The sequence below is a fragment of the Pantoea sp. PNT03 genome (assembly GCF_014852515.1).
Lineage (GTDB): Bacteria > Pseudomonadota > Gammaproteobacteria > Enterobacterales > Enterobacteriaceae > Pantoea > Pantoea leporis.
On sequence record NZ_JACVBT010000004.1, the window covers coordinates 287095 to 402437 of the forward strand.

At 54.8% G+C, this 115343-nt stretch carries 90 protein-coding genes, 1 tRNA gene and 2 pseudogenes (2 of these 93 only partly in view); 53 read left to right on the plus strand and 40 right to left on the minus strand.

What is annotated here, in order from left to right; all coding sequences use genetic code 11:
- The 4 genes from deoA to mrdA all read left to right on the plus strand — a co-directional run.
- Nucleotides 1-957: the 3' portion of a thymidine phosphorylase gene (gene deoA, locus IB226_RS15900; RefSeq protein WP_192236325.1), read on the plus strand. The gene continues 366 nt to the left of window position 1, outside the view; the window shows 957 of its 1323 coding nt (coding positions 367-1323); its start codon lies beyond the left edge, outside the window; its stop codon occupies nt 955-957.
- Nucleotides 958-1051: 94 nt separating this feature from the next.
- Nucleotides 1052-2275 carry a phosphopentomutase gene (gene deoB / locus IB226_RS15905; protein ID WP_101761829.1) on the plus strand — a complete coding sequence of 408 codons (1224 nt, stop codon included), beginning with the start codon at nt 1052-1054 and terminating at the stop codon, nt 2273-2275.
- A gap of 33 nt (nt 2276-2308) precedes the next feature.
- Complete coding sequence (gene deoD / locus IB226_RS15910; protein ID WP_008103284.1) at nt 2309-3022, plus strand: purine-nucleoside phosphorylase; 714 nt, start codon at nt 2309-2311, stop codon at nt 3020-3022.
- A gap of 221 nt (nt 3023-3243) precedes the next feature.
- On the plus strand, nt 3244-5118 hold the full coding sequence (gene mrdA, locus IB226_RS15915; RefSeq protein ID WP_101761830.1) for a penicillin-binding protein 2: 1875 nt from the start codon (nt 3244-3246) through the stop codon (nt 5116-5118).
- Between the two features lie 74 nt (nt 5119-5192).
- Here the strand turns inward: mrdA and IB226_RS23355 are convergent, their stop codons facing one another.
- Complete coding sequence (locus IB226_RS23355; protein WP_192236327.1) at nt 5193-6515, minus strand: PAS domain-containing methyl-accepting chemotaxis protein; 1323 nt, start codon at nt 6513-6515, stop codon at nt 5193-5195.
- Between the two features lie 193 nt (nt 6516-6708).
- Here IB226_RS23355 and IB226_RS15925 point away from each other — a divergent pair.
- Nucleotides 6709-6784 (plus strand) — tRNA-Phe (locus IB226_RS15925).
- A gap of 360 nt (nt 6785-7144) precedes the next feature.
- Here the strand turns inward: IB226_RS15925 and IB226_RS15930 are convergent.
- Together IB226_RS15930 and IB226_RS15935 are read right to left on the minus strand one after the other, a co-directional pair.
- Nucleotides 7145-7387, minus strand: coding sequence for a TIGR03758 family integrating conjugative element protein (locus tag IB226_RS15930; RefSeq protein ID WP_192236329.1), 243 nt, complete (start codon nt 7385-7387; stop codon nt 7145-7147).
- A gap of 65 nt (nt 7388-7452) precedes the next feature.
- Nucleotides 7453-7692: an RAQPRD family integrative conjugative element protein gene (locus tag IB226_RS15935; RefSeq protein ID WP_225608329.1), complete on the minus strand. Its 240-nt coding sequence runs from the start codon at nt 7690-7692 to the stop codon at nt 7453-7455.
- A gap of 100 nt (nt 7693-7792) precedes the next feature.
- Between IB226_RS15935 and IB226_RS15940 the strand changes: the two genes are divergently transcribed.
- Nucleotides 7793-8551 carry a hypothetical protein gene (locus IB226_RS15940; RefSeq protein ID WP_192236331.1) on the plus strand — a complete coding sequence of 253 codons (759 nt, stop codon included), beginning with the start codon at nt 7793-7795 and terminating at the stop codon, nt 8549-8551.
- 319 nt (nt 8552-8870) lie between these two features.
- Here IB226_RS15940 and IB226_RS23285 read toward each other — a convergent pair whose 3' ends face one another.
- Together IB226_RS23285 and IB226_RS15950 are read right to left on the minus strand one after the other, a co-directional pair.
- A complete protein-coding gene (locus IB226_RS23285; RefSeq protein ID WP_225608330.1) occupies nt 8871-9167 on the minus strand; it encodes a topoisomerase DNA-binding C4 zinc finger domain-containing protein in 297 nt (98 codons plus the stop codon).
- Nucleotides 9168-9170: 3 nt separating this feature from the next.
- Nucleotides 9171-9593 (minus strand): hypothetical protein, encoded by a 423-nt coding sequence (locus IB226_RS15950; RefSeq protein WP_192236333.1) that lies wholly within the window; start codon nt 9591-9593, stop codon nt 9171-9173.
- A 1005-nt stretch (nt 9594-10598) separates the two neighbouring features.
- On the opposite strand from IB226_RS15950, the pseudogene IB226_RS15955 reads away from it, so the two are divergent.
- The 4 genes and pseudogenes from IB226_RS15955 to IB226_RS15970 form a co-directional block, all read left to right on the plus strand.
- Nucleotides 10599-11276, plus strand: a pseudogene (locus tag IB226_RS15955) (IS3 family transposase); the annotation flags it as partial.
- A 320-nt stretch (nt 11277-11596) separates the two neighbouring features.
- The gene (locus tag IB226_RS15960; RefSeq protein WP_192236335.1) at nt 11597-13363 is read left to right on the plus strand and encodes a VPA1262 family N-terminal domain-containing protein; all 1767 of its coding nucleotides are present in this window, start codon (nt 11597-11599) and stop codon (nt 13361-13363) included.
- Nucleotides 13364-13718: 355 nt separating this feature from the next.
- Nucleotides 13719-14000, plus strand: a complete 282-nt coding sequence (locus IB226_RS23290; protein ID WP_225608331.1) for a hypothetical protein — start codon at nt 13719-13721, stop codon at nt 13998-14000.
- Complete coding sequence (locus tag IB226_RS15970) at nt 14000-15913, plus strand: hypothetical protein (RefSeq protein WP_192236337.1); 1914 nt, start codon at nt 14000-14002, stop codon at nt 15911-15913. Before IB226_RS23290 ends, IB226_RS15970 begins: the two co-directional genes overlap by 1 nt.
- Nucleotides 15914-16073: 160 nt before the next feature.
- Here IB226_RS15970 and IB226_RS15975 read toward each other — a convergent pair.
- Nucleotides 16074-16337 (minus strand): annotated as a pseudogene (locus tag IB226_RS15975) (Hcp family type VI secretion system effector); the annotation flags it as partial.
- A 242-nt stretch (nt 16338-16579) separates the two neighbouring features.
- Nucleotides 16580-17098: a DUF2778 domain-containing protein gene (locus tag IB226_RS15980; RefSeq protein ID WP_192236339.1), complete on the minus strand. Its 519-nt coding sequence runs from the start codon at nt 17096-17098 to the stop codon at nt 16580-16582.
- Between the two features lie 359 nt (nt 17099-17457).
- Between IB226_RS15980 and IB226_RS15985 the strand changes: the two genes are divergently transcribed.
- Nucleotides 17458-17919 (plus strand): GNAT family N-acetyltransferase, encoded by a 462-nt coding sequence (locus tag IB226_RS15985; RefSeq protein ID WP_192236341.1) that lies wholly within the window; start codon nt 17458-17460, stop codon nt 17917-17919.
- A gap of 3 nt (nt 17920-17922) precedes the next feature.
- Here IB226_RS15985 and IB226_RS15990 read toward each other — a convergent pair whose 3' ends face one another.
- The 7 genes from IB226_RS15990 to IB226_RS16020 form a co-directional block, all read right to left on the minus strand.
- A complete protein-coding gene (locus IB226_RS15990; RefSeq protein ID WP_192236343.1) occupies nt 17923-19965 on the minus strand; it encodes a pyridoxamine 5'-phosphate oxidase family protein in 2043 nt (680 codons plus the stop codon).
- Nucleotides 19966-19975: 10 nt separating this feature from the next.
- A complete protein-coding gene (locus tag IB226_RS15995) occupies nt 19976-20593 on the minus strand; it encodes a glutathione S-transferase family protein (RefSeq protein ID WP_192236345.1) in 618 nt (205 codons plus the stop codon).
- 129 nt (nt 20594-20722) lie between these two features.
- The gene (locus IB226_RS16000) at nt 20723-21235 is read right to left on the minus strand and encodes a ferritin-like domain-containing protein (protein WP_101761860.1); all 513 of its coding nucleotides are present in this window, start codon (nt 21233-21235) and stop codon (nt 20723-20725) included.
- A 70-nt stretch (nt 21236-21305) separates the two neighbouring features.
- Nucleotides 21306-21488, minus strand: coding sequence for a general stress protein (locus IB226_RS16005; RefSeq protein WP_101761861.1), 183 nt, complete (start codon nt 21486-21488; stop codon nt 21306-21308).
- Nucleotides 21489-21903: 415 nt separating this feature from the next.
- A complete protein-coding gene (locus IB226_RS16010; RefSeq protein ID WP_192236347.1) occupies nt 21904-23310 on the minus strand; it encodes an MFS transporter in 1407 nt (468 codons plus the stop codon).
- A gap of 161 nt (nt 23311-23471) precedes the next feature.
- Complete coding sequence (locus IB226_RS16015; protein WP_192236349.1) at nt 23472-24560, minus strand: tartrate dehydrogenase; 1089 nt, start codon at nt 24558-24560, stop codon at nt 23472-23474.
- Nucleotides 24561-24578: 18 nt separating this feature from the next.
- Nucleotides 24579-25889 carry an MFS transporter gene (locus tag IB226_RS16020; protein WP_192236351.1) on the minus strand — a complete coding sequence of 437 codons (1311 nt, stop codon included), beginning with the start codon at nt 25887-25889 and terminating at the stop codon, nt 24579-24581.
- A 129-nt stretch (nt 25890-26018) separates the two neighbouring features.
- On the opposite strand from IB226_RS16020, the gene IB226_RS16025 reads away from it, so the two are divergent.
- The 12 genes from IB226_RS16025 (at nt 26019) to IB226_RS16080 (ending at nt 36481) form a co-directional block, all read left to right on the plus strand.
- Nucleotides 26019-26927, plus strand: coding sequence for a LysR family transcriptional regulator (locus IB226_RS16025; RefSeq protein WP_192236353.1), 909 nt, complete (start codon nt 26019-26021; stop codon nt 26925-26927).
- Nucleotides 26928-27134: 207 nt separating this feature from the next.
- On the plus strand, nt 27135-28094 hold the full coding sequence (locus tag IB226_RS16030) for a LysR family transcriptional regulator (protein WP_192236355.1): 960 nt from the start codon (nt 27135-27137) through the stop codon (nt 28092-28094).
- 340 nt (nt 28095-28434) lie between these two features.
- Nucleotides 28435-29889: an NAD(P)-binding domain-containing protein gene (locus IB226_RS16035; protein ID WP_192236357.1), complete on the plus strand. Its 1455-nt coding sequence runs from the start codon at nt 28435-28437 to the stop codon at nt 29887-29889.
- The gene (locus IB226_RS16040; RefSeq protein ID WP_192236359.1) at nt 29886-30368 is read left to right on the plus strand and encodes a hypothetical protein; all 483 of its coding nucleotides are present in this window, start codon (nt 29886-29888) and stop codon (nt 30366-30368) included. Before IB226_RS16035 ends, IB226_RS16040 begins: the two co-directional genes overlap by 4 nt.
- Nucleotides 30365-30931 (plus strand): peroxidase-related enzyme, encoded by a 567-nt coding sequence (locus tag IB226_RS16045; protein WP_192236360.1) that lies wholly within the window; start codon nt 30365-30367, stop codon nt 30929-30931. The genes IB226_RS16040 and IB226_RS16045 overlap by 4 nt, the downstream gene beginning before the upstream one ends.
- A 10-nt stretch (nt 30932-30941) precedes the next feature.
- Nucleotides 30942-31679 (plus strand): amino acid ABC transporter ATP-binding protein, encoded by a 738-nt coding sequence (locus tag IB226_RS16050; protein ID WP_101761870.1) that lies wholly within the window; start codon nt 30942-30944, stop codon nt 31677-31679.
- Between the two features lie 20 nt (nt 31680-31699).
- A complete protein-coding gene (locus IB226_RS16055; RefSeq protein ID WP_101761871.1) occupies nt 31700-32515 on the plus strand; it encodes a transporter substrate-binding domain-containing protein in 816 nt (271 codons plus the stop codon).
- 82 nt (nt 32516-32597) lie between these two features.
- Entirely contained in the window at nt 32598-33284 is a 687-nt protein-coding gene (locus tag IB226_RS16060) for an amino acid ABC transporter permease (protein ID WP_154155525.1), read from the plus strand.
- Between the two features lie 15 nt (nt 33285-33299).
- Nucleotides 33300-33992, plus strand: coding sequence for an amino acid ABC transporter permease (locus IB226_RS16065; protein WP_192236362.1), 693 nt, complete (start codon nt 33300-33302; stop codon nt 33990-33992).
- 172 nt (nt 33993-34164) lie between these two features.
- Entirely contained in the window at nt 34165-34710 is a 546-nt protein-coding gene (locus tag IB226_RS16070; RefSeq protein ID WP_192236364.1) for a helix-turn-helix domain-containing protein, read from the plus strand.
- Nucleotides 34711-34752: 42 nt separating this feature from the next.
- Nucleotides 34753-36015, plus strand: a complete 1263-nt coding sequence (fabF, locus tag IB226_RS16075; protein ID WP_192236366.1) for a beta-ketoacyl-ACP synthase II — start codon at nt 34753-34755, stop codon at nt 36013-36015.
- Nucleotides 36016-36058: 43 nt separating this feature from the next.
- Nucleotides 36059-36481: a MarR family winged helix-turn-helix transcriptional regulator gene (locus IB226_RS16080; protein WP_101761875.1), complete on the plus strand. Its 423-nt coding sequence runs from the start codon at nt 36059-36061 to the stop codon at nt 36479-36481.
- On the opposite strand, the gene IB226_RS16085 is transcribed toward IB226_RS16080, so the two are convergent.
- The 4 genes from IB226_RS16085 to IB226_RS16100 form a co-directional block, all read right to left on the minus strand.
- Complete coding sequence (locus tag IB226_RS16085) at nt 36464-36877, minus strand: ester cyclase (RefSeq protein ID WP_192236368.1); 414 nt, start codon at nt 36875-36877, stop codon at nt 36464-36466. The genes IB226_RS16080 and IB226_RS16085 overlap by 18 nt on opposite strands.
- Before the next feature lie 199 nt (nt 36878-37076).
- Nucleotides 37077-38141, minus strand: coding sequence for a mannonate dehydratase (gene uxuA / locus IB226_RS16090; protein ID WP_192236370.1), 1065 nt, complete (start codon nt 38139-38141; stop codon nt 37077-37079).
- A 118-nt stretch (nt 38142-38259) separates the two neighbouring features.
- Nucleotides 38260-38964 carry a response regulator transcription factor gene (locus tag IB226_RS16095; protein WP_192236372.1) on the minus strand — a complete coding sequence of 235 codons (705 nt, stop codon included), beginning with the start codon at nt 38962-38964 and terminating at the stop codon, nt 38260-38262.
- Nucleotides 38961-42185, minus strand: coding sequence for a transporter substrate-binding domain-containing protein (locus IB226_RS16100; RefSeq protein WP_225608333.1), 3225 nt, complete (start codon nt 42183-42185; stop codon nt 38961-38963). Before IB226_RS16100 ends, IB226_RS16095 begins: the two co-directional genes overlap by 4 nt.
- 350 nt (nt 42186-42535) lie before the next feature.
- On the opposite strand from IB226_RS16100, the gene IB226_RS16105 reads away from it, so the two are divergent.
- Nucleotides 42536-43483, plus strand: a complete 948-nt coding sequence (locus IB226_RS16105; RefSeq protein ID WP_192236376.1) for a sensor domain-containing diguanylate cyclase — start codon at nt 42536-42538, stop codon at nt 43481-43483.
- A gap of 123 nt (nt 43484-43606) precedes the next feature.
- On the opposite strand, the gene treF is transcribed toward IB226_RS16105, so the two are convergent.
- Together treF and IB226_RS16115 are read right to left on the minus strand one after the other, a co-directional pair.
- The gene (gene treF, locus IB226_RS16110) at nt 43607-45265 is read right to left on the minus strand and encodes an alpha,alpha-trehalase TreF (RefSeq protein WP_192236543.1); all 1659 of its coding nucleotides are present in this window, start codon (nt 45263-45265) and stop codon (nt 43607-43609) included.
- 464 nt (nt 45266-45729) lie between these two features.
- Complete coding sequence (locus IB226_RS16115; RefSeq protein WP_192236378.1) at nt 45730-46584, minus strand: SDR family oxidoreductase; 855 nt, start codon at nt 46582-46584, stop codon at nt 45730-45732.
- A gap of 97 nt (nt 46585-46681) precedes the next feature.
- On the opposite strand from IB226_RS16115, the gene IB226_RS16120 reads away from it, so the two are divergent.
- A complete protein-coding gene (locus IB226_RS16120; RefSeq protein ID WP_101761882.1) occupies nt 46682-47044 on the plus strand; it encodes a helix-turn-helix domain-containing protein in 363 nt (120 codons plus the stop codon).
- Nucleotides 47045-47077: 33 nt separating this feature from the next.
- Here the strand turns inward: IB226_RS16120 and yghX are convergent, their stop codons facing one another.
- The gene (gene yghX / locus IB226_RS16125) at nt 47078-47968 is read right to left on the minus strand and encodes a YghX family hydrolase (protein ID WP_192236380.1); all 891 of its coding nucleotides are present in this window, start codon (nt 47966-47968) and stop codon (nt 47078-47080) included.
- Between the two features lie 565 nt (nt 47969-48533).
- Between yghX and IB226_RS16130 the strand changes: the two genes are divergently transcribed.
- The 4 genes from IB226_RS16130 to IB226_RS16145 all read left to right on the plus strand — a co-directional run bounded on the left by IB226_RS16130 (nt 48534) and on the right by IB226_RS16145 (nt 52220).
- Nucleotides 48534-49955, plus strand: a complete 1422-nt coding sequence (locus tag IB226_RS16130) for a cytochrome ubiquinol oxidase subunit I (protein ID WP_192236382.1) — start codon at nt 48534-48536, stop codon at nt 49953-49955.
- Nucleotide 49956: 1 nt separating this feature from the next.
- Complete coding sequence (gene cydB / locus IB226_RS16135) at nt 49957-50961, plus strand: cytochrome d ubiquinol oxidase subunit II (protein WP_064738586.1); 1005 nt, start codon at nt 49957-49959, stop codon at nt 50959-50961.
- A 1-nt stretch (nt 50962) separates the two neighbouring features.
- A complete protein-coding gene (locus IB226_RS16140) occupies nt 50963-51130 on the plus strand; it encodes a DUF2474 domain-containing protein (protein ID WP_101761885.1) in 168 nt (55 codons plus the stop codon).
- Between the two features lie 223 nt (nt 51131-51353).
- Complete coding sequence (locus IB226_RS16145) at nt 51354-52220, plus strand: helix-turn-helix domain-containing protein (RefSeq protein WP_192236384.1); 867 nt, start codon at nt 51354-51356, stop codon at nt 52218-52220.
- A 195-nt stretch (nt 52221-52415) separates the two neighbouring features.
- Here IB226_RS16145 and IB226_RS23440 read toward each other — a convergent pair whose 3' ends face one another.
- On the minus strand, nt 52416-52472 hold the full coding sequence (locus IB226_RS23440; protein ID WP_137386906.1) for an SEC-C metal-binding domain-containing protein: 57 nt from the start codon (nt 52470-52472) through the stop codon (nt 52416-52418).
- On the opposite strand from IB226_RS23440, the gene IB226_RS16155 reads away from it, so the two are divergent.
- The 3 genes from IB226_RS16155 (at nt 52473) to IB226_RS16165 (ending at nt 54302) form a co-directional block, all read left to right on the plus strand.
- Nucleotides 52473-52616: a hypothetical protein gene (locus tag IB226_RS16155; RefSeq protein ID WP_167391184.1), complete on the plus strand. Its 144-nt coding sequence runs from the start codon at nt 52473-52475 to the stop codon at nt 52614-52616.
- Nucleotides 52617-52890: 274 nt separating this feature from the next.
- Nucleotides 52891-53673, plus strand: coding sequence for a siderophore-interacting protein (locus tag IB226_RS16160; protein WP_192236386.1), 783 nt, complete (start codon nt 52891-52893; stop codon nt 53671-53673).
- A gap of 89 nt (nt 53674-53762) precedes the next feature.
- Nucleotides 53763-54302 carry a PadR family transcriptional regulator gene (locus IB226_RS16165; RefSeq protein WP_137386436.1) on the plus strand — a complete coding sequence of 180 codons (540 nt, stop codon included), beginning with the start codon at nt 53763-53765 and terminating at the stop codon, nt 54300-54302.
- Nucleotides 54303-54371: 69 nt separating this feature from the next.
- Here IB226_RS16165 and IB226_RS16170 read toward each other — a convergent pair whose 3' ends face one another.
- The gene (locus IB226_RS16170) at nt 54372-54659 is read right to left on the minus strand and encodes a SelT/SelW/SelH family protein (RefSeq protein ID WP_192236388.1); all 288 of its coding nucleotides are present in this window, start codon (nt 54657-54659) and stop codon (nt 54372-54374) included.
- A gap of 220 nt (nt 54660-54879) precedes the next feature.
- Between IB226_RS16170 and IB226_RS16175 the strand changes: the two genes are divergently transcribed.
- The 5 genes from IB226_RS16175 (at nt 54880) to IB226_RS16195 (ending at nt 60992) form a co-directional block, all read left to right on the plus strand.
- Nucleotides 54880-57213, plus strand: coding sequence for a TonB-dependent receptor domain-containing protein (locus IB226_RS16175; protein WP_192236389.1), 2334 nt, complete (start codon nt 54880-54882; stop codon nt 57211-57213).
- Between the two features lie 48 nt (nt 57214-57261).
- The gene (locus tag IB226_RS16180; RefSeq protein WP_192236391.1) at nt 57262-58284 is read left to right on the plus strand and encodes a hemin-degrading factor; all 1023 of its coding nucleotides are present in this window, start codon (nt 57262-57264) and stop codon (nt 58282-58284) included.
- Nucleotides 58281-59123, plus strand: coding sequence for a hemin ABC transporter substrate-binding protein (locus IB226_RS16185; protein WP_101761893.1), 843 nt, complete (start codon nt 58281-58283; stop codon nt 59121-59123). The genes IB226_RS16180 and IB226_RS16185 overlap by 4 nt, the downstream gene beginning before the upstream one ends.
- A 95-nt stretch (nt 59124-59218) precedes the next feature.
- Nucleotides 59219-60220, plus strand: coding sequence for an iron ABC transporter permease (locus IB226_RS16190; RefSeq protein ID WP_192236393.1), 1002 nt, complete (start codon nt 59219-59221; stop codon nt 60218-60220).
- A complete protein-coding gene (locus IB226_RS16195) occupies nt 60213-60992 on the plus strand; it encodes a heme ABC transporter ATP-binding protein (protein ID WP_192236395.1) in 780 nt (259 codons plus the stop codon). The genes IB226_RS16190 and IB226_RS16195 overlap by 8 nt, the downstream gene beginning before the upstream one ends.
- A 72-nt stretch (nt 60993-61064) precedes the next feature.
- Here the strand turns inward: IB226_RS16195 and IB226_RS16200 are convergent, their stop codons facing one another.
- The gene (locus IB226_RS16200) at nt 61065-62048 is read right to left on the minus strand and encodes an MDR family oxidoreductase (RefSeq protein ID WP_192236397.1); all 984 of its coding nucleotides are present in this window, start codon (nt 62046-62048) and stop codon (nt 61065-61067) included.
- A gap of 303 nt (nt 62049-62351) precedes the next feature.
- On the opposite strand from IB226_RS16200, the gene IB226_RS16205 reads away from it, so the two are divergent.
- Entirely contained in the window at nt 62352-64502 is a 2151-nt protein-coding gene (locus IB226_RS16205; protein ID WP_192236399.1) for an ornithine decarboxylase, read from the plus strand.
- A gap of 208 nt (nt 64503-64710) precedes the next feature.
- Here IB226_RS16205 and mltC read toward each other — a convergent pair whose 3' ends face one another.
- The 3 genes from mltC to mutY are packed head-to-tail and all read right to left on the minus strand — an operon-like array spanning nt 64711 to nt 67202.
- Nucleotides 64711-65790 carry a membrane-bound lytic murein transglycosylase MltC gene (gene mltC, locus IB226_RS16210; RefSeq protein ID WP_192236401.1) on the minus strand — a complete coding sequence of 360 codons (1080 nt, stop codon included), beginning with the start codon at nt 65788-65790 and terminating at the stop codon, nt 64711-64713.
- 54 nt (nt 65791-65844) lie between these two features.
- Nucleotides 65845-66117: an oxidative damage protection protein gene (locus IB226_RS16215; RefSeq protein WP_007890330.1), complete on the minus strand. Its 273-nt coding sequence runs from the start codon at nt 66115-66117 to the stop codon at nt 65845-65847.
- Nucleotides 66117-67202, minus strand: a complete 1086-nt coding sequence (mutY, locus tag IB226_RS16220; protein WP_192236403.1) for an A/G-specific adenine glycosylase — start codon at nt 67200-67202, stop codon at nt 66117-66119. The genes IB226_RS16215 and mutY overlap by 1 nt, the downstream gene beginning before the upstream one ends.
- Nucleotides 67203-67356: 154 nt before the next feature.
- On the opposite strand from mutY, the gene trmB reads away from it, so the two are divergent.
- The 4 genes from trmB (at nt 67357) to IB226_RS16240 (ending at nt 71215) form a co-directional block, all read left to right on the plus strand.
- On the plus strand, nt 67357-68076 hold the full coding sequence (gene trmB / locus IB226_RS16225; RefSeq protein ID WP_008107230.1) for a tRNA (guanosine(46)-N7)-methyltransferase TrmB: 720 nt from the start codon (nt 67357-67359) through the stop codon (nt 68074-68076).
- Nucleotides 68076-68402, plus strand: coding sequence for a YggL family protein (locus IB226_RS16230; RefSeq protein ID WP_192236405.1), 327 nt, complete (start codon nt 68076-68078; stop codon nt 68400-68402). The genes trmB and IB226_RS16230 overlap by 1 nt, the downstream gene beginning before the upstream one ends.
- A 156-nt stretch (nt 68403-68558) precedes the next feature.
- Nucleotides 68559-69275 (plus strand): DUF2884 domain-containing protein, encoded by a 717-nt coding sequence (locus tag IB226_RS16235; RefSeq protein WP_192236406.1) that lies wholly within the window; start codon nt 68559-68561, stop codon nt 69273-69275.
- A 176-nt stretch (nt 69276-69451) separates the two neighbouring features.
- Nucleotides 69452-71215, plus strand: coding sequence for an Ig-like domain-containing protein (locus IB226_RS16240; protein ID WP_192236407.1), 1764 nt, complete (start codon nt 69452-69454; stop codon nt 71213-71215).
- A 40-nt stretch (nt 71216-71255) separates the two neighbouring features.
- Here IB226_RS16240 and hemW read toward each other — a convergent pair whose 3' ends face one another.
- From hemW to IB226_RS16260, 4 genes are read right to left on the minus strand one after another with little or no spacing between them, the layout of a single operon-like run.
- Nucleotides 71256-72407 (minus strand): radical SAM family heme chaperone HemW, encoded by a 1152-nt coding sequence (gene hemW, locus IB226_RS16245; protein ID WP_192236408.1) that lies wholly within the window; start codon nt 72405-72407, stop codon nt 71256-71258.
- Nucleotides 72400-72993 (minus strand): XTP/dITP diphosphatase, encoded by a 594-nt coding sequence (locus IB226_RS16250; RefSeq protein WP_192236409.1) that lies wholly within the window; start codon nt 72991-72993, stop codon nt 72400-72402. The genes hemW and IB226_RS16250 overlap by 8 nt, the downstream gene beginning before the upstream one ends.
- 20 nt (nt 72994-73013) lie before the next feature.
- Nucleotides 73014-73568 carry a YggT family protein gene (locus tag IB226_RS16255; RefSeq protein WP_008107240.1) on the minus strand — a complete coding sequence of 185 codons (555 nt, stop codon included), beginning with the start codon at nt 73566-73568 and terminating at the stop codon, nt 73014-73016.
- Between the two features lie 12 nt (nt 73569-73580).
- Entirely contained in the window at nt 73581-74288 is a 708-nt protein-coding gene (locus IB226_RS16260) for a YggS family pyridoxal phosphate-dependent enzyme (RefSeq protein ID WP_192236410.1), read from the minus strand.
- A gap of 16 nt (nt 74289-74304) precedes the next feature.
- Between IB226_RS16260 and IB226_RS16265 the strand changes: the two genes are divergently transcribed.
- A complete protein-coding gene (locus IB226_RS16265; protein ID WP_192236411.1) occupies nt 74305-75297 on the plus strand; it encodes a type IV pilus twitching motility protein PilT in 993 nt (330 codons plus the stop codon).
- 143 nt (nt 75298-75440) lie between these two features.
- Here IB226_RS16265 and ruvX read toward each other — a convergent pair whose 3' ends face one another.
- The 8 genes from ruvX to metK all read right to left on the minus strand — a co-directional run bounded on the left by ruvX (nt 75441) and on the right by metK (nt 82742).
- Nucleotides 75441-75857 carry a Holliday junction resolvase RuvX gene (gene ruvX, locus IB226_RS16270; protein ID WP_061720236.1) on the minus strand — a complete coding sequence of 139 codons (417 nt, stop codon included), beginning with the start codon at nt 75855-75857 and terminating at the stop codon, nt 75441-75443.
- Nucleotides 75857-76420 carry a YqgE/AlgH family protein gene (locus IB226_RS16275; RefSeq protein WP_101761908.1) on the minus strand — a complete coding sequence of 188 codons (564 nt, stop codon included), beginning with the start codon at nt 76418-76420 and terminating at the stop codon, nt 75857-75859. The genes ruvX and IB226_RS16275 overlap by 1 nt, the downstream gene beginning before the upstream one ends.
- An 82-nt stretch (nt 76421-76502) precedes the next feature.
- Complete coding sequence (gene gshB, locus IB226_RS16280) at nt 76503-77447, minus strand: glutathione synthase (protein ID WP_110868023.1); 945 nt, start codon at nt 77445-77447, stop codon at nt 76503-76505.
- A gap of 77 nt (nt 77448-77524) precedes the next feature.
- On the minus strand, nt 77525-78256 hold the full coding sequence (gene rsmE, locus IB226_RS16285) for a 16S rRNA (uracil(1498)-N(3))-methyltransferase (RefSeq protein ID WP_008107252.1): 732 nt from the start codon (nt 78254-78256) through the stop codon (nt 77525-77527).
- A gap of 73 nt (nt 78257-78329) precedes the next feature.
- Nucleotides 78330-79037, minus strand: a complete 708-nt coding sequence (endA, locus tag IB226_RS16290) for a deoxyribonuclease I (RefSeq protein WP_192236412.1) — start codon at nt 79035-79037, stop codon at nt 78330-78332.
- An 88-nt stretch (nt 79038-79125) separates the two neighbouring features.
- A complete protein-coding gene (locus tag IB226_RS16295) occupies nt 79126-79638 on the minus strand; it encodes a SprT family zinc-dependent metalloprotease (protein WP_137386420.1) in 513 nt (170 codons plus the stop codon).
- A gap of 82 nt (nt 79639-79720) precedes the next feature.
- Nucleotides 79721-81115 carry a sugar porter family MFS transporter gene (locus IB226_RS16300; protein WP_101761913.1) on the minus strand — a complete coding sequence of 465 codons (1395 nt, stop codon included), beginning with the start codon at nt 81113-81115 and terminating at the stop codon, nt 79721-79723.
- A gap of 472 nt (nt 81116-81587) precedes the next feature.
- Nucleotides 81588-82742: a methionine adenosyltransferase gene (gene metK, locus IB226_RS16305; RefSeq protein ID WP_061720231.1), complete on the minus strand. Its 1155-nt coding sequence runs from the start codon at nt 82740-82742 to the stop codon at nt 81588-81590.
- A 782-nt stretch (nt 82743-83524) separates the two neighbouring features.
- On the opposite strand from metK, the gene speA reads away from it, so the two are divergent.
- The 10 genes from speA to IB226_RS16355 all read left to right on the plus strand — a co-directional run bounded on the left by speA (nt 83525) and on the right by IB226_RS16355 (nt 114799).
- On the plus strand, nt 83525-85504 hold the full coding sequence (speA, locus tag IB226_RS16310; protein ID WP_101761914.1) for a biosynthetic arginine decarboxylase: 1980 nt from the start codon (nt 83525-83527) through the stop codon (nt 85502-85504).
- Between the two features lie 714 nt (nt 85505-86218).
- Nucleotides 86219-86908: an EAL domain-containing protein gene (locus IB226_RS16315; RefSeq protein ID WP_101761916.1), complete on the plus strand. Its 690-nt coding sequence runs from the start codon at nt 86219-86221 to the stop codon at nt 86906-86908.
- A gap of 306 nt (nt 86909-87214) precedes the next feature.
- A complete protein-coding gene (locus IB226_RS16320; RefSeq protein ID WP_192236414.1) occupies nt 87215-103309 on the plus strand; it encodes an Ig-like domain-containing protein in 16095 nt (5364 codons plus the stop codon).
- Nucleotides 103310-103383: 74 nt separating this feature from the next.
- On the plus strand, nt 103384-104835 hold the full coding sequence (locus IB226_RS16325) for a TolC family outer membrane protein (protein WP_192236416.1): 1452 nt from the start codon (nt 103384-103386) through the stop codon (nt 104833-104835).
- Nucleotides 104832-107003 (plus strand): type I secretion system permease/ATPase, encoded by a 2172-nt coding sequence (locus tag IB226_RS16330; RefSeq protein WP_192236418.1) that lies wholly within the window; start codon nt 104832-104834, stop codon nt 107001-107003. Before IB226_RS16325 ends, IB226_RS16330 begins: the two co-directional genes overlap by 4 nt.
- Nucleotides 107000-108226: an HlyD family type I secretion periplasmic adaptor subunit gene (locus IB226_RS16335; RefSeq protein ID WP_192236420.1), complete on the plus strand. Its 1227-nt coding sequence runs from the start codon at nt 107000-107002 to the stop codon at nt 108224-108226. Before IB226_RS16330 ends, IB226_RS16335 begins: the two co-directional genes overlap by 4 nt.
- Nucleotides 108227-108716: 490 nt before the next feature.
- Nucleotides 108717-109865, plus strand: coding sequence for a capsule biosynthesis protein (locus tag IB226_RS16340; RefSeq protein ID WP_192236422.1), 1149 nt, complete (start codon nt 108717-108719; stop codon nt 109863-109865).
- A 23-nt stretch (nt 109866-109888) separates the two neighbouring features.
- Nucleotides 109889-111565, plus strand: a complete 1677-nt coding sequence (locus tag IB226_RS16345; RefSeq protein ID WP_192236424.1) for a polysaccharide biosynthesis/export family protein — start codon at nt 109889-109891, stop codon at nt 111563-111565.
- A gap of 12 nt (nt 111566-111577) precedes the next feature.
- Nucleotides 111578-113608, plus strand: a complete 2031-nt coding sequence (locus IB226_RS16350; protein ID WP_192236544.1) for a capsular polysaccharide biosynthesis protein — start codon at nt 111578-111580, stop codon at nt 113606-113608.
- 3 nt (nt 113609-113611) lie between these two features.
- Entirely contained in the window at nt 113612-114799 is a 1188-nt protein-coding gene (locus tag IB226_RS16355) for a capsule biosynthesis protein (protein ID WP_192236426.1), read from the plus strand.
- Nucleotides 114800-114935: 136 nt separating this feature from the next.
- Here the strand turns inward: IB226_RS16355 and IB226_RS16360 are convergent, their stop codons facing one another.
- Nucleotides 114936-115343, minus strand: partial view of an acyltransferase gene (locus tag IB226_RS16360; protein WP_192236427.1) — the 3' portion only. It continues 234 nt past the right edge of the window; only the last 408 of its 642 coding nucleotides appear in the window; its start codon lies beyond the right edge, outside the window; the stop codon is at nt 114936-114938.

A 115343-nucleotide genomic window follows, 5' to 3' on the forward strand; every position in this document is an offset into this window, starting at 1 on the left:
ACGCTGGATAAACTGGAAGCGATTCCGGGCTTTGATATCTTCCCGAGCGACGACCGTTTCCGCCAGATTATCAAAGACGTCGGCATCGCGATTATTGGCCAGACCAATTCGCTGGCGCCGGCCGACAAACGTTTTTACGCCACGCGCGATATCACTGCCACCGTGGACTCCATCCCGCTGATCACCGCGTCGATCCTCGCCAAAAAACTGGCGGAAGGATTGGATGCGCTGGTGATGGATGTGAAAGTGGGCTCCGGCGCCTTTATGCCGACCTTTGAAGCCTCAGAAAATCTGGCGCAGGCGATTGTTGGCGTCGCCAATGGCGCAGGTTGTAAAACCACCGCGCTGCTCACCGACATGAATCAGGTGCTGGCTTCTACCGCCGGTAATGCGCTGGAAGTGCGTGAAGCGGTGCAGTTCCTGACCGGCGAGGCGCGCAATCCGCGCTTGCTGGAAGTGACGATGGCGCTGTGCGCGGAAATGCTGATCTCCGGCAAACTGGCTGAGAATGACGCCGATGCGCGCCAAAAGCTGCAGCAGGTGCTGGATAACGGCAAAGCCGCTGAAGTATTTGCCCGCATGGTGGCGGCGCAAAAGGGTCCGGTAGATTTCATCGAGCGCATGGACAGCTATCTGCCCGCGCCAACGCTGAGCAAAGCGGTATACGCCGATGGCGCCGGTATCGTCAGCGCGATGGATACGCGTGCGCTCGGCATGGCGGTGGTTGCGCTCGGCGGGGGCCGCCAGCGCGCCAGCGACAGCATTGATTACAGCGTGGGCCTGAGCGACATGACCACGCTCGGCACGCAGATTGACGCGCAGCGTCCGCTGGCAATTATCCACGCCGCATCGGAAGCGCAGTGGCAGCAGGCCGCCGCCGCCGTTAAAGCAGCCATCACGCTGAGCGACACTGCGCCAGCGATCACGCCGGTAGTTTATCGTCGCATTAGCGAATAACTGGCGCTTCTTCGTGCCAGGCAGCGGCCGTTCGGGTATACTGATCTGATCGCTTTTTTTTGACTTGTCATCGCGCATTGCGCAGGAGACTTGCATGAAACGTGCTTTTATTATGGTTCTCGACTCCTTCGGGATCGGCTCCAGCAAAGACGCCGATAAATTCGGTGATGAAGGATCGGACACGCTCGGCCATATCGCCGAAGCCTGTTTCGAAGGCCGCGCCAATGAAGGTCGCGAAGGCCCGCTGCACTTACCGAACCTGACCAAACTGGGCCTCGGCAAAGCGGCTGAGCTCTCTACCGGTCGTTTCCCGCCAGGCCTCGATCCCAACGCGGAAATCATCGGTGCGTATGCTTACGCCAGCGAATTGTCGTCCGGTAAAGATACGCCGTCGGGCCACTGGGAAATCGCTGGCGTGCCGGTGCTGTTTGATTGGGGCTACTTCAGCGATAAAGAGAACAGCTTCCCGCAGGCGCTGCTGGATACTCTGGTGAAACGTGCCGATCTGCCGGGATATCTCGGTAATTGTCACTCATCGGGCACGGTGATTCTCGACCAGCTCGGCGAAGAGCACATGAAAACCGGTAAGCCGATTTTCTACACCTCGGCGGATTCGGTGTTCCAGATTGCCTGCCATGAAGAGACCTTTGGCCTCGATCGCCTGTACGAACTGTGTGAAATCGCCCGTGAGGAGCTGACCAATGGTGGCTACAACATCGGTCGCGTGATTGCGCGTCCGTTCGTGGGCGACAAAGCGGGTAACTTCGAGCGTACCGGCAACCGTCATGATCTGGCGGTGGAGCCGCCTTCAGCGACCATGCTGAAAAAACTGGTCGATGAGAAGGGCGGTGAAGTGATTTCGGTGGGTAAAATTGCCGATATCTACGCCGAGCAGGGCATCACGCAGAAAGTCAAAGCCACCGGCTTAGACGCGCTGTTCAACGCTACCATTGAGCAGATGAAGAAAGCGCCAGATACTTCGATTGTGTTCACTAACTTCGTTGATTTTGACTCAACGTGGGGACATCGCCGCGATATCGCCGGTTACGCGGGCGGACTGGAGTTGTTCGATCGTCGTTTGCCAGAGCTGATGGAGTTGGTGAAAGAGGGCGACATTCTGATCCTCACCGCCGATCACGGCTGCGATCCAAGCTGGAAAGGCACCGAGCACACGCGTGAGCACATTCCGATTCTGATCTACGGCCCGAATGTGAAGCCAGGATCGCTGGGATACCGCGATACCTTCGCGGATATCGGCCAGACCATCGCAAAATATTTTGGCCTGTCCAGCATGGACTACGGCAAGAGCATGCTGTAAAACAGCGCCCCAAATTTAATAAGGAAAATAACCATGGCAACGCCTCATATTAATGCAGAAATGGGTGATTTCGCGGACGTCGTGCTGATGCCAGGCGATCCGCTGCGCGCAAAGCACATTGCGGAAACCTTCCTCGAAGATGTGGTGGAAGTGAACAACGTGCGCGGCATGCTGGGTTACACCGGTACTTATAAAGGCCGCAAGATTTCGGTGATGGGTCACGGCATGGGCATTCCATCCTGCTCGATCTACACCAAAGAGCTGATCACCGATTTCGGCGTGAAGAAGATTATCCGTGTCGGTTCTTGCGGCGCAGTGCGCGCAGACGTGAAACTGCGCGACGTGGTGATTGGTATGGGTGCCTGCACCGATTCCAAAGTGAACCGCATGCGCTTCAAGGATCACGACTTCGCGGCGATTGCTGACTTCGACATGGTGCGTAACGCCGTGGATGCCGCGAAAGCGCTGGGCGTTGATGCGCGCGTGGGTAACATCTTCTCCGCCGATCTGTTCTATACGCCAGATCCGCAGATGTTCGACGTGATGGAGAAGTACGGCATTCTGGGTGTGGAGATGGAAGCGGCGGGTATTTACGGCGTGGCAGCAGAGTTTGGTGCGAAAGCGCTGACCATCTGTACCGTGTCGGACCACATCCGCACCCACGAGCAGACCACGGCGGCTGAGCGTCAGACCACCTTTAACGATATGATTAAGATCGCGCTGGAGTCAGTGCTGCTGGGCGATTGATTTTTTCCCTCACCCTAACCCTCTCCCGCACGCGGGAGAGGGGACCAGTCGGCGCTTTTTTTCTCCCTCTCCCGGTGGGAGAGGGCCGGGGTGAGGGCACCAGACCGCACCATCCCGTAAACATCTGACACACTTTTACCCAGGCTTGTGCATCTTCGTGCTGGCTCTGAAACAATCTCTGCTTATCATTAGCGTGATAACAAAGAGACTAAGCCCACCTGATGAATTTCCGTAATTTCGAAGCAGAAGAAAAGCTGTTTGCCCGCCGTGCGATTGTCGCTTTTGCCCTGGTTGTCATCTGCTTTACCATTTTAGGCATCAACCTGTATCGCCTGCAGGTCGATCAGCACAGTTATTACCAGACGCGTTCCAACGAAAATGACATCAAAATGATCCCCATCGCGCCCACGCGTGGATTGATCTTCGATCGCAACGGCATTCCGCTGGTGCGCAACGTCAGCTGGTATGACATTCACATCACGCCGTACAAAATCGACAACATGCAGGAAACGCTGAAAGAGCTGACGCCGATTGTCGATCTTACGCCGGAAGAGATTGAAACCTTCGAGCACGAGCTCAAACAGAACAGCCGCTACAAGCCGGTTGAACTGAAAGCGGAACTGACTGACGAAGAAGTTGCGCGCTTCGCCGTCAATCAATTCCGCTTTAGCGGCGTCACCGTCGATACCTATCAGGACCGTGAATATCCTTACGGTGCCGACCTGGCGCACGTGCTTGGCTATGTTTCGAAAATCAACGATAACGACTACAAACGCCTGAACGCAGAAGGCGTTGGCGAGAACTACGCGGCTGACCACAACATCGGTAAGCAGGGCATTGAAGGCTATTATGAATCGCTGCTGCACGGCAAAACCGGCTATCAGGAAGTGGAAGTGGATAACCACGGCCGCATCGTGCGCGTGCTGAAAGAGGTGCCGCCGGTGGCCGGTCAGAACATCACGCTGACGCTCGATCTGCATCTGCAGCAGTACGTCGAGAGCCAGCTAGCCGGGCAACGTGCCGCGGCGCTGATTGAAGATCCGCACGACGGCAGCGTGCTGGCGATGGTTTCCGCGCCGAGCTACGATCCCAATCCGTTCGTCAAAGGCATCAGCTACAAAGCCTATAAAGCCCTGCTGCAGGATAAAGATCTGCCGCTGATCAACCGCGTTACGCAAGGCTTGTATCCACCGGCGTCCACCGTGAAGCCTTATATGGCGATGTCGGCGCTGCTGACCAAAGTCATCACACCGAGCTTTACCCTATTTGGCGCGCCGACCTGGACGCTGCCGGGCACCGATCGTAAATATCGCGACTGGAAAAAAACCGGTCACGGCATGCTGGACGTCACCAAAGCCATCGAAGAGTCGGCGGACAGCTTCTTCTATCAGGTGGCGTTTATGATGGGCATCGATCGCATCCACACCATGTTGAGCCAGTTTGGCTACGGAAAATCGACCGGCATCGATCTTAACGAAGAGTACGCCGGATTGCTGCCGAGCCGCGAATGGAAGCAGAAGGTGCACAAACACGTGTGGTATCAGGGCGATACCGTTTCAGTGGGCATTGGGCAAGGTTATTGGGTGGCGACGCCGATTCAGATGGTGAAAGCGATGGTGGCGCTCATCAACAACGGGCGTGTGATCAATCCCCATCTGCTGGAGAAATCACAGCGCGGCAAGGAGGTGCAGCTGTACCAGGCAAAACTACCGCAGCCGCAGATTGGCGATGCTAAATCGCCGTATTGGTCGCTGGTGCGCCACGCGATGTTCGGCATGGCGAATGCGCCGAACGGCACCGGCTACAAATACTTTCACACCGCGCCGTACGGCATTGCGGCGAAATCGGGCACCTCGCAGGTATTCAGCCTGAAACAGAATCAGGTGTATAACGCCAAAATGACGCCGATGCGCCTGCGTGACCACATCTTCTACACCGCATTTGCGCCGTTTAACGATCCCAAAGTGGCGGTGGCGTTGATTCTGGAAAACGGCGGCAACGAAGGCGTCACGGCGGCACCGCTGATGCGCAATATTCTCGACCACATCTTTATGCCAGAAGCCACACCGCCGCCGGTGGCGACGGCGGCGCAGTAAACTATGCGGCCTTGGCAGATTATTGTCATGCCGCATAGTTTGTGGGGTCGCGGTGCATTGCGACCTGCATCGCATCACTCCTCTCGCAATGTCGCGGTAACATGCCCAATCGCGCGCACTACTTCGCTGGAACTGTCACGAATATCCGCCATCATGCCGCCGGCTTCTTTTGCCAACCCCACGCCCTGATCGGCGCGTTTCAGGTTGGAGGCGATACCTTTCAGCGCTTTCTCCGCCAGCGTATGGTTCTGCTGCACCATGTTCTCAATTTCGGTGGTGGCGCGGTTGATGTTGGCCGCCAGCGTGCGCACTTCATTGGCCACCACGGCAAAGCTGCGACCATGCTGACCGGCGCGCGCCGCTTCCACCGCGGCGTTCAGCGCCAGCAGGTTGGTTTGATCGGCAATCCGACGAATACTCTCAACAATGGCGCCAATGCGATCCGACGACTGACTCAGATCGTTGATATCACCAGAAATGCCGTGCAGCTCGCCCGCCAGATCATTCATGGTCTGCACGCTGTTCTCAATCACCGTGGCACCAAGGCGCGTGCTTTCGCTGGTTTGCAGCGCAGTTTGATACGCCTGCTGCGCCGCGTCGCGCTCTTGCTGATTCTTCTCCACCTGCGCGGTGACATCGGTAGCGAACTTCACCACTTTGTACAGCTCGCCGGTTTCGTTAAACACCGGGTTGTAAGTGGCGCGCAGCCACACCGTTTGGCCGCGTTTATTTATGCGCTGGAACTGGCCGGAGATAAATTCGCCCTGATTCAGCTTGTGCCAGAAGCGGCGATATTCGTCGCTGTTGCGCATCTCCGGCGGGCAGAACTGGCTGTGATGCACGCCGATCACTTCTGACGCGTTATAGCCCATGGTTTTCAGGAAGTTGTCGTTGGTCATCAACACTTCGCCCTTGAGATTGAAGGCAATCACCGCCATCGAACGCTCAATCGCGGTGGTCATGGCGCGCTGCTCTTGCGCGTCCATGATGCGCGCGGTGATATCGCTCGCCAGCTTGACGATTTTAATCACGCGGCCGCTGCGATCCTGCACCGGCACGTAATTCGCCTCCAGCCAGATAGGACGGCTGTGTTTTGCCACGCGCAGGAATTTATCGCTGAAGCCTTCGCCGCGATTCAGGCGTCGCCAGAAGTCACGGTATTGCGGTGAGTTGAGCATATCGGCGGTGCAGAACATGCTGTGATGCTGACCAACAATCTCTTTGAGCGTGTAACCCATGCGCTCGAGAAACAGCTCGTTGGCGGTAAGGATCTTTCCTTCTGGGGTGAATTCGACCATGGCGATGGCATCTTGTAATGAACTGAGCGTTGCCTTGCTATGACCGCGTTTTTGCCACGCAAGGCGTGACAATATTCCTGATGTAATAGTGCTGAACATGGTGGACCTTATTATTGGTATCGGATGTCAGTAAGGTTATCGGCACAAGCGACTAAAAATGCACCTATACCAGCGATAGGCGAATGAATTTTTACCGGTTGGTCTGGAGGTTGCTGTAAAAGGCATCAGTCAGCTGATTTTTGCCGAAAAGCGTTTGACGGTGCCGCGCGAGTAGGGTTTAATGCGCCCCGTTGCCCGGATAGCTCAGTCGGTAGAGCAGGGGATTGAAAATCCCCGTGTCCGTGGTTCGATTCCGCGTCCGGGCACCATAAATTGAAATGCTGGTTAGAATGAAGATTTCTAACGGGTGTTTAGAGAAGGTGGTGTTCAAAGCAACAGTCAAACATCAATGCCTTTCTGAAAGGGTACTAGTTAACGCTAGTACCCTTTTTTTGTTGTGGTAAAAAATCACAACAACCCTCTAAATCTATCAACCACTTATACAATTAATGCCGCCGCTGTATTTAGATACTTCAACAGTAGAGAGATTGGTCAGCGGTGGTTTACACGACAACCAGGCCAGAATTAGCCCGGAACCCTAACTCATGACTAAAGTGAGACAAGCGAACAAACTTTAATTTTAAGGAACATTCCTCTTTGGGGAGTAAAGGCACTTCGAGATGTCTGGGTTAACTGGCAAACATCCAGATGCAGACGATCAGTAAAGCTACTGAACGGATAACAAATCGGGCAAGCGCGGCATCCCTGACTTTGATATTTGCCCAGCCATGACAGACATCTACCGCTGCCCATGCTGCCCAGAGAAACAGCACGCACAGTAGTAGCCCAACGGACACCAGATACAGAACGCTAATATCGATGTTGCCGGATGCCGTTTTAAACGCGTTGATCTGCGCGGCAGTCATCGCCATAGCGGACGGCCTCGCGTGTAATCGCCGCTTACCTTGCCGTAATCCAGCGGCTGCGCACGCGAAGGCTAAGTATAGCGGTCGATGCCAGCGCGCATGGTGTTGAGATCTTCATTGGCTTTTTTGTAGTCGAAGAGGTAACGGCGGCGGTTATTGGGATCGGACTGCGCGGCGACAGCGCGGGCGCGGTCGAGGGAGAGCTGGACTTGATCGAGTAGGCGTTGAGTGGTGGCGAGCTCGTCTAACTCGCTTGCCACAACACTGAAACTGAGACAAATTGAGATCAAGTACAACGGTGTTTTGAACATGGTTTATACCTCTCTAGCAGAATGTACAAACTAGATTAGAGAGGAAATATTTTCCGCAATGAAACAATTAACTAAATACTAAATTTAATAGGAGGGTGTTTTGTTAGAAGATTTAACAAATAAAGTGGGAAGTGAATTCCGTAGCGAGAGATTTAATAAAGTGAAAAAGACATCCTCTGCAGTAATACCATTTCTCATAATGCACTTTATTTACTTCCCATTCCTATCTTTCAGCTTTATTTATAACTATATGGCAAGGAATGGTTTTTTTAGTTATGAGTTAATAAGTGAAAATTTCTTTGTGGTATCACTAACTAGCGGGCTAACGTTTTTGATGCTCGCAGGATTTTCCGTGATCTTATGGAGTGGTTTGGGGTATTTTATTTTAAAAAGAAATGATGCTATTTCATACGTCCACTCATTATGGTTTCTCTTTTCTATCTCAGTTTTGTTTCAGATACTATTCCTTGGTTACATGCTTTTTTCGGAAAGTAGGATGATGTCTGTTTCCATATATTTATCGTCACTGGTTTTATGCATTTTTTATTGTTGCTACTTCACCTCAGAATTAAAAGGCAAGATTTTTTTGATAGCTGGGTTGACGGTTGTTACAGTCTATTTTCATATGGTGCTTGGAGATTACTCTAGTCAAATATTTGGAAAGTCATTGAAAATATTTGGCATAGGAGGTGGATCCAATGTTTCTTTAGTTTTTAAAGATAAAAATTATGATAGAAAAATAGGAAGGTTAACGCTGTTAACTCCTGACTTCGTATATTTAAATACTTCTTTAGGATCAGAAATAATTCCGATGAATAATTTAAGGCAAATAATAAAACCGCAAGTCATAAAGTACTGATGTGTTTTGTTTATAATGATTCCCCTTGAGAATGTGAGCCGTTGCTGCTTTTCTTAATGCAGAACGGCGAGCAATTGCTCTGACTTGCCATCATCCTGCCGCGCCACTCCTGTGGCTTGCCTGCTGGCCACTGCGCAAAAAGTCGAGCTTTGCACGCTGTCGTCCAGCTTATGAATAATGGTATGAGCACCTCCTGCCACCGGGAGCTCGTGAGATTTACCCTGCGTAACAGTCCGCTCAGTGCCAACAGCAGACATTTCGCACAAAGACAGTTCAAATCAGAGCCTAAAGAAAAAATAAGTAATCAACTTAGGACTACTCAAGAAAATCCATTTTCATCCTGTTCCTCCTTAGCCGTTAAACTTTTAGTATCTTTGCAATCAGGAAATGAAGAGCATCCCCAAAAAATACTTCCAGCATTCACTCCATTCCTGGCTGTTCTTTTTACCATTTTTTGATGGCATTTCGGACAGGTGGGAGGGGATAGCAATTCGAATAGATTATAAGCTGTTGCCTTTCCCTCTGGTGATGCCTTGAAAATGACAAATATTTTCTTCGAACTCTCCAGTTCTCCTTGGTAATAGCCTTGATCAAGGTATTCCTCAAATGTCTTCAACCATCATTTTTCATTTATATGAATCAAAAGCATTATACTGCACTGAAAATTATACTGATTTGAATATATAAAAGTATGAAAGATATCTTTAAATATTTCTGACTTATTTAAATTTGGGTTCAGCTTTGCCTCGATTATTAGCTTCTGACCATCCTCATCCATCACGGACTGCCCAGCATGAACTAAAAAGTCTGGCTCAGTAGTAAAATACTTTAGCATATCTACTTCTCTGCCAAACCTAGTATTTAGCTTTTCGAATGTGTTGCGTATGGAAATGTTACAGTCATCGGCAAACATGAATCTCTTAGGTATTTCGAATTCATATTTTAGTTTTTGATAAGAGCCCTGCTCTTTGAAAAGCGCTGAAAATTGAATTGAAAACTCTATCATAAATCTTCTTTCCAGTTTTTTTAACTCATCTCCCACAAGTAGCTTACCATCCTAATAAAAATGATCTGTTAAGCTATAGAATCTGCTGGGGATTTCATCTAATACTTTAATAACATCATTAACAGTATTAATGGCACCAATGCTAATGCAGCCCGTCACCTTATCGTTCATGCTTATTTCCCTATCGCTATAAATTAATTAATCTCGCCTAATTTATTTTATAAGCCAGAGTTGATCAGGCTTAATTTTGAATGCTTATCGCGTCTTCGAAACCATTAAATTTCACTTCAATTATCAACCATAGGTTTTAAAAGTCCACATTCGATTGTCAAGATCATCACTACTACTTCAGAGCCATAAGGTCATCCTCCTCATGTGTAATAGTGACATGCATCTTCGCTTCAACTCGTAACCCCTATAATCACCTTTTGAAACTCTCAGACTAACCAGAATACACATTCAGTTTTAATGTCGATGGCAGTGGTTTTGCACTTGTCGTTACAATCAGACCCTAGCCGGATGGCCCGGAAAGCCACGCGTTCCTGCGAAGCTTGCCGGCTGTGCCGGTTAGCGTAGTGGGGCTGACGACCCGGCACGCCGGGAAGCCGGAGGGGGCCAGAAGGTTGTTATCAGAGAGAAAGTAGGCGTAGCTGTTGCATCATTTAAGGCTTAACAGCAGCTGGAAACAAAGCACGGAGAGTCTGAGATAGCGCCACAAAGATGAAAGGCACATGCGACTGCAGGAGAACCGCCGTGGCGGCGCAGCCGCCGCAGCTGTTATCAGCGGCTTTAGACATTCGCTGCCAATACTTTCGGCAGAAATCCGTCCCGCCCCCGCGGAACCGGTCATGCAGTGCTTCACGCATCGATGCGAACAATCAGGGTGGAAACTTCCGTATAGATGAAGGTTCATGCAGGAAGCACCTCCTGATGCGTCGCAATATCCCTAAACACCCGCTGCTGCCGAGGCCCGTTTGCGCATACCGCCACCAGGTTACCGCCTGGTGCCAGCATGTTAAGGGCGTGCCTGATATGCTTCACAAGATCCATCTGGATCTGCGGGACAGCGGGCAACAGTGCGGAGTCAACAGAGTCTGGCGACTGATGAAACGTGTCGGGATAAAGGCTCAGGTTGGATACCGGAGCCCGCGGGCACGTGAAGGCGAGGCCAGTATCGTGTCGCCTAACAGGCTACAGCGACAGTTCAATCCGGATGCTCCGGATGAGCGTTGGGTAACGGACATAACCTATATCAGGACCCACGAAGGCTGGCTGTATCTTGCCGTGGTTGTTGATCTGTTCTCACGCAAAATTATCGGCTGGTCAATGCAATCCCGGATGACAAAGGACATTGTCCTGAACGCACTGCTGATGGCTGTATGGCGGCGTAATCCCCAAAAACAGGTACTGGTTCATTCGGTTCAGGGCAGTCAGTACACAAGCCATGAGTGGCAGTCGTTCCTGAAATCACACGGCCTGGAGGGCAGCATGAGCCGTCGCGGTAACTGCCACGATAATGCGGTTGCAGAAAGCTTTTTCCAGTTGCTGAAACGCGAACGGATAAAGAAAAAGATCTACGGAACGCGGGAAGAAGCCCGCAGCGATATTTTTGATTACATCGAAATGTTTTATAACAGTAAGCGTCGGCATGGCTCTAGTGATCAGATGTCCCCGGCAGAATATGAAAACCAGTATTATCAACGGCTCGGAAGTGTCTAAATTATCCGTGGCGATTCATGCTCTATGCCAGGGCAGACGATCTTCAAGACATTCTTTGCCAATAGTGGTAAATCTTTTTATCCCGTTCTTTCCAATCAGGGCCTTCGTTCGACAGCTACGCATCAACTACCTTCCCGAAACCTCTGAATACTCTTATGATGGTTGCAAAGTGAAGAAGTGACATAATTCTTCAATATTATTCAACTAACAGTCTCTCTTCTTCTCTATAAATCAGAGTAATGTGCCCAATTAATTCAACTTATAGCGATGGCCAATTGAAATAACTTAACTTAGCGCCTTCTGCCGATAGCGAGCCATATATGGAAAGTACCATAAGCAGTGCCCCCTCAAGTAAATGGACTGACGGCTTCGAACATGCGGTCGTACATATTGCAGTAGTAGTACCTCCAAAATCTACATCTGAGCAGTTACCTCTACGCTTACTGTTCGCATCGGTCTGGTTGCTTGCATCAGGAAGGCAAGCACCTTCAAGACCTCTTAAGCCTTACATTAAAAGATTTAATAAAGATGGCGCTATTGCGGTAGACCGTATAGTGATGACAGTCGATGAAGCCATCCAATGGTATCGAACTTCATCGGAAGAACTTCATACACCACTCCCCCTTAACGGGTTCCGTTCGGCTTCTGATGGCAAGCCCCTTTCAGCTTGCAGACTAAGTGACTTTCCAAGTTGGCCTGTATTGGGCGTCCCTATGGAAAGCGAAGATATTGCGCAAAAGTCTGAGCGTTCAACAATCCCGTTCCGCAACCTTGGCATTATCAGGTATTCGCGTCGAATTTCAGAAAGTCAGGAATGGCCGAGCTTTCTTGACACAGCTGGAAGAAGCAAGCAGTGCGAGGAAGCTTTACAATTCCTGGAACATCACATGCATGTCGATTTTAGGGAATATCCTGAATATTTGGGTGGGATGGTACTTGCTGTTCCCGATTGCGACGTTCATTCCGTCCGACAGTTCGTTGATCCAAAGGAAGACGGTTCCGAATCATTGTATTTCCATGTTAAGCCGCACCCAAGCCGTAAACTCCAAGGTTTGAGCTTGACCGTAATGGAGGGACAACAAGGAATGCTCACCTCCTTCGATAAAATTCCAGTACCTGAAGATGGTTTGGTAGTGATTGAAAGGCCCTCTCCTATCCACAGCTCCGGTCTTGTCCTCACCCATACAGAACGCGGGGTATTGCTCCAAACACCTATTCGAACGTTCCTTCGTCAAATGAATATGAGGACTGAGGTTATCGAGCGGCGCGTCAAAATTTCTGCCCCAGAGACAGATAAAAAGAAGAGCCCAGTTACTGAATACTTCAGTGATAAAAAAACTTTAGCGTCTTCACAGACATTTGGTGACGCACCGAACACAACTGATGCCTTCAAGCGTCTGCTAGATGCTAAAAACGAGCGACTCCTTAATTACAGCGCCAAACTATATGATCAGAAGTGGTTTACAGCTGACCAGCGCAAAGAAGCTTTAAAACACATTAGGGATAAGCTGAAGCAAGCTAATTTAAGCATCTTCATCGCTGATCCCTATTTCAGCGCTAACCAAATTTCCCAGTATCTATTTGCTATTGAGCGAGACGATGTAAAGATACAAATCCTTACCTCAAGCAGTGCTTTCAAAAAGATTAAAGTATCGGAAGCTGGCCCCGAATCCGATAATGAGGCACCGCTTGATACACACCAGGCATTGCTGAGAAACTTGGCCACCTTCCAAGCTAGTCACAGAAACAGCATTCAAATCAAAGTCGCCAATACGGAAAATAGTCTTTTTCATGATCGATTCATCGCAGTCGATAACCGTGTATGGATGATAGGCAGTTCTCTAAACTCAATCGGTATAAGGCCAACGCTGGCCATGCGTATTCCCCATGGTGAAAAAATCCTCACCCACCTTATAGACTTATATAATAATGCAGTGCCTTTGAATGACTTCAAAATCCCCAAAGGGGGGCTCAAGAAATCATGCGCACATTGCGGTCGTGCCATGGTGGACGAGAAAGAAGCTCAGATATTACAGGGCGCTAAGACCCATGGTGCACAGGGAACGCAGGACGTTGATAATGATTAAATTATCATCCCAGATCGATGTCAATACAACTGAGCAGATTGTAGAGACAAGCTTCATCCCGAAATTACTCATACCTTGCGAGGCACCCTAAAGGGATGAATCCCGTCATCATTTTCCCTCTTTAGTTGCAATCAAAGCCCGTCAAGATGCTCCGAATGTAAGATTAGTAGAGGAATTTGAAGAGGCAATTAGTACTGCGCAAGCGGTATGGATAATTGACAAGCATTTATTTAGTGAAGATGTTCAGGAACCCGACCATAGTTTTCGAATTAAGAAAGTTGTGAATTGGTTTTGCACAGACCATCTGCAGACATTAAAGATTTTAACTGGTTATCACGATTCCAGAAAAATAATCGTGGAGGCTTTCGAGGAGTTAAAACTGTTCGTAACAGAAAATCGTGACAAACTCGCCCCGCCCATAACAATTGAGCTCTCATTTACTCTTAGTAACGCCAACTGTATTCATGATCGATTTGCAATCATCGATAACGAATTATGGCATTTTGGCGCTACGGTAGGTGGGTTTCATCGTGACGTTAATGCCGTTAGCAGAGGCTGGAATGCTGACACTCATGATGCAGTGCAGTTTTTTGATACAGTTTGGATGATGGCCAACGCTAACGGAAAAAAATACTAATGACCAAAGAATGGCAATTACAGCCCACTGATGAATCTGAAAGGCAGAAACAGTACGCAATCGTCGAGTCTTTGATTGAAGACTTTGCAGAAGGTAGTTACGCACCTCCGGATGTCTTGATCACGGCTGTGACGCAATATTTCTGCATTCAGGATGATGCCAAAAATGCTCTTAAGAGGTTTACTACCCAATTGTGTGGTGTCCACGTGGACTTCGATGCGTCGGACCATCCGAAAATTCAGACGGCATTAGTGATCGGGATTGTAACGGCATGGGCCTCCTCAGAAACCAAAAACCGGTATGCAGCCTTTAGGGCTCTCGTCCGAAACTCATGGTGGATTGAGCAATTGTGGACGAAGGTGGCAATCGTTGTAGCTCTAAAAAATTCTTCTTTCAAAGAAACCCTCTTAAATTTAGCCGAAGAACACTTCGTCGATGCTGAAAAAAAACTTCTTCATGAAGACTGTTTTGATCCTTCCCATCAAATCACCCTTAAGGAAATTTGGGACGGACATTACTTGGACAACCGGTTAGATGATTCCAGTTGGTCATGGATTGAATTACTAACTAAGCTTGATTCTAACAAATTATTAATATGGATGAATTCAACAAAAAGCCTAGCCTTAATCAATCGAGTTCTTGAAAGCCCGGAATTTTACCGTAACTACGATCTATGGGAGCACTTCACACTCGGTTCTTCGCTGAGTTTTCAAAGCGATGGCTCATGGAATGGTGCCCTACTACTTCCCAGTTTACTTCGGCACGGAAGTGAGAAAATTTTACAATTAGCCAATGGCAGAGAGAATAATTCGTCTAAGTTAGAGCAGCACGTCAGTTCAATGCTTGCTTGTTTCGTAGTTACTGTCGCTGAAAGATCCGATTTCGAGGGGCTGTTTAAGCGTTGGGGTACATGGCTCACTCGCCAGCATCTTAACTTTCCTGATAACAACTCGCATCAGATGCGGCCACTCAGCAACCAAGATATATTATTGGCATTAGCTGAGAAAGTGCCATTGCCTTATTCCCCAATCATTTCTGAAGAATTTAATTTTTCATGTGAGTCATGGTTTTATCAATCCATGCTGGCAATTTTACATTCGAACCACCCCGATAAGTTTCCGACACCGGACGTCAGTGCCTTTATTGAAGAATGGAATTTAACACCTGCCGAGTGGAACTCATCCAAAGGTAAGTCGCTTCGAAATAATGTTAGTGAATTTCGAAGCCCTCAGCCCAACAGCTATGCTTGTAGGGTGCTCGGTTATTCCATCGCATTGAATGACAACTTCCTCAATCAATGGCTGGACATGTGGAACTCTAGCATTGCGTTGAGAGAAATCCTCGAGTTTCATCCCATTGATAGAAGTTCCAACGAATGGGGAACATCAAATGCTTCAAGACTGATGCGCATGTTGGTTGACGTAGGCTTAGGAATACTAATCTGCACCGCGGACCCACAGGAAACTTTCGAAAGACTTAAGAAGTCCGCCGCACTATTTCAAGAGCTGTGGAAGGCTACAACAGAAATGTTGAGCATTGATGCGTATGGTGAAGACTTTTGGCCAATCATGCAGCAATACCTAGTCATTTTCCGCCTTCGCTGGACAGTTGAAGCTAAGAACGCTATTGAAGATCATTATTGTACATGGCTTGATCAAGCCGCCTATCCAACATCAAGGGATACATTGGGCTTAGTTTCCAGCAATTCCTGTTCGCTAATAAAACTGCTTCCCGTTCTTGTGCAAAATCAGATTCTTGAGGAAGACTTGAAGGACTTGCTCAACCAAGCCGAAATTGACTTAGCTTCTCTCGCAATGAGTGCAGCCAGATACCAGAATGGTCCTGAGATGAAATTCAAGATTTATTCTCGACACGTCAACCTTATTGAAAAGTTAGCCAGGATGAGTAAATGATATCGGGGGTTATCCACTCGCAGTTGACTTAGAAAACATACTATCAGCAATGTCCGTTGTTCGCTTACAGCTGCCCCTACCTAAAGTCTTGATGGGCAGCTAAGTGCCAGGAGCGGACATAGCTAACAACAGTTTGTGTGGAGCAACAGGGGACAGGTCAGCGAAGTTCAGCGCTTTTTAGCGTCTGCCCGGTGGCTGCTGCCTTGTACAGATAAGGCGTGGAGCTATCCACTTCTTTCTCAATCATCATTGATGAATGCTGGCGCGTACCGGTGATCCTACCGTTAGATCCGTCCACTGGCAGGTTAATGCCGTGGCTCATGCCGATAATTTCAATGCTGCCTTCACGGTCGTGCACATCGACAGATCCTCGAATATCTGCGCCACCATCATCTTTAAGCCACATATACGGAGGGATTGGCATTTTACTTGCTCCTTATTTTTTTGATTAACTTCATGGTTATTAGGTAAATAGCCGTGGTGATGGACACCACGATGACAACATCAATGTAGAAATAGGCGTCGTAGAGAGTTTCAATGTTGGATTCGCCGCTTATTAACACGGCAACCTTTCGTGCGAAATTCTGTGAGATGTACGTTTCAGCGCCACCGAGCGATCTGCCCACAGCCAGCGTTACTAGTATGAAGAAAACGCATTTTGCGGCCCTACGGGCAAGTGTTTGAGCCATTGGCAACAACCTCAATTAATCCTCGGGCCATCAGCGAAGGCTTGCCTGGCACGGGCACCATTAATGTGTTCATAAACGCCTGGCGGATACGCGCATAATCGGAGTTGTGGGGGATGGTGATGCAACCTTCTGACACGGTTCCCAGATGAAGCCGGAACAGTTCGCGGCGCACGCCCTCATACCAGGTTTCGTCGTCAATGGCTGCATCCTCCCGATAGAGTGCAAACCATTCACTTCGGCCAAAGGCCACGCCTTTCGTGTACTTGTTCCAGGCGTCCTGTAATTCCGCCTTTCGCTTACCAAAGAAGCCACCCGCGCCGCGATCGACAACCCAGTATTTCCCGGGTGGCAATGGGCCGTCGCCCGAAACTGCGCCGCATCCACCTCGATTTCGATAAGCGCCGTTACCAGAAAACGCCATGAAAACGCCGACGCCATAGATGTTTAATGGTGCGTAATCCGCGCCGTTCAGAATAAGTGTTCCATTCAGTGCCATCGTTCCCTCATTAACCATGTAATAACTGTGGGTGATAGTAACAACGAATGGAATATAGCGCCAATAATTATTAGGTTTACTTATTAGTTCATCTAACGTTTTGAACTAATAGTTTTATTGAATGGCGTAGTTTTTGGTTTTTTTATTCCATATAAACAGTTGGATATAAATGTTCATCTCTAGAGTTCGTTTGGTAAAATCGGCACTGCCACTTGAATTATCGGTAAGATTGTCGAAAGTTTAACTCCAGAAATCAGCCTAACCACAGCAGCTATGTCCAAATAAAGAATCGCTTGTCGCCCACAACAATCCTTCATAAATTCTCTTACACCCCAACCCAATTATCGTAGGCCGCAGAGATGAGTGAGTTCGTCATAGAAGAGTGGAACAAACAGGGTTATCTCATCAGCACGGATGAAAACAAACTGGACCTCGCCGCCATACACCGTTTTCTCACCACTTCGACATGGGCAGCAGGCATTGATGAAGAGACGGTTTATGCTTCGATACAAAACAGCCTTAACTTTGGTCTTTACCATCAGGGCGAACAAATTGGTTTTGCGCGGCTCATCACGGATTACGCCACCTTCGCTTATCTGTGCGATGTTTACGTGCTCGACGCGTATCAGGGAAACGGCCTGGCACGCTGGTTGATGGCGTGTATTCATGCGCATCCGGTTTTTGCGCGGCTGCGCAGAATTACGCTGTTCACCAGCACGGCGCCGTGGCTGTATGAAAAGTTTGGCTATCAACCGGTTAACCAGCCGAATTACGCGTGGACGATTACCCGGCCTGATATCTACAAAAACAAAGCGGGATAAATCTCACAGCGCCAGCTGAATCGCCTGCACCTCATCCTCCTGCTGCGCCGGCCGCGCGCAGCAGATCAGCACTTCATCATCCGCCACTTGCGCGCTCGGTGGCGTTGGGTAAGTCACCGCGCCTTGCAGCAGTTTGGTTTTACAGCTGCCGCAATGTCCGGCGCGACAGCTGTACGCTGGGCTCAGGCCACGCGCTTCAGCCAGCTCAAGCAGCGAACCGGTATCCGGCGTCCAGCGCGCCTCTTTCAGTGAATTCATGAACTTCACCGGCACCGATTGGGTTGCTACCGGCAATAGCGGTTTTGCTTCTTTAACAATATCGTTGGTGCGCTGCAGCGACGACGGCCCAAAGGCTTCGGCGTGAATGCGATCGTCGGCGATATTCAAGGCGCGCAGCCCGTCGTACAGCGCCTGGGTAAATTGCGGCGGACCGCACAGATAGAAGTCGTAATCGTTAAACGGCAGCACCCGCGAGAGCAGCGCCATATCGATGCGGCCGGCAAAATCGTAATCAACATCCGGTTCTGCATCCGCCGTCTGGCTCAGCACGCGCACCAGTTTCACCGCGCCGTGCGCCGCCGCCAGCAACTGGTCGAGTTCGCGCACAAAAGGGCGCTCGGCTTTGCTGCGCGCCGACTGGAACAGAAACGTAGGGCGCAGGCGCTGTTTGCGCACTCCTTCGTATATCAGATGTCGCAGCATCGCCAGCATCGGCGTGATGCCCACGCCAGCGGCAAGCAGCACCGCCGGACGCGGTTCGCTGGCGTCGAGAGTAAAATCACCCGCCGGCGCACGCGCTTCCAGCGTATCTCCGGTGTGGAGATGATCGTGCAGGTAACGCGATACCACGCCATCGCGCTTGACGCTGATGCGGTAAAAATTCTCCGATGGCGCGACCGAAAGCGTGTAGGCGCGCATCAGCGGCTTATCCGTACCGGGCAACTGCAGGCGAATCGGCAGATGTTGACCGGCCAGATGCGGCAACAGACCCGCGCCATCATCCGGCACTAAATGAAACGAGCGGATCGTGGCGCTCTCATCCACCACCTTAATCACCTTGAACGGACGCCAGCGCGATGCCAGATCTGCTGCACGCAGGCGTTCGGCGGCGGCTTGCCAGTCGCCGGTCATCAGCGAACTGGGTGCGACGCCATCCGGCGGCGTTAACCAGCGTAAGGCGAGGGCGGCACGACGACGCACGATACGGCGCGGGCGAAACGTCCACAGCCGCTCGGCACCCTGAAAAGCGGCGATCTCGGGCGAGTCGAGAATCACTTCGGCATCGCCGCTCAGTTGCAGCGTGTCGCCGCTGGCGTAATCAACAAACAGCAATCCCGCTTTGCCATTATGGTGAATGTTGCCCAGCGTGGAGAAAAACAGATTGCCGTTGAAGTCGGGAATGGTCAGCAGACCACTTTCGCTCACGCGCACGAAACCCGGTTTGCCGCCGCGATGCGAGGCATCAACCTGTCGTTCGGCATAGGTGGCGACGTAGAAGGTATCCGCCGCGCCGATGCTGGCGCGCGCGGCATCATCCAGCGCGCTCAGGGTTTCCACCTCACCGCGATAAGGTTCAGCGGGAGGATGTGCAAAGTGAAAGTCACGCAGCTGGATATAGCGCGGGCAGTTGCCAAAACTCTGCTCCACCTGCACGCGAAAACCAGCGCCAATCGCTTGCAGCACGCCGTTCATGCGGTTACGTCGCCGCGTGTGCAGTTCGATGCCGAGCAGCCCAATCGGCGCGCCATCCTGCATGCCCGCCGCCGCGGGATCGCCTTGATGCGGACGCGCCTCGATATCCAGCGTGGTGGCATTGGGCGAGAAGATAAAACCGGGTTGGCCTTCCAGCAGCGTGGCCCACGCATCGCCGTGCGCATCCACGCTGCCCGCCACAATAAACGGCAGCTGCGCGTAGAAGTCGCGGTGTTGATCGGGCATGTGATCGCGGATCACGCGCTGGCCGACGTCCGCCATGCGCTCCGCCACACCCGCCTGTTGCTGAAGCGCAATTTCACCCTGATGCCAAACCGGTAGTTTCTTGCTCATGATGGTGGACTCAGGCGATGCTGCGCAGGCCAGCCGCAGTTTGAGGGAAGGGCACAAAGCCCGGCAGCGCTTCGATGCGACGCAACAGCGCGTTCACCGCCGGATAGCCGGAGAGATCGACATTGCCTTCTGGCGCACCCACGATATAGCTGTACTGCGCAACGTCGGCAATAGTCGGGCGATCGCCAACCAGCCATTCACGGCCTTCAAGATGCTGCTCAATGCGTGACAGCACCAGATGCGCGCGAGCAATCACCTCTTCAGGATTGAACGGGCGGCCAAACACGGTAATCAAACGCGCCGCGGCTGGACCAAAGGCGATATCACCGGCTGCCACGGTGAGCCAGCGCTGTACCGCCGCCGCGCCCTGCGCATCTTCCGGCAACCATTCGCTGCGACCGCTTTTCTTCGCCAGATAGACCAGAATGGCGTTGGAATCGGCAATAAACACGCCGTCATCTTCCAGCACCGGCACCTGACCAAACGGATTCATGGCGAGGAATTCCGGCGTTTTGTTTTCGCCAGATTTGAGATCAACATCGATGACTTCATGCGGTAAATCCAGCAGCGACAGGAACAGACGTGCGCGGTGAGCATGACCAGAAAGCGGGAAGTGATAGAGTTTCATGTTGCGGTTCCTTAGGTGTTGCTCGGGATAATCCCGAGCCTTGCCATAAGGTTCGCACAGACAATTTAGCGGCAGAATAGCCGGGTTAGCGAAGTCATTGTTGCGAAAAATGGAAGAATCGTGCCGGAGCTACTTCTTAGCTTCCACGCCTGGCGTAGCGGAGCGAACCAAATACTGTTCGGTCACGTCCGGCAAATGCGTCAAGGTCCAGTCGGCCATGGCGATTTCCTGCTCACGGATGCGCGAGAAGATATCGGCACTTTCGTGATCGTTGAGATGCTGCGCCGCCGCAATCAGTGAGGTGTAACTGGCAATCTCAAGGTGCTCAAACACGTGGCCGCTGATCGCGCCTTTCACCACTTCATCTTCCACCATCACGCCGCCAATCGACTGACCGAAAGCAGAGATTTTGCCGGCGAGGTCTTTCAATACCGATTGAGAAGTGGAGTAGCGATCGATCACGCTCTGCACCAGCGTCTGATGTTCACGGGTCTCAACAATATGCTGTTCGATACGCAGTTTAAGGTCGGGATAGTGTTCAAGGCGCGAGGCCATTTTTTCCAGCATGCTTTCAGCCTGTTTTTCCATGGCATGGGCATCTTTTACCCAATCGAGAAAGTGCTCTTCGCTGTTGTGGCTCATAATATTTTCCTGACAAATAAATAAAAGGAGATTGCGGCTGTTGCCGAATTACCGGCCAGCCGCAATAACGTTATGCGGGAGATTTATCGACGACTCGACGGCTTTTTTTACCGCCTTTTCGTCCCGCTTCAATCGCACGTTCTGGATTATTACGAAAATTGCCGCCGCTTAATTGGCCGCCTTTTTTACCCGCTTCGCGGGCTCTTTCCGGGTCCATGGCAAAATTGCCAGAACCGCCACGTGGTGCTGTCATAATGAATACCTCAGATAAAGGGGATAACGCATATTTCATTTGCTACTTAAGGTTAGCCCTAAAAGCCAAACGTACAACCAATTGCAATTAGGAATTATCCTAATAGGATTGAAATCGTTAAGTTATTTTACATACTTAAAATAATTTGATTTGGCAAAAAAGATAATTAAAGCTTCGCGATTAATGGGTGAGAGAAAATAATTTACCGCTGCGCTTATAACTTTTTTCTCTTCCAACGTGATGAAATAAATTAACATTCCTGATGCTTTTATTTATTTCTCAGACAGAGAGTGGCGACCAGATCATTAGCCATAATCTTAAAAGGGGTTTAATAAATATAAATGCTAATAAAAAAGGGATTATTTTAAGCGAAGCGCACTATTTCTGCTTTTTAACCATAAATAGTGCGTTGGGATTATTTTACCAGCACCTGCGCACCGGCGTTTTTCTCCAGTCGCATTACGTCAAATAGCGACAGCAGCACCAACAGCGCCACACCGGCGAAGGCGATATGAATATCGCTTTGCGCAATTTCGCTATGCTCCTGCCACAACATGGATGCGCGCAGGAACAGCGCCGCCAGCGCAATACCCGCGCTCATGCTGAACTGGAAGAAGATGCTGAACACCACCGAGGCATCGCTCATCTTGTTTTGCGGCACATCGGCGAAGCCCAGGCTGTTGTAGCAGCTGAACTGCAGCGAGCGCGACAGCCCGCCAACAAACAGAATCGCGGCAATCGCGAAGTAGCCCAGCGACGGATTGAGCAGCAAGCAGCCGAGCATCGCCGCAAGGCTGATCATGCCATTGAACATCAGCACGCGACGAAAGCCCCAGCGCTTCATTAACCAGGTTGTCGCTGGCTTCATCGCCAGGTTTCCGGCAAATACCCACAGCACCATCGCACCGGCCTGCGCCGCGCTCCAGCCAAAGCCAAGCTGAAACAGCAACGGCAGCAAATAGGGCACCGCGTTGATCGAGGCGCGGAAGAACGAGCCGCCAATCACCGCATTGCGGAAGGTGGCAATTTTCATCGCGCTAAACGGCAGCAGCGGCTGCGCATGGCGGAAGCTGTGACGATACGCCAGCCAGCTGCACAGCATGCCCAGCAGCAGCAACGGAATGCCAAAACTGAGATGCATCTGTCCCAGCGCTTCCAGCGCGATAATTAATGAGGTGCAGGCGGTGGCGGTAAGCACAAAGCCGCGCACATCAAACGGCCGCCGCTGTTCGCTTTTAAACTGCGGCACCAGATAAGCGGTGGCGATAATGGCGAGGATGCCGAGCGGAATATTGAGCCAGAAAATCCACGGCCAATGCCCGTAAGTAACAATCAATCCGCCCAGCGGCGGGCCGAGCACCGGCGCAATCAAGCCCGGCCAGGTAATAAAGGCGATGGTTTTCACCATCTCCTTTTTTTCGGTGACGCGCAGTACCACCATGCGACCCACCGGCACCATCATCGCGCCGCCAATCCCTTGCAGAATGCGACTCAGCGTGAACGTCGGCAGCGTGTCGCTCAAGCCGCAAAGGATCGAGGCGAGGGTGAAAATCAGGATGGCGCTGGCGAATATCGTGCGCGCGCCAAAGCGCTCCGCCAGCCAGCCGCTCATCGGAATGAACACCGCCACCGCCAGTAAATACGCGCTGACGCCAATGTTCAGCGCTACCGGGCTGGAGGCGAAGTCGCGCGCCATCTGCGGAATCGCGGTGGTGATCACCGTGGCATCGAGGTTTTCCATAAAGAAGGTCACGGCAACCAACAACGCTAACAGCAGGGTGCGATGGGAATTCGGTTTGGCTTCTCTGCCTGAGTCGATCATGCGAGGTCCTGCGAAAACAGAAGGATGCAAAGACTTTTAATGAAAAGCGCAACAGGTGCAAATCAAAATCACAGAATGCATGAGTCGTAGCGGCGCAATTCATTGCGCGATAAATCGCGCCGCTAAGCAATGTGCGATGACAGGATGCGCACTGGATAAAATCAGATGGCTTCTGCCACAGTAGCTTTTGCCTCAATAAACTCCACCACCGCACGCGTTACCTCAGCGGTATTCGCCGTGCCGCCGACATCCGGTGTCAAAATGCCCTGAGCGCAGACATATTCAACACCTTGCATAATCAGCGCCGCAGCATCCCGCTCGCCGAGATGCTCCAGCATCTGCACCGCCGTCCAGAACGTGGCGATCGGGTTGGCGATGCCTTTGCCGGTGATATCAAACGCCGAGCCGTGAATCGGTTCGAACATCGACGGGAAGCGACGTTCAGGATCGATGTTGGCGGTGGGCGCCACGCCTAAACTGCCCGCCAGCGCTCCGGCCAGATCCGACAGAATATCGGCGTGCAGATTGGTGGCGACAATGGTATCGAGGCTCTGCGGATGCAGCGTCATGCGATGCGTCATCGCATCCACCAGCATCTTATCCCACTGCACATCCGGGAACTCCTGCGCCACTTCAGCGGCAATCTCATCCCACATCACCATGCCGTGACGCTGGGCGTTGGATTTGGTCACCACCGTCAGCAGCTTGCGTGGACGCGACTGCGCCAGTTTGAAGGCATAACGCATAATGCGCGTCACGCCAACGCGGGTGAAGATCGCCACTTCGGTGCCGACTTCTTCCGGCAAACCACGATGCGCGCGCCCACCATTACCGGAATATTCGCCTTCTGAGTTTTCCCGCACAATCACCCAGTCGAGATCGCCGGGGCCGCGATTGCGCAGCGGCGAGGTGACGCCCGGCAGAATTTTGGTCGGACGCACGTTGGCGTACTGGTCGAAGCCCTGACAAATCGGCAAACGCAAACCCCACAGCGTGATGTGATCCGGCACGTCGGGCGCGCCGACCGCACCAAAGTAAATCGCATCAAACGTCTTCAGCGTTTGCAGGCCATCTTCCGGCATCATCACGCCGTGTTGCTTGTAGTAATTCGAGCCCCAGTCAAAGGTTTGCACCGCAAACGTCAGCTGCGGATCGTGACGCGTCAACGCGTGCAGCACGGCTACGCCAGCAGAGATCACTTCCGGGCCAATACCATCCGCAGGAATCGCGGCAATTGAGTAGTTACGCATGATGTTTCTCCAGTTAGGTCAATGTGTATGAGGATGAGCAAGCTCTGCGGGATGCGGTGTTTTGCCGCGGGCAGAGAGAATCAGAACCACAATCGCCGATAGCACCAGCAGCCCGGCAACAAAATAGAGTCCCCACGTATAGCTGCCCGTTTGCTGACGGATCACGCCAATCATCATCGGGCCGACAAAACCGCCAAGGTTGCCGATAGAGTTGATGGTGGCGATGCCCGCGGCCGCCGCGGGACCGCTCAGGAACAGCGTCGGCATGCTCCACAGCGGCGGTTTGGAGGCGCTGATGCCGACGGTGACCAGCGTCAGGGCGATAATCACCGTAAACAGCGTGCTGACGTTCCCGGCATAAATCAGTCCGGCAGCCGCCAGCAAACAGGCACCGATAACATGCCAGCTGCGCTCTTTGGTGCGGTCCGAATGGCGCGCCCACAGAATCATGCCGATCACGCCCAGTACCGCCGGGAAGGCGTTGAGGAAACCAATTTCTATTGAGGACGCGCCGAAGCTGCGGATGATTTGCGGTGACCAAATGCCCAACGTGTACAAGCCTGCGGATGTGCCGAAATAGACCAGCGCCAGCGCTAACACACGCTTATCGGCCAGTCCGCGCCAGGCGCTGCTGTGGCTTTGATTGGCCGCGCGCGCCTGTTCTTCGGCCTTCATGGTCTTTTCCAGCCACGCCCGTTCTTCATCGGTGAGCCACTTGGCTTTCGCCGGGCGATCGGTGAGGTAAAACAGCACCACGATGCCGAATATCAGTGCCGGTATCGCTTCCAGCACAAACATCCATTGCCAACCGGCGTAGCCAAGCAGGCCATGCATCTCCAGTAATGCGGCGGAAATGGGCGAACCTAACGCAGTGGAAAGTGGGGCCGCAGCCATAAAGATGGCGGTAACCTGCGCACGTTTCGCCGCCGGGAACCAGTAACTGAGATAAAGGATGATGCCGGGGAAGAAACCGGCTTCCGCTACGCCAAGCAGAAAGCGCAGCAGGTAGAAGCTGGTGGTGCCCTGCACAAATGCCATGCAGCCGGAAACCAATCCCCATGTGATCATGACGCGCGCAATCCAGATGCGGGCGCCGACTTTATGCAGAATTAAATTCGACGGCACTTCAAACAGAAAATAACCGAGAAAAAAGATTCCAGCGCCAAAGCCAAATACCGTGGGCGAGAAACCTAAATCCTGATTCATAGTTAATGCAGCAAAACCAATATTGACGCGATCGAGAAAAGCGATGAAGTAGAGCAGCATGATGAAGGGCACAATGCGTAACGTCACTTTACGCATCACCCTTTTTTCGAGGTGAGAGTTCATATTAAAGTGCTCCAGATTGTGTAGGGTGGTGTTATTTTTTGTAATCGAGTTCAGTATGCAGTTTTGCTTTGGCTTATCATCAGATGTGGATTATATAAACTATTTGCATAATCAGCGGGTGAGGGGAATGTGGATATAAATCAATTGCGTTGCTTTGTTGCGGTCGGTAAAGAACTGCATTTTGGCCGTGCCGCACAAAAGATGGAAATGATGCCTGCGTCACTTTCTCGCTTCATTCGTTTACTGGAAGAGGACCTCGGCGTGCGTCTGTTAAATCGATCGACGCGTAATGTTTCATTAACTGCCGAAGGCGCGCTCTTTTTTGACGACGCCAGCAAATTAATCGATCAATTTGATGCGCTGGCGAAACGTTTTAGAGTGGGATTAAAAGATGAACGCCGCACATTACGTATTGGTGCGATTGATAGTGCCGCGCGTGGATTAGTTCCGGCGTTACTTAATTTATTTGTTCCGCTGCATCCGCACAGCGATATTCATATTATTGAAGACAAAACCATTAATTTAATTCCGAAATTAAAGTCGGGTTGGCTGGATATGATTTTTATTCGCGAGCCGCAAAGTATTGATGCGTCATTAGCGGTGCGCTTTATCACGCGCGAAAGCTGCGTGCTGGCGGTGCCGATTCAGCATGTGCTGGCGGATCGTGAACGGGTGGCGGTGGCCGATTTTCAACACGAAGCGATGATCATTCCAGACCGGCGCACACGCCCGCACAGTCACGATCTCACCATGAGCCTGTTTAAACTGGCGGGATTCACGCCGCACATCGCGCAGTTTGCCGAAGAGAAGCAAACCATCCTGAGCCTGGTTGCTGCGGGGCTGGGATTGGCGGTGGTGCCCGCCTCGTATCGCACCATGAACAGCGACAGCGTTAGCTATATTGCGCTGGATCTGCCGGAGCAGATTAAAGGATTGCCATTGAGCATTGCCTGGCAGAAGGGCAACGAAGATCGGTTTCTGCGCGAGATGCTGCGCCTGTTGCATGAGCATCAGCGTGAGCTGACGGATAAGTTGTGATTTCCCTCACCTTAACCCTCTCCCAGAGGGAGAGGAAACTGGCCGCTGCGGAGTTCAACAATTCCCTCTCCCGCCTGCGGGAGAGGGCCAGGGTGAGGGGCAAAGCGCACTTTCCACCCTGTGGCTAATTCCCACCACTCTCTCTATGATGAAAACTTTCCCGCGCCAATGTCGGGAACGATCAATGAGTTAGGGAAAAATTGCGCGATGACCATTTTAAACGACCTGGATTTGCGGCAGCTGGAAGCCTTTTCGGCGGTGATCTCTGCCGGTAGCGTCACGGCGGCGGCGAAGGCGCTCAATCGCTCGCAGCCGGCGGTGTCGCGTTTGATTCAGGAGCTGGAACAATCGCTGGGTTATCCGCTGTTTATCCGCAACGGGCCGCGCATTCATCCTTCGGAAGAGGCGCTGCAGCTGCATCAATACGTGCAGAAAGCGCTGCTCTCGCTGCAGCAGATTCGCCTGCGCGCGCAGGAGATCGCCCATCAGCAGCATCGTCCGCTGAGCATCGCCGCCACGCCGGCATTGGCGGCGGGTTTGCTGCCGCAGGCGCTGGCCGCGCTGAATCTGCAGAACAAAGTGCAGATCATCAGTGAATCCGCAGTGCAGACGGCACATGCGGTGATCACTGCCGAAGCCGATCTCGGTTTATGCAGTTTGCCGCTGGAGCATCACGCGGTGGAGCTGCACTGGATTGGCCAGTCGCAATGCGTGGTGGCGCTGCCAGAGCATGACGAGCTGGCGGCGCAATCTCAGCTGTCGTTGAGCAGCCTGGCGGGACGCCGTTTGATTGCACCGTGGAGCCCGCAGCGGTTGCGCGGGCGCTACGAAAAGGCGCTGAAAATGGTCAAAACGCCGCTGCACGAAACCATCGAAACCAACTCCTCCGCCAATATTCTTGGCTGCGTGCGCGCCGGGCTGGGCGTGGCGATTCTCGAACCGGTCACCGGTTGGGGCATGCCGCTGGCCGGTGTGGCGATCCGTCCAATTGAGGAGGATATTCCCTACTACTTTGGCGTGATCACGCCGCAGGGAAGACAGATTTCAGCTGCCGCGCAGGCGCTGGTTGAGGCGTTAGCCAGCGCGGCCGCCGATTTGCTGCCGGGTTTTGAGCGTCTGCCCGCCAGCGAGCATCCGCGTATTATGCGGTTGATTAATCAGGATTAAATATCTCACCCCAATCGTATTTTTTAGCGGTGCGATAAATCGCGCCGCTCCGAAATATACGTGATGTCAGTCATCAGCCAGCGTATAAAAATCTTCTTTTAACAAGCCTTATAACATTTCCGGCATAAGATATAAGAAATCCATTGGTCAAAAGCTGAGCGCGATTATTGACTCTGTTTTAGGGCAAGAGGATTATGCGAAACCTTAGCTCTTACTATGTGATTTAGTGATTAATGACCATTAACTATGTGTTATCAGGATAATGGAAATGCACAATCACTTACGCGCTTTGGTGGTTTCATCCGCACCCTGGCCACCGCTTATTTCTGGGAAAACATGTATGACTTATGCCGCCGATGGCCTTGCCACGCTGGAAGCTCAGCTTCAGCAGGATCTGGAATATCTTGAACTGCCCGCTAAATCCTGGGTGCCCGAGCGCACGCAGGATGGCGCACCCGTGCGTGACGTGGTGGTGATCGGCGCGGGCATGTGCGGGCTGGCGGCGGTGGCGAAATTGCAGTTCAGCGGCATCAGCAATGTGGTGGCGTATGACGCCGCACCCGCCGGGCTGGAAGGTCCGTGGGTGACCTTTGCGCGTATGGAAACGCTGCGTTCACCGAAATCTCTACAAGGCCCGGCGCTCGGCATGGCGCAACTGACGTTCCGCGCGTGGTTTACCGCGCAGTGGGGCAAAGCAGCCTGGCAAGAGCTGGATAAAATTCCCAAAGCGCAGTGGATGGATTATCTGATTTGGTATCGCAAGGTGCTGAATCTGCCGGTGCGCAACAATGTGCGCGTCACCCATATTGGCTTTGCTGGCGATCTGATTGCGCTCGATGTTAGCGGTGCCGAAACCGGCCGCATTTACACTCGCCGTTTGGTGCTGGCCACCGGACGTTCTGGTCTTGGCGGCTTCGCCGTGCCGGATTTCCTGCAAGGTATCGAGCGCCAGTTCTGGGCGCACTCCGCCGACGACATTGATTTCGCTGCCCTGCAGGGCAAACGCATCGCGGTGATTGGCGCAGGTGCATCGTCAATGGATAATGCCGCCACCGCGCTGGAAAACGGCGCGGGCGCGGTGGATCTGCTGATTCGTCGTAAGCAGATGCCGCGCATCAACAAAATGACCGGCATCGGCAGTCAGGGCGTGGTGCACGGCATGCATCAGCTGCCGGACGCGTGGAAGTGGAAGTTTGTCGATTACACCGCCACCACGCAAACGCCGCCGCCGCGCTCCTCGACGCTGCGCGTATCGCGTCATGCCAATGCTCGCTTCTTGCTTAATTGCGGCATCAAAGCGGTTAAGCAAGAGGCCGATGGGCTGCTGATCGAAACCACGCAAGGCGCGCTGCGCTACGACTACCTCATTGCGGCCACCGGCTTTAGCAACGATTTCCACGACCGCCCGGAGTTTGCCGCGCTCGCGCCACATATCCGCAGCTGGCGCGACGGACGTTATCAGTCGTCAATGGGCGCGCCGCGAGCCAATCTGCTGGAAGCGCCGGATCTCGGTCCCGCCTTTGAATTCCGCGAACTGACACCAGGCGCATGTCCGCTGTTGGCGCACATTCACTGCTTCAACGATGCCGCGATGCTGACGCACGGCAAAGTCTCCGGCGATATCCCGGCGGTGAGCGCCGGTGCCGATCGTCTGGTGCGCGGCATTACCGCTTCGCTGTTTGCCGAAGACGTCGAGCAGCATTACGCCAACTTACAGGCTTTTGACACCCCTGAATTGCAGGGCGATGAATGGGTGGATTCCACGCCCTTACTCAACCAGGAGAACGCGCAGTGAGTGACGCAATTGATCGCGCAGTCGGCTTAAACGCTGAAGATGCGCTGTACGGCACGCGCCGCCTGCGCCCGGAATTTGTTGACGGCGCGGAGCAGTGCCGCATCTCGGTGCTGGCACCCAACGACGATCAGGGCTTAGCGCCGGATGTGCGTTTAGCGCTGGCGCAGCGTATGGCGCAGCTGAATAACGATGCCGCGCTGCAACAGGATTATCAGACGCAGCTGGCGGCGTTGCAGCCGTCAGAGGCGCTGCTGGCGCTGGCGGCAGGCGCCACCGAGCTGCCAGAACCGCTGGCGACCATCGCGCGCCACGCCGATCTCGTCACCCAGCAGCCAATGCACGCCACCGAGCAGCACATTCGCCTGCTGGAGCAGGCCGGATTGACTCATCCACAGATTGTGGCGCTCTCCGAGCTGATTGCTTTTATTAACTTCCAGACGCGCGTCGCGGCCGGATTACGCTTGTTGAGGTCTGCATGATTCCGTCGGTTAATCTCAAGCCGCTGCACTGGCATCCGTATATCGCGCCGGTTGAGGTAGAAGAGGCCACGCCCGCGCAGCTCGATGCGATGAAAGTGACGCCATCGAATAAGAAGATCTCCGAATATGTGCGCACGTTAGCACACGATCCCGACAGCTACGTGGCGCGGACCGTGCTGTTCAACGCCATTATGTATGTCGATGGCGGGCTGGATCGCGCGGATCGTGAACTCGGCGCGCTGGGTGCGTCGATCGTTAACGGCTGCAAATATTGCGCGGTGGTGCATGCGCGTCGTCATGTGCAACTGGCGGAGAGCGATGCGGTAGTGAGCGCCATCTACTTTGATCGTGCGGATGTGCTCGGCGAGCGTGATGCGGCGATCTACCGTTTTGCCCGCCGCCTGTCGGTGACGCCGTCAGAAGCCAGCGTCGAAGATATGGCGGCACTGCGCGCGGTCGGCATGAACGATCAGGAGATTATCGATCTGATCCACGCCATCGCCATTTTTGGCTGGGCCAACCGTCTGATGCATGTGCTAGGCCATGCTGACCTGAACAAATAAGGGCTGCTGCATGTTAGAACTCAACGATATTACGCTCTCTTACGGCAGCACGCCGATCCTGAAAGGTGTCGATCTGTCGGTGAAACGCGGCGATGTGGTGTCGATCATCGGGCCAAGCGGCACCGGCAAAACCACGCTGCTGCGCTGCATTAACTATCTGGCGAAACCGGCGTCGGGCACCATTCAGCTCGATCAGATCCGCATGGATTATCAGTCACCGGATAAAGCGGCGATCCAGGCGATCCGTCTGCGCACCGCGATGGTGTTCCAGCAGTTCAACGTGTTCAAAAACATGACGGTGCTGGAAAACGTGATGGATCCGCTGATCGTCATTCAACGCAAAAGCAAACAGCAAGCGCGCGATATCGCCGTGCAGGAGCTGGAGCGCGTCGGATTGGGCGCCAAACTCGATCACTATCCGTCGCAGCTTTCCGGCGGTCAGCTGCAGCGTACCGGCATCGCGCGCGCGCTGGCGGTGCGTCCTGATGTGATGTTGTTTGATGAACCCACCTCATCGCTCGATCCGGAGCTGGTGGGCGAGGTGCTGAAAGTGATTAAAGATGTGGCGTCCTCCGGCATTACCTCGCTGCTGGTGACGCACGAAATGCAGTTCGCCAAAAGTATCTCGAACCGCATCGTCTTTATGGATCAGGGCGTGGTGGCCGCGCAGGGCAGCCCGACTGAGATGTTTGATAATCCAACCCTGCCGCGACTTGCTCAGTTCCTCAATTCAGAACGCGTATTCTAATAATTAAAGGAATCAACGACATGCCTGCAATCAAAACCACTTTACGTCGCCTGGCCGCGCCTGGCATCATCGCGCTGGCACTCATCAGCGGTAACAGCTTCGCCGACGCGGTGCGCACCATCAAAATCGCCACTGCGGCGGAGTCTAAACCGCTGTCGTGGGGCGCGATTGGTCACGAGCCGCAGGGCTACGAGCCGGACGTGCTGAAAGCCATCAACGCTAAACTGCCGCAGTACAAATTTGTGATGGAAGGTGCGGCGGATATCGCCCAGGAAACGGGCCTCGCCACCGGCAAATATGACATGGCGACCGGCGGTTATTACAAAGCGCCAACGCGCAGCAAACAGTTCCTGATCCCGGATGCGCCGATCGGTGCCAGCCTGATGAAAATCTACAGCCGCAGCGATAGCACCATCAACAGCATGAAAGATCTGGTCGGCAAGAAGATTGTGCCGGTTACCGCCGGCGGCGGCGTGTACAAATTCGTGACGCAGTGGCAGCAGGACAACCCGAACGACAAAGTTGAGATCAAAGCTTCGAGCGCTGGCGTGCCTTATCCGGATCGTCTGAAAGAGGTGCAGCGTGGCAAATATGATGCGCTGATCCTGCCTTCGAACCTCGGCGAGCAAACGGTGATCGACAACCAGAAACTGGCGATCAAAGCCAGCGAGCCGGTTGCCATCAACAACACTTACGTGCTGATTCACCGTTCTGCCGAGAACCAGGCGCTGAACGATGACATCAACAAAACTCTGCAACAGCTGAAAGCGGACGGCACGCTGGATAAGCTGGCGCAGAAGTGGTTCGGTGAAGACGTCACGAAGTACATGAAGTAAGGATTCACTAAAGCTGCGCCCGGTGCTGAGCCGGGCGTTGCTTCATTGTTAGCAGGAGTGTTTCACCGTGAATCTGACTTCGATGATTCCCGAGCTGCTCTCGGCGCTGCCGTTGACGCTTGGCATAATGTTTGTCGCGATGATCGTCGGGTTCTTCCTGGCGCTGATCGCCACCGTATTCCGCGTGCGCCGCATCCCGGTTATCAGCCAGTTTGTGGATTTGTACGTCTCATACGCGCGCAGCGTGCCGGTGGTGCTGCAGCTGTTTGTCGCGTTTTATGGCTTGCCGCTGGTGGCCGAGCAGTTTGGCTTCAGCGATTTTGTCACCGCCAACATCGCGGCGATGATTGGCCTGAGCCTGTATCACGGCGGTTATCTGTCGGAAGTGATGCGCCCGGCGTTTCTCGCCGTGGAGAGCGGCCAGCATGACGCCGCCGACAGCATGGGCTACAGCTTCCGCCAGAAAATGCTGCGTATTGTCGGTCCGCAAGCGGTGCACTATGCGCTGCCGGGTTACGGCAATGCGATTATCTATCTGATTCATAACGTGGCGCTGGTGATGTACATCGGTGCGGCGGATGTGATGGCGACTGCGCATCTGATCATGGAACGCGACTACAACCAATATCAGTTCGGCACTTATCTGGTGCTGGCGGTGCTCTATTCGCTGCTGTGCGGCGTGGCCTGGTTGATTATCCGTTTCTTCGAACAACGTCACGCGAAGTACAGCTCGAAAACCGCTGCACGCGTCAAATTCACCAGCGTCTGATAAGGGAGAGAAACCATGTTTGATCTTGAGGTTTTACTGCCGGACTTCTGGAGCATTCTCGATGCGGTGCCAGTGACGCTGCTGATGGCGGTGACGGTGTTTATCTGCTCAACGCTGCTCGGCGGGCTGTTTGCCTTTATTGAGCATCGCCGCATTCCGGTGCTGCGCCAGTTGGTGATCGCTTACAAAATTGCCTTCAAAGGCGTGCCGATGGTGGTGGTGATTTTCCTCGCCTATTACGGTTTGCCGCCGGCGCTGGACTTCGCCGCCACGCTGTTTGGCGTGAAAGTGAATGCGCACTCGCTGCCGAACTGGGTGATCATCATCGTCGCCCTGAGCGCCTGCGTCGCGGCGTTTCAGGCGGAAGTGTGGAAGGGCGCGCTCAACTCGTTTGATAGCGGACAATCGGATGCGGCGCTGTCGCTCGGTTACAGCGGCGGCCAGCTGTTCCGCCGCGTGATGTTCCCGCAGATTATCGTGGCGGCGATTCCCGATCTGGCGAACGCCTTTATGGTGATCATGAAAGCGCTGTCGCTGGCGTTTGCCATCGAAGTGGTGGATATCTTCGCCCAGGCGCAACTGACCGCGGCGCTGAATTTCTACTACCTCGAAGCCTTCCTGGTGGCGGTGGTGTTTTACATGGTGATTGCGTATGTGGTGACCAAGATCGCCGATAAGATTGAGGCGAGATTGCGGGTACGGACCTGACCAAATTCGCGCGGTAAATCGCGCCGCTACGATCAAGTGCGCCCAACCGTAGCGGCGCACTTTGTTGTGCAAAGAAGCCATCGCCAAATCACTTTCATTCTGCAAGTTACTTGCAAAATGAAAGTCACTCTGCAACAGTATCCGCCATCAAACCGATGTGGGATAGCCTACCTTGAAAAACCAACCGCTCTACAACATGCCTTGTCCCATCGCGCGCAGCCTTGGGCGCATTGGCGATGGCTGGAGCATACTGATCATGCGCGATGCGCTGGCCGGTTTTACGCGCTTCGATGAGTTCCAGAAAAGCAGCGGTATAGCGCCCAACATATTGTCGCGGCGCCTGAAAGAGCTGGTGGACGATGGCTTGCTGGAGAAGGTGTGTTACAGCACCAGCCCGGCGCGCTTCGAATATCACCTGACGGCCGTCGGTCGCGATTTTCGCGGCGTGATTCTGGCGCTCACCGAGTGGGGCAGCACGCATTTCTCGCCGGAAGGTCGCCAGATGCAGCTGGTGGAAAGCGCTACGCAGCGTCCGGTGAAGATGCAGCTGGTCGATAGCGAAAACGGCCAGCCGCTGACGCTGGATAACTATCAGATGGTGCCCGGTCCGGCAGCGGAGCCGATGATGCACTATCGCCATGATTATCTGCAGAAAAAACGCGCTGGAGATAACACCCAGAAATTTGCGCCGCCGCCGCTGCACCAGCCGCAGTCATAACGCTAACGCGCAAGTAAGCATCCGCAGATTAAGGAATGAAAAATGAAACGAATTGTCATTACCGGCATGGGGCTGGTATCGCCGCTGGGCTGCGGCACGGAAGCGGTTTGGCAGTCGCTGCTGGCGGGAAAATCGGGCATCAGCGCCTTGCCGCCAGAGATGGTGCAGGACATCGCCTGCAAAGTGGCGGGACAGGTGCCGACGCTGGAGCAGGATCCCCAGCACGGTTTTAATCCCGACGGCATTATCGCCGCCAAAGATCGCAAGAAAATGGATCGCTTTATCGAGTTCGCGCTGGTGGCGGCGCATGAAGCGCTGACGCAGGCCAGCTGGTTCCCGCAGGACAGTGCGCAACAGCAGCGCACCGCCACGGTGATCGCCACCGGCATCGGCGGCTTTAACGAAATCGCCAACGCGGTTGAAACCACCGCCGAGCGTGGGCCGCGTCGCTTGTCGCCGTTTACCATTCCTTCGTTTCTCGCCAATCTGGCTGCCGGACACGTTTCGATTGCACACGGTTTTCGTGGGCCGATTGGCGCTCCGGTGACGGCGTGCGCGGCGGGTGCCCAGGCGATTGGAGATGCGGCGCGCTTGATTCGCAGCGGCGAAGCGGATATTGCGCTGTGCGGCGGCACCGAAGCGGCGATCCATCGCGTGAGCCTGGCCGGATTTGCCGCAGCGAAAGCGATGTCGGGCAGCTTTAACGATCGTCCAGAGCAGGCTTCGCGTCCGTTTGATCGCGACCGCGACGGTTTTGTGATGGGCGAGGGCGCGGGATTGCTGGTGATTGAATCGCTGGAACATGCGCAGGCGCGCGGCGCGACACCGCTGGCGGAGCTGGTGGGTTACGGCACCAGCGCAGATGCTTACCATCTCACTGCCGGTCCGGAAAATGGTGAAGGGGCACGCCGGGCAATGGAAACCGCGCTGGCGCAGGCGGGCATAACGGCGAGCGAGGTGCAGCATATCAATGCACATGCTACGTCGACGCCGGTCGGCGACAAGGGCGAACTGGCAGCAATTAGCTCGCTGTTCGCTGGCAGCGAGGTAGCGATCACCTCCACTAAATCGGCCACCGGACATCTGCTCGGTGCGGCGGGCGGTGTGGAAGCGATCTTCTCGATTCTGGCGCTGCGCGATCAGGTTGCTCCGCCGACGCTCAATCTGCAGCATCCGGATGAAGCGGCTGTTGGGCTGAATCTGGTGGCACTCAAGCCACAGCCGACGGCAATGACCTATGCGCTTTCCAACGGTTTTGGCTTTGGCGGCGTGAATGCCAGTTTGTTGTTTAAAGCCTGGCAATAGGTTTCCTATAATGGACCGACGATAGCGCGCAGGAATCGCCCCTTTGAGCACTGAAAATGAAACCCAGCAGCTGGCGGAAGAGCTCCGTAAGATGGTCAGTCATTTGGTACGTAACGTCCGCGTCAGCACCGCGACCGTGCGCACCTCGCAATATGAAACCTTAGATCTGCTCGACAGCCATGACGCGCTTTCTATCGCCGATCTCGCGCGGCTGCGCGGCGTGAAGCATCAAAGCATGCGATTAGTGATTAACGAACTCGAGGCGCAAGATTTGGTGCTGCGACAAAAAAGCGCGCAGGACGCGCGGGCGCAGGTGATTGTGCTGAGCGATCAGGCGCGCGCTGCGTTGGCGGCCGCACGTCAACAGCGTGCCGACTGGCTTGCGGCGCGCATCAATGAAACACTCGACCAGCAGGATCGCGACGATCTGCAAAAAGGGCTGGCTGCGTTACGCAAACTGCTTTAACTGCGTCATCACCGCCGCCAGCGTGTTCATGCCCCAATGCTCCGCGTATTTTCCCTCTTCAATTCGCACCATATCGATCACCGCGATCGTTACAGGTAAACCGGTGGGCGCGATGCCCATCAGCGATCCGCTGTGAACGCCGGTTATTGTTTTGCGCGTGGTGACCCAATCGCGCTCGGCGATTTGATCTTCAATGTGCACCTCAAGATGGGAGAAAGCGGGGCGCAGGATCTGATCGAAGGTGTGCCAAAGACTTTCGCGATCGCTGGGCGCGCCGGCTGGCGCTGAGCGGTTAATGAAGTTTTCGCCGACGAGTTGATCGAAAGCCTGGCGATCGCCTTCGGCAATCACCTGCTGATTGAATCGACGCACAACGGCTTTGTTATGTTCTGACATGGTGATTCCCCGCTGAATATGTACAGTTTGACTGTATATATTTAACGGCAAGTGGGGAAGGCGAGTTTGTCAGGTTGTGCGGTGAAGGCTGCTGCGCGTTGATGCCCTCACCCCGGCCCTCTCCCACGGGGAGAGGGAGCAAAAAGTTCCTCTCCCGCTTGCGGGAGAGGGTTAGGGTGAGGGACAAAGCGCACCCAACTCAGCGCTTACTCAGCGCTTCCCACAATCCCAGCAGATAGGTGGTGCCTAGCGCGCGGTCGTACAAACCGTAGCCCGGACGGCCGGTTTCGCCCCAGATAAAGCGGCCGTGATCCGAACGGATGTAGCCATCGAAGCCGTTGTCATGCATTGATTGCAGCACTTTATACATATCCAGCGAACCGTATTCGGTTGGGTGCGCGCACTCGTAGAAATCTTTATCCTGGATAATCTTGATGTTACGCACATGGGCGAACGGAATACGTTTGCGGCGCGAGAACTCCGCCAGAATGGCGTACACATCATTACTCGGATCTTCGGCAATCGATCCGGTACACAGCGTGATGCCGTTAGCCTCGGAATCGACCACGTTACAGATCCAGTCGAGATCGTCGCGGTTCTTCACCACGCGCGGCAGGCCGAAGATCGAATACGGTGGATCGTCCGGGTGGATCGCCATCTTCACGCCCACTTCTTCACATACCGGGATCACCGCTTTCAGAAAGTAAGCGAGGTTTTCACGCAGCTTAGCGTCATCAACATCTTTGTATTGGGCAAACAGATCCTGCACTTTTGCCAGACGCTCCGGTTCCCAGCCCGGCAGGGCGAAACCATTGGCGTTGCCCAGCACTTCCTGCACCACTTCGTCGAGGCTCTTATCAATGCCTTTCTTCTCGAACGCCATGGTGAGCGAGCCGTCTGGCAGCACGTAGTTCATGTCGGTCTTCATCCAGTCGAACACCGGCATGAAGTTGTAGCAAATCACTTTCACACCCGCTTCGGCCAGGTTACGGATGCTCTGCTGATAATTTTCGATGTAACGATCGCGGCTTGGCAGACCGATTTTGATGTCGTCGTGAATGTTGACGCTTTCGATCACTTCCACGGTCAGCCCGGCGGCATGCACCTGCTTAACCAGCGCGTTAATTTTCTCTTTCGGCCAGGTTTCACCTACCGCCACGTCATACAGCGCGCCCACGACGCCGCGCACGCCCGGCACCTGACGAATATATTCCAGCGAAACTTTATCTTCTTTCGGACCAAACCAACGCATTGTCAGTTGCATAATGTCATCCACCGTTATCGTGTCTGTGATAACTGATAAACTACCATTCTAGTAAACATCATGACAGCGCAGCGCGGCCAATAAGCCTTGATCCGCGTCACAGAACACAATTTATGCATCAGTGCTGCAGCACAATTTCACCGAAATGCTCTTTGTATTTAAATAATTCCAAATCAGATCGCAGACCCAATTTACGCAGTGCAGTCTGTTTTTGCCCGCTGATGGTTTTACGGCTGCGCGCATATTTTCCAGCGATTTGCGTAATGCTTAATCCATCCAGATAGCAACGTATCACCTCAATCTCACGTGGGCTGAGATTGCGCAGCAGCAGCGTGATATCTTCGCCAGTTTGACGCGGCAATAAATAGTCATGCATTTCCCGATCGCTTTCCTGAAACTTATCCATCTCCAGCAGCATATCAGCGGTGAGAAAACGCTTGTTACGGCATACCTGATGCAGGGCGGTAATCAGCACTTCCTGATCTTCACTTTTACCCACAAAGCCATGCACACCCGCTTTTAACAGCAGTTGCACTATTGCCGGTTTTTCTACTGCCGAGGAGATCAGGATTTTCAAATCGGGATAACGCGCGCGCAGCTGTTTCACCATCTGCAGGCCGTCGAGTTCGTCTTCGCCAAGCATGTAGTCCAGCACCAGCACGTCCACTGAATGACGCTGCAAAAATGCCATCAGCTGCTGGCGTTGCGAAAAGGCGCCAGCCAGCTCCAGCAGCGCTTCCTGCGCCAGACGATACTGAATTGCTTTGCCGATCAGGGGATGATCGTCTAATACGGCAACCTGCCAGATTGCATCTTGTTTCATGGTTTCACCTCATTATCAGGATTATTTTTTAGTGCGTGGAGGAAGATCGCTTCCAGTTCGGCCACTGCTGTAGCGACTGCGGGAATCAGCTGCTGCAGGAACGCACTCTCTCGTTGTTCGGCTGCCTGCTCGGCGGCAAGGCAACTCTGTTGTAAGCTTTCAGCGCGCAGTAATTTGGCGCTGCCAAGTAATTGATGTGCAGCGTGGTGTGCGCTTGGGAAGTCCTCCGCCATGGCAGCTTGCTCCAGTTGTGCAAGATCGCGCGCATTTTGCTGCTGAGCGGTGGTGACCAGATCGCGCCAGGCTTGCGGATCATTGGCTGCGAGGTTTTCCAGGGTAAGCAGGGTTTCATTGCGCACACTGCTGGCAGCGCTGCCAGTGACCACTCGCAGCAGCTGGGTGCGCTCCAGCGGTTTAAACAGGCAACCATCCATGCCAGCCTGCGTCGCGAGTTGTGCAACGCGCTCTTCTGCCATCGCCGTCAGGCCATAAATCGGGACTGCGCGGCGATTCATTAGCTTCTCCTCAATACGTAACTGGCGGGTAAATTCAAAGCCATCCATGCCTGGCATATTGCAATCGGTGATCACACGATCAACGTCATGTTCGCGCCACAGTGCCAGCGCCGTTTCACCGTCTTCTGCCACCAACACATGATGCCCGGCGTAACGCAACTGTTGTGCCAGCAGCAGGCGATTGGTGGCGTTGTCATCCACAACCAGCATTCTTAAGGATGCGTGCACAACGTCATCAACTGGCTCAGCTTCTGCTTCAGTCAGCGTGGCGGGCTGGGCGATGAAGCGCAGCATAAACACGCTGCCCTCATCGGGCTCGCTCTCTACATGCAGCTCGGTTCCCAGCATCACCGCCAGACGGCGACAGATATTGAGACCCAGTCCGGTGCCACTGACGCGATTAGTGCCCTGATCCACCTGAACAAAGGGCTCGAAAATCGCCTTTTGCTGTTCTGGTGTGAGACCAACCCCACTGTCGCAGACTTCCAGTACGTATTCGGGTTTAGTGATATCTGCCTGGTAAAGCGCCACTTCAACTTCACCCCGCGCGGTAAACTTAATGGCATTGCTGACCAGGTTCGCCAGGATCTGCTTCAACGCCACGGGATCAAACAGCACGCTGTCCTGATCGATATCCAGCATGACATTGAGCGCCAGCCCTTTATTTAGCGCCACCTGACGGAATAGCGCTTCAGTGTCGTAAACCACATCGCTCAGTGACATCGGCATGTGGCGAATGCTGAAATGACCGGATTCGATTTTCGCCAGGTCGAGAATATCGCCGACCAGCGAGAGCAGTGAACGAGAAGATTCCCACGCCAAATCGATATTCTTTTGCCGCTGCGCTTCGTCGCTCTGACCTAAATGTTCAATCTCCAACAGGCCAATCAGTGCCGCCAACGGCGTGCGGATTTCATGGCTCATATGTGAAAGGAAAGTACTTTTCGCCTCGCTGGAGCGCAGTGCCGCACGCTTCGCTTTACGCACGTCCTCTAACAAGGTTTCGATCGTGTGCAGTTGGTTGCTGATTTCGCGCTCGTGCTGGCGCTGCCTCGCCAGCGACGATTTCAGCAGATGGTTGCGCCACAGGAAAAACAGCAGGCAAATGCCGGCCACCGCAGCAATACGCAGCACGTAACTGCGATAGCTCTGCCAGGACGTGCTGGTGGCGGGCGGCGTGTACTTGATCCAGCGCTCCATCAGTGACTGCATGGTTGGCTGCGGAATATCTGACAGCGCTTTATTCAGGATTGAATTCAGATGCTCATCCGCCAAATTGGTGGCCATCGCCATGCGAAACATCGGCAACGGTGCGACAAACGCCACTTTGAAGCGATCGTTGAAGTGGTTATTCAGCAAATATTGCGCCGATTCGTAGGGCACGATAAAGCCGTCAACCTCTTTGTCCTGCAGCTGCCCGAGGGAGTCGAGCGAAACCGCATTTTCACTAAAATCGATGGTTGGCCAGCGGCGACGCAGATCAAAGCGATAATAAGAACGCTCGTAGATGCCGATGCGTTTCCCTGTCATCTCATCTAAACTGTGCCAGTTACTGTCGCTGCGGGTCATCACCACCCAAGGCGAATAGACATAAGATCGCGTGTATTGAATCTGCGGGCTCTGCTTTGACGCGCCGTCACTCACCACAATCAGGGAATCGCGTTGATTAACCAGCGCATCGCGCATATTGCTCAAGCCCCGCATTGGGTTGTAATGAAAACGAATACCGGTGCGTTGCGAGATGAGATTTAACAAATCAACGCTGAGTCCGGCGACACGCTGTTTGCTGTCGAGAAAGGTGAAAGGCAGATGTGTAGGGTCGTAATTCACCGTGATGTCGCGGTGCTCCGCCAGCCATTTTGCTTCGGCTTCGCTAAGGTCCAAAGGATGATTCTTCACCACCGACCGGTAATCAAGCCCCCAGGCTTCGGCAATTTGTACGGCATTACGTAGCGGGATATTTTTAAGAATTTCATTAATGGCGTCGATCAGCTCAGCATTGTCCGCGCGGGCGGCAAAGCGTGCATCCACATCGTTCATGTAAGGCGTGCTATGGCCTTCAATGATGTTCTGCAAGCCGCGCTGCGACAAATAGCGCTGCGTGGCGGAGTTACTCCAGAACACCATGTCCTCATTAAAAGCGGTATCGGTATAGGCCCAGAGCGGCGGTGAGGCGGGCGCTAATGTGGCTTCGGGATAGCGTTTATGCAGCAGCGCTTTCAGTTCGTCGTCACCGTAGTACATCAGGCGATAGCGGCTGTCATTCAGCTGACGATCAAATTTTGCCTGGCGGCGGCTAATCAACACGCTTTGCGCCAGCGAATAGGGAATACTCAGCGCCAGTTTGGTTTCATGATTAGCAGCCTGCGGGTAGTAAGGAATTAAATCGACTTGCTTGTTATTGAGCGCGTTAACCAGATCGAGACGGGTGTTATAGCGCTTAACTTCGACCGGGCGATTCAGCGTTTTCGCGATGATGGCCAGATAATCGGCGGACAGTCCTTCAAAGGTGTCCTCTTCGAATTCAACCGAATAGGGCGGTAACGTATGGCTCCATACGCCGACGCGCAGCACCGGATGACGTTTTAGCCACTGCTGTCCCTCTGCATTCAGCGTCACTTCAGGGGAAACCAGACCGTAACGCGGCGTGAATTTTAAGGTGGTGGCGCTCCAGGCCGACAGGCAAAAGCCCAACAAAAAAATCATGCTAAAAATGCGTTTGCCCACGAATTGATTCTCAGTTTTCTTTGCTGCTTTAGGCACTGCCGTGCGGCGGTGCGGCCCTCTGGCTGCGCTTTAATGCGCCAGTAACCCTTCACAGCGGCACGAAGCTCAACGGTTATTAAATGCTTTTTAAGAAATTTCTTACGTATGTAGGCGGGGCTTACTACAGGCTGGTACTTCAGTAAGTTAAGTCAGCTGTTTTGACAGGAAACTTTCGACGTAACTCCTGAAGTTTCTCCAATTTGCCGCTGCTAATCGGCTTTTCATTTGTTTTATTTACAGAAACTTCCCGGCAGGCAAAATAGCGCTTATTTCCTCTCCTTCAGCCAACCATGTCAGAAGAAGCGCTGCGTCAGCAGATTCAGAACCTGAAAAAGCATAATGCGCGGTTAAAGCGTATAGCGCATGACGCGCGTAATAAGCTGAGTGCAGCGCTGGATGGAACCGGTTTATGTTTGTGGCAGCTGGATATTCCCAGCGGCAAGCTGGTGATTTTTAATCGTCGCTGGGGTGCGATGCTGGGTTTTCAGCCGAAAGAGACCAAAGCGCAGTTCGATGTGTGGCGCGAACGCCTGCATCCGGATGACGCCGACGAAGTGCTCAAAGCTTTTTACGATCACATTGAAGGGCGCGCGCCTTATTACGAAGCGCTGCACCGCATGCTGGGCAAAAACGACAACATTAAATGGGTGCTGGATCGCGGACGCGTTACAGAATGGGACGCAGCGGGCAATCCGCTCAAAGTCACCGGCACGCATATCGATATGACCAAAGAGAAGCAGTACGAAGCGCAGCTCTCATCGCTGGCGCATCACGATCCGCTAACCGGACTGACTAATCGCCATGCGCTAAATACGCAGTTCAGCAGGATGAAAGCGCTGGGCCCACTGTGCGTGGCGTTTATCGATCTTGATAACTTCAAACACGTCAACGATACCTTGGGACATCGCAGTGGTGATGAGGTGTTGATTCAACTGAGCCAGCGCATCATCGACGTGGTGCCGCCAAACGTGGTGATTGGCCGACTCGGCGGCGACGAGTTTGTGCTGCTGATGCCGTTCCTGATCGACTATCCGAAAGTGCGCATTATGATGCAGGCGGTGCTGGATGCCGCGCTGACGCCGTTTGATATTGATAATGGACATGCGCAGATTGGTGCGTCAATTGGCATTGCGCAGGTGCAGGAACGCGACAGCTTCGATGAAGCGCTGACGCGGGCCGATGAGGCGATGTATCAGATTAAGAAGAATGGTAAGCAGGGTTTTGGGTTGGCGGGGTAGCTTTTACCCTCGCCCTAACCCTCTCCCGCAGGCGGGAGAGGGGACTGATCGAGCTTACATATGGCAGCGTTTCCCTCTCCCTGTGGGAGAGGGTCAGGGTGAGGGCATCAAGTCGCACCAATCTCAATCCGCCAGCAAATGCCCATACATAGTCATCAATCTGCGGGTGACGCCATTAGTCCAGCCGAAGCCGTCCTGCAGCGGATATTCGCCGCCGCCACCCGGACGGGCGCGATCGCCGCTGATGTCATACTTCTCCACCAGCTTATGATGCAGTGAATAGAAATTATTTACCGTATTCAGCCAGTTAACGGCAATTTCTGTCGCCAGCGTCTCTTCACCGTAGTGATTCAAACCGACCACCGCCATCCACTGCAACGGCGCCCAGGCATTGGGTTTATCCCATTGTTCGCCGCTCTCCACCATTGAGGTTAACAAGCCGCCTTGCGTCAGTAACAGATGACGCAGCGCAACGGCCTGCAGGTGCGCCTGCTCGGGCGAGGCGAGGCCGAGGAACAGCGGCACCACCGCAGCAGCGGTGAAGGCGCCAAAGCGTTCGCGACGCCAGTCGTAATCGCGGTACACCCCGGCGGTGTTATCCCATAGATAGCGATGAATCGCCTGCTTACGCGCATCGGCTTTTTTTTGCCACGCCAGCGCCGTGAGCTCTTCACCTTTAGCGTGCGACAGCGTCGAAATCATCAGCTCCAGCTTGTAGAGGAACGCGTTGAGATCGATCGGAATAAATTGCGTGGTGCGGATACTCGCCAGACGCTGCGGATCGCGCAGCCAGCGTGAAGAGTAATCCCAACCCGATGCGGCACCGGCACGCAGATCGCGATAAACCTCGTTGGCCGGACGACCTGATTTCTTCGCGGTTTCAATATCTTCCAGCCACGACTCATCGCGCGGCGTGTCGCGATCGTCCCAGTAACGGTTGAGTAGCGAACCATCTGGCATGCGCACCACGTGGCGATAGGCCTGATGCGGCATCAGCTCACCCGCGCCGTCCATCCAGAACTGGTACTCTTTCATCAGCTGATCGAGATAGCGTTTCGCACCGCGAATGCCATCCTCTTCAAAAAGTTCCACCATCAGCGCAAACACCGGCGGCTGCGAACGGCTGAGGTAGTAAGTACGGTTGCCATTCGGCACGTGACCGTAGTTATCAATCAGCCAGGCGAAGTTATCCGCCATATGACGCAGCAGATCGTCACGGCCTGCATCGGCGAGACCGAGCATGCTGAAGTAGGAGTCCCAGTAATAGGTTTCTCCAAATCGGCCGCCGGGCACCACGTAAGGTTTCGGCAACGGCAGCAGCGATGAGTGCGCTAAATGTTGCTGTGGCATTTTGGTTAACACCGGCCACAGATCGTCAATATGTTCGGTTAAGGTTTTATCTGGATTGGAAACATAAAAGCTCTCATTCACCTGAGGTGAATAAAAATGTTCGTGCACGAATGCTTCCAGATCAAAACCCGCTGCGCGTTTACGGCGACGAAAACGGATTAAAATATCCAGCGGATCGAATTTTGGTGCGCAGTCCGGAAACGTTTTACTGTCAGCAAATATGTGCGATGTCTGTACCTGCTCAAACAGTTCCATGTAGCGATCGGCAGGCGTCAGCGCATCCGGCGCGGGCAAACCTTCAATCAGCTCGGGTTCCGGCTCCGAATCCTGCATACCTTCGCGAACGAACTCGTGAGGATTATATTGATACTCCAGTTCAGCATCAGCGCGTCGATCCTCGAAAGCGTTATATTGCTGTTGGTTAGTATTAATAGCAGCCTCCTGGTAAATTCTTGAATGCGTAAAGAACAAATTATAGAGCTCTGAACGGGCGAAACAACAATGCGATTTATCTATGAACGTAATAAATCATGTCGATGGATCCGGTGTTTTTATGAATTTTCAGTGATTACAACGGACTATATTTCAGGAAATGAAAGCGGCTTTTAGGATGGATGTTTAAATAGCTGCACAGAAATATCTGTATTTAAGAAAATCGCTAAAATTTGCGCAAAAAAGCGTGGAATGGCTTGATCAATTTATGGCAAACGCAGCGGAAATAGAGCTGTATTTCCCTCACCCTAACCCTCTCCCGCAGGCGGGAGAGGGAACCGATCGAGTTAACATGTGGCAGCGTCTCACTCTCCCACCGGGAGAGGGAACCGATCGAGCTAACATGTGGCAGCGTCGCCCTCTCCCGGTGGGAGAGGGCCGGGGTGAGGGCATCAGGCCGCACTTTACTTCTGCAACGCCGCCTTTATCACGTCCGCATACGGTGTGGTGGGGCGGCCAATCAGTTTGCTTAGCGTATGGCTATCGTCAAACAAACCGCCTTTTTCGGCACCGGCATCTGAATCTGCCAGCATCTCTGACAAGCCCTCTGGCAAACCGGCACCTTTCAGCGCGGCGGCAAATTCGGCTTGTGGCAGATTGATGTAATCCACTTGCTCGCCAGACTGTTTAGCAATCTCGGCGCTGAACTGCGCCAGCGTGTAGCTGTCGTCGCCAGCCAGTTCATACACCTTGCCCGCCTGATCGTCACGGCTGATCACTTCGGCCGCTGCCGCCGCATAGTCAGCGCGCGCCGCGGAAGCGATGCGACCTTCGCCGACCGCACCAATAAAGGCATGATGCGCCAGCGCGGGCGCAATACTCGCCGCGTAGTTTTCGGTGTACCAGCCGTTACGCAGCAGCGCGAAAGGAATGCCCGAGGCTTTCAGCTGGGCTTCAGTCGCACGATGCTCAACGCCTAAACCCAACGGCGAGGTATCGGCATGCAGTAAGCTGGTGTAGGCGATAAAGCCAACGCCAGCGGCTTTTGCCGCATCGATCACCGCCTTGTGCTGCACTTCACGCTGGCCGACTTCACTGGAAGAGATCAGCAGCAGTTTATCGACACCGACAAAGGCGCTTTGCAGCGTTTCCGGTTGGCTGTAATCCGCCGCTCGCAGCGTTACGCCCAGCGCCTGCAGATCGGCCGCTTTCTCGGGCGAACGCACCGCCGCAATGATTTCGCTAGCCGGCACTTTTTTTAATAACGCATTAATCACCAGACGGCCCAGTTGGCCTGTGGCACCTGTAATCGCAATCATGTTGTTCTCCTGTTGAACTGGTATGAAAACAGCCTAAGCGATAAACTAACTTTTAGTAAGTACTTACAGATTGGTTAGTTTGGAGAAGCTGAGTTAAATGTCTGAAAAGTTGAGTGAAAAATTTACGCGCGGTGAGTTGCTTAACGTGAATTGCCCGTCACGCGACGTGTTGAAGCGCATTACCAGCCGCTGGAGCGTACTGATTTTGCTGGCGCTGCGCGAAGAAACCCTGCGTTTTAGCGAGCTGCGCCGCAAGATTGGCGGCGTCAGCGAACGTATGCTGGCGCAGACGCTGCGCTATATGGAAGAGGATGGTTTTGTTGAACGCATTGCCTATGACGTGGTGCCACCGCACGTTGAGTATCGTTTGACGTCGTTAGGCCGCGAAGTAGAAGGGCAGGTGACCGGACTGGCGGATTGGCTGGAGAGCAATGTGCATCGGATTTTGAAGGCGCATTGAGAAGGGCCGCCATTTATGGCGACCGCCGCACCCTCAAGCGCGTAAATACTTCTCAAACCAACCCAGCGTGCGGCTCCACGCTAATTCGGCGGCGGCTTTGTCATAACGCGGCGTCGAATCATTGTGGAATCCATGATTCACACCGGGATATACATAGCCTTCATAGATTTTGTGATTGGCTTTCAACGCCTCTTCATAGGCTGGCCAACCTTCGTTGATGCCTTTATCCAGCGCGGCGTAGTGCAGCAACAGCGGCGCTTTGATGCGCGGCACATCTTCCGCTTTAGGCTGACGGCCGTAGAACGGTACCGCGCAGGCCAAATCAGGGAACGCGACGGCCGCCGCATTGGCTACGCCGCCGCCGTAGCAGAAGCCGGTGATACCCACTTTGCCGGTGCCCTCTTCGTGATGCATCAGGAAATCAATCGCGGCGAAGAAGTCATTCATCAACTTAGCGGGATCGACTTTGGCCTGCATCACTTTGCCTTCGTCATCGTTGCCCGGATAACCGCCCAGCGAGCTCAAACCATCTGGCGCCAGCGCAATATAACCGGCTTTCGCTACCCGTCGCGCCACATCTTCGATATAGGGATTGAGGCCACGATTCTCGTGCACCACCACCACCGCAGGCACTTTACCGGATGCATTGGCCGGACGCACCAGATAGCCGCGCACCTCGCCGTGACCTTGCGGTGACGGATAGTGAATGTACTCCGGTTTAATCGCCGGATCGGTAAATTCCACCTGCTGCGCCAGCGCATAGTTGGGGCTCATGGCGCTGAGCAGCGTGGCGCCCGTCATGCTGGCGATGGTGAATTTCGCCGCCATCGAGATAAATTCGCGTTTGCTGATTTTGCCGTGGGCGTAGTAATCGTAAAGCTCGAGCAGTTCCTGAGGGAAATCCTGTGCAGTGAGACGGGCCATAACCTCTCCTTAGCTGTTTAACTGGTTGATTACTGCTCTAAAAAAGCACAGCTTGTCGCCGCTGGCAAATACCATGCCGCAGCAGGTTAATGTCACTGCGTTTACATCACCTGTTTAATAAACAGCATAAATATATCTTTTTGTTCTAAAAATATTAGCTTTTAATTAACAATTCTGATCATCCTGCGCTGTCCGGAAATATTTACATGCTCAACGTATTTACCGTAAATAACGCCATTTTTCTTCGCACTAAAAAATAAATAAATGAAGTGCTTACCTGATAAGCACAGCGGGAATAGGCGGGAAACAATAACAATATTGTCACAATGAATGAGGGTGATTAACCTTAACGTCGTGATTTTTAAAGTATTAGTTTCTGCTGAAAACAATGATCGAAATCAAAAAACACTGTTATAGTTTTACCGACTTCCCCTGTATCTTTTCGCTCGCACCACTTCCTTTTACATTGGCGCGACATTTCTTTAAGCACAGCGAAATTACCGCTGCGCTCTGCTTGTTAATTATAAGTAAAAATTCGGTGTAATTTGTGGCAATGAGGTAAGCAATGTTTGGATTAGACGCCTTTCATCTGGCCAGGATTCAGTTCGCATTTACTGTTTCCTTCCATATTATCTTTCCAGCCATCACCATCGGTCTCGCCAGTTTCCTGGCGGTGCTTGAAGGGATGTGGCTGAAAACCCGTAACGAGACCTATCGCGATCTCTACCATTTCTGGTCGAAAGCGTTTGCCGTTAACTTCGGCATGGGCGTGGTATCCGGATTGGTGATGGCGTACCAGTTTGGTACTAACTGGAGTGGTTTCTCACAGTTTGCTGGCAGTATCACCGGTCCGCTGCTCACCTATGAAGTGTTAACCGCTTTCTTCCTTGAAGCGGGCTTCCTTGGCGTGATGCTGTTTGGCTGGAACCGCGTCGGTCCAGGCTTGCACTTCTTTGCAACCTGCATGGTCGCGCTCGGCACCATCTTCTCCACCTTCTGGATTCTGGCGTCGAACAGCTGGATGCATACGCCGCAGGGCTACATCATCCAGAACGGCATCGTGGTGCCGGAAGATTGGCTGAAAATCATCTTCAACCCATCGTTCCCTTATCGCTTGTTCCACATGTCGGTCGGTGCCTTCCTGGCCAGCGCCTTCTTTGTTGGCGCGTCGGGCGCATGGCATTTGCTGCGCGGTAACGACAATCCAGCGATTCGTAAAATGTTCTCGATGGCGCTGTGGATGGCGCTGATCGTTGCGCCGATTCAGGCGATGATCGGTGATGCGCATGGCCTGAACACCCTTGAGCATCAGCCAGCGAAAATCGCGGCAATTGAAGGACACTGGGAAAACAAGCCGGGTGAAGCCTCGCCGCTGATTCTGTTCGGTGTGCCGGATATGGAGCAGGAGCGCACCAAATACGCGCTGGAAATTCCGTACCTCGGCAGCCTGATTCTGACGCACAGCCTGGAGAAGCAGATTCCTGCGCTGAAGAGCTTCCCGAAAGAGGACCGTCCGAACTCCACCATCATCTTCTGGTCATTCCGCGTAATGGTGGCGCTGGGCCTGCTGATGATTACACTCGGCGTGGTTTCTTTGTGGCTGCGTTTCAAAGGCCGTTTGTATCACTCGCGTCCGTTCTTGTGGTTCACGCTGCTGATGGGACCATCCGGTTTGATCGCTATTCTGGCCGGTTGGTTTACTACCGAGATTGGGCGTCAGCCTTGGGTGGTATATGGCGTGCAGCGCACCATTGATGCGGTCTCGGCGCATGGCGATGTCCACATGAGCATCAGCCTGCTGGCGTTCATTCTGGTCTACTCGTCCGTGTTTGGTGTCGGTTACCTCTACATGATGCGTTTGATCAAAGAGGGTCCGGTGACCGGCGAAGGTAAAGAGGTTGATCACGGTGGTCCGGGTCAGCATCACACGCCAGCGCGTCCGTTGTCGGCGGCCAAAACCCATAGCGAAAAGAGTGGGGAGCACTAAGATGATCGACTTTTCAATTATCTGGTTTGCCATCATCGTCTTTGGCACCTTGATGTACATCGTGATGGATGGCTTCGATCTCGGCATTGGCTTGCTGCTGCCGTTCAACAAAGATCCTATCGAACGCGACATGATGGTTAACACCGTTGCCCCGGTTTGGGATGGCAACGAAACCTGGCTGGTGCTGGGCGGCGCGGCGCTGTATGGCGCGTTCCCGCTGGCCTACTCTGTGTTGCTGGATGCGCTGTCGATTCCTTTGACGGCGATGCTGATTGGCCTGATCTTCCGTGGCGTCGCGTTTGAGTTCCGCTTTAAAGCCACGCTAGAACACCGTGCGTTCTGGGATAAGTCATTCATCGCCGGTTCACTGCTGGCCACCTTCAGTCAGGGCGTGGCCGTGGGCGCGATCCTGAATGGTTTCCCGGTGGTGGGCCGTGAATATGCGGGTTCAGCGATGAGCTGGTTAGCGCCGTTCCCGCTGTTCTGCGGCGTCGGTCTGGTCATCGCCTATGCACTGCTGGGTTGTACCTGGCTGATCATGAAAACCGAACACGATCTGCACCGTAAGATGTCTGCGCTGGCGACGCCGCTGACGCTGACGTTGCTGCTGGTGGTGGGCATTATCAGTATCTGGACGCCGCTGACGCACGCGGATATCGCGCAGCGCTGGTTCTCGCGTCCGAACCTGTTCTGGTTCCTGCCGGTTCCGGTACTGGTGGTGCTGTGTTCGTGGGGGATTGTGCGCGCCATCAAACGTGAAGCGCATTACTCGCCGTTCATCCTGACATTGGCGCTGATTTTCCTTGGCTTCTCGGGCCTCGGTATCAGCATCTGGCCGAACATCATTCCACCGTCAATCACCATCTGGCAGGCGGCGTCTCCGGCGAGCAGCCAGGCGTTTATGCTGGTGGGCGGCCTGCTGATTATTCCGGTAATTCTGGGTTACACCTTCTGGAGTTACTACGTGTTCCGCGGAAAAATCAAAGCCGACGAAGGATACCATTGATATGAAAACCGAGGTCAGCAACATGAAAACTCACTCTGAAACGAAGATTCCGTGGTGGAAGCAGGTGATGTGGCTGGTAGTCATTTACGGCGCAAGCGTGCTGGCACTCGGTGTGGTGGCATCACTGTTTCGTATGATGATGACGGCAGCGGGCATGCGTTCGCACTGAGCCCGCGCACCGCTTCAAGCAGTTGATATCACCGCAAGGTCGTCATTCGTGACGACCTTTTTTCTTTTCGTGCGCGATAAAAACGTTAGTAACCTAAGCAATTAATGCTTTTCCCGTTGCGCTACCTTTACTCTTCCTTACGTTGGTAATACGTTTTTGTTATATTTATGTGACGAATAACGCAAATTCATGACGTTAACCACCTCATTCGACTATCAAAATCATGCTCAGCCTGAATGTAAAAAAACAGTACATCAACGATCTGGTGGACTGGATAGAAGCGAACCTGACCGACGAGCTCAACATCGATCTGATTACCCTGAAATCCGGTTACTCCAAATGGCACATGCAGCGCATGTTCAAAGAGATGACCGGACAAACGCTGGCGTCCTACACGCGCAAACGTCGTCTGACCATGGCGGCGATGGCGCTGCGTCTGACCAGCATGCCGCTGATCGATATTGCGGTGCGCTTTGGTTTTGATAATCAGCAGAATTTTACCCGTGTGTTTAAAAGTCACTTCTCGATGACGCCGGGTGCTTATCGTCGCATTCCGGAAATGCTGATGAAGGATTTCCACAGCCGCATCTCCACGCAGCGTGAGTGGGTCAATGCGCGTCTGGCGCAGAAGCCGGAGATTCAGCTGTGTGGCGAAGTGATTGAGTGGGAATGCCGTTTCGGGGAATACATCGATCATCAAAATCATGTGGTGGCGCAGCATACGCGCGATTTCATCGCTTTTGCCGGTCAGCATGTGAACCGCGGCTGGCTGGGCTTTCATTTCAGTCCGGGCGTGCATTCTGCCGACCAGCAACACATCAGCCTGTTCCAGGCGCTGGAGAGTCAATACGCCGATGTGCTGCCGCGTAACGTGCAGAACTGGACCGGCGAGAGGGGTTTGTGTGCGGAGATTGACTGGCACGGCGCGCCGGAAGAGATCAACGCGTTCACCGCGGAGATTTACTACAACCACTTGCCAGCGCTGGGCGTGGCACGCCGTGCGGGTAAAGATTTGCTTAAGCTGGATTTGAAATACAGCACGACCGATCTGCTACAAGGCACCTTCTATATTCCGGTGACGGATAAGTAATGCATAATTCGTGCGGTAAACCGTGACAAACCGCACGATTTTATAAACTCACTGGTGTAATGAGCGTAAAATTCTTCATTGAAACCTGATTGGCCGCGTAAATCACCAGCCGCCACACATCAGGCTGGATAATCACCTGCATTTCTGGTCCATTCCGGGCCGCTATAGTGAACAGACAAAAAAATTATGCGACTTCTACCGTTGTTCCTCATGACAGCGCTTGTAGCGTTTTCTTCGCTGGCAAGTGCACAAATGGCTGAGCCTTTTTCACCGCCGGGCGGACTGCATCCGCATCAACCGCATTGTGCGCAGCATGAAATTCTGGGCGACAATGTGCTGCCGAAACATAGCCAGGATGATGGCAGTTTCGTGACCTGCGGCAATCGCCAGGCGTAATCCGCTTTTAAAATCCGTGACCGCTGCAATCTAAGCGGGGTCTCGGCAGTCAAACGCATTTATGTATTGCGTAATAAATTGCGCCGCTCCACTTCCTGCTTGTCATTTGCACCTTATCCCTCACTGCTCTTCATCGTAGCGGCGCGATTTATCGCGCTGTTTTGACATGCCAATCTTCCAATAGCATTTTTCGGCATTGCGTCGAAGATATATCATAACTATCCTCTCCCCATCAGATGAGAATGACTTTCACTATCTTTTAGGGAGACACTACTTGCAAACTCACCCTTCCAAACGCGCGCCACGTCGTGTGCGCAATGAACTGCGTTTCCGCCACATCAGCGTGGTCAGCAAAACGCTAGTTGCCGGTGAATTCTGGCGCATTGTTTTCAACGGCAGCGATCTGGCCGGCTTCAACTCGCCATCGTTTGACGATCACATCAAAGTGTTCTTCCCGGAACATGCCGGTGCAGAGCTGGCGCTGCCGCAGATCACCGATGAAGGCATCGTTTGGCCGAATGGCGTGCGTCCTGCCGCGCGTGATTACACGCCGCTGGAATTTAACGGCGTCGATTCTCTGACCATCGATTTCTACATCCACGATGGCGGCGTTGCCAGCAGCTGGGCAAACCAAGCCAAAGTGGGCGATCGAATCGCGATGGGCGGCCCGCGCGGTTCGTTGGTGATCCCGGCGGATTACGCCTGCCAGATTTACGTCTGTGATGAGACCGGTCTGCCCGCCTTTAAACGTCGTTACAGCGAAATTCAGGCGCAGGAAATTCATCTGCTGGCCTATGCCGATGAAGCCACCGGCCGTGATTATCTCGGTGATCTGCCGAATGTGCAGGTGAGTTGGTTGGGCAGCGGCACCATGCAGGCCGATAACCTGGCACCGATTAAGGCGCAGCTGGATAGGATTGCGCTGCCTGCCACTGAATACTTCATCTGGCTGACGGGCGAGGGCGAAGCGGTGAAACTGCTGAGCGATTACTTCACCCAGGGACGCGGTGCACATACCGATTTCGTGCGCGCCGTAGCTTATTGGCATCAAAAATAACGCCAACGCCGCGCGCGCTGCCGCCTGTGTTGAATTTTGCCAGGTGGCAGACTACTATCAACCTCCCTTAATTAGCGCTCAGGAAGGCAATGAAACAGCAGCGGGATTTTCCATGGCAGTCCGATCACGCACAGCGCACCGTCTGTGCAGGCGCACGCAAGAAGCGTCGGGAGCGGATGCTGGATGCCAGCGATATCCGCTTGTTAATGCTGCACTTTCTCGCCATCAGCTCTGCGCACGGGTATGAGCTGATTAAATCGGTTGAAGAGCTCTCCAAAGGGGAATATTCACCCAGCCCCGGCATTATCTATCCCAACCTTACGTTGCTCGAAGAGATGGATGCGATTCGCGTGGTCGATGCCCAGGCATCGCGTAAAGCCTATGCGCTGAATGAAGGCGGCGAGGCGCTGCTGGCGGAGAATCGTGACAACGTGAATGCGATTATCGAGCGCTTAACCTCGCTGGCGATTCTGGTGAATAACCGCAGCATTCCGCAGGTTGAACAGGCGATTCATCTGATCAAACACACCTTGAATCATCGTCTGGCGCAGGAAGAGATTTCGGATGAGGCGCTGGAGATCGTGATCAGCGCGCTGCAGGAAGCGGCGGAAAAGATCGCTAAAAGTTAGCAGGTCGCCATGAATGACGACCTTAGGTGCGTGTACATCCGTTTATTCCGATAACGCACGAACCCCAAATCAACTCTTCTTCTTATCCACATGCCCCAACGCGCGATCCGGCCAGCAGACGTCGCGCACGCGCTGCTTCAGCGCTGCCGCATCCGGGAATCCGCCTTCCTGCTTACGCTCCCAAATCACCTGACCATCAATGGTAATCTCAAACACGCCGCCGGTTCCCGGCTGTAGCGTTACCGCGCTTAAATCCTCGGCAAAGGTATGCAGCAACTCCTGCGCCATCCAGGCGGAACGCAGCATCCAGTTACATTGTGTGCAGTAATGAATGGTAATCGCTGGTTTCTGTGACATAACGTGTCTCATTTAGATAATGAAGTTAACAAAATGTGCGGTCCAAGATACATCTTAGCTTACTGCTAGTTGATAATGATTACCACTTGCATTACATTCCTTTCGAAATCATTTATTACAAAAAATAAGTCCATAATTTTTACGGTCTTTTAACCAAGGTCCGTACTTTCCGGCAGCAAGCAAGTGAGCGAATACTAACAATTAACCAGGTATTTCGCGCATGTCTTCACTCTTTCAGGGAACAGCCCAGCAACGTCTTTTCAAAGTTGCCATCTTATCTTCAGCTATTCATGCCGCTTGCAGCTTTGCCGCCAGCGATAGCACCAGCAATGAACCGGTTCTCACCGTCACCGCGCCAAAACCGCAGGCCGGCAATAAAACCACCATCACAGCACAAGAGCTGCAAAAACGCGGTGCGAACGATTTCGGTTCGATCATGCGTTATGAGCCGCTGATCAGCGCCACCGGATCCAGCGGCGGATCCTCTGCCGGCAAAAGCGGTTTCGACCGCGCGGGTTACACCGGTTACAACATTCGTGGTCTGGAGAGTAACCGCGTCGGCATGGATATCGACGGCATTCCGATTCCGGATGCCACCGGCCGCCCTTACGTCAGCCGCACCGGCAACAACACCTTTGGTATTGGCCGTGATTACATCGATCCCTACCTGTTCGGCAGCGTTGAAATTGAGAAGGGCGCCACGGCGGTGGATCAGCCGAATACCTCGATTGGCGGTAACGTCTCGTTCCACAATAAAACCGCTGACGATTACCTTAGCAGCGACAAAAATAGTTACTTCGGTTACCAGAGCGATTACGACTCATCGAATCGCAGCTGGCACAACGGCATCACCGCCGCTGCTGGCGATGACGAGCTGCGCGGCCTATTTGTTTACAGCCGTCGCGACGGCCAGGAAACCCGCAACAACAGCGACGTGAAACAAGCTTATCCGGCCAACTGGCACTCTGACGCCTTTATGACGTCCGGGATCTGGCAGCCGAACGATCAGCACAAGCTGAGCGCCACCTTTGATTACTACCACAAAACCAACCACAGTCATTACGATACCTGGGACACCAGCGGCAACACCGTTTGGGGCACCGCGCAGCAGCAGAGCGATACGCGCCGTTGGGGCATCAATCTGGCGGATGAGTGGACGCCGTACAACGACTTTATCGATACGCTGACCACGCGCCTTTACTGGCAGCAAACTCAGGCGCACGACAATACCTATCTGCCGACCAGCGCCAGCCAGTACGGCTTTGTCTATTCCGATTTCAACGTCGATAGCTATGGCTTCGACACGCGCGGCACCAAAACGCTGGGCCGCCACGAGTTGAGTGCCGGTGTCAATGCGCGCCTGGACAACAGCGAGCGTCCGTTCCGCCAGGAACCAGCGCCGAGCGCCTTTAGCGCCATCACCCAACCGCAGTCTGACAGCCGCACTTTCGCGGTGGCAGGATACCTGCAAGATAAGATCAATTTCGATCTTGATAGCCACAACTTCGCGGTCATTCCCGGCGTGCGCGTAATGTATCAAAGCACCAAGCCAAAAAATCTCGGCGATCTCACCACCGGCAGCACGGTGCTGACCGAAGAGCAGGTTGATGCGCTGTATGGCAAAACTAACTCCGATACGCAGGTGCTGCCATCGCTGACCTTCCAGTACGATTTAACGCCAGCGCTGACCACCTATCTGCAATACAAACGCGGCGTGCAGTTCCCCACCACCAGCCAGCTGTATGGCTCATGGAACCTGGGTTCCAGCTATGCGGGGAGCGCGCAGTATGCGCTGATTGGTAACACCGATCTGAAAACCGAAACCAGCAACAACTTTGAGTGGGGCCTGAAAGGCCAGGCGACAGAAGGCGTAACGGTCAACACCTCGGTGTTCTATAACCAGTACAAAAACTTCATCGCCTACACCCGCTATCGCCGCGCCACCAATCCGGAGATGTTCGTCAACGTCCCGAGCAACATCTACACCAGCTATCAGGCTGAAAACCGCGATAAGGCCTACATTTATGGTGCTGAGATATCCACAAAAGTGAATTACGGCACCTGGTTCCCGCAGGTCGATGGCCTGAGCAGCACCTTTGCGCTGGGCTATAACGAAGGTAAATCCAAGTCCAGCTACGCCGGTGACAAGTACATCGATCTTGATAGCGTCGCGCCATTGAAAGCGATTGTTGGCCTGGCGTGGGATGACAAAGCGCGCGGCTACGGCGCAGCGCTGACCGCCACCTTCGTGAAAGGCAAGCAGGCCACGGCGACCAACCGCGAAAGCTACACCAACACCGGCACGGCGATCACTGATTCCACCACGGAATATATGCGCGTGCCGGGTTACGGCATGGTGGATGCAACGGCTTACTGGCAGGCGACGAAAAACGTCAAGCTGAGCGGCGGTATCTACAACATTACCGATCGCAAATACTGGGATTACACCAGCAGCCGCACGCTGACCAGCAGCAACGCCCAGGAACGCAACGACATCAACCTGGCGGTGATGCCAGGCCGCACCTTCCAGTTGGGTGTGAACGTCGATTTCTAATCCCTTTTCGCCCTGCGGCAGCGCAGGGCATTTTCATGGAGCAAGGCAATGAACTCACGTTACGATCACTATCTGGCGCTGAAAGGCGAGCATCCGAAAAAGTACGCGCGCGATCTCGCCGCGCTGATGGGCATAGGCGAAGCGCAGCTGTGTGAAGCGCGTGTCGGCCAGGATGCAAAGGCGTTAAAAGCTGATTTCCCTGCGCTGCTGGCAGCACTGGCGGCGGTAGGTGAAACCAAAAGCATCACCCGCAATGAATATGCGGTTCACGAGCAGGTGGGCAAATATGAAAACCTGCACCTTGGCGAACACGCCGGACTGATTCTCAACCCGCGCGCGCTCGATCAGCGTCTGTTCCCGCATCAGTGGCACAGCGCGTTCTTCCTGCGTGAGCAGAGCGCCCACGGTGAACGTCAAAGCATCCAGATTTTTGATCGCCACGCTGATGCGGTGCTGAAAATCTACACCACCGACAACACCGATTTCGCCGCGTGGGATGCGCTGATTGCGGCGTTTGTGTTGGAGAACGCGGCGGCGCTAGATCCGCAGCCCGCCAGCGCGCCGCAATACAGCAGGGCGGTTGATGCCAGCAAAGTGGAAGCCGAATGGCGCGCCATCACCGATGTGCATCAGTTCTTTGGTCTGCTGAAGCGCCACAACATCTCGCGCCCGCAGGCGTTCCGCGCGGTGGCGGACGATCTGGCGCGTCAGGTGAGTAATGACTCGCTGGCGCAGCTGCTGGATCTGGCGCAGCAGGATGGCAATGAAATCATGATTTTCATCGGCAACCGTGGCTGCACGCAGATCTTCACCGGCGCGGTGCAGAAGCTGATGCCGATGGATAACTGGATCAACATCTTCAATCCCACCTTCACACTGCATTTGATGGCGGATCACATCAGCGAAAGCTGGGTGACGCGCAAACCGAGCGGCGACGGCTTCGTCACCAGCCTGGAACTGTTTGCCGCCGACGGCACGCAGATCGCGCAGTTGTACGGTCAGCGCAGCGAAGGCACGCCGGAGCAGGCGCGCTGGCGCGAGCAGGTGATGTCGCTGGAGGCGTTAGCATGAGAAAACTTCTGTTGCTGCTGACTGCGCTGGCGCTGCCTGCTGTTGCGGCCGAGCGGGTGATCTCGATTGGCGGTGACGTCACGCAAATCATCTATGCATTGGATGCGCAGCAGGATCTGGTAGCGCGTGACAGCACCAGCCAGCATCCGGCGCAGGCCAACAAGCTGCCGGATGTCGGTTATATGCGGCAGTTGAATGCCGAAGGGATTCTGGCGCTGAAGCCGACGCTGGTGCTGAGCAGCGAGCTGGCAAAACCGTCGCTGGTGCTGCAGCAAGTGGCGCAAGCTGGCGTAAAAGTGGTGGATGTCACCGGCAAAAACAGCCTCGACGCCATCGCGGAAAAAATCGCCACCATCGGCAAGGCGCTGCATCGTGAAGAGGAAGCCAACGCGCTGATCGAGAAGGTCAACAAGCAGCGCGCGCAGATCCCACAAAAACCGTTGCCGATTAAAGTGCTGTTTATCATGGCGCACGGCGGCATGCGCACTCAGGCAGCGGGGGCACAAACCGGCGCGGACGGCGCGATTCGCAGCGCGGGTCTGATTAACGCGATGGCGGCGGTGCCGCACTATCAGCAGCTGTCGCAGGAAGGCGTGGTTGCGGCGGCACCGGATTTGATCGTGGTGGGTGAAGATGGCCTGCGTACGCTGGGCGGCGAAGAGAAAGTGTGGTCGCTGCCCGGTTTGGCACTGACGCCAGCCGGTCAGCATCGCGCGTTGCTGGTGGTGGATGAGATGGCGCTGCTGAGCTTTGGCCTTGATACGCCGGGCGCGATTATCAAACTGCGCCACGCAGCCGAAGCGGCTTCCCCGTCATACTTCAAGCCGCAGGCGCGTTAGCTGCGTGTTCTTACCCCAGTCACTTACTTGTGTAAGCTCCTGGGGATTCGAACACTTGCTGCCTTCCTGCACCTTGAATTATTTAGGGGAAAAATATGGCGACTACATCCGTGATGCGCTGGCTCGGTTTGATGACCATCTGCATGCTGATAGTGATGCTGATGGCGGCCAACTTCGGCGCGATGCCGCTTTCAATGCGCACTTTGTTGCGTGCGCCGCTGAGCGATATGGCGTGGCAAATCTGGATCAACATCCGCCTGCCGCGCGTGCTGCTGGCGGTGCTGCTCGGCATGGCGCTGGCGGTGTCCGGCGCGGTGATGCAGGGATTGTTTCGCAATCCGCTGGCCGATCCCGGTTTGCTCGGCATTAGCAGCGGAGCGGGTTTAGCGGTGGCGATATCGATCGTTATCCCGCTCGGCTTGCCGCCGCTGCTGGCGCTGTGGCTGCCAACACTCGCCGCCTTTATGGGTAGTTTGGTGGTGACGCTGCTGATCTTCAGCTTTAGCCGTATGGCGCTGGGCAATTTGTCGCGCTTGCTGCTGGTTGGTATCGCCATCAATGCCTTATGCGGCGCGGCGGTCGGCGTGCTGTCGTGGCTGAGTAACGATCAGCAGTTGCGTCAGTTGGCGTTGTGGGGCATGGGCAGTTTGAGTGCGGCGCAGTGGCCGAGCCTGGCGGTGTGCGCGGTGCTGATTCTGCCGGCGCTGATAGCGATTCAGCTGCGCGCGCGTCGTCTCAATTTGCTGCAACTCGGCGAAGAGGATGCACATTACATGGGCATCGACGTTAAGCGTACGCAGCGTCAGCTGCTGGTGCTGAGCGCGTTGCTGGTAGGCACCGCCGTGGCGGTGAGTGGCATTATCGGCTTTGTCGGTTTAGTGGTGCCGCACCTGATGCGTTTCTGTCTCGGCAGCGATCATCGCTGGATGCTGCCCGGTTCGGCGCTGGCGGGCGCGATTTTGCTGCTGCTGGCCGATACGCTGGCGCGCACCGTGGTGGTGCCAGCGGAAATGCCGGTGGGCCTGTTAACCAGCCTGCTGGGCGGCCCGTGGTTTCTCTGGCTGATTCTGCGTGAGCAAAGGGGGATGAATGAGTGACTGCATGCAGGCGCGCGGGCTGCGATTTAGCCACGGCTCACGCGCGTTGATCGACGACGTTTCCCTGACTTTGCAGCCTGGCGAAATGATCGCGCTGATCGGCCCCAACGGCGCGGGGAAATCCACGCTGCTGCGCTTGCTGACCGGCTTTCTCACGCCGCAAGCGGGCGAGTGCTGGCTCGGCGATCGTCCGCTAAACAGTTGGCCGCGCGAACCGCTGGCGCAGCGCCGCGCGGTGATGCGTCAGCAAAATAGCGTCAGTTTTCCGCTGCCCGCCGCCGATGTGGTGGCGATGGGCCGCGCGCCCTGGCCGCGGGCTCAATCCAGGGCGGTGATCGACGAGGTGATGCACATTACCGGCAGCCTTGAGCTGGCACAGCGCGATTATCGATCGCTTTCCGGTGGTGAACAGCAGCGCGTGCAGCTGGCGCGCGTGCTGGCTCAGCTGTGGCACGATGACGGGCCACGCGGCTGGCTGTTTCTCGACGAACCCACTTCCGCGCTGGATCTGTTCTGGCAGCAGCACAGTTTGCGTTTGCTGCATCGTCTGACGCGCAACGGACGCTTCAGCGTTTGCACCGTGCTGCACGATCTTAACCTCGCGTCGCTGTGGTCGGATCGCGTGCTGTTGCTGCATCAGGGCAAGCTGGTGGCGGAAGGCGCACCCAATGAGGTGATGACCGAACACACGCTGACGCGCTGGTATCAGGCGGAGTTGGATGTAGTGGTGCAGGATGAGAAGGGCAGGCCGCAGATTCAACTGCGTGCCTGAGACCGTAGCGGCGCGATTTATCGCGCTCTGTGAAAAGACGCGCCATAAATTGCGCCGCTACGTAATGTGCGATTATCTGCAATCGACGATCAATCTGCCGCGTACTTTACCGGCCAGCAGCTGCTCGGCACCTTCGCGCGCTTCGCTCAGCGGAATCACCTTGGTTAACTGCTGCAACAGGTCGCCATCCACCAGTTCCGCCAGGCGCTGCCACGCCTGCTGCCGCAGCGGTTTTGCGCACATCACGCTATCCACGCCCGCCAGCACCACGCCGCGCAGGATGAACGGCGCGACGCTGGTCGGCAGATCCAAACCTTGCGCCATGCCGCACGCCGCGACCACGCCATCGCGCTTGATGCCCGCTAACACATTGGCCAGCGTGTGGCTGCCGACGCTATCAATCGCCGCCGCCCAGCGCTCTTTCGCCAGCGGTTTGCCCGGCTCGCTCAGCTCTGCGCGATCGATAATCGACGTCGCGCCCAGCGTGTTGATCAGGTAATCGCTATCGCTGGCGCGACCGCTGGAAGCAATCACCTCATAGCCGAGACGTGCCAGCAAGCTGACGCTGAAGCTGCCAACGCCGCCGCTCGCGCCGGTGACTAAAACCGGGCCGTGCTGCGGCGTGATGCCCTGTTTTTCCAGCGCCAGCACGCACAACATGGCGGTGAAGCCCGCGGTGCCAATTGCCATGGTTTGTAGCGGGCTGAGTGCGGCCGGCACTTGTACCAGCCAGTCGCCCGAGACGCTGGCTTTCTGCGCCAGTCCACCCCAATGCTTTTCGCCTACGCCCCAGCCGGTGAGTAGCGCCACATCGTCCTGCTGCCATTCAGCATGGCGGCTGCTGATCACCCGACCAACGAAGTCGATGCCCGGCACCATCGGGAATTGCCGCACAATCGGGCCTTTGTTGCAGATGGCGAGCGCGTCTTTGTAGTTGAGCGTGGAGTAGCTTACTTCGAGGGTGACATCCTGATCGGGCAGTTGTTTTTCTGACAGATCTTTCAGGGATGTGCGATATCCCTGTTCATCATTTTCAATGACCAATGCCTTGAACATGCAGCCTCCGGCTGGTTGAGGAAAGTGGGGGTATAGTACTCCTTTTTTGCCCTCACCCTAACCCTCTCCCACAGGTGGGAGAGGGAACTGATCCAGCATACCTTAACTCTCGCTCGGACGGCGCCCTCGCCCGCTTGCGGGAGAGGGCTGGGGTGAGGGGCCAGCGCAGCGGTTGTTCCGGCAAAAAAAAGATGACATGATTGCGCCCCAGTTAGTGTTCAACTCCCAGATTGACTTCGCCGAGGAAACCTCCTCATTGCTGTGCCATCGGCACCCACTCATCCTCTCTCAGGGATTTGTGTTATGAACCCATTGAAAATTGCTGCCAGCGTTGCTGTAGCGCCAACCCTTAGTCTTAACACTGCGCGCGACGTGGTGACGCTGGACAATACCGACTTTACCGATGTCGCTGCGGTCGTGATCACCTTGTCGGACACGCGCAGTGGCGTGCTAACGCTATTGCGCAAGGTCGGCTTTAATCTGCCGGTGTTTGTCGCCAATGCGTTCGATGAAGAAGTGCTGAAGCTGCCGGGCATCACCGGCGAAATCAACGGCGCGCCAGAAGAGTGGGACGCGCTGGAGGACGCCGCGCAGGCGTATGAAGCCGAGTTGCTGCCGCCATTTTTCGACACGCTCACGCGCTACGTCGATATGCAGAACAGCACGTTTGCCTGTCCGGGACATCAGGGTGGTGCCTTCTTCCGCAAACATCCGGCGGGACGTCAGTTCTATGAGTTCTACGGCGAGAACGTCTTCCGTTCGGATATGTGCAACGCCGACGTCAAGCTCGGCGATCTGCTGATCCACGAAGGCTCAGCCAAAGATGCGCAGAAGTTCGCGGCGAAAGTGTTTAACGCCGACAAAACCTACTTCGTGCTTAACGGCACCTCCAGCGCCAATAAAGTGGTCACCAACGCGCTGCTGACGCGCGGCGATCTGGTGCTGTTTGACCGTAATAACCACAAATCCAACCATCACGGCGCACTGATTCAGGCGGGCGCCACGCCGGTGTATCTGGAAGCGGCGCGTAATCCGTTTGGCTTTATCGGCGGCATTGATGCACACTGTTTTGACGATGCTTATCTGCGCGACCAAATCGCCAAAGTGGCGCCCGATCGTGCCAACGATCAACGTCCATTCCGCCTGGCGATTATTCAGCTCGGCACTTACGATGGCACGGTGTACAACGCGCGTCAGGTGGTCGATCGCATCGGACATCTGTGCGATTACATCCTGTTTGATTCGGCGTGGGTTGGCTACGAGCAGTTTATTCCGCTGATGGCCGGCTGTTCGCCGCTGACGCTGGAGTTGAACGAGAACGATCCGGGCATTTTTGTCACGCAGTCGGTACACAAGCAGCTGGCCGGTTTCTCACAGACATCGCAAATCCATAAGAAAGACAATCACATCCGTGGGCAGCAGCGTTTCTGTCCGCACAAACGCCTCAACAATGCGTTTATGCTGCACGCCTCAACCAGCCCGTTCTATCCGCTGTTTGCCGCGCTGGATATCAACGCCCGCATGCATAAAGGCGAGGCGGGACGCAGCATGTGGCACGAGTGCGTCACCATCGGCATTGATGCGCGTAAAGCGATTCTGGAACGTTGCGAAATGATTCAGCCGTTCCTGCCGGAGAAAGTGCACGGCAAGCTGTGGCAAGCGGCGGAAACGGAAGCCATCGCCGTCGATCCGGCATACTTCAGCCTTGAACCGGGCGCAAAGTGGCACGGTTTTGAGGGTTACGCGCAGCAACAGTATCTTGTAGATCCCTGCAAGCTGCTGCTCACCACCACGGGGATTGATGCCGCCAGCGGCGAGTACACCAGCTTCGGCATTCCAGCGACCATTCTGGCCAACTATCTGCGCGAGAACGGCATCGTGCCGGAGAAATGCGACCTCAATTCGATTCTGTTCCTGCTGACGCCAGCAGAAACGCCGGAGAAGATGGCGCATCTGGTGGCGATGCTGGTGCAGTTTGAGCAGCACGTGCGCGAGGATGCGCTGCTGGCGGAAGTGCTGCCGAGCGTGTATCGCAAGAATATTGAGCGTTACAAAGGCTACACGCTGCGCCGCTTGTGTCAGGAGATGCACGATCTCTACGTCAGTTTTGACGTTAAGGATCTGCAGAAAGCGATGTTCCGTTCAGCCTGTTTCCCACCGGTGCAGGTGAATCCGCAGGATGCGCATCAGGCCTACATTCGTGGCGAAGTGGAGCTGGTAAAGATTGCCGATGCTGAAGGGCGCATAGCGGCCGAAGGCGCGTTGCCATATCCGCCCGGCGTGTTGTGCGTGGTGCCAGGCGAAGTGTGGGGCGGCGCGGTGCAGCGCTATTTCCTCGCGCTGGAAGAGGGCATCAATCTGCTGCCGGGCTTCTCGCCAGAGCTGCAAGGGGTTTACACCGAAGAAGATGAGCACGGGCGTAAGCATCTGGTGGCGAATATGATGGTGAGCTGATTGCACTTGCCCTCACCCTAACCCTCTCCCGCAAGCGGGAGAGGGAATGTTTAGGTGGTGCGCGTAATTATTTCTGTGCTGGATCGGCCCCTTCTCCCGCAAGCGGGAGAGGGAATGTTTAGAGGGCGCTCATTGTTACGTACGTGCTGGATCGGCCCCTTCTCCCGCGAGCGGGAGAAGGTTGGGATGAGGGACAAACCGCATCAGCTTAAAATCGTCGATAACTGCGCTGCGCCTGGCTCACTTTATACAGATAACGCCGTGATTCTGCCGATGGATGGTTGGTGGTTAGCGTCTGGTAAACTTCCGTCGGCGACATACTATTTATTGACGAGAACGCGCGATCCTTATCGCTGGAGAACACGCGTAGCACGCTGCCCGCGCCGCCGTTGTACGCGGTAATCACCGCATAACGTCGTGATGTCGGATCCTGAATTCCACCCAAATAACTTCTCTGCAGCAGCGACAAATACGCGGTGCCCGCATCAATATTATTCTCAGGATCAAGCAGATAGCTGCGGCTCGGTTTGCCACCTTTGCCCTTCATACGGAACACATCAACACCGGCGGTATGCTGCACCACCTGCATTAACCCCAGCGCATCAGCGTGGCTCACCGCATATGGGTTGAAGCTCGATTCAATCTGCATAATCGCCAGAATCAGTGACGCATCCACGCCATATTGTTCAGCGGCTTTACGCACCATTGGCAGATATTTGTGAGCACGTTTGTCGAGGTGATTTGGCACCATCGGAATGGTAACCGACCAGATGACGTGCAATCCGGAGGTGCGTTTCTGCAGTTTGTTTTGAATCAGATAATCAGCAAAGCTGCCGGCGCGGCCCTGCCAGCGGATCGGCTGGCCGGTATTATCCAGCACCTGGCCGTACAGCAGCGGCTCTTTACTGATTTGAATATCATTGGCATCGGAGTAGAGATCGACATTGCCCGGATCTTCGCCAATCAACAGCGTGGTGATGATCGCCTGACGCAGGCTGGCCATCGGATCGGTGCCGGAAATGGTCTCAATTGTGATGCTACCGCTGTCAAAGTTGATGTGACTGCGGGTGTAATAGCCGTCGCTATATTTGACGTAATCTTTCGGTCCGGCGATCAGAACTTCATTGATTCCCCAAATGTTTTCAATATTGTGGGCAAACTGGCCCATCAAAATATCGAAACCGTTGGTGTCCTTGACCCACTCTTCATGAAACTGCGATTTTTTTTGTCCGGAGCAGGAGACCAAAAGTGGTGCAATCACCAAGAGCGCTATCAGTTTTTTATTCATTGTTAATGCGTGCCTGAATCGAAAAAGAGGGCCTCAAAGGGAAGCCCTGAACGGTTATTTTTCTGGCGGGGTGTAACCTTCAATGTGCACATCTTTGCCTTCGAACAGGAAATTGATCATCTCCTTCTCCAGCACTTTGCGATCTTCCGGGTTCATCATGCTCAATTTCTTCTCATTGATCAGCATGGTTTGCTTGGACATCCACTGCTGCCAGGCCTCTTTGGAGATCTCATTAAAGATGCGCTTACCCAATTCGCCAGGATAGAGCTGAAAGTCCTGACCTTCAGCGTCGCGTTGCAGATAAGTACAAAAAATGGTGCGGCTCATTACTCTTCCTCTTCGGTCACGTCTGCTCGACGCGTAAGCTGCTGGGGATGGCGCAATTCATGCAGCAAGCGCTCAACCGGCGCCGCCAAACCCACTGACGGTGGTTGCGCTAAGTTATACCAGAGACCGCCCGCTTCATCCATCAGCGACCCAGCGGAAGGCTTTGCGAGCCACATAGGCACAATGTCTAAGTGGAAATGGCTGAAGGTGTGGCGGAATGCGGTAAGCTGCTGCGGTTTAACATGAATGCCGCGCTCAGTTAGCCAGTCAGTTAGCGCTTGCTCACTTGTAAACTGCGGGAAGCAGAACAGTCCGCCCCACAGGCCAACCGGCGGGCGCTGCTCTAACCACACGTCATCGCCATCCTGCATCATCAGCATCCAGCCGCTACGTTCTGGCAAGGTCTGTTTGGGTTTCTTACCGGGATACGCCGCCCAGCTGTTGTTGGCATAAGCAACGCATCTGCTATTAAGCGGGCAGATTTCGCATTTAGGGCGTGAGCGAGTACATACTAATGCGCCAAGGTCCATCATCGCCTGATTGAACTTGCTGACGCCTGCCGCTGGCGTCACTTCTTCGCTGATCTGCCATAGCCGTTTTTCAACGTCCTTTTTACCCGGCCAGCCGCCCACCGCGTAGCAGCGCGCCAGCACGCGTTTTACGTTGCCATCCAGAATTGGGAAGTGCAGACCGAGCGACAGCGATAACACCGCGCCCGCGGTAGAACGGCCAATGCCCGGCAGCGCCGCGACATCGTCGAAGTTTCGCGGGAACTCGCCGCCGTGCTTCTCCACCACCTGTTTCGCGGCTTTGTGCAGATTGCGCGCGCGCGCGTAATAGCCGAGACCGGTCCACAGATGTAGCACTTCATCCAGCGGTGCAGCCGCCAGATCGGCCACCGTCGGGAAGCGCGCCATAAAGCGTTCAAAATAGGGAATGACGGTAGCAACCTGGGTTTGCTGCAGCATCACTTCAGAGAGCCATACCTTGTACGGCGTTTTCTCCTGCTGCCACGGCAGGGTTTTGCGACCAAAGCGCTGATACCAATCCAGCACTTGTTGCGCGAACGTCGGCGCTTGCATCATAAGAAGGAAATTTTCCGTGTTTACTCTACAATCAGGCAGGAATTCCAGCACAGAGACCTCAGGGTGTAAACCGGAACATTGCAAAGGCTTGCTTCTGCTTCCTAACTTTGCATAATGCCCGTTTCCCAGAACAGGCTAACCAGCAGGCTTCAACATGATTAATGACGTCATCACCCCAGAATTTGATGAGAACGGGCGGCCATTACGCCGTATCCGCAGTTTTGTGCGCCGTCAGGGGCGCTTAACGAAAGGACAGCAGCTCGCGCTCGATAATTTATGGCCGGAGATGGGCGTGGAGTTCCAGCAGGAGCCGCTGGATCTGGTGACGCTGTTTGGCCGTGACGCGCCGGTAGTGCTGGAGATCGGTTTCGGCATGGGCGCCTCGCTGGTGACCATGGCGCAGAACAATCCACATCAGAATTTCCTTGGCCTGGAAGTGCATGCGCCGGGCGTGGGTGCTTGCCTGGCGTCGGCGAAGGAAGCGGGCGTGGAGAACCTGCGCGTAATGTGTCACGACGCGGTAGAAGTGCTGCAGAAGATGATTCCGGATAACTCGCTGCGCATGGTGCAGTTGTTCTTCCCGGATCCGTGGCACAAAGCGCGCCATAACAAACGTCGCATCGTACAGGTGCCGTTTGCTGAGCTGGTGATGCGCAAATTGAAGCTGGGCGGCGTGTTCCATATGGCGACCGATTGGGAAGCCTACGCCGAACATATGTTGGAAGTGATGAGCAGCATCGACGGATATAAAAATCAGTCGGAAAGTAACAATTACGTGCCGCGTCCGGAAACGCGTCCGTTAACCAAGTTTGAGCAGCGCGGGCAGCGACTGGGCCATGGCGTATGGGATCTGATGTTTGAGAGGGTGAAATAATGGCCGTACAGCGTAGCCGTCGTTTGCGTAAAAAACTGCATATTGATGAGTTTCAGGAATTAGGCTTCTCCGTCGCCTGGCGTTTCGCCGAAGGCACCACCGAGGAGCAAATCGACGCCACTGTTGATCAGTTCATTAATGAAGTGATTGCGCCGAACGGTCTGGCGTATGACGGCAGCGGTTATCTGGTGTGGGAAGGTCTGGTGTGCTTGCAGGAAACCGGCAAATGCACCGACGAGCACCGCGAGCTGGTGCGCAACTGGCTTGAAGCTCATAACCTGACGGATGTGCAGGTGACTGAACTCTTCGACGTTTGGTGGGACTAAAGATCGTATCGGGCTAGCTTACTTGCCCTTTTTGCACCGGGCAGTGCTCGCATTCCTCACGTACTTATGTACGCTCCGGATGCTGCGCGCTGGCCGCCACAAAAATGGCTGCGACGCTCAACGCCCGACCTTTCAGCGCGTAAAAAGGGAGATGTCATGGTTCGTAAGGCACTTATCGCCGCACTGCTGCTGGCGGCAACTCAGGCTCAGGCTGCATACGAGTGCAGCGTCAAGCCACAGGATGATGTGATCATTAAACCGCAGAGCGTGCAGGTGGTGGGAACCAACGGCAACCTCGAAATCACTCCGCAGGGTGACGTGCAGTTTAATGGCCAGAAGGTCAACGTTGATAACGCCGCGCGCCAGAAAGCCATCGACTACCAGACCGCGCTGCGTCGCGATTTGCCGTGGATCGATAGCGGCGCAACCTCGCGTCTGGAACGCAGCCGCGTGGCGCTGGATAAAGTGATTGTCGAAAAGCTTGGCGCGAACAGCAATGTGCGTAACCGTCTCACTAAACTGGATGGCCAGCTCAAGCAGCAAATGAACCGCATTATTGAGCATCGTCCAGACGGACTGACGTTCCATCATCAGGCTATCGATCAGGTGCGCGCGGAAGGCGAGAAGCTGGTGCAGAGCACGCTAGGCGGCATCATGCAGGATAGTCTCAACGAAATGGGCAGCAGCCAGGCGGCGGGTGGGAGCAATCCACTGCAGGCCATTATGGGCAACCTTGGCGGTTTACAACAGTCGGTGCAGGCGGAGTGGAATAAGCAGGAGCAGGATTTCCAGAACTTCGGCCACGAAGTATGCAACCGCGTAACCGTGCTGGAAGAGCAGCGCAAAGGACTGATGCAGAACGTTAAAAGCTAATGATTTGCTTCAGCTAACAAAGCCAGCCCAGTCCCGGCTGGCTTTTTGCTTTTAAGATGCACTGCATTTAAGAACCTTAGATTCGGGACGAATCTGATAACCGTAAAAACACCAAAATAATAAAGATGAAAGTGAGTTAGCAACTCATTGAAATCATTTATTTTTAAGGAGTTTTTATGTTATTTTTTAACGCCTCTGCTTCCAGTAATACCCCTTCACCTCACACCGTGCATATTCAATCCGACTGGTATAACGATGCGCAGAAGCGATGGGAAGGCAGTGCGCATTCGCCAGATACCGTTGCAGTCATCATCATGGTCAATGGTAAAAACCCAATAAGTGTGCCAGTGAGTGGCGGCCGTTTTTCCTGGGCGCCTTCTCAACCGTTGCCTGACGGTGAACATGTGCTGACCTTTGTTGCCGTTGATCGCGCTAATAACCAAAGTGATATCGTTTCGGTCAATTACAACATTGATACTATCGCGCCTGACAAGCCGCAAATTACTGCAATCGAAGACTATGCAGCGGGTGGAATACATAACGGCAATAGCATTAAGCGACATGGTTACACCAATGACGCAAATCCTGTCGTGCGTGGCGAGGCAGAAGCAAATAGCCTGGTATATATCTACAACAAAAACAGCAAAACGCCCCTGGCTTCGGTAACCGCTAATCAGCATGGCAAATGGGAGGTGGAAGTGAACCTGCCTAACGACGGTGCATATGAGTTGAGTGCCGTGGCAGAAGACCGGGCAAATAATCGCAGCCAGCCGTCGCTAAAGTGGCCATTTCAGCTTGATACCGAGAAACCGGATAGCGCCACCATCAATTACTTGGAGGATGATGTTGGTTTGTATCGCGGACAGTTTGATCTCATCCGGGCCACTGACGATCGCCGCCCTGAGCTGTACGGCACTGGCGACCCTAATGAATATGTACGCGTTCAATACGCCAGCAAAAACGGCAGTTGGGTAACAACCGCGACCGTTGCGGTAGACATTGATGGCACCTGGCTGTGGACTCCACCGCAAAATCTCTCCGATGGCGAATGGAATTTTCGCGTGCGTAACATTGATCATGCTGGCAACGTCAGTAAATGGAGCAGCACCGTCACGTTGCTGATTGATACCACAACAATTCAGCCCCTCATTATGCAGGTGCTCGATGATAGGGGACCCATTGAATCGGTATTGCCAGGGCAAAATACCGACGATGCACGTCTGGATTTTATAGGTAAGGCCGAAGTTAACAGTCTGGTGATTCTTTATCAGGATGGTACGGCGGTGGGATCGGCTTATGCAAATAGTCAGGGTGACTGGAGAATGACTCCGCAGCATGATATGCGTGCAGGCTTGAATAATTTTGGTGTGAAGGCGATAGATGAAGCTGGGAATGAAAGTTCCTACTCTGCAAATTATCCGGTGAGATTCATCCCGTCACCCCAATATGAAGCCAATTATGAAAGTGAATCAAGAGATGATGGGAATGGGACGAGCTATTTGCCCATCCCAGGAGAACGCCACATTTATGATGTCGCGAGCTGGTTAAATACTTATCCGTCTCATTATCTGGTGAAAGCGGCAAATATTATTTTTTCGGGTGAAAACCAGATAATTGATTTTGCTGCGCTAAGTGCACGTGTGGAAGGTTTGCAGAAAATAGATATAAGTGGCAAAGGTAATAATCTGCTTAATCTCGATCTGCACTCGTTACTGAATGAAGGCGGTGAGGGGCTATTTATTAACGACGATAGCCAGCAATTGATGATTGATGGCGACATGGGCGATCGCATCACGCTTGATCGCACGCAATTCAGCGACGGCTGGTTAACTTCGCAGAATAAAGTCCAGATCGGCGGGGAAAACTGGACACTCTTAACCCACAGCCAGGCGCATTACACACTGTTAGTGAATCAGGAAATTGAAATTACTTACGGCTAATAAGCAAAAAAGATGCCCGGTATAAGCCGGGCATTTTTCATTACTCTTCCGTCAGGAACAGTTCCAGCAGCGAGTTCAGGAACAGTTTGCCTTTCTCAGTGATCTGCCAGCTCTCCGTGGTTTCCTCCACGTATCCTGCACTTATCGCCGCATCGATTTGCGGGCGAATCACCTGCTCATCCATGCCGGTATAGCGGCGGAAATCGGCGCGCGGTGCGGCTTCCAGCAGACGAAAACGGTTCATAAAGAACTCGAACGGCTTGTCGTTCTCGGCCACGTCGTGCTGCTTATCGAGATAGTTGCCTTTCATAAAGCCGCGCGGATGACGGGTTTTCACCGTGCGCACGATGCGACCATCGGCTTGCGTCAGCTTACCGTGGGCACCACAGCCAATCCCGAGGTAATCCCCGAAGCGCCAATAGTTGAGATTGTGCTCGCAGCGATAACCCGGTTTGGCATACGCCGAGGTTTCATATTGCTGATAACCTGCGGCGCTCAGCAGTTGATGACCTTGCTCAAAAATATCCCACAGCGCATCGTCATCAGGCAGTTTTGGCGGGCGCGAACCGAATAAGGTGTTCGGCTCAATCGTCAACTGATACCACGATAGATGCGGCGGATTAAGCGCAATCGCCTGGCGCAGATCATCCAGCGCTTCCTCCAGTGACTGATCCGGTAAGCCGTGCATCAGGTCGAGGTTAAAGCTGCGCAGGCCTAATCCTTCCGCCAGTTGGGCGGCGCGCACGGCTTCTTCCGGCCCGTGAATGCGGCCTAAACGCGCCAGCTTCTGGGGACTGAAACTCTGCACGCCAATCGAAATACGGTTAATACCGGCTTTCTGATAGGCGCTAAAGCGATCGGCTTCAACGGTGCCTGGATTGGCTTCCATGGTGATTTCCGCATCGGCCGCCAGCGGCAAACGCGCCCGCACGCCGTCCATCAGCATCTGCATCGCATTGCTGCTCAACAGGCTTGGCGTGCCGCCGCCGATGAAAATCGTGCGCACTTCACGGCCGCCGGTCAGCGGTAAATCCTGTTCGAGATCGTTGAGCAGGTGCTGCACATACTCAATGTGCGGCACCTCGCCTTTTAACGCGTGAGAGTTGAAATCACAGTACGGACACTTCTGCACACACCACGGAATATGGATGTACAGGCTTAATGGCGGCAACGTAGGTGAAAACTCAGGCATTGCGCATCGCTTCCAGCAGCAGCATCAATGCTTTACCACGGTGAGAGACGGCGCGCTTTTCGTCTTTACTCAACTCTGCCGCCGTTTTACCCAATTCAGGGACATAAAAGATGGGATCGTAACCAAAACCGCCTGCGCCCGCTGCCGCGCGGGTGATTTCCCCGGCCCAGCTACCGTGGAACACCAGCGGCGTGGGATCGGCAGCGTGACGCAGGTAAACCAGCACGCAGTGGAACTGAGCCTGACGTTTGCCATCCGGCACGTTTTCCAATGCCACCAGCAGCTTATCCAGATTTTGCTGGTCGCTGGCATCAACACCCGCATAGCGCGCGGAGTAGATCCCCGGCGCGCCGCCCAGCGCATTGACCGCCAGACCGGAATCGTCGGCAATCGCCGGTAAACCGGTAATCTCAGCCGCATGACGCGCCTTCAGGATGGCGTTTTCGATGAAGGTCAGGCCGGTTTCTTCCGCCGACTCAACGCCGAGTTCGGTTTGCGCCACGATATCAAGTCCGAAGGCCGCTAACAGATCGGCCAGTTCGCGGACTTTGCCGGGATTTCCGGTCGCGAGTACAACTTTTTGCATAACAGTTCCAGATAGACGAATTACAGCAAATACCAGAGACCTGGGAACAGGTCCATGCCGAGGAAATTCAGCGCGTACAGCACCAGAATCACAATCATGGCAGAGAAATCGATACCGCCCATCGCCGGCAGAATACGGCGAATCGGTGACATCAGCGGTTCAGTCAGCTGCATCAGAACCTGATCCACCGGGCCGCGACCCTGGCTGATCCAGCTCATCAGCGAACGAATGATGATCACCCAGAACACCAGATAACCGGCGGACTTCACCAGCGACAGCAGGCCAACCAGCAGGTTGGTGGGATCAACGGAGAACACGCCGACCTGAATCAGCAGCAGGATCGGATATTTCAGCGTGGTCAGCACAAAGGCCAGCAGCAGCGATGCGGTATCAATCGGGCCAATGGCTGGGATGACGCGGCGCAGCGGCTTGATAATCGGTTGGGTGATCTTCACGACAAACTGCGCCAGCGGGTTGTAGAAGTCACAGCGCGACCACTGCATCCAGATGCGCAGCAGCAGCACCATCACGTACAAATCGATCAGCGTTTTGACTAAAAACGTCAGTGTTAACATGAGGTTCCTCAATTATTGTTGTGAAGGTCGCGCATAATCCCGCGCGCCAAAAACGGCGGTGCCAATACGCACCATGGTGCTGCCCGCGGCGATTGCCGCGTCCATATCGTCGCTCATTCCCAGAGAAAGCGTATCGACGTCAGGATAGTCCTGTTTTAAGGTTTGAAACGCGGCGGCCATCTGCTGACACACCCCCAGTTGCCGTGCGTATTCTGACTCTGGCGCCGGAATCGCCATCAGCCCACGCAAGCGCAAATTCGGCAGTGCGGCGATCTGCTGTGCCAGCTCCGGCAACGCCTCCAGCATGATGCCAGATTTGCTGTTCTCGTCACTGATATTTACCTGAATTAACACGTTGAGCGGCGGCAACGACGCCGGGCGCTGATCGTTCAGACGCTGCGCGATGCGCTGGCGGTCCACGGTGTGGCACCAGGCGAAGTTTTCCGCCACCAGACGGCTTTTATTGGATTGCAGCGGGCCGATAAAGTGCCATTGCAAATCAGGATGTGCGGCCAGCTCAGCCACTTTTTCAACCCCTTCCTGCACGTAATTCTCACCGAACGCGTGTTGTCCAGCGGCAATGGCTTCTGCGACCGCGCTCGCAGGTTTGGTTTTGCTCACTGCAAGCAGCGTAATTTCTTCTGGCGCGCGGCCGCAACGTGCGGCGGCGGCGGCGATACGCTCACGCACTTGCTGTAAGTTGTGCTCAATGGAAGTCATAGTCAGGAGAAGCTAAATGGAGTTGGATGAAATAGTGGCCCTTAGTGTAAAGCATAACGCCGCCGATCTGCACCTTTGCAGCGGACATTTGCCGCACTGGCGGCGACAAGGCGTGCTGGAGCCGATTCCACAGCAGAGCGCGCTGGATGGCGGCTGGCTGGAAGCCTTTGTGCAGCAGTGGCTCACGGCGTCGCAGCAGGCCGAACTGGAGGAGAACGGCCACGTTGACTTCGCTATTACGCTTGCCAGCGGCATACGGCTGCGCGCCAACCTGTTTATGCAGCGTCACGGCTTATCGCTGGCGCTGCGGCTAATTGCCAGCCAGGCGCCCGATCTCAGCAGCCTGCATCTGCCCGAGGTGGTGAGCCAGCTATTACAGCTGGAAGAGGGACTGATTTTAATTACCGGCGCCACCGGCAGCGGCAAATCCACCACGCTGGCGGCGATGGTGGATTGTCTGAATCGTCAGCAGGCGCGGCACATTCTGACGCTGGAAGATCCGATTGAGTTTGTGCATCGCAGCCAACGCTCGCTGATTCAACAGCGCGAAGTGGGTGCGCACTGCGCCTCGTTTCAACACGGGCTGAAAGCCGCGCTGCGTGAAGATCCTGATGTGATTCTACTCGGCGAACTGCGCGACAGCGAAACCATCCGCCTGGCGCTCACTGCAGCAGAAACCGGACATCTGGTGCTGGCTACGCTCCATACGCGCGGCGCAACCCAGGCGGTTGATCGGCTGGTGGATGTCTTTCCCGCTGAGGAGAAAAACCTGGTGCGCACTCAATTAGCGGGCAGCCTGAAAGCGGTGCTGGCGCAACGTTTAGTGCCGGCAAAAGCGGGCGGGCGGATTGGCTTGTTTGAAGTGTTGGTGGCGACGCCGGCGGTGGCGAACCTGATCCGCGAAGGCAAGATGCATCAGTTGCCTGGCGTGTTGCAAACCGGCGCGCAGGCGGGCATGCAAACCTTTGCACAGAGCGAGCAGGGGCGTCAGGCGGCGGGGATGATTTGAAGAGACCCAGATAGGCGCTCAGAGCCGGAAAACCAACCATTGTAGCGGCGCGATTCATCGCGCATGTTTATACCGCTGCCCTGCTCATCCCTGGCAATGCGCAATAAATGCGCCGCTACGCCATGTGCCAGATCTGGATGGCTTTAATGCGTATCAAACCAATCTTCGAGGATGATCACCGCGGATTGGGAATCAACCTGGCCTTTCTGCAACGCGCGAAAGCCGCCGCGTTCAAACAGATCGGCACGCGCTTCAACGGTGCTCAGGCGCTCGTCCTGCAGCTCGACGCGTACGCCAAAACGACCATGCAGGCGATTGGCGAACTTACGTGCGCGCGCAGTAAGTTCCTGTTCGGTGCCATCCATATTCAGCGGCAAGCCCACTACCACATAATCGGGCTGCCACTCTTTCAGCAGCTTTTCGATCAGCTTCCAGTCCGGCGTGCCATCCTGCGCTTTTAGCGCCGTCAACGCGCGCGCGGTGCCCGTTAATTGCTGACCGACAGCAACGCCGATGCTTTTGGTGCCGAAATCGAAGCCCAGTAAGGTTTCACTGGCCATCAGGCGTGCCCTGCATCGGTGGCAATGTTGTGAATATCGACGCCCAATCCGCGTGCCGCTTCACGCCAGCGTTCAGCGATGGGCGTCTGGAACAGAATATTGGTGTTAGCGGGCGAGGTGAGCCAGGCATTCTCCAGCAACTCCTCTTCCAGCTGACCTTTCTCCCAGGCGCAATAACCCAGCGCCACCAGCACGTTATCGGGCTGTGAAGTGGTGCCGATCGCTTCCAGCACATCACGTGAGGTGGTGATCACCGTGGTGTCTGAAATACGAATGCTCGAGGAGTAAATGCGCTGCGCCGAGTGCAGGATGAAACCACGATCTTCCGCCAGCGGACCACCGGCAAACACTGGCTTGTCCAGTTTGATGGCAGGATCGCGTTCGGATGGGCTAATTTTAAGCTTTTTAAGGATGCCTTCGACCGTCAGGTTGTCCATTGGCTTATTAACGATCAAACCCATGGCGCCATCTTCATTGTGCTCGCAGATATAGACTACCGAGCGTTTGAACAGTGGGTCCTGCAGCGACGGCATCGCAATTAGAAAATGATGCTGTAAATTCATTATCACTCGTATACCAAAAATAACCGGCGCAGCCGCGGCAGCGCCGGTTTTGGGTGTTCACGGAGTGGAGACTCCGACGGCATCAGCCCAGGCGTTTCTCAATGGCATCCATCAGCATGCCAGTGATCGATATCGGGAACGCGGCCTCGATTTCACGTACGCAGGTTGGGCTGGTCACGTTAACTTCAGTCAGTTTATCACCGATAATATCCAGGCCGACAAAAATCAGCCCTTTGGCTTTCAGCGTTGGGCCAACGCGACGCGCAATTTCCCAGTCACTGTCGCTCAGCGGACGCGCTTCACCACGGCCACCGGCTGCCAGATTACCGCGCGTTTCGCCGCCTTGCGGAATGCGCGCCAGGCAGTAAGGCACAGGTTCGCCATCCACCACCAACACGCGTTTGTCGCCGTCTTTGATCGCCGGCAGATAGTTCTGCGCCATGCAGAAGTACTGGCCGTGATTAGTCAGGGTTTCGGTGATCACGCCGAAGTTGGCATCGTCCTGTTTCACGCGGAAGATCGAGGCGCCGCCCATGCCGTCCAGCGGCTTAAGGATCACGTCGCCATGCTCCTGCCAGAAGGCGCGCAGCTGCTCTTTATTACGCGTGACCAGCGTATCTGGCGTCAGGTCGGCGAACCATGCGGTATACAGCTTCTCGTTGCAGTCGCGCAGGCTCTGCGGTTTGTTCACGATCAGCGTACCTTGCTCTTCTGCGCGTTCCAGCAGGTATGTGGCATAGATAAATTCGGTGTCGAACGGCGGATCTTTACGCATCAGCACCACGTTAAGATCGGCCAGCGGGATATTCTGCTCGCTGCCAAACGTGTACCAGTTGTCGTAGTTCTGCTCAACGCTCAGCAGACGCGTGCGCGCGTAAGTCACACCGCCGCGCAGGGAGAGATCGCCCATCTCCATGTAATGAATTTCGTAACCACGGCGCTGTGCTTCCAGCAACATGGCGAAGCTGGTGTCTTTTTTAATATTGATGGACGAAATCGGGTCCATAACGATGCCAAGCTTAATCATTATTCTCTCCTAAATGGGGAAGCATTTACCCCGAAAGCGTTGTGCTGTGAAGTTACGTTCGAACCCGAAAGTATCGCTTAACCGAGGTCACCAAACCTCACCTGAAGTGCCGTAATGGCGGTGAGTGCGGTGGTTTCGGTGCGCAACACGCGGGGTCCAAGCAGAATATCGGTAAAACCCTGCTGCGCGGTCATGGCAATTTCATCGGCGGTTAAGCCACCTTCCGGCCCAATCAGCAAGCGCAGGCGCTCTACCGGCTGCGGCAGCGTGTTGATGCTGTGGCTGGCGCGCGGATGCAAATTGAGCTTCAAACCGTCTTCGGCTTCCGCGCACCAGGCTTGCAATGTCATCGGCTCGCGAATTTCCGGCACACGATTACGGCCGCACTGTTCACAGGCGGCAATCGCGATTTTCTGCCATTGCTGAATTTTTTTTGCCAGCCGCTCGGCGTCCAGCTTTACGCCGCAGCGTTCAGAAAACAAGGGCGTAATCACATTCACGCCAAGTTCGATCGATTTCTGGATAGTGAATTCCATTTTTTCACCGCGCGACATCACCTGACCGAGATGTAAATGCAGCGGGGATTCACGGTCATCAGCCTGGCTGGCAAGGACCCTTACTTTTACACGCTTTTTATCAGCCTGGGTGATTTCGGCGCTAAAAGTCAGATTACTGCCATCAAACAGCTCAATTTGCTGACCGGCCGTCATGCGCAGCACGCGTCCAACATGGTTAGCGGCATCTTCATCGAGGAAGACTTCACTGTTAACTTCGAGAGATTCGGGATGATAAATGCGAGGTATACGCATGCGGTTCCTGCCAGCGTTATGCCGTGTCAGCGGACACGGCGCAATCGAAAAAAGCTAGTGTAGGGTAGCGCTTTTAGCGCTGGCAAGCCTGCTGTACGTAGGAATTGTGATTTCCCTGCACTTTGGCGATGCGATTGTCGCGCTCACACTCCCAGCTCGTCACCGGATATTGCTTATCCCACGCGGTAAACAGCTGGGTTTGCTGACGCGACAGGCGCAGGTGATATTGGTCGCGCATATAGAAGTAAGTGCGGGCAATGGCGCCACGCGCACGCTCCGGCGGCTGCGCCAGTTTCTGCTTAAAATCGACCTTCATGCTGCATTGACCGTACTGCTGTTCGCCGCCGTTCCATTGGCTGTACTGGAAATTATTGCGGTCGCCGTTCACTTCACCAATCGCTGGCTGCAGGTTATGCAGATCGCTCTCGATGCGGCGGTAATCGGCATCTTTGCTGCAGCTTTTGCGGCCGCCGTTTTGCCAGCACTGACGCTGATGGCCGAACTCCCACGCGGGCATCACATGTTCCCACTCAATGCGTTCGGCGCGATTGGCGTTCTTACGCACGCTGTAGCCGCAACTGCTTAGATCCGGTACGCCCTTTTTGCCGTGCCAGCTGATTTTGCAGCCGCAGTAAAAGTCGGCAGGCGCATCTGCGTTGATCTGCGCGGCATAGGCTTTGGCCTGACTAAAATTGTTTTGATGATAGTGAGTGAAACTGAGGCTGTAAGCGCTAAGCGGGGCAACTAACAAGGTAAGTAACAGCAACGTTTTGCGAGACATATTCCAAAAATTAACCTGGTCCTGAAAAAGGGCGGCAGGGTAACAGAATGATGACGCACGGGATATGAGATTAGGCTAGGTTGCTGAACTAATTCGATAAAAACTCACCGGGTTGCAGCAGGGATTTGCAGTGCACACAGCGATATTCGCTTTCTCCGCGCAGCACGCGATTATGGCGCCGTACGGTGAGCTGATGCTGCTGACAGCGGCAGCGATAGGGGAAGGTGTTGCTGCGCACCGAGGCGATTTCAAACTGGTGGGTGCGGCGCGCAGGCACGCCAAGCACGCTCTCCATCATCCATTTCCACTCTTTGCCGTGCGGCGGCACGCGGCCAAAGGTTTTCCACACCAGCAGATGCGCCAGTTCGTGCGGCACCACTTCATCAACGAATGCCTGCTGATTCTCCAGCAGCAGCACCGGATTGATGCGGATTTCCCACTTCTCCAGCCATGCAGTGCCTGCAGCGGTGCCGCGCTGCTGATAAACCAGCGAGGGCTCATCAAAGCGACGTTCCAGCTTCTCGTTGGCCAGCTGTAAATAGTGGCGCAGCGAGCGCATAACGGCTTGTTGTAAGGCGATGGGAAGGCGCGGTGTTTTCATGGAGGGCAGCATAAAAGGTTGCCGGAACGATCTCAAATAAAAAGGGCTGCCAATTGGCAGCCCTTGCATTCGCTCATCGGGATTACTTCTGACCGATGTCGCGCAGTTTTTTGCCGGACATCAGGTTGCGCTCGATGTGCTCCAGCGAGACGTTTTTGGTCTCTGGAATCAGCGCGAGCGTCAGCAGAATGAAGAACACGTTCAGACCGGCGTAAACCCAGAAGGTTGGCGCGTTGCCCAGCGTATTCAGCATGGTCAGGAAGGTCGCACCGACAATCATGTTGGCAATCCAGTTGGTCGCGGTGGACACCGTGATACCGAAGTCGCGGCCTTTCAGCGGCTGAATCTCGGAACACAGTACCCAAATCAGCGGACCAGCAGACATCGCAAAACCAATGATGAACATCAGCAGCATCGCCACCGCGAAGTATTGCGCTTCTTGAGAATGGATGCCGATGTGCAGCATGGTGCCGAGAATGCCCATACCCAGCGCCATCACCAGGAAGCCCAGCAGCAGCGTAGGTTTACGGCCCCAGCGATCCACCAAACCGATAGCAATAAAGGTCGCCAACACGTTCACCAGACCAACAATGACCGTGCCCCACATTTGCTGCGTGGTGTTGGCAAAGCCAGCGATTTCGAAGATCTTCGGTGCGTAGTACATGATGACGTTCATGCCGGTGAACTGCTGCATCACCTGCAACAGCACGCCAAGGAACACTGCGCGGCGGAAGTTGCTGTTGCTCTGGAACAGCTGCCAGCCCGACTGTTTAATTTTCAGGCTTTCACGGATTTCATCCAGTTCACGTTTTGCTTGTTCGCTGGTATCACGCAGGCGCGATAACACGCGCTCAGCACTGCGGAAGTCACCTTTAGCCGCCAGCCAGCGTGGGCTGTTGGGCAGGAAGAAGACGCCAATCAGCAGCAGTACCGCAGGAATAGTGATGATGCCCAGCATCCAGCGCCATGCGCCAGCGTCGCTGAACGCGGTATCGGAGAGATACGCCGCCAGAATACCGATGGTGATCATCAGCTGATACAGCGAAATCATACTGCCGCGAATCTTCTCTGGTGCGATTTCCGAGAGATACAGCGGCGCGGTGTAAGAGGCAACACCCACGGCCAGGCCAAGCACCACACGCGCGGCGATCAGCATTTCCGGGCTGGTTGCACCCGCAGACCACAGTGAACCGATAACGAAAAGAATCGCACCGGCCATCAGGCTCTTTTTACGACCCAGACGCGATGACATCCAGCCGCTGCCCACCGCACCGACTGCAGCACCAAACATCATTGAGCTGACGATCCACTCTTGCTGGTGGGCAGTGACGTTAAAATCTTTCGCGATGAAAGGCAGAGCACCGGCGATAACACCGATATCCAGACCAAACAGCAAGCCGGCCAGCGCCGCTAAGAAGCAGACAAACAAGGTCATGACCTTATTTGAAGTTCTGCTCTTGTGATTATTACCAGGCATGAAGCCTCCAAAGTTTATCCATCGTTGTTGTTATCAATGTTATGAAACCTGTCGGCGGAAAAAAGTGAGTAAGATCACATCAGTGTAATCGGTTACACACGCTGAAACCCTGCAATCCAGCATTTTCCGCCCGAAATAGTTACGTAACCAGTAAGGTATAGCACCCTTTAAGTTTCTGACATCGCACTAAATACCGGCTATCAGACGACGCTGAAAATAACGCATTTTCAGAGTAATAACTACGCTGAAAAATCTCTAAATTGCCGATTGATAAAGGATTTCAAAATGTAATCGTTATCACTAAGTTGTAAGCGAGGTGAAAGAAGTGTAGACGGCGGAGAAAAATGTGCCTGACGATGCAAAGGCATAAAAAAAAGCCCGCCAAAAGCGAGCTTCGATGTCAAATCGTACAGCGTCTCCCTCTCACGTGGGAGAGGGCCGGGGCGAGGGCATCAGCCCGCAGAGTAGTCTATTACTTCAAACCCGCCGCTTCGCGTAGCTGCGCGGCTTTGTCAGTCTGCTCCCACGGGAAGTGCTCACGACCAAAGTGACCGTATGCTGCGGTCTCTTTGTAGATCGGTTTCAGCAGATCCATCATCTGAATCAGGCCGTATGGACGCAGGTCGAAGAACTCGCGCACCAGCAGCGTCAGCTGCTCGGTGGAGACTTTCTCGGTACCGAAAGTTTCGACCATGATCGAGGTTGGCTCAGCCACGCCGATGGCGTAAGAAACCTGGATTTCACAACGGTCAGCCAGGCCAGCCGCGACGATGTTCTTCGCCACATAACGTGCAGCGTAAGCGGCAGAACGGTCAACTTTTGACGGATCCTTACCTGAGAACGCGCCGCCACCGTGACGCGCCATACCGCCGTAGGTATCAACGATGATTTTGCGACCGGTCAAACCGCAGTCGCCCATTGGACCACCGATGACAAAACGGCCTGTTGGGTTGATGTGGTATTTGGTGCTGGCGGTGATCCACTCAGTCGGCAGAACCGGCTTGATGATCTCCTCCATCACCGCTTCACGCAGATCGGCGGTGGTCACATCTTCAGCATGCTGGGTCGAGAGTACAACTGCATCGATACCGACAATTTTGCCGTCATCGTACTGGAAGGTAATCTGGCTTTTTGCATCCGGACGCAGCCACGGCAGTGAACCACTTTTACGCACTTCAGCCTGACGCTGCACCAGACGGTGCGCGTAGGTGACCGGCGCTGGCATCAGCACATCGGTTTCGTTGCTGGCGTAGCCGAACATCAGGCCCTGATCGCCCGCGCCTTGTTCCAGCGGATCGGTACGGTCAACGCCCTGATTGATGTCTGGAGATTGCTTACCAATCGCGCTCAGCACTGCGCAAGAGTTCGCATCAAAGCCCATATCGGAATGGACATAGCCGATTTCACGTACGGTATTACGGGTGATCTCTTCGATATCCACCCATGCGCTGGTGGTGATTTCACCGCCAACCAGCACCATACCGGTCTTCACGTAAGTTTCGCAGGCCACGCGCGCTTTAGGATCCTGCTCGAGGATCGCATCCAGCACGGCATCGGAAATTTGGTCAGCGATTTTATCAGGATGTCCTTCTGATACGGACTCAGATGTAAAAAGGTGTTTAGCCATTCTGTTCTTTACCTTAAAAATGGTTTGAATACGACTGCATAGCGTAAGCGGGATCAGACCGACTCGACGCCCCTTCAGGCAAAGCCGCAAGCAGTGGCAGCGAGAGCATTAACTCACACCGCCTGAATGTTAATCAGTTTAGATGGAAAACCATCTGGACGGCTATTCTAGGTTACTCAGTGAGCACTTTTCCAGTGCTTTTTCCGATCCCGCATTTTCCGCAACATCCTAAGTGGAATCATTTCCTGACACCGCGCGCAGTTACTGACAAAGATTTTGCAATTTACCCCGCGTGGCTGTATAAAACGCCGCTGCTGTCGACCACAGCCGCAAAGGATGACGCCGCCGTGCGTCGCGCTGTCAGATGCCATTCAATCTGACCTTCACCCAAGCCGTTTCTCGCATGCTTTAAGCAGGCGATGGAGGTGATTAAAGTAATGAACCACTCTTTCTTTCGCTTTGGTTCACTGCGCTGTTCCGGCGCGCTGGCACTCCTTTCACACTCCAAAACCGTTCTTTTCTCTTATCGACGTTGTGTTCATTCTCCCGACACGCGCGCCGGTTAACATTTCTCTGCATCTATTACTCTATTTCGCTGTCTACTGACCGTGGAAGTCTCAGGCTATTTGCCCCGACTTTGGCGCGGTGTTTTACACTTAGAGTCAGCATTGCACAGTGCAACCTTACAGAGGCAGCAAGCAGGATGAGGCAATTTTTACCTGGCGCCACCATGACAAAACTCGGTAACAAATTCATATTTCAACGGAAAATTGAGGTTCGCGATGTCTGACGACATGAAGAATATCAAGGGTTCGTCAGCTGGCGAACAAGGTGTACTCCGCTCCATGCAGGAGGTGGCGATGAACGATCAGGAAGCGAGCAGAATGCTGCGTACCTACAACATTGCCTGGTGGGGAAACAACTATTACGACGTCAACGAGCTGGGGCACATCAGCGTGTGTCCCGATCCGGATCAGCCGGAAGTGCGCGTTGACTTAGCGAAGCTGGTGAAAGAGCGCGAAGCCGACGGTCAACGTCTGCCGGCGCTGTTCTGCTTCCCGCAGATTCTCCAGCATCGTCTGCGTTCGATTAATGCCGCCTTCAAACGCGCGCGTGAATCTTACGGCTATAAAGGCGATTACTTCCTGGTTTACCCAATCAAGGTGAATCAGCATAAGCGCGTGATTGAGTCGCTGGTCAACTCTGGCGAACCGCTGGGCTTGGAAGCCGGTTCGAAAGCCGAGCTGATGGCTGTGCTGGCCCACGCCGGCAAAACCCGTTCGGTGATTGTCTGCAACGGCTATAAAGACCGCGAATACATTCGTCTGGCGCTGATCGGTGAAAAGCTCGGCCACAAAGTCTATCTGGTGATCGAGAAGATGACCGAGGTGCGTCTGGTGCTGGAAGAGGCCGAGCGTCTGAATGTGATTCCGCGTCTCGGTATCCGCGCGCGTCTGGCGTCGCAGGGCTCAGGCAAGTGGCAGTCAAGCGGCGGTGAAAAATCGAAATTTGGCCTGGCGGCATCGCAGGTATTACAGCTGGTCGATATCATGCGCAAAGCGGGCCGTCTCGATAGCCTGCAGCTGCTGCACTTCCATCTCGGTTCGCAGATGTCCAACATCCGCGACATCGCGACCGGCGTGCGTGAGTCGGCGCGTTTCTACGTGGAGCTGGCGAAGCTGGGCGTTAACATCAAATGCTTCGATGTGGGCGGCGGTTTGGGCGTGGATTATGAAGGAACCCGCTCGCAGTCAGATTGCTCGGTCAACTACGGTCTGAACGAATACGCCAACAACGTGATTTGGGCGATTGGCGATGCCTGTGAAGAGAACGGGCTGGAGCATCCAACCGTGATCACCGAGTCAGGTCGTGCGGTGACGGCACACCACACCGTGCTGGTGTCCAACATCATTGGTGTTGAGCGTAACGAGTTCAGCACGCCGGTGGCACCGGATGCCGATTCACCGCGTCCGATTCAGAGCCTGTGGGATACGTGGCAGGAGATGCACGAACCTGACGTGCGTCGTTCGCTGCGCGAATGGCTGCACGATAGCCAAATGGATCTGTTCGACATCCATACCGGTTATTCATCAGGCACCTACGATCTCGGCCAGCGCGCCTGGGCAGAGCAGCTTTATCTGAGCATCTGCCACTACATTCAGCAGCATCTCGATCCCAGCAACCGCGCGCATCGCCCGATCATTGATGAGCTGCAGGAGCGCATGGCGGATAAGATTTACGTCAACTTCTCGCTGTTCCAGTCAATGCCGGATGCGTGGGGTATCGATCAGCTGTTCCCGGTGCTGCCGCTGGAAGGGCTGAATAAAATGCCGAAGCGTCGCGCGGTGTTGCTCGACATCACCTGTGACTCCGATGGCACCATCGATCACTACGTCGATGGCGATGGCATTGCCACCACCATGCCGATGCCGGAATACGACATCGACAATCCGCCGATGCTCGGCTTCTTTATGGTGGGCGCGTATCAGGAAATTCTCGGCAACATGCATAACCTGTTCGGTGATACCGAAGCGGTTGATGTGTTTGCGTTCCCGGATGGCAGCGTGGAAGTTCAGCTGTCGGATGAGGGCGATACCGTAGCGGATATGCTTGAGTACGTGCAGTTGAATCCTAACGATTTGATGACGCTGTTCCGCGATCAGGTAACGCAACAAACGGATATAGATGAAGAGCTGCGCGCGCAATTCTTGTCTGAATTCGAGAGTGGCTTGTACGGTTATACCTATTTAGAAGATGAGTAATTAATTGCTCTTAAACCGAGCTCGCAAGGGCTCGGTTTTCGCTTTTCCTGCTATATCCGCGCCTGAAAATAATAATTTAATTTGATTTGTGAAGACGATCACCTTTGGCTTATTTGTAACCCGCCACGTAAATCCCACATTTACCTCCCCAAATGCTATCTCCTTCTTTTCTCTAATAAAGCGAGTCGGCAACGCTGATTATTTTCTTAATATCCTTACCTTACTTACTGATTCATCATGGATTAAGCAGTTATTCTGTTATGTATTCTTTGCAATGCATAATAAAAATTTAAACATTAAGGTTTTAATAGTCACCATAGAAATTAGTGGTTATTGGCGCTTTTTGGAAGCATAGATTCCAGATAAAACATTTTGCAATTTGAGTTAAGGAGAGCTATTAAATCGTGCAGAATCTTTTTTTATCATTATTTTTCAATTCGATAAGGTTTTTACAGATCTCTTAAAGTAAACGATAAGTTAAATTAGATTAAGAATTTTCTGAGCTTTTGTGAATTTTAGAGAAATTTACTTACGTTATTGATTGATTTAAACGATTGAAGTTACCTAAAGTGTTTACTGAAATCTATTTCTCAAAGTGTAAGTAGTACGTTAACCTTCAGTTAAGACATTAAGTTTTATCAATGTTTACCTTACTTCTTACATGAGAAATCCTGACAGTTTAAGGCTATCAGGCAGTTGCAGTAAGGATGTGAAATGAGCAATCAACCGAAGACAGTGTTCTTGTTGGAGCCGGTTTACGATTTATCCGGCCAGGTGATTGCCAGGGAATTGTTAACGCGTCTTGCAGACGACGCAAATATCAATAATAAGCGTAACCCTGAAAGGGATGTTGGGTTTTTCAGTCAGCTTTCTGCTGACGTTAAATGGCAGTTATTCCTCCACCAGATCGAAAAACTTATTCAGCTATACCAGAAAGGGTTCGACCAGATTGTCAGTGTCAATGTTGATAGAGATATCGTAGCCAGCATTTTTAAAGATGCTGAAATACAAGAAAAACTGGCTCAACTGACGCTGTTGCGTCTGGAAATATCAGCATTCTTCACCGCGCGATTTAATAGCGCCGATCTGTTGATTTTAAAAGGTGTCGCGAAAGTGACGCCAGCCCCTTTATGGCTCGATGACTTTGGTCCGGGTTATTCCAACCTTTCCATGTTTGATAGCGGAATATTTGAAATCGTCAAGATTGACAAAGAATTTTTTTGGCAATTTGGCGACGGTCGCACCTTTGACATTCTGCTCGACCATCTCAACGAATTATGCAACGGCGTCATCGTTGAGGGTGTTGAAAATCAACAACAGGTCGACCTGCTGTCGCATAAAGCAATTTATGGCATGCAGGGCTATTTGTGGCAGAGCGTCTATCTCGATGATTTATTAGCTTAATCCTGAAATTATTGAGTTGGTTTCATCCCTCGGGGAACTGAAAAAATGTCAAAGCCTGGGCTTTATGCGTTTCACGTCATTTGTGCCCGGCCGCTTGAGAATAAATATATTTTTCCCGTGGTGATTTAAGAAATAAAACCAATCAGTTATCAGGATGGCGGCTAAACAAAACTCAACGCGATTTCATTCTCAGCCTGTATGAAATCGATCAAGAGAAGAAGTGAATAATCGTCGCGATTATTCGCTGTAAAAGCCGGTGTCTGCTGATACCGGGCGTGATTATGGAAACTGCGGGATCTCGATAACATGAATAATATCTCAGTAACCCCAAAAGGTGGGACCGTTGCTTCTGAGCTGAGTGGAAATCAAGTTAATTTGACCGCTCCGAGTTTGGTGAAGCTGCATATTAATCAGTCTGATATTAAGTCTTTCACACGCAATGGTAATGATTTAGTCGTCACCACGAAGTCTGGTGAAGTGGTTGTTATTCATGATTTTTATAGCCCGAATGGCGATAGCGATCTGGTTCTGCAGGACGATCGCGGCGCCATGTGGTGGGTTGAAGATCCCGGTACAGAAGGTTTCCAGTACGTTTCAATCGACAGCACCGAAGGGCTGTTAGCGGAAAACACCACCAATAACGGCACCATTGCCGCCTTTGGTATCGGTGGTGCGGCGCTGGCGGGCTTAGGTGCGCTGTTTGCCGGTTCAGGTGGTGGTGGCGGTAATGCCTCGCCGACCAATCCCGATGACGGTAACAACGGCGGCAATCCCACCAACCCAACTAATCCCACCAACCCAACCAATCCCACCGATCCCGGTGAAAACGACACCACGCCGCCAACCGCCATCACGGATTTGGTGATCAACGACGCCGTAGGTCCGTACCAGGGCGCGATTGGCGCGGGTGCCATTACCGATGACAACACACCCACGCTGAGCGGCACCGCTGAAGCGGGCGCGATTGTCAGCATCTACGATGGCAGCACGCTGCTCGGCACTGTCACCGTTGGCGCCGATGGCCGCTGGAGCTTTACCACGCCAGCGCTGGCGGAGGGTCAGCATAGTTTGACCGCTACCGTCACCGACGCGGCGGGGAACACCAGCCCAGCGACCAATCCGGTGGATTTCACCGTGGATACCGTGGCGCCAGCGACCGTTAGTGGCCTGAGCGTTATTAACAACAGCGGTTCGACTGCACAGCCCATACCTAACGGCGGCGCGACCAAAGACATCACGCCAGTGCTGAGCGGAACCGCCGAAGCGGGCTCAATTATCACTATCCGCGATGGCGATACGGTGCTCGGCAGTGTCACGGTGGGCAGCAACGGTGCATGGAGCTTTACCAGCCCAACGCTGGGCGAGGGCAGCCATACGTTGAGCATCACCGCCACCGATGCGGCGGGCAACGTCAGCACGCCAGCGACCATCACTTTCACCGTGGATACGCAAGCGCCAGCAGCAGTCATCGACCTGCAGGTTAACGATAATTCAGGCGGCAGCGGCGGCACCGTAACTAACGGCGGGACAACCGATGACAATACGCCGACGCTTACCGGCAGCGGTGAAGTGGGCGCGATTGTCAGCGTTTATGATGGGCAAACGCTGCTGGGTACGGCGGTCGTGGGTTCCGATGGCAGCTGGAGTTACACCACCAGCGCCCTGAGTAACGGCAGCCACAGCCTGACCGTGACCGTGACCGATGCGGCTGGCAACGTCAGCGCGCCATCAGCCCCTTATGAAATCACCGTGCAGGCCGCTATTCCGCCTGCCACAACGTCGCTGGAAATCACCGATGACTCCGGCAACACGCTGGTGCAGCTCAGCAACGGCGCCAGCACTCAGGATAACACGCCAACGTTGAGCGGCCTGGCGACGGCGGGTGCGCTGATCACGCTGTATAACGGCACCACGGTGCTGGGTAGCGTGGTTGCGGGCAGCGATGGTCAGTGGACCTTTACCCCAACAGCGTTGGCTGACGGTGCCTACGCGCTGCACGCCACCGTTGATAACAACGCGGGCAGCGTGACGCAAACGCCAACCATCACCATCACGGTGGATACCGTTGCACCTGCTGCGGCCGGTGGCGTAACGCTGAGCGATAACGATGGCAGCACGCTACAACCGATTGCCGCCGGTGGCGCGACCAATAACACCACGCCGGTGCTGAGCGGCACCGCTGAACCGGGCAGCACCGTCACCGTGCGTGATGGCGATAGCGTGCTCGGTACGGCAACCGTGGGCAGCAATGGGTCATGGAGCTTCACTGCGCCGACCTTAACCGAAGGCGGTCACAGCCTGACCGCCACGGTCACCGACGCGGCAGGTAATGTGGGTCCAACCTCGACGCCGATCGCCTTCACCGTGGATACTCAGGCACCTGCGGGTGCCAGCAATGTGGTGATCAGCGATAACGTCGGTGCTGCAACCGGCCCAATCACCGCGGGCGGCACCACCGACGACAGCACACCCACGCTATCCGGTAACGGTGAAGCCAACGCCATCGTCAAAATTTATGATGGCAGCACGCTGCTCGGCAGCGTCACCGTTGGCAACGACGGTACCTGGAGCTTTACCACGCCAACGTTGAGCAACGGTAGCCATTCGCTCAGCGTAACGGTGACCGATGCGGCAGGTAACGTCAGCCCGGCGACAACCGGTGTTGGCTTCACCGTCAACGCTGGCGTACCGCCAACCACCAGCACGCTGGAAATCACCGATGACAGCGGCAGCACACTTCGCCTGTTGCCAGAGGGTTCCAGCACGCAGGACACCACGCCAACCTTGAGCGGTCTGGCCTCGGCGGGCGCGCTCGTCGAGTTATATAACGGCACCACGCTGCTCGGCAGCACCGTCGCGGGTGCGGATGGGCAATGGAGCTTTACGCCAGCTACCGCGCTGGCTGACGGGACTTATGCCTTCCACGCCACGGCCACTGATACCAATGGCAATGTGACCGATTCCGGCACCCTCAACATCACTATTGATAACACCGCGCCGGCAGCGGCTGGCGACTTACAATTGAGCGATAACAGCGGCAGCACCGTGGTACCCATTGCCTCTGGCGGCACCAGCAATGACAACACGCCAACCTTGAGCGGCACCGCAGAACCGGGCAGCACCGTTACCGTGCTGGATGGCACCAACGTGCTCGGCAGCGTAACGGTGGGCAGCGACGGCAGCTGGAGCTTCACCTCGCCAACCCTGAGTGACGGCAACCACAGCCTCACCACCACCGTCACCGATCCGGCCGGCAACACCGGTCCGGCGTCGCCTGCCGTTACTTTAACAGTGGATACCACGCCGCCAGCCGTTATTGCCGATCTGGTGATCGAAGATAGCGTCGGCGCGGTTCAAGGGCCGTTAACGTCCGGCGATACCACCGATGACCGCGCACCAACCCTGAGCGGCACCGGCGAGCCGAATGCCACCATCAGTATTTACGATGGCACCACGCTGCTGGGTAACACCACCGTGGACACCGACGGCACATGGCGTTTCACCACGCCAGCGTTGAGCAATGGCAGCCATACCTTCACCGTCACCGCCACGGACAGCGCCGGTAACGTCGGCCCAGCCAGTCCGCCGATTGTGATCAACGTTGATGCGGCTATCCCGCCAGCCACATCGTCGCTGGAAGTGACGGATGAAAACGGCAATACCGTGGGTCAGCTGACTGACGGCGGCAGCACCAACAATGACAGCCCGGTATTAACCGGTTTGGCGGGGCCCGGCAATATCATAACCCTGTATGACGGCACCACCGTGCTGGGCAGCACCACGGCGGGCAGTAACGGTCAGTGGATTTTCTATGTCACCGGTTTAGGCAATGGTCCGCATGCGTTGCACGGCACCATTACCGATGCCAACGGCAACGTCACTGATACCGCCACCATCAACATCACCGTGGATACCATCGCGCCCGATGCCGCAACCGGCGTGGAACTCACCAACGATGCGGGCAGCATTACGCAGCCAGTTACCGCCGGCGGGGCCAGCAATGACGCGACACCAGTCTTAAGCGGCAGCGCGGAAGCGGGCAGCACCGTCACTATACTCGATGGCACCACCGTGTTGGGTACCGTGACGGTCGGCAGCGACGGTAACTGGAGCTTTACCACACCGACGCTGGCGGAGGGCAATCACAGCCTGAGCACCACCGTGACCGATGCGGCGGGCAATGTTAGCCCGGCGACCACACCGATCGCCTTCAGCGTAGATACCACCGCGCCAGCGCCGGTCAGCGGTTTGGTGGTCAATGATAACGTCGGCGGCAGCACCGGTCCGTTGACTTCGGGCACTATCACCGACGACAGCACGCCAACTTTGAGCGGCACCGCCGAAGCGGGATCGGTGGTGCGCGTCTATGACGGCACCACGCTGCTGGGCTCAGCGACAGCGGGCAGCGACGGTAGCTGGAGCTTCACGCCAGATGCCGCGCTAACTAACGGCCAACACAGCCTGACCACTACCGTCACCGATGCGGCAGGCAATGTTAGCCCGTCGTCGCCGGTATTTACCCTCAATGTCGATGCTGGCGTTCCGGCGACCAGCAGCCTGCTGGTGGTGACCGACGACAGCGGCAGCACGCTGGTTGAACTGCCAAACAACTCCAGCACTAACGACACCACGCCGATTCTTAGCGGCCAGGCGGGCGCGGGCGATCTGATCACGCTGTATAACGGCACCACCCTCATTGGCAGCACGGTCGCGGGTAGCGATGGGCAGTGGAACTTCACGCCTGCGGCGCTGGCCGATGCCACTTACGCTTTCCATGCGGTCGCCACTAACGCGACGACCGGCGTGGAGACCGATTCGCCGACCATCAACATCACCATTGATACCGTGGTGCCCACCGCGCCAACCGGCGTGGCTCTGGAAGATGGTGCGGGTGTGCCGATTCCGGAAGGCAGCAGCACCAACACCAACACGCCAACCTTGAGCGGCAGCGGTGAAGCGGGCAGTACGGTCACCATCTCGGATGGCACCACCGTGCTCGGCACCACCACGGTGGGCAACGATGGCAGCTGGAGTTACACCACGCCACCGTTGAGCGATGGCGATCATAGCCTGACCTCAACCGTTACCGATGCCGCCGGTAATACCGGCCCGGCTTCTACGCCGGTGACGGTGACCATCGATACCCAGCCGCCTGCCGCAGCGGGCAATGTGCAGTTCACCAACGATGATGGCACACCGCTGGCTTCAGGTAGCACTACCGGCGACACCACGCCAACCCTGAACGGCACCGCCGAACCGGGCAGCACCGTGACGGTGAGCGATGGCACTACGGTGCTGGGCACCGCAATCACCGGCATCGACGGCAACTGGAGCTTTACACCAACCGATCCGCTGAGTGAAGGGCAGCACAATCTCACCACCACCGTCACTGATACGGCCGGTAACGTCGGCCCTGCGTCGTCGGTGGTGATTGTGATTGTGGATACCACGCCACCGGCAGCGGCGACCGATTTGCAACTGAGCAACGATGGCAGCGGCACGCTGGTGCCGGTCGCGGATGGCGGCACCACCAACGATGTCACGCCGGTGTTGAGCGGTCGTGCGGAACCGGGCAGCGTCGTGACGGTATCTGATGGCAGCACGGCGTTGGGTTCGGTGACTGTCGGCAACGATGGCAACTGGAGCTTTACCTCTCCGGCGCTCGGCGATGGTTCACACAGCCTGACCACCACCGTGACCGATGCGGCGGGCAATACCGGCGCGGCCAGCACGCCATTGACCTTCACCATCGATACCACGGCACCGCCAGCACCGGGCGGTGTGCAGCTGAGTAACGACAGCAGCGGCACGTCTGTTCCTATTCCCTCAGGTGCGGCAACCAATGATGCAACGCCAGTATTGAGCGGCACCGCAGCAGCGGGCAGCACCATTACCGTTTCTGATGGCGCTACCGTACTCGGTACCGTCACCGTCGGCAGCGGCGGAACATGGAGCTTCACCACGCCAGCGCTGAACGAGGGCAATCACAGCCTGACCGCCACCGTTACCAGTCCGGCGGGCAACACCGGTGCGCCCTCTGCGCCCATTGTGGTCACCGTGGATATCACGCCACCTGCGGCGGCAACGGGTCTGCAACTCAGTAACAACGAAGGAGCGACGCCGGTACCGATTGCTGCGGGCGGCACCACTAATGACACCACACCTGCGCTGAGCGGCATTGCAGAAGCGGGCAGCATCGTCACGGTGAGTGATGGCACGACCGTGATCGGCAGCGCAGCCGTTGGCAGTGATGGCAGCTGGAGCGTGATCCCCACCGCACCGTTGACGGCGGGAGAGCACACGCTTACTGCGACCGTCACCGATCCGGCCGGTAACGTTAGCCCGGCATCGGCCCCCATCGTCGTCAATATCGACACCGCCCAGCCGCCAGTCGCAGCTGACCTTGAGCTGAACAATGACAACGGCGGCACGCCAGTTCCGATTGCGTCCGGCGGCGCGACCAATGACACCACGCCGGTGCTCAGCGGTAGCGCAGCGGCGGGCAGCACCGTCACCATACTGGATGGCACCACCGTGCTCGGCACCGTTGTGGTTGGCAGCGGCGGCAGCTGGAGCTTCAGCACACCGGCGTTGAGCGAAGGCGCGCACAGCCTGACCACCACCGTCACCAGCGCATCGGGTAATGTCAGCGATCCGTCTGCGCCGATTAACTTCACCGTGGATACGCAGCCACCGGCAACCTCAACCGGTCTGCAACTGAGTAACGACGGCGGTACGGCGATTGCCGCTGGCGGTATCACCAACGACAGCACGCCCGTGTTGCGCGGCAGCGCCGAAGCGGGCAGCACCATCACCGTACTGGATGGCACCACCGTGCTGGGCACCGCCACGGCGGACACCGACGGCAACTGGAGCTTTACGCCAACGATCGCGCTGGGCGAGGGCGCACACAGCCTGACCACCACCGTCACCGATGCGGCGGGCAACAGCAGCGGCGCATCCACGCCGGTTACCTTTACCGTGGATACCACACCGCCAGCCGCCGCCACCGATCTGCAGCTCAGCAATAACAACAGCGGCACGGCGATTCCTGTTGATACCGGCGGTCGCACCAACGACACCACGCCAGTGTTGAGCGGCAGTGCCGAAGCGGGCAGCGTCGTCACCGTGCGTGATGGCACCGAGGTACTGGGCAGCACCACCGTCGGCACCGATGGCAAATGGAGCTTCACACCGGCCAATCCGCTGGACGAGGGCGCGCACAGCCTGACCGCTACCGTCACCGATCCGGCCGGTAACGTCGGCCCGGCCTCTACGCCGTACGCGGTTACCATCGATACCACCGCGCCGCCAGCCGTGATTACGGTAGCACTCAGTAACGATCAGGGCAGCACGCCAACGCCAATCGTCTCGGGCGGAGCCACTAACGACACCACGCCGGTGCTGAGCGGTACCGCCGAGGCGGACAACATCATCATCGTGCGTGACGGCACCACCGTGCTAGGCTCGACGATTGTTGGCACCGATGGAACCTGGAGCTTCACCTCGCCAGCACTGAGCCAGGGCGCGCACAGCCTGACGGCAACCGTCACTGACGCGGCAGGCAACAGCAGCGCTCCGTCTACGGCAATCGCCTTTACCGTCGATACCGAGGCACCGAATGCGGCGACAGGGCTGCAACTGAGCAATGATTCCGGCCAAACGCCGGTACCGATTGCTGCAGGCGGCGCCACCAACGACACCACACCGGTGTTGAGCGGCAGCGCTGAAGCAGGCAGCATCGTGATTGTTTCTGACGGCAGCAACGTGCTGGGCTCGGTTGTGGTCGGCAGCGGCGGCAGCTGGAGCTTCACTTCGCCGGAGCTGGGCGAGGGCGATCACAGCCTGACCACCACGGTGACCGATGCCGCAGGTAACGTCAGTTCGCCGTCCGCAGCCCTGAACTTCAGCATTGATACCACGCCGCCAGTGGCGCCGGGCGCGATCGCGCTGAACAACAACAACGGCAGTTCACCGGTTACGATTGAGGCAGGCAGCACCACCAACGATGCCACACCGGCGATCAGCGGTACCGCAGCAGCCGGCAGCACCGTGACCGTGCTGGATGGCGCTACCGTGCTGGGCACCGCGATTGTTGGCAGTAACGGACAGTGGAGCTTCACCACGCCAACGCTGGGTGAAGGTGCGCACAGCCTGACGGCGACCGTCACCGATCCTGCGGGTAACGTCGGTCCTGCCTCCGCAGCCATTGCCTTTAACGTTGATACCGTTGCGCCTGTTGCGGCAACCGGACTGGTGCTGAACAACGACAACGGCGGTTCGCCGGTGCCGATTGCTAACAACGGCACCACCAACGACAACACGCCAGAGTTGAGCGGTACCGCAGAAGCCAACAGCATTGTGATTGTGTCTGACGGCACCACCGTGCTGGGCAGCGCCGTCACCGATGCGCAGGGCGCCTGGAGCTTCTCACCCAATCTGACCGATGGCACGCACAACCTGAGCGTGACGGTGCGTGACGCCGCAGGTAACACCGGACCGGCAAGCAGCACCATCACCGTCACCGTTGATACCGTCGCACCGCCAGCAGCAACCGGCCTGACGCTGACCAACGATATTGGTACACCCGTTAGTATTCCGAACGGCGGGCTCACCAACGACAGCACACCGGTGCTGAGCGGTTCTGGACAAGCGGGCAGCATCATCACCGTGTCCGATCAGAACGGCGTGTTGGGATCCACCACCGTCGGGGCGGGCGGAACCTGGACCTTCATGCCGGCGAGCGCGCTGGCGGATGGAACCCATACCTTTAGCGTCACGGCCAGCGATGCGGCAGGAAACGTCAGTGCGCCGAGCACCATTGGCGTCGTGATTGATGCCACACCGCCAGCGGCAGCGCTGAACGTGGTGGCCAGTAATGATGAAGGCACGTCGCCGGTGGCTATCACCAACGGCGGCTTCACCAACGACAACACGCCATTCCTCACCGGTATCGCCGAAGCGGGCAGCACGGTGATTATCCGTGACGGCACAACCATCATCGGTAGCGCTTCGGTGGGCAGTAACGGCCAGTGGAGCTTTACCTCACCCACGCTGGATGAGGGCGCGCACAGCCTGAGCACCACCGTGGTGGATGCGGCGGGCAACGTGAGTACAGCGTCAGCGGCGATTGATTTCACCGTCGACAGCGTGGTTCCAGCGCCAGCCACGCTGGTGGTGAACAATGACAACAGCGGGACGCCCGTACTGGTGCCGAACGGCGCCACCACCAGCGACAACACGCCGTTGCTGAGTGGCACAGCGGAAGCGGGCAGCCTGGTCACTCTTTATGATGGCACCACCGTGATCGGCTCGACCACCGCAACGGCGGGCGGAACCTGGAGCTTCAGCTCACCGACCTTAACTGAGGGTTCGCATACGCTGACCGCCACCGTAACCGACGAGGTCGGCAACGTCAGTTCGCCATCCTCGACCTTTACCGTGGTGGTGGATGCCACCGCACCGCAACCGGCTGACGATCTGCTGCTGCAAAATAACAATGGTGGCTCACCGGTGACCATTGCCGATGGCGGCATTACCAATGACAGCACGCCAGCCATCAGCGGCACGGCGGAAGCCAACGCGATCGTTCGCGTCTATGACGGCACTACCTTAGTGGGTTCAGTCGTGGCAGGCAGCAACGGCGCATGGAGCATCACCACCAGCGCGCTGACCGACGCAACGCATACGCTGAATGTCACCGTAACCGATGCGGCGGGCAACGTGAGCGCCAATGCCTCGGTATCACTGACGGTGGACACCTCTACGCCGGCAGCGGTGTCGAGCTTTGCTATTTACAATAATGCGGCCACTACCACCGTGCAGGTGGCGGATGACGGTGACTCCAACGACAACACGCCTTTGCTGAGCGGAACCGGTGTAGCGGGCACCATCATCAACATCTACGAGGGCAGCGATCTTCTTGGCACCACCACGGTAGGCGACAACGGCGAGTGGCGCTTTGAAACTGCGGCTTTAGATGATGGCCAGCACAGCTTCACCGTTTCAGTCACCAACGCTGCGGGGACGACGGGCCCGGAAGCGATACCGATTACGATTAATATTGATACGGCTGCACCGGCAACGGTCAGCGATCTTGTCGTAACAGACGATGAGGGGGGCAGCACCGGTCCGTTGACGTCGGGTGACACCACCGATGACAGCACGCCAACGCTGAGCGGCTCCGCTGAAGCGGGCAGCCGAGTGTCGGTTTACGATGGCACCACGCTGCTGGGCACCGTGATCGCCACTGGCGGCACATGGAGCTTCACGCCGGGCAGCGCGCTCTCTAACGGCGAGCATAACTTCACCTTCACAGTGACCGATGTAGCAGGCAACGTCAGCGCGGCAAGCAGTCCGGCGTTTACGCTGAATATCGCAGCGGATCTGCCGCCAGCGGTCAGTACACTGGTGATCACCGACGATAGCGGCAATTCACTGGTTACCGTGAATGACGGCGCCAACATCAAGGACGGTACGCCGGTATTAACCGGTGCGGCAGATGTGGGGGATGTGATTACCATTCACGATGGTGCTACCGTGTTGGGTAGCGTTACCGTCGGTGCGACCGGACAGTGGACCTTCACGCCAACGCTGAATGATGGACCGCACGGCATCTATGTCACCACGGTCAATTCAGTGGGTAATCCGGGCGCAACCTCGCCAACGGTGAATTTCACTATTGATACCGTGGCACCGCTTGCAGCAACTAACCTCTCTGCCGCTAATAACAACGACGGCGTAACCGTGCCCATTGCTAACAATGGCACCACCAATGACAGTACCCCGCGGCTCGCCGGTCTCGCGGAAGCCAACGGCATTGTTACGATTTATGACGGCAACACGGTTATCGGCTCAACGGTCGCCAATGGTAGTGGTGAGTGGGACTTCACGTCGCCAACGCTGAGTCAGGGCGGACATGCGCTGAGCGTCACCGTGACGGATGCGGCGGGTAACGTCAGTCCACGCTCTGATGTTGTGAACCTCACGGTCGATACCGTGGCACCCAACGCTTCGACGCTGGTGGTCACCAACGACGTCACCAGCACAGTGGTGCCAAATGGCGGTTCGACCAACGACAACACGCCGACGCTGAGCGGTACCGCAGAAGTGGGCAGTGTGATCACCGTTTACGACGGTACGACCTTGCTCGGTTCGGTTGCTGCCGGAACAGGCGGAGCATGGAGCTTTATTTCACCGGTACTGGGCGAAGGCAGCCATTCGCTCACCGTTCGCGTAACAGATGCCGCCGGTAATACTAGCGCGGCATCCAGCACGGCAACGGTGATCGTAGATACCGTCGCACCAACGGCGGTGAGCGGTTTGACTGCTGCCAACAACAACGGCAGTTCGCCGGTGACCATCGCTGCGGGGGGTAACACCAACGACAACACGCCAGCGCTGAGCGGTACGGCAGATGCGGGCAGCGTGGTGGTGATCCGTGATGGCACCGACGTTATCGGTTCTGTCACCGCAGGCAGCAACGGCGCATGGAGCTTCACGTCACCCACGCTGGCTGATGGTCTGCATACCCTGAACGTGACGGCGACCGATCTCGCCGGTAACGTCAGCCCGAATGCGGCGATCAGCTTCACTGTGACCACGGCAGCGCCAACGCCAGTCACCGATCTGGTGGTTTCTGACAACGTAGGTGCAACACAAGGGGCACTCACCAGCGGTGCGGCGACCGATGACAACACGCCAACGCTGAGCGGTAATGCCACCGCTGGCAATATCGTGATTATCTCGGAAGGCACCACGGTGCTGGGTTCTGTGGTGGCGGGCAGCAATGGTGCGTGGAGCTTTACCACTGCCGCATTGAGCGACGGATCGCATCCGTTGAGCGTGACGGTGCGCGATGCAGCCGGTAACACCAGCGCGGCGACCAACTTCACGGTCAATGTCGATACGGTGGCGCCAGCCAACGCAACCTTGTTAATCACTAATGATCTCACCAGCACCACGGTGCCGAATGGTGGTGCAACCAACGACAGCACGCCAACGCTGAGCGGTACGGCGGAAGCCGGCAGCCGCGTGTCGATTTACGATGGCAGCACCCTGCTGGGTACGGCGGTGGCAGGCAGCAACGGCGCATGGACCTTCACCACCGATGTGCTGACGCAAGGCGCTCATCCACTGAGCGTCACGGTCACCGATGCGGCGGGTAACGTCAGCGGCAGCACCTCGGCCACGGTGATTATCGATACCGTCGCGCCGGGGGCGGTAACCGGTCTGGCCGCGGCCAACAACAACGGCAGCACGCCGGTGGCGATTGCCAATAACGGCAGCACCAATGACAACACGCCAGCGCTGAGCGGTACGGCAGAAGCGGGCAGTCTGGTGATTATCCGCGATGGCACCTCGATTATCGGTTCTGTTACCGCAGGCACTAACGGCGCATGGAGCTTCACCACGCCAACGCTGGCGGAGGGGCCGCACACCTTCAACGTCACGGCGACGGATGCAGCGGGCAACGTCAGCCCGAACGCGACGCTTACCCTGACGGTGGATACCGTGGCACCTGCGCCCGTCACTAACCTGGTGATCAACGATAATGTGGGCGGCATTCAGGGGCCGCTGGCGGACGGTGCGGTGACCGATGATGCCACGCCAACGCTGAGTGGTACGGCAGAAGCGAATGCGATTGTCACTATCTACGACGACACCACGGTGCTGGGTTCAGTGGTGGCTGGCGCGGGCGGTGCATGGACCTTTACTACTGCTACGCTAGGCAACGGTGTGCATCCGCTGAGCGTGACGGTGAAAGATGCGGCGGGTAACACCAGTGCCGCCACCACGCCGGTTTCCATCACGGTAGACACCGTGGCGCCAGCGGCTTCAACGCTGGTGATCACCAACGACATCACCAGCACCACGGTGCCGAGCGGTGGTGCCACCAACGACAACACCCCAACGCTGAGCGGTGTAGCGGAAGCGGGCAGCCGCGTGTCGATTTATGATGGCGCGTCGTTGCTGGGGACGGCGATTGCGAATGGTACGGGAGCATGGACCTTCACCACCGACGTACTCTCCGCCGGCACGCATCCACTCAGCGTTACGGTCACCGACGCGGCGGGTAACGTCAGCGGTAGCACCTCGGCCTCGGTAACCATCGATACCACGCCGCCAGCGGCAGTCACCAATCTGGTGGCCGCTAACAATAACGGCAGTACGGCGGTGACCATTCCGAACAACGGCGTGACCAACGACAATACGCCGCTATTGACCGGATCCGGCGAGATTGGCGCGAAGATCAGCGTTTACGATGGCACCACGCTGCTGGGCACCACCACGGTGGGCAGCGGTGGCACATGGAGCTTCGTCTCGACGGCGCTGAGCAACGGTGTACATACGCTGAACGTCACGGCAACCGATGCGGCGGGTAACGTGAGCCCGAACGCCTCAACCACCCTGACGATTGATACCGTGGCGCCGAATCCGGTGACCAATCTGGTGATCAATGATGACGTCGGCACTCTTCAGGGGCCGCTGGCGAACGGTGCCTTTACCGATGACGCCACGCCAACCCTGAGCGGCACGGCGGAAGCCAACGCGATTGTCACCATCTACGACGGTACTACCGTGATTGGCTCCACCACCGCCAATGGTTCAGGTGCATGGAGCTTCACCACCGCGACCCTGAGCAACGGTAGCCATCCGCTGAGCGTGACGGTGACCGATGCCGCGGGTAACACCAGTGCGGCATCGGCGACGGTTTCCATTACGGTGGATACCGTGGCACCAGCGGCGTCAACGCTGGTGATCACCAATGATGTCACCAGTACCGTGGTGCCGAGCGGCGGTGCTACCAACGACACCACGCCAACGCTGAGCGGCGTGGCGGAAGCGGGCAGCCGCGTCTCGATCTACGATGGTGGCACCTTGTTAGGCACGGCGATTGCGGGTAGCACTGGCGCATGGACCTTCACCACCGCCGCGCTCACGCAGGGCACGCATCCATTGAGCGTGACGGTAACGGACACGGCCGGTAACGTCAGCGGGACTACGTCGGCGTCGGTCATTATCGATACCACGCCGCCAGCGGCGGTCACCAACCTGGTCGCTGCCAATAACAACGGCAGCACGGCGGTGACCATTCCGAATAACGGCATTACCAACGACAGCACGCCGCTGTTGACCGGTAACGGCGAAGTCGGGGCACGGATCAGCGTATACGACGGCACCACACTGCTGGGCACCATCACGGTGGGCAGCGGTGGCACATGGAGCTTCGTCTCAACTGCGCTGAGCAATGGCACCCATACGCTGAACGTGACGGCAACCGATGCGGCGGGCAACGTCAGCCCGAACGCCTCGACCACGCTGCGCATCGACACCGTGGCACCAACGGCCAGTACGCTCACCATTACCGATGACGCCGGCAGCACGCCGGTGACGCTGAACAATGGCGCGTACACCCGTGACACCACGCCAGTGCTGAACGGCACGGCGGAAGTGGGCGCGATTGTCACCATCTACGATGGCACCACCGCGCTGGGTTCAGTAACGGTTGGCGCCGGTGGCAGCTGGACTTACACCCCCAGCGCACTGGCGAACGGTGCGCATCCGTTGAGCGTAACGGTGACCGATTCGGCGGGTAACGTCAGCACCGGTAACACGGCGGTGACGGTGAACGTCGATACTGTGCCGCCTGCGGCGGTAAGTGGCCTGGCAATCAACGGTGCCGGTACCACGGTCACCGGTAGCGGTGAAGTGGGGGCAACGGTAACGGTACGTGATGCGGGCGGTAACGCGCTGGGTACAACGACGGTAGGCAGCGGCGGTTCATGGTCGGTGAGCCTGAGTACGGCGCAAACCACCGGTGCTTCGCTGTCGGTGATTCAGACTGACCGCGCAGGCAACGTATCGACCAGCACCCCGCTGACCGGTGCGATTCAAATCGTGGCAGCGAATGATGTCAACGAAGTGGATTACACCACCCAAATCGGCACCATCACCAATGCCAATACCAGTTCGACCAGCGTCGCATTGCTGAGCGTTAACCTCGGCAGCGTGCTGGGTGTGGGAGTATTGAGCAGCACTAACGCCTATATGTTTAACGTTGGCGCAGGGGATACGCGCACGGTGACATTACACGCCTCGGCCACCAGCCTGGCGGCGCTGACATCGACTTATACCTTGTACCTCTATCAACAGCAGGCGAACGGTACCTGGGCGCTGAAATCCAGCAACGCCAACTACATCACTACGGTTCTGACCATTGGTACACAAACCGGTGGCAACGTGACTTACAGCAACCTCGGGACAGGTAACTATGCCGTGCTGTTAGGCACCAGCACCGGTGTTGGCGTGTTGCCATCGACTACCGTCACCACCACGTCGGATATTACGACGCTGGCGTTGACCGTGGCGGCGACTGTCACCGGCAACCTGTTGACCAACGATACCAGCTCCGTCGCCGGTACGGTGCCGAACGGTACGGTGGTCACCCAGGTGACTGGCAATGCGATTGCGGCCACCGGTAACACGGTGATCACCAGCAGCTACGGTACGCTGACCATCGATTCGCACGGTAACTACACCTATACGCTGAAGGCGGGACTGGATGCCGATCTGGTACCAGCCACCGACGTCTTCACCTATTCGGTGCGTGATGCCAGCGGCGCGGTGACCTCAGCCAGCCTGACGGTGAACCTGCACAACGGTGCATCCACCAGCACGCTGCTGGCGACCAACAGTCTGGTGGCCGAAGCCACCAATGACCATGACGCCAGCGGCAGCATCTACGGTTCAGCATCGGGCACGCACACTGGAACCTTGAGTATCACTAATGAACACGGCGATATCACCACGGTTCACAGCGTGGGTACGACGTCGATTGCCGGCGACTTTGGTGTGCTGAGTATTGCCGCCAACGGTAACTACACCTATTCACTGAATGCGGGCGTGGATGGACAATCCATTACCCATAAAGAGGTGTTCAGTTACACCCTGGCGGCGAGCGATGGCACCATCACCACGCAGTTGTTCACCATTGAGCTGCATCCAACCATCACAGGAACCACGGGGGCTGACACGCTAACCGGCGGTGCCTACGACGACACCATCACCAGCGGTGCCGGCGCAGATACGTTGGTGTATCACTTACTGGCGAGTGCGGATGCTACCGGCGGTAACGGTCACGATACCTGGACCGACTTCAATGTCGCGCAAGGCGACAAAATTGACGTCAGTAACTTGCTTATCGGCTGGAATGATTCCACAAGTAATATTAATGATTTCGTGAAAGTGGATCATACTTCAGATGGCAATACGGTGCTCTCCATTGACCGTGATGGTACCGGTACGGGTTACAGCACCACTCAGCTGATTACGCTGGAAGGCGTGAACGTTTCTCTGGAGGAGCTGCTGCAACAACCGCACCAAAACCACACGGCGTAATCGCTCTGTGATGCAGGGATGCAGTTAGGGCACAGGGATGTGCCCCTTTCTCTTTATTGACTGGTGGACTATCGATGGAACTGATGCACTCAGGCGCAACTTTTCGCCGTTCGTTTAAGCTCAGCGTTCTCTGTGCGGGCATGGCTTTACTTTACAGTTCTCAACTTTTAGCGGCCAGTGACGCGTTAACCCGGGCGGGGCACATCACCTCAGCAGGTTTAGCGCAACAGCAAGAACTGCCTTCATTAACCGGTGAAGTGGCGGAACCCGCCCTCGCCAACGTCCCCGACTTTCTCACCATCAACCAGGCGGTGCAGCGCGCCGTTCAGTGGCATCCCGATATCGCTCAGGCAGTAGGAAAAATGCTGGAGCAGGCTAATCAGGTTGATGTGGCGAAAGCCAAATACTATCCACAAATCAGTGCCGGCATGAACAACGGCTACAGCAATGCTTACAGCGAAAAGGGCTTCAGCCCGTCGTTTGTGCTGTCGGTTTCACAGATGTTGTATGACTTCGGCAAGGTCAGCAGTTCAGTGCGTTCCGCCGAAGCGGGCGTGGCGCAGGAGCAGGCCAACGTGCTGGTGAGCATTGATACCGTGGCGCACGATACCGCCGCGGCGCTGGTGGAAGTGCAGGGTTATCAGCAACTGGTCAAAATTGCGCGTGAGCAGCTCACGGCGTTGAGTAAGATTGGCGATCTGGCGCGCCAGCGTAATGAAGAAGGCGCGGCGTCGCTTTCGGATGCCACCCAAACCGATGCGCGTATCGAAGGCGCGCGTACCACCCTAACGCAGTATCAAGCCAACCTCGACCGCTGGCGCGCCACGCTGGCAACCTATCTTGGCTGGCCGCTGGTGAAAAAGGTCAGCGACGATTTTCCCACCAAACTCACCCAGTCCTGTCAGGTGGCGAAAGCCGATGACAAGCTCAATCCGTCGGTGCTGGCGGCCTGGGCGCAGGCCAATCAGGCGCAGGCCAAGCTCGATAATGCTAACGCGCAAAACATGCCAACCATCTCGCTGGAACCGCAGGTGACGCATTATCTCAATAATCACTATTCCGGCAGCGAATCGCTGGATCGCACCCAATATTCGGCGTTTGTGAAAGTGGAAATGCCGCTCTATCAGGGCGGCGGCATCACCGCCAGCCGGGACGCGGCCGCCAATGCATTGCAGGCCGCCAATGCGGCCGTCAACTCGGCGCGACTTAAAGCGCGTCAGCAGTTGAGTGAGTCGCAGAACGCGTCGCAAAGCCTGGCACTCAGCCTGGCGATTATGGGACGGCAACAGACGCTGGGCGAGAAAACCCAGTCGCTCTATCAGGATCAGTATCTGCAACTCGGCACGCGTCCGCTGCTGGACGTGCTTAACGCCGAGCAGGAAGTGTTCCAGACCCGTTTCACATTGCAGCAAACCATCAGCCAGTTACGCTCACTGCAGCTCGATTGCCTCTACAGCACCGGGCATATGCGGTCGGCGTTTGCTTTGAATAATCAGCGGATCCAGTCCGTGGAGATCCAGCCATGACGCAATTACAGATTCCCGACGCGCCTGATAGCGCGTCAGGGGGAAACGTGCCCTTACACGGATGGGCCACCGCAATCATCCTGATTGCCAGCCATTATCGCTTGCCCTGTTCGCCGGGCATGATCATGGCCGCTGCCGAATGGCAGGGCAAACAGTCGCGCGATAAAGCGTTACGCCATCTGGCGCGCCAGGCCGGTTTATCGCTGCAATTATATGAAGAGAATAAGTGGGAGATCACCAGTTGGCGCTTACCGCTGGCGATCGAGCTGGCCGACGGTCAGGTGGGCGTTATTACCCAGTTTGATGGCGACGATGAAGTGCGGGTGCATTTTGCCGGTGATGAACAGCCAGCACCAATTGCGCTGGAGACGTTGCTGCCGGAAATCCGCTTTGCCGCCGCGCTGCGTCCGGTTACCGCCGCCAAAGATAGCCGCGTCGATCGCTATCTCGCCACGGTAAAACCGGATTGGCTGCGCCGTCTGGTGCTGCACGATCTGCGGCCGTACGGCTACGTGATGCTCGGATCCTTCCTGATCAACCTGCTGGCGCTGGTCGGTATTATCTTCTCGATGCAGGTGTACGATCGGGTGATTCCGGCGCAGTCCTATCCCACGCTGTATGTGCTGTATATCGGCGTGATCATCTCGGTGGTGTTCACTTATATTCTGCGCGTTGGACGCGATCACGTGACCGATCTGCTGGGCAAGCGTGCCGATATGCGCGTCTCCGATCGGGTATTTGGTCACGCACTGCGGCTGCGTAACAGCGCGGTGCCGCGCTCGACCGGCACCTTTATCTCGCAGTTGCGCGAGCTGGAGGCGATCCGCGAAATGGTCACGTCCACCACGGTCACCTCGATTGTCGATATGCCGTTCTTCCTGCTGTTCATGCTGGTGATGGCGATTATCGCGCCGCAGCTGGCGTGGATTGCGCCGGTGGCGGTGCTGCTGATGATCCTGCCGGGCGTGCTGAGCCAGAAGAAGCTGGCGAAGCTGGCGCAGCAGAACCTGAAAGAGTCGACGCTGCGAAATGCGGTGCTGGTGGAGAGCGTGCAAGGGCTGGAAGATATCAAGCTGATGCAGGCGGAAGATCGCTTCCTGCAACAGTGGAACAGCTACATTCGCATTACCGCGCAATCCGGCGTGGAGATGCGCAAAGTGATGCACTCGCTGATTACCTGGGGCGTGACGGTGCAGGGTTTGGTATACGCCAGCGTGATTGTGATCGGTGCGCCGATGGTAATCAACGGCGATATTACCACCGGTGCGATTGTGGCGGCGTCGCTGCTCTCCTCGCGCATGATCGCGCCGATGGCGACGCTGTGCGGCGTGCTGGCGCGCTGGCAGCAGGTGAAGGCGGCGAAAGGCAGCCTCGATGCGCTGATGAATTTGCCGGTGGAAAACAGCAAAGACGAAACGCGGATTCACACGCCGGTGCTGTTTGGTCACTACCAGTTTACCGACGCGATGTTCCGTTACTACACCGATTCAATGAACATCGCGCTGCGCATTAAAAGCCTGACCATCAAACCGGGCGAGCGCATTGCGGTGCTGGGACGCAACGGTTCGGGTAAATCGACCTTGCTGCAGGCGATGATTGGCGGCATCGATCTGGTCGGCGGTGAACTGCGTCTGGATAACCTCAGCCTGCCGCACATTGATGTGGCCGATGTGCGGCGTAACGTTGGCCTGCTAACGCAAAATGCGCGGCTGTTCCACGGCACGCTGCGGGAAAATCTCACCATGGGCGCGGCGCACGCCACCGATGATGCCATCTTTGGCGCGCTTACCGTCAGCGGCGGCGCAGATTTCATTCGTCGTCTGCCACTCGGCCTCGACCATCCGATCATGGAAGGCGGCGTTGGGCTTTCGGGCGGACAGCGTCAGTCGCTGCTGCTGGCGCGTATGCTGCTGCGCGATCCCAACATCATCCTGCTGGATGAACCGACGGCGGCGCTCGACGATCACACCGAGAAAGAGTTTATCGAACGTCTCGGTAAGTGGCTCAACGGGCGCACCTTGATCGTGGCGACGCACCGTGCGGCGATCCTCGCGCTAGTGGATCGTGTGCTGGTGCTGAAAGAGGGACAACTGGTGATGGACAGCCCGAAAGAGAACGCCTTGCCGGCACCGCGTGCTAACGGCAACCTGCCGGAGGCGCAATCATGATCAAACAATTACCGGCAAGACTGCGCTTAGTGACGGCGGCAGAAGTGGATTCCTCCGACGATCTGCTCGGCGAGCTGCGATCAGAAACCCATTACACCGGCGCGGTGCGGCTGATCGTCATCAGCACCGCACTGATCCTCGTTGCGGTGATCTGGGCCTGGTTTGGCGTGCTGGATGAAGTCTCAACTGGCACCGGCAAAGTGATTCCCAGCTCGCGCGATCAGGTGCTGCAATCGCTGGAAGGCGGCATCCTCACCGAGCTGTATGTGCACGAAGGCGATCAGGTGCAGGCCGGGCAAGTGGTGGCGCGCCTCGATGCCACGCGCTCGCAATCCAACGTCGGCGAAAGTGCGGCACGCTATCGTGCGGCATTGGCTGCCGCCGCGCGTCTCAATGCGGAAGTGAACGATCAGCCGCTGAGTTTCCCGGCAGAGTTGAATAAGTTTCCCGATCTGATGGCGTCAGAAACACGGCTGTATAAAACCCGCCGCGCACAGCTCACGGATGCGACTGCGCAGTTTAAAGAGTCGCTGGCGCTGGCTAACCGCGAGCTGGCCATCACGCAGCGTCTGGCCAAAACCGGTGCCGCCAGTAGCGTGGAAGTGCTGCGTTTGCAGCGCGATAAATCAGATCTGGAGCTGAAACTCACCGATATGCGTTCGCAATATTACGTGCAGGCGCGTGAGGAGCTGGCGAAAGCCAACGCCGAAGCCGACAGCATGGCGCAAGTGGTGAAAGGGCGTGAAGACACGGTGACGCGACTGACCATCCGTTCGCCGATGCGCGGCATCGTAAAAAACATCAAAGTCTCCACCGTGGGCGGCGTGGTCCCACCGAATGGCGAGCTGATGAACATTGTGCCGATGAACGATCGTCTGCTGATTGAAGCGCGTTTGTCACCGCGCGATATCGCCTTTATCCGTCCCGGCCAGCGGGCGGTCGTGAAGATCTCGGCGTATGACTACGCCATTTATGGCGGCCTGAACGGCGTGGTGGAGAGCATCTCGCCAGATACCATTCAGGATGAGGTGAAACCGGAAATTTACTATTACCGCGTGTTTATCCGCACCGATAACGACTACGTGCAGAATAAAGCCGGTAAGCGCTTCTCCATCAGTCCCGGCATGGTTTCTACCGTGGATATTAAAACCGGTGAGAAGACGGTGATGGATTATCTGATTAAGCCGTTTAACAAAGCGCAAGAGGCGATGCGCGAACGCTAATTGGAACGGTATAACGCGTTAGTTTAAAACCGCTGTTTTCCTCAGGAAACGGCGGTTTTTTATTTGGGTGATTGATGAGGGCACCATGAAGTTTTGGTAACTATTACACGAACCGTTAAATATCAAATCCCGCACTTATATAATTAATTACAGCAAGAAATGTCTTGAGCTGGCTTGTTATTAGAGAAAAGGGTTTCCCGAAGTGAACGATAACAAGCCGTTTCTCAAAGGCGCTAAGTGCGCTTAACGCTAAGCTGAGCGCTTTGATACGTTACGCACATGAAATTATGAACAAATCAATGTGGTTTTATTTTCGAGCGCGGAAAGACGGACGCGGTACTTTTATTTAATGCGCTGCAATTTGTCACCAAAAAACATCCCGAAATATTGGATTTTCCTCGAGGGGCGGCAGGGTTATTAATGCGCAGAGCCGCAGGCCGAACCTCAATGATGTGCTACGGCACGCTTATGAATATTTGATGATTGCTCCATGTTAATAAAAGAGAATTCCACCTTATCAAAATTTGAAAAAAGATTAGGCGTTGTTTCTTTCGCCAATCTTAAACGGCACCTCGGAAAAGCGATCATTTTTCTCCCAATGACGTTGCTGATTATTTATCTGGCAATATTCAGTCAGCCGCGTTTTGTGAGCGAATCCAAAGTCGCGATTAAACGCTCAGATGATCTTGCCAGCAATAGCGTGAATTTTGGCTTGTTGTTAGGGGCGATTAATCCCAGTTCGGTGGAAGATGCACTCTACTTAAAGGAGTACATCAATTCGCCGGATATGCTGGCAGTGCTAGATAAACAACTTAATTTCCGTCAAGCCTTCAGCCAAAGCGGGCTGGATTTCTTGCACCATCTGTCTCCTGATGAAACTGCCGAAAAATTCCTGCGTTATTATCGTGAACGTATCAGCGTAACGTATGACGATAAAGCGGGATTGCTGGCTATTCGCACGCAAGGCTTTACGCCGGACTTTGCCCTTAACTTTAATAAAGCGGTGCTGAAAGAGTCCGAACGCTTCATTAATGAGTTGTCGCACCGTATTGCGCGTGATCAGCTGACCTTTGCGGAAAAGGAGATGGAAAAGTCCCGCTCACGCCTGAATAACAGTAAATCCGAGCTGCTGGCGTATCAGAACAGCAACAATGTGCTGGATCCTGAAGCGCAAGCGTTAGCAGCCAGTTCACTGGTTAACACGCTGATGGGGCAGAAGATCCAGATGGAAGCGGAGCTGCGTACTCTGCTGACCTATCTGCGTGATGACGCTGCGCAAGTTGTCAGCGTACGTAACGCCATTGCCTCGATGCAGGCGCAGATCGATAACGAGAAAGGCAAAATCACCGCGCCGCAGGGCGACAAACTTAACCGCATGGCGGTGGAGTTTGAAGAGATTAGATCGCGTGTCACCTTTGATAATGAGCTTTACAAGCTTGCGCTGACCTCTATCGAAAAAACACGCGTGGAAGCCGCTCGCAAACTGAAAGTGCTTTCGGTGATCAGTTCACCGCAGCAGCCGCAAGAGTCCACTTTCCCCAATATTCCGTATTTGATCGCCTGCTGGTTGCTGGTGTGCTGCTTAATGTTTGGCACCCTGAAACTGATATTGGCGGTGATTGAAGATCATCGGGATTAATGCTGTCGCAGAATGAGTCTGTTATGAAAATTTTAAAATCATTTGTAATGATCGCAGCTTGCTTCACTGCGCAGGCCAATGCGGCCTTGAATATTAACGCTGATGCAAACTTAACCGGCGTTAAAACACAATCTCTGCTCAACTCGGCACCGGCAAATATCAGCAGCAATAACAGCGGATTTGATGATACGCCTCTGCCAGCCGCACCTGTGGTACTTAGCCGTATGTTTGGTGCTCAGCTGTTCAATGGCAATAGCGGAGAGAACGGGGCAAGCGTAGGTTTCAATCCCGGCTATATCCTTAATCCAGGAGATAGCGTTCAGGTGCGTTTATGGGGCGCATTTACTTTTGACGGCGCGTTGCAGGTTGATCCCAAAGGCAACATTTTCCTGCCAAATGTGGGGCCGGTAAAAGTCGCTGGCATCAGTAACAGCCAGCTAAACGCGTTAATTACCAGCAAAGTGAAGCAGGTCTACCAAGCCAACGTCAGTGTGTATGCATCGCTATTACAGGCACAGCCTGTGAAAGTCTACGTCACCGGTTTTGTCCACAGCCCGGGTTTATATGGCGGCGTGACGTCGGATTCCCTATTGAACTATTTGATTAAAGCAGGCGGCGTTGATCCTGAACGTGGAAGTTACGTCGATATTGCAGTGAAACGTGGCAATAAAGTGCGATCCAATATCAACCTGTATGATTTTTTGCTTAACGGTAAATTGGGATTATCACAATTTGCCGATGGCGACACCATTGTGGTCGGGCCGCGTCAGCATACGTTCAATGTGCAAGGCGATGTATTCAATAGCTATAACTTTGAATTTCGCAACAGCACTATTCCTGTCACCGAAGCTTTGAGCTGGGCGCGAGTCAAACCGGGTGCGACGCATATTACTATTGTGCGCCAGCAAGGTTTAGCAAAGCGCAGCGAATATTATCCAATTCGCGAGGCGACCGGCCGCTTCCTGCAAGATGGTGACAGACTGATTGTGAGCACCGATCGCTATGCCAGCACGATTCAGGTCCGCGTTGAAGGCGCACACTCAGGTGAACACGCGATGGTACTGCCTTACGGATCCAACATGCAGGCGGTGTTGAAGCAGATTCGACCTAATAGTATGTCGCAGATGAGTGCCATCAAGCTGTATCGTCCCTCCGTGGCCTCCCGCCAGAAAGAGATGATGAACCTGGCGTTGCAGAAGTTAGAGGAAGCCTCGCTTTCTGCGCAATCATCCACCAAGGAGGAGGCTGGTCTTCGCTTCCAGGAAGCGCAATTGGTCAGCCGATTTGTGGCGAAAGCGCGTCAGGTCGTGCCAAAAGGTGAAGTCATTCTGAACGAGAAAAACCTCGCGGCCACCCTGCTGGAAGATGGTGATGTGATTAGCATTCCTCAGAAAACCTCACTGGTGCTGGTACATGGTGAAGTGCTGTTCCCGAATGCAGTGAGCTGGGAGAAAGGCTTACGCGCGAAAGATTACATCGCCAAAAGTGGTGGCTTTACACAGAAGTCCGGTAATGCGCGCGTCATCGTTATTCGCCAGAACGGCGCGGCCGAAGACGCGGAAGATGTCGGTGCGCTGAATCCAGGTGATGAGTTAATGGTGCTGCCGAAGTATGAATCGAAGAGCATCGAAGTGACGCGTGGCATTTCCACCATCCTGTATCAATTAGCCGTTGCGGCGAAAGTGGTTCTTACGCTGTAAGGGTGCATCGTGATGATTGGTATATTCTCTTCAGGCATCTGGCGAATTCCATTTTTGCGTAATTTCCTGGCCCAGCCGTGCCAGAAATTATCGCTGCAACGGCCTGTCGCCGATGCCGTGACCACTATTGCAGTGTGGGGATATCGTCCCAACTCACGTCAGCCGGTGGCGTGGGCGCGTGGTGTAGGAAAATCAGTGCTGCGACTGGAAGATGGCTATATCCGCTCGCTGGATCTTGGCGTTAATGGCGCGCCACCTTTTTCACTGGTGCTGGATAGATTGGGGATCTATTACGATGCTAACCGGCCCAGCGAGTTAGAGAAGATGATCCAGGAAAGAGCAGTTAATCAACGGCTTGCCGATGACGCCAAACGAGCAATGAGCATCATCGTTGAGCAAGATTTATCGAAATATAATCAGGCCCCGGCTTTTATTGCAGGAGCATGTGCAACCAGCAATGTAGTATTAGTTATTGACCAAACGCTAGGTGACATGTCCGTAACCTATGGCAATGCGGGGCCGAATAATTTTGTCCTGATGTTAGAGGCGGCGATAAGGGAAAATCCTGGTGCCGTGGTGTGGATAAAGGTCCATCCGGACGTACTACAAGGCAAGAAGTCAGGATATTACCACTCCTTTCAATCCACGCATCGTATACATCTCATGGCTGATGATGTGAGTCCACAATCTCTGTTGCGGCATGTCTCACGTGTCTATGTCATGACTTCGCAGTATGGATTTGAAGCATTGATGGCAGGTAAACCGGTGACGTGCTTTGGCCAACCCTGGTATGCCGGTTGGGGATTGACCGACGATCGCCATCCACAAGCTAAGCAGCTAAGTGAACGGCGTGGCAACGCTACGCTTGAGCAACTGTTTGCGGCGGCCTACTTGCGCTATAGCCGCTATATCCACCCGTTGACCGGCGAGCCCGCAACGCTGTTTGATGTTTTGCATTGGATCCAATTGCAACGCAACTATCAGTTACCACGTATCGGACATCTCTGGGCGCCGGGTCTATCGATGTGGAAATACACCATCCTTAAACCGTTTTTGCGTACCGCTACCAATACGTTGAGTTTTTCAAAAAGTAATAAGCTGGCTACCGCGTGTGTGGTATGGGGAATTGCTGGCGAGCAGCGTTGGTTGGAAAAAGCGCAAGCCCAACAATTACCTGTTTGGCGGATGGAAGATGGTTTTTTACGCTCTTCGGGCCTGGGTTCAGATCTTCTGCCGCCGTTGTCCTTGGTATTGGATAAACGTGGTATTTATTACGATGCCACGCGACCCAGTGATTTAGAGATGTTGCTCAATGAAAGTGAATTAACCGATGCTCAATGTTCGCGGGCGAGGAAGATTCATCATCGGCTCGTAAATAACAGAATCAGTAAATACAATCTTGGCGCTGATTTTACTTTGCCAGCCGATTCAAAAGGTAAACGCGTATTATTGGTGCCAGGCCAGGTAGAAAATGATGCATCTATTCAGACTGGCACCTTTACAATCTGTACTAATCGGGATTTGTTACGAACCGTACGGGAGCGTAATCCTGCGGCATACATTATTTACAAGCCACATCCAGATGTAGTAGTAGGCAACCGCAAAGGGCATATTACTGATAGAGAAATTAATCAATATGCTGATTATCAGGCGCTGGATGCAGACATTATTCAATGTATTCAGGTTTCCAATGAAGTACATACGATGACATCGCTTTCAGGATTCGAAGCTTTATTGCATGGCAAACGCGTGTACTGCTACGGCATGCCATTCTATGCTGGATGGGGATTAACATATGACGAGCATGATTGTTTCCGCCGAGTGAAACAATTAGGCCTTTACGATTTGATCTATCAAGCATTAATTGCCTATCCGACTTACATTCATCCGTTACGACTGGATGCTATTTCAGTAGAAGAAGCCATTGAAATTCTCATCAATACGCCACGAGCAAATATGGTGATTGATAAAAATTGGCGAGACAGACTTATGCGGATGGGAAAAAAGTTATCAATGTTTATTAAGGTTAAGTTAGCATTTTAAACCATGAGTGAAGCTATTAAAAAGCTGCTAAAAGGAAAGCAGTTCCTATTGTTGCAAGGGCCAATGGGACCTTTCTTTAATGACATGGCTTATTGGCTGGAGTCATTAGGGCGTGAAGCCGTGAATGTCGTATTCAACGGCGGCGACCGCTTCTATTGCCGTAAACGTAAATACCTCGCGTTCATGCAAACAGAAAAGGAGTTTTCGGCTTGGCTCAACCAAGTTAAGCGGGATTATGACTTTGATACGATTTTGTGCTTTGGCGATTGCCGGACGCTGCATAAGGTAGCGAAGGGCTGGGCGCATACGCAAGGGGTAAGATTTTTCGTATTCGAAGAAGGATATCTGCGACCAAATTTTATTACGCTCGAGGAGGGCGGTGTCAATGGCAACTCTTCATTGCCGCGCGATGCTGAGTTCTATCGACAGCTACTGGCGCAGCCAGCAGCGAAAATAGAGGCATGTTATCCATCTAAAATCCGCAGGATGGCGCATGCCAGTTGGTATTACTTCATTAGCTGGTATTATCGACATACCTTTAACCAATATTGTCACCATAAACCATTTTCACCTTGGCGCGAAGCCACATATTGGTTTCGGGCTGGGTGGCGCAAGACATTATATCAATTTAAGCAGAGGCATATACTTAATAGATTAACGGTTGGCTTAGACCAATGCTATTACCTGGCGATTTTACAGGTTTATAATGACAGTCAAATAGAGCATCATAGCCCTTATAATGATGTGCGGGATTATATCCGTGAGGTAATGTGCTCTTTTGCGCAGCATGCACCAGCGGATACTTATCTGGTGATTAAACATCATCCAATGGATTGCGGGCATCGCAATTACGCAGCGCTGATCAACGAGCTCTGCAAGCGTTTAAATATTATAGATAGAGTAGTTTATATTCATGATCTCCCTTTGCGGGAATTAATTTCACATGCTCAAGGTGTGGTAACGATTAACAGCACCGCAGGGATTTTAGCGTTGATGCATGGTAAGCGGCTAAAAGTGATGGGCGAGGCATTGTACGACATTCGAGGAGTAACGTTTCAGTCGGGATTGGATTTTTTTTGGCGGGATCAGTTTATTACAGATGATTATTTATTCAAAAATTTTATGTCACATTTGACATGCCAGACGCAAGTTAATATCCATTATTACCAATGGAACGTTTTTTTCGAGTAAAGTTTGGTGTGAATTAGAAGACGTGCAAAACTTTAAATGAGCTCAATTTCAGCGTTGTTAATTAACGCCATGCTGACACTCAGGCGCAGCATGGTTCGTCAATTGCGGGTTCCCATTCAATATTAGTCCATGTTGTTTAGTAAGGTTCTGCTGGCAGGAAGTCCATAGGAATGAGTGTACGCTGCCACCTGACGTTTTCTCTGATTATTTTTGCAGGAATACCAACGGCTAAACTTCCTGGTGGAATGGTTTTTGTCACTAAAGCTTTTGAGCCAATTATACTATTCTTTCCAATCGTAATGCCTTTTTGAATTGTGACATTCTCACCCAGCCATACTGAATCCTCAATGACAATACATTTGGCAGGATTTATTCTTTCTCCAGTCATATCATCAATGATTGAATGCCAATCTGTCGTAGACATCGTTATGTCAGAGAAGAGGCAATCCTTACCTATAGTGATTGATGCGCCTTCAGTAGCAACAATAAGTACATGACGATTCATTGCTGTTTGATCTCCGATTTCAATTTTAGATCCAGCACC

Bases quoted from the DNA above. Each gene is read 5' to 3' on its own strand.
- IB226_RS16005 (WP_101761861.1), bottom strand. From the start codon at position 21,488: ATGACAGCACCACGTGGCGGTTCTGGCAATTTTGCCATGGACCCGGAA.
- IB226_RS16095 (WP_192236372.1), bottom strand. From the start codon at position 38,964: ATGAAACAAGATGCAATCTGGCAGGTTGCCGTATTAGACGATCATCCC.
- mutY (WP_192236403.1), bottom strand. From the start codon at position 67,202: ATGATGCAAGCGCCGACGTTCGCGCAACAAGTGCTGGATTGGTATCAG.
- trmB (WP_008107230.1), top strand. From the start codon at position 67,357: ATGATTAATGACGTCATCACCCCAGAATTTGATGAGAACGGGCGGCCA.
- IB226_RS16140 (WP_101761885.1), top strand. From the start codon at position 50,963: ATGAAAACCGAGGTCAGCAACATGAAAACTCACTCTGAAACGAAGATT.
- IB226_RS16155 (WP_167391184.1), top strand. From the start codon at position 52,473: ATGGCTGAGCCTTTTTCACCGCCGGGCGGACTGCATCCGCATCAACCG.
- IB226_RS16195 (WP_192236395.1), top strand. From the start codon at position 60,213: ATGAGTGACTGCATGCAGGCGCGCGGGCTGCGATTTAGCCACGGCTCA.
- IB226_RS15995 (WP_192236345.1), bottom strand. From the start codon at position 20,593: ATGAAACTCTATCACTTCCCGCTTTCTGGTCATGCTCACCGCGCACGT.
- speA (WP_101761914.1), top strand. From the start codon at position 83,525: ATGTCTGACGACATGAAGAATATCAAGGGTTCGTCAGCTGGCGAACAA.
- IB226_RS16300 (WP_101761913.1), bottom strand. From the start codon at position 81,115: ATGCCTGGTAATAATCACAAGAGCAGAACTTCAAATAAGGTCATGACC.
- IB226_RS15935 (WP_225608329.1), bottom strand. From the start codon at position 7,692: ATGTTCAAAACACCGTTGTACTTGATCTCAATTTGTCTCAGTTTCAGT.
- IB226_RS16015 (WP_192236349.1), bottom strand. From the start codon at position 24,560: ATGCGTAACTACTCAATTGCCGCGATTCCTGCGGATGGTATTGGCCCG.
- ruvX (WP_061720236.1), bottom strand. From the start codon at position 75,857: ATGGCCAGTGAAACCTTACTGGGCTTCGATTTCGGCACCAAAAGCATC.
- IB226_RS16115 (WP_192236378.1), bottom strand. From the start codon at position 46,584: ATGATTGCGATTACAGGTGCCACAGGCCAACTGGGCCGTCTGGTGATT.
- rsmE (WP_008107252.1), bottom strand. From the start codon at position 78,256: ATGCGTATACCTCGCATTTATCATCCCGAATCTCTCGAAGTTAACAGT.
- IB226_RS16325 (WP_192236416.1), top strand. From the start codon at position 103,384: ATGGAACTGATGCACTCAGGCGCAACTTTTCGCCGTTCGTTTAAGCTC.
- IB226_RS16010 (WP_192236347.1), bottom strand. From the start codon at position 23,310: ATGATCGACTCAGGCAGAGAAGCCAAACCGAATTCCCATCGCACCCTG.
- IB226_RS16335 (WP_192236420.1), top strand. From the start codon at position 107,000: ATGATCAAACAATTACCGGCAAGACTGCGCTTAGTGACGGCGGCAGAA.
- IB226_RS16175 (WP_192236389.1), top strand. From the start codon at position 54,880: ATGTCTTCACTCTTTCAGGGAACAGCCCAGCAACGTCTTTTCAAAGTT.
- fabF (WP_192236366.1), top strand. From the start codon at position 34,753: ATGAAACGAATTGTCATTACCGGCATGGGGCTGGTATCGCCGCTGGGC.
- gshB (WP_110868023.1), bottom strand. From the start codon at position 77,447: ATGATTAAGCTTGGCATCGTTATGGACCCGATTTCGTCCATCAATATT.
- IB226_RS16190 (WP_192236393.1), top strand. From the start codon at position 59,219: ATGGCGACTACATCCGTGATGCGCTGGCTCGGTTTGATGACCATCTGC.
- IB226_RS16035 (WP_192236357.1), top strand. From the start codon at position 28,435: ATGACTTATGCCGCCGATGGCCTTGCCACGCTGGAAGCTCAGCTTCAG.
- IB226_RS16165 (WP_137386436.1), top strand. From the start codon at position 53,763: ATGAAACAGCAGCGGGATTTTCCATGGCAGTCCGATCACGCACAGCGC.
- IB226_RS15930 (WP_192236329.1), bottom strand. From the start codon at position 7,387: ATGGCGATGACTGCCGCGCAGATCAACGCGTTTAAAACGGCATCCGGC.
- IB226_RS16045 (WP_192236360.1), top strand. From the start codon at position 30,365: ATGATTCCGTCGGTTAATCTCAAGCCGCTGCACTGGCATCCGTATATC.
- IB226_RS16130 (WP_192236382.1), top strand. From the start codon at position 48,534: ATGTTTGGATTAGACGCCTTTCATCTGGCCAGGATTCAGTTCGCATTT.
- IB226_RS16145 (WP_192236384.1), top strand. From the start codon at position 51,354: ATGCTCAGCCTGAATGTAAAAAAACAGTACATCAACGATCTGGTGGAC.
- IB226_RS16295 (WP_137386420.1), bottom strand. From the start codon at position 79,638: ATGAAAACACCGCGCCTTCCCATCGCCTTACAACAAGCCGTTATGCGC.
- IB226_RS16230 (WP_192236405.1), top strand. From the start codon at position 68,076: ATGGCCGTACAGCGTAGCCGTCGTTTGCGTAAAAAACTGCATATTGAT.
- IB226_RS16180 (WP_192236391.1), top strand. From the start codon at position 57,262: ATGAACTCACGTTACGATCACTATCTGGCGCTGAAAGGCGAGCATCCG.
- IB226_RS16205 (WP_192236399.1), top strand. From the start codon at position 62,352: ATGAACCCATTGAAAATTGCTGCCAGCGTTGCTGTAGCGCCAACCCTT.
- IB226_RS16105 (WP_192236376.1), top strand. From the start codon at position 42,536: ATGTCAGAAGAAGCGCTGCGTCAGCAGATTCAGAACCTGAAAAAGCAT.
- IB226_RS16345 (WP_192236424.1), top strand. From the start codon at position 109,889: ATGAAAATTTTAAAATCATTTGTAATGATCGCAGCTTGCTTCACTGCG.
- deoD (WP_008103284.1), top strand. From the start codon at position 2,309: ATGGCAACGCCTCATATTAATGCAGAAATGGGTGATTTCGCGGACGTC.
- IB226_RS16240 (WP_192236407.1), top strand. From the start codon at position 69,452: ATGTTATTTTTTAACGCCTCTGCTTCCAGTAATACCCCTTCACCTCAC.
- hemW (WP_192236408.1), bottom strand. From the start codon at position 72,407: ATGCCTGAGTTTTCACCTACGTTGCCGCCATTAAGCCTGTACATCCAT.
- IB226_RS16275 (WP_101761908.1), bottom strand. From the start codon at position 76,420: ATGAATTTACAGCATCATTTTCTAATTGCGATGCCGTCGCTGCAGGAC.
- IB226_RS16055 (WP_101761871.1), top strand. From the start codon at position 31,700: ATGCCTGCAATCAAAACCACTTTACGTCGCCTGGCCGCGCCTGGCATC.
- IB226_RS16100 (WP_225608333.1), bottom strand. From the start codon at position 42,185: ATGATTTTTTTGTTGGGCTTTTGCCTGTCGGCCTGGAGCGCCACCACC.
- IB226_RS15990 (WP_192236343.1), bottom strand. From the start codon at position 19,965: ATGAGCAAGAAACTACCGGTTTGGCATCAGGGTGAAATTGCGCTTCAG.
- uxuA (WP_192236370.1), bottom strand. From the start codon at position 38,141: ATGCAACTGACAATGCGTTGGTTTGGTCCGAAAGAAGATAAAGTTTCG.
- IB226_RS16185 (WP_101761893.1), top strand. From the start codon at position 58,281: ATGAGAAAACTTCTGTTGCTGCTGACTGCGCTGGCGCTGCCTGCTGTT.
- IB226_RS16030 (WP_192236355.1), top strand. From the start codon at position 27,135: ATGACCATTTTAAACGACCTGGATTTGCGGCAGCTGGAAGCCTTTTCG.
- IB226_RS15960 (WP_192236335.1), top strand. From the start codon at position 11,597: ATGGAAAGTACCATAAGCAGTGCCCCCTCAAGTAAATGGACTGACGGC.
- IB226_RS16085 (WP_192236368.1), bottom strand. From the start codon at position 36,877: ATGTCAGAACATAACAAAGCCGTTGTGCGTCGATTCAATCAGCAGGTG.
- IB226_RS15980 (WP_192236339.1), bottom strand. From the start codon at position 17,098: ATGGCACTGAATGGAACACTTATTCTGAACGGCGCGGATTACGCACCA.
- cydB (WP_064738586.1), top strand. From the start codon at position 49,957: ATGATCGACTTTTCAATTATCTGGTTTGCCATCATCGTCTTTGGCACC.
- deoB (WP_101761829.1), top strand. From the start codon at position 1,052: ATGAAACGTGCTTTTATTATGGTTCTCGACTCCTTCGGGATCGGCTCC.
- IB226_RS16330 (WP_192236418.1), top strand. From the start codon at position 104,832: ATGACGCAATTACAGATTCCCGACGCGCCTGATAGCGCGTCAGGGGGA.
- IB226_RS16050 (WP_101761870.1), top strand. From the start codon at position 30,942: ATGTTAGAACTCAACGATATTACGCTCTCTTACGGCAGCACGCCGATC.
- IB226_RS16255 (WP_008107240.1), bottom strand. From the start codon at position 73,568: ATGTTAACACTGACGTTTTTAGTCAAAACGCTGATCGATTTGTACGTG.
- metK (WP_061720231.1), bottom strand. From the start codon at position 82,742: ATGGCTAAACACCTTTTTACATCTGAGTCCGTATCAGAAGGACATCCT.
- IB226_RS16120 (WP_101761882.1), top strand. From the start codon at position 46,682: ATGTCTGAAAAGTTGAGTGAAAAATTTACGCGCGGTGAGTTGCTTAAC.
- IB226_RS16340 (WP_192236422.1), top strand. From the start codon at position 108,717: ATGTTAATAAAAGAGAATTCCACCTTATCAAAATTTGAAAAAAGATTA.
- IB226_RS16235 (WP_192236406.1), top strand. From the start codon at position 68,559: ATGGTTCGTAAGGCACTTATCGCCGCACTGCTGCTGGCGGCAACTCAG.
- yghX (WP_192236380.1), bottom strand. From the start codon at position 47,968: ATGGCCCGTCTCACTGCACAGGATTTCCCTCAGGAACTGCTCGAGCTT.
- IB226_RS16265 (WP_192236411.1), top strand. From the start codon at position 74,305: ATGGAGTTGGATGAAATAGTGGCCCTTAGTGTAAAGCATAACGCCGCC.
- IB226_RS16170 (WP_192236388.1), bottom strand. From the start codon at position 54,659: ATGTCACAGAAACCAGCGATTACCATTCATTACTGCACACAATGTAAC.
- mltC (WP_192236401.1), bottom strand. From the start codon at position 65,790: ATGAATAAAAAACTGATAGCGCTCTTGGTGATTGCACCACTTTTGGTC.
- IB226_RS16065 (WP_192236362.1), top strand. From the start codon at position 33,300: ATGTTTGATCTTGAGGTTTTACTGCCGGACTTCTGGAGCATTCTCGAT.
- IB226_RS15970 (WP_192236337.1), top strand. From the start codon at position 14,000: ATGACCAAAGAATGGCAATTACAGCCCACTGATGAATCTGAAAGGCAG.
- IB226_RS16320 (WP_192236414.1), top strand. From the start codon at position 87,215: ATGAATAATATCTCAGTAACCCCAAAAGGTGGGACCGTTGCTTCTGAG.
- IB226_RS16355 (WP_192236426.1), top strand. From the start codon at position 113,612: ATGAGTGAAGCTATTAAAAAGCTGCTAAAAGGAAAGCAGTTCCTATTG.
- IB226_RS16260 (WP_192236410.1), bottom strand. From the start codon at position 74,288: ATGACTTCCATTGAGCACAACTTACAGCAAGTGCGTGAGCGTATCGCC.
- endA (WP_192236412.1), bottom strand. From the start codon at position 79,037: ATGTCTCGCAAAACGTTGCTGTTACTTACCTTGTTAGTTGCCCCGCTT.
- IB226_RS16315 (WP_101761916.1), top strand. From the start codon at position 86,219: ATGAGCAATCAACCGAAGACAGTGTTCTTGTTGGAGCCGGTTTACGAT.
- IB226_RS16215 (WP_007890330.1), bottom strand. From the start codon at position 66,117: ATGAGCCGCACCATTTTTTGTACTTATCTGCAACGCGACGCTGAAGGT.
- IB226_RS16200 (WP_192236397.1), bottom strand. From the start codon at position 62,048: ATGTTCAAGGCATTGGTCATTGAAAATGATGAACAGGGATATCGCACA.
- IB226_RS16350 (WP_192236544.1), top strand. From the start codon at position 111,578: ATGATTGGTATATTCTCTTCAGGCATCTGGCGAATTCCATTTTTGCGT.
- IB226_RS16020 (WP_192236351.1), bottom strand. From the start codon at position 25,889: ATGAACTCTCACCTCGAAAAAAGGGTGATGCGTAAAGTGACGTTACGC.
- IB226_RS16000 (WP_101761860.1), bottom strand. From the start codon at position 21,235: ATGAGCCACAACAGCGAAGAGCACTTTCTCGATTGGGTAAAAGATGCC.
- IB226_RS23355 (WP_192236327.1), bottom strand. From the start codon at position 6,515: ATGTTCAGCACTATTACATCAGGAATATTGTCACGCCTTGCGTGGCAA.
- IB226_RS15985 (WP_192236341.1), top strand. From the start codon at position 17,458: ATGAGTGAGTTCGTCATAGAAGAGTGGAACAAACAGGGTTATCTCATC.
- mrdA (WP_101761830.1), top strand. From the start codon at position 3,244: ATGAATTTCCGTAATTTCGAAGCAGAAGAAAAGCTGTTTGCCCGCCGT.
- IB226_RS16060 (WP_154155525.1), top strand. From the start codon at position 32,598: ATGATTCCCGAGCTGCTCTCGGCGCTGCCGTTGACGCTTGGCATAATG.
- IB226_RS16250 (WP_192236409.1), bottom strand. From the start codon at position 72,993: ATGCAAAAAGTTGTACTCGCGACCGGAAATCCCGGCAAAGTCCGCGAA.